Origin of the sequence: Pseudorhodobacter sp. W20_MBD10_FR17 (genome assembly GCF_052119765.1) — a bacterium.
In the GTDB taxonomy this organism is placed as follows: Bacteria; Pseudomonadota; Alphaproteobacteria; order Rhodobacterales; family Rhodobacteraceae; genus Pseudorhodobacter.
Genome location: NZ_JBGQOQ010000003.1, coordinates 56,586 through 171,668, shown reverse-complemented (window position 1 = coordinate 171,668; position 115,083 = coordinate 56,586). Strand labels below are relative to the sequence as shown.

Below are 115,083 nucleotides of genomic sequence, written 5' to 3'. Positions count from 1 at the left end.
CATGGTTTTGGCGTTGGCGCGGTCCAGCGTGGTGGGGACGTTATGGTCCGGCACAGCGATGGTTTTTTCCGGCGCGCGCACTTTGCGACCTGTCATCCGCAGGCCTTCAAACGCCTGCGGGCTGGTGACTTCATGCACCAAGTGACGGTCAATATACAGCAGGCAGGTGCCGTCTTCGGCTTGGTCGACGACATGGTCGTCCCAGATTTTGTCGTAAAGGGTACGAGCGTTCATGGCTCAATCTCTCATCTAGCTAGGGAAATATATGTTCGGGCCGCGCGGTAATACCGGCGGTAGACATCAGGCCGCGATTAAAGCCGGGCAAGCACAGACCGGCTTTGGCCGTAAAACCGCCAAGGCAAGCGCGCGCGTTCATCAATGTCAAAAAATCTGATCATAGCGCGGGTTCTACGCCTTTCTGTGTGCTGGGGCAATAAGATTGGCATTCCCGAAGCAGATAGTTAAGATTGATGAAATTCGCATTTCCCAAAAGGGGACACGCACAGCCTATGGACCCAATTAACACGATCAACCCCGAAATCATCAACGCAACACAGGGGCTGCTGTCGCAAGCCGAAGCCTTTGTGCGGTCCTTGCTGATGGGATGGCGACTGTATCAGGTGGCGGGGATCTTGGCGCTTTTGCTGCTGGCTTGGCTGATGCGCGGGATTGTATCCAAGTGGTTCATGGGCTGGGTGCGCAACCAAGAAGGCCTGCAAAAGTGGCAGTTGCGCTGGCTGGTGACGATTGACCGCAACCTGACACTGATGCTGTTCACCACAATCAACTGGGCAACCTTTTGGGTGATGCGGCAAATAACATGGCCTTCCCGCAGCCAATTGTTTGAGGTGTCGGGCACAATCGGGCTGCTTTTACTGTTTGTCAGCTTTGCGTCGAAACTGATCGGAAACCGCTTTTTGTCGCGCGTGGTGGCTTGGGGCGCAGGGTTTTGGGTTGTCGCCGTTATTCTTGGGTTCGATACAGGGGTTTTGTCCTTTCTGGACAGCCTTGCCATTACTTTTGGCGATTTCAGGCTGTCTGCCCTGTCAGTGATCAAGGCGCTGATTGTGACGGGTGTACTGGTGTCTGGTGCGCGTTTGATAACCAAAGGCGCGGTTAGCAAAATTCGTAAAAACCCTGATATCAGCCCATCAATGCAGGTACTGGCGATCAAAGCGATCCAGATGTTCCTGATCGGCGGCGCGATTTTTATCGGGCTAAAGGCGGTTGGGTTTGACCTGACTGGCCTTGCCGTTCTGTCGGGTGCTGTTGGCGTAGGCCTTGGTTTCGGTTTGCAAAAAGTCGTGTCCAACCTTGTGTCGGGCATCATCATTCTGCTGGATAAATCTATCAAGCCGGGGGATGTGATTTCACTGGGCGAGACTTTTGGTTGGATCGAATCCTTGGGTGCGCGGTATGTTTCGGTCGTGACTAGGGACGGCAAGGAATACCTGATTCCGAACGAAGACCTTATCACCGGCCAAGTGGTGAACTGGTCGCATTCGGACCAATTTGTGCGGCTCGATCTGTTTTTTGGCACCTCTTACGATGACGATCCGCATCTGGTGCGCAAGCTGGCGATTGAGGCGGCAGGCCGCGTGAACCGCGTGCTAAAAGACCGCCCGTCAGTGTGCCATATCGTAGGGTTTGGCGACAGCTCGGTCGATTATATCCTGCGCTTTTGGATCAAGGACCCAACCGAAGGGCTGACCAACATTCGCGGCAACGTCTACTTGGCGCTTTGGGATATTTTCAAAGAGAATGGCGTTTCCATTCCCTTCCCACAGCGCGAGGTAAAACTGTTGAGCGGCGGTCAGGGCGCAAAGCAGGCAGCGATTTTGGCAGGTCAGGACTAAGGTTTTACAAATCGGGGCCTTAGAAGCCTGCGAATTTACCTTGGTCAATCTCGCGCTCGCGGCACTCTAGGTCATAGAGGCTGACAGCTTGGTTCAGGTAGGCGCGTTCCAAGTCATTGCGGTTTGGGCGGCGCGGGAATAGGCGTTTTAGAAATGTCATAGTGTACTCCGGTGCTCCCCTCCCGTGCTTTGCATATGCCGCGTTGCAGCATGGTGGAGTAGTGCCAAAATCGGCAAGCGGCTTTGCGCGGGGCGCATAGGGTGGCGCGAATCGGTTGCGCGCGGCATGCCGGTTTCGGCAGGTAGGGCTGCGTTTTGCGGCTGCAAGGCCAAGCAATCGGCGAAACCCGAGCCAATGCCTGCGGTGATGGCTTGCGCCCAGCGGCTGGCTGTGATTGAGGTTTGCGCCGCAAGGTGATAGCTTGCGCAGAACACTCGGCGCCGGGGGTGTTGTGAAACCGTTAAGGCTGGCGCGTGATATACTGGAGGACAATGTCCTGTCTCATTCTGATCCACAGACCGGCCTGCCGGTTGGGCCGAGGGCACCGCGCATGACGGGCCAAACCGCCGCTGATACACTTACGCCCGAAATTCTTTTGGCTAGCGTCATCGCGTCGCTTGAAGATGACAAAGCCGAAGAGATCGTAGAAATCGATCTGCGTGGCCGCTCTGATATGGCGGATTACATGCTGATCTGTTCCGGTCGCTCATCGCGTCAGGTTGCGTCCATTTCTGAAAAGCTTGCCGATAAGTTGAAGCAAGATTTCGGCATCGTCTGCAAAATCGAAGGCAAAGAAACCGGCGATTGGGTACTGATCGATACGGGCGATGTTATCGTCCACGTCTTCCGCCCCGAAGTGCGCGAGTTTTATGACCTCGAAAAAATGTGGCAGCCTGGCGGGCACATGGGCATAGGCGTGCGCGAGGAAGACTGATGCGTGTGCATCTTTGCGCTGCGGGGCGGCTGCGTGGCGGCCCCGAGCGCGACCTGATCGACGATTATGTGACGCGTTTCAACCGGACGGGCCGGGCCTTGGGCCTTGGCCCTTTTGCCCTGTCCGAGGTTGAAGACCGCAAAGGCGGCGGGATGGAGGCCGAGGCGGTGTTGCTGTCGCGGGCCGTGCCAAATGGTGCGCTGACCGTGGTGATGGACGAACGCGGCCGCACCCTTACCAGCCCCGAATTTGCCGACCAATTGGGCAAATGGCGCGATGCAGGGCGGCAGGATGTGGCGTTTTGCATTGGCGGCGCCGATGGTCTGGCCCCGTCTTTTCGCAATTCAGCTGATTTTGCTTTGTCTTTCGGTGCAATGGTTTGGCCACATATGTTGGTGCGGGTGATGTTGGCGGAACAGCTTTACCGCGCGGCATCCATTCTGGCGGGCAGCCCGTATCACCGCGAATAAGCCTTGGCTGTTGCCGAACCCCCTGCTTGGGCGTAAAACGCTGTTAAGCTAACAAAGAGGGCGCGCCATGACTGTTCCAAAACCCGTTATTTTGTGCATTTTGGATGGTTGGGGGCTGAACCCTGATACCAGCGCCAACGCGCCCGTGCTGGCGAACACCCCCAATTTTGACCGGCTGATGGCGACCTGCCCGCATGCCACCCTTATTACCCACGGCCCCGATGTCGGCTTGCCGCGCGGGCAGATGGGGAATTCCGAAGTTGGTCACACCAATATCGGCGCGGGCCGTGTGGTTGCGATGGATCTGGGCGCGATTGATCTGGCTATTGAGGATGGCAGTTTTGGCCAAAACCCCCAGCTGTTGGATTTTATCGCGCGGCTAAAGGCCAGCGGTGGCACCGCGCAACTGATGGGCGTTATTTCGGATGGTGGCGTTCATGGCCATGTGTCGCATGTGATCGCGGCGGCCAATACGGTTGCGGCGGCGGGTGTGCCGGTGGTTATTCATGCGATCACCGATGGGCGCGACGTTGCCCCCAGCTCGGCCGCCGAGCACATGGCGCGGCTGCTGGCTGGGCTGGCAGATGGTGTGCGGGTCGGGACGGTGATTGGCCGCTATTGGGCGATGGACCGCGACAATCGCTGGGAACGTGTTGGCCGCGCCTTTGATGCGATGGTCGCCGCCAAGGGTGAGGCTGCGGTTGATGCGCAAGCCGCGATTGCCGCCGCCTATGCCCGCGGTGAAACCGATGAGTTTATCGCGCCTACGGTGATTGGCGGCTATGCAGGGGCCAAAGCGGGCGACGGGTTTTACTGCCTGAATTTCCGCGCCGACCGTGCGCGCGAGATTTTGGCCTCGCTGGGCGATCCGTCCTTTGATGGCTTTGATGCAAGTGCGCGCCCGAAATGGGAGGCGATGCTGGGCATGGTCGATTATTCCACCAAGCATAATGAGTACATGATCACTGCCTATCCAAAGCCGGTTTTGAACAACACTTTGGGCGAATGGGTTTCTAAACAAGGCCGCACCCAGTTTCGCTTGGCCGAAACCGAAAAATACCCGCATGTGACGTTTTTCCTGAATGGTGGGGCCGAGGCGGTGAACCCCGGCGAAGATCGCGCCATGCCGAAATCGCCCAAAGTGGCGACCTATGATCTGCAACCAGAGATGTCGGAACCCGAGGTGGCCGAAAAGCTGGTCGGCGCGATTGAGCATGGCTATGACCTGATTGTCGTGAACTTTGCCAACCCCGATATGGTGGGCCACACCGGCGATTTGCAGGCCGCGATCAAGGCGTGTGAAGCGGTGGATAGCGGCCTTGGTTTGGCATTGGCAGCCCTTGAAAAGGCGGGTGGTGCGATGATTGTCACCGCCGATCACGGCAACTGCGAGACCATGGTAGACCCGGTGACAGGCGGCCCGCACACGGCGCATACGACCAACCTTGTGCCGGTTATCCTGTTTGGCGGGCCTGCAGGGGCAAGCTTGCGCGATGGGCGGTTGTCCGATTTGGCACCAACGGTTTTGCAGCTTATGGGCCTGCCACAACCGGACGAAATGACTGGGAAAACCCTGATCGCATGATCCGCGCTGTCGCCCTTGTTCTCGCGTTTTGTGCCGGCACGGCACAGGTTATCGCGTTTGGTGCCGGTGCGGCACAGGGGCAAACCGTTGCCGAACAGGCGACACAGGCGTCGGACGCGCTTGCGGCGGCGGTGACGGCGATGCAAGAGGCAAGCACAGCCCGCGATCAGGTGTCGGCACTGACCCAGACCATTCAGGCCTATGAACAAGGTCTTGGCGCGCTGCGTGACAGCCTGCGCCAAGCCAAAGTGCGCGAGGCTGCGCTGTTGTTGCAATTTGATACCGAACGTAACCGCGTTGGCCAGCTTTTGGGCGTTTTGGGCCAGCTCGAGGCAACGCCGGGGCCATTGATGCTGTTACACCCCTCGGGGCCGCTGGGCACTGTGCGGTCGGGCATGATTATTTCCGAGGTGACGCCCGCGCTGCAAGCCGAGGTGACGCGCCTGCAATCCGAGCTGACCGAGCTGCGCGATTTGCGCAGTTTGCAAGTGGCGGCGGGCAGCATTTTGGAAAACGGGCTTGGCGTGGCCCAAACCGCCCGTACCACGCTTAGCCAAGCTATTTCAGACCGCACCGCCCTGCCGCGCCGCTTTACCGAAGATCCGGATGCCCTGCGCGGCCTGCTTGAAAGCGCCGACACGCTGGGCGCCTTTGCCAATGGGTTAGAGCTGGACCTAAGCGGCACAGACGCCATGCGCAGCTTTGCCTCGGCCGAGGGGAAGCTGAACCTGCCGACCCTTGGCAGCCTGCTGCTCCGCGCGAATGAGGCGGATGCATCGGGCACCCGCCGCCCCGGTATTACGCTTTCCGCCCGCCCGCGTGCTTTGGTCACAGCGCCTTGGGCTGGCACCATCCGCTATCGTGGCCCGCTGCTCGACTACGGAAATGTGATTATCCTTGAGCCGGGCGGAGGCTATCTTATGGTTCTTGCGGGGCTGCAAACCGTTTATGGTGAGGTCGGAGAAGTTGTCGGAATAGGCGCGCCACTGGGGCTTATGGGCGGCGGCGATCAAGAGAATAGTAAAGAGTTTCTGGCAAGTGTCACGGATGTGACTGGTATTCGCGAGACAGAAACGCTTTATATCGAAATTAGAAAAGGCACCGCGCCGGTTGATCCGGCACCGTGGTTCGCCGCAACAAAGGATTGAGACAGGCAATGAAGAAATTCGCTATGGCTGCTTTGGGCGGCACTGTTGCAGGCATTTTGCTGACAACACAGATCGCAGGGCCCTTGCTGGCGCAAGAGACCAAAAAAACCTCGACCGTTTACGAACAGCTTGATTTGTTTGGTGATATTTTTGAACGTATCCGCGGCGAATATGTCGAAGACGTCGATACTAACAAGCTGATCGAGGCGGCGATCAACGGGATGCTGACCTCGCTTGATCCGCATTCCAGCTATATGCCGCCCAAAGATTTCGACGACATGCGCGTACAGACGCGGGGCGAATTTGGCGGGCTTGGGATAGAGGTCACGCAAGAAGACGGCTTTGTTAAGGTCGTCTCGCCGATGGATGATACCCCTGCGGCGGCGGCGGGCATTCAGACCGGCGATTTCATTACCCATGTGAACGGCGAGTCAATTTCGGGGCTGACGTTGGATGCGGCGGTTGACCTGATGCGCGGGCCGGTCGGGTCTGAAATCATCATCACAGTCGTGCGCGCCGGTACGCCCGAGCCGTTCGATGTGTCAATTATTCGTGATACGATCAAGGTAACTGCGGTGCGCGCGCGCACTGTTGGCAGTACAATTGTGCTGCGGATGACCACCTTTAACGACCAAACCTATCCGGGCCTTGAAGATGGTCTGAAAAAATCGGCCGAAGAGCTGGGCGGTTGGGATAAAGTGTCGGGTGTCGTTCTGGATCTGCGCAACAACCCCGGCGGTTTGCTGAACCAAGCGATCAAAGTGTCGGATGCCTTCCTTGAAAAGGGCGAGATCGTTTCAACCCGTGGCCGTAACACCACCGATGGCGAACGTTTCAACGCGACACCTGGCGATTTGACGGGCGGCAAGCCGTTGGTTGTATTGATCAATGGTGGCTCTGCCTCGGCCTCGGAAATCGTTTCCGGTGCGTTGCAAGATCACCGCCGCGCGATTGTTGTGGGCACGAAAAGCTTTGGCAAAGGGTCGGTGCAGACCATCATCCCACTGCGCGGCGAAGGGGCGATGCGCCTGACCACGGCACGGTATTACACACCTTCTGGCCGTTCAATTCAGGCGCTGGGTGTGGCCCCCGACATCATCGTGAACCAACCACCACGCCAACCCGTGGTGGAAGAGCAAGAGCCAGCATCAGCCGTGAAAGCCCGCACAGAGGCATCCTTGCGCGGGGCGCTTGATAACGACTCGATGACCGAGGATGAGCGTAAGCAGTTGGAAGAAGACCGCGCTCGTGCCGAAGAAGCTGCAAAGCTGCGTGAAGATGATTATCAGTTGGCCTATGCGATTGATATTCTCAAAGGTCTGTCGGCGATTGCCGTAAAGCCTTGATCTAAAACATATTAGGCAAAGGGGGCGCGTCATGTGCCCCCTTTTCGCATAAAAGGCCTATCCGATGACCCAGTCCAAAACCTTGCCTTATCGTCCTTGTGTGGGCGTTATGCTTATCAACGCACATGGCCAAATCTTTGCAGGCCAGCGTAAGGATTCGCCCGTGGCCGCGTGGCAAATGCCACAAGGCGGGATTGATGACGGCGAAAAGCCCCGCGTGGCCGCACTGCGCGAGCTGTGGGAAGAAACCGGTGTTGTGGCAGACTTGGTTGAGAAAATTGCCAAGACCGACGATTGGGTCACCTATGATCTGCCGCCAGATTTGCTGGGCAAGGTTTGGGGCGGCAAGTACAAAGGCCAGCGTCAAAAATGGTTTCTGTACCGCTATTTAGGCACCGATGATCAGATCAACATCGCGACCGATCACCCCGAATTTTCCGAATGGCGCTGGATCGGCGCGGATGACATGATCGCCTCAATCGTGCCGTTTAAACGCGCGGTTTATGAGACAGTTGTGGCGGCATTTCGCGCGCACTTGGCCTAGGCTACCATATCGGCGGTAACGCGGTGCAAGGGCGCGCCATCAGCGGCCATGGCATCGGCATTGTCCAATGTCGTATGCGCAATGGCCTCCAAGGCCTCGGCGGTGAAAAAGGCTTGGTGGCCCGTGATCAACACGTTCGGAAAGGTCAGCAAGCGGGCAAACACATCATCTTGCAAAACCTGCCCTGACAGGTTTTCAAAGAACAGATCGCCTTCTTCCTCATACACGTCCAGCGCGAGGCCGCCCAACTGCCCCGTTTTCAAGGCGTCAATCACGGCGCGCGTGTCGATGAGCGCACCTCGGCTGGTATTCACCAACATCGCACCGCGTTGCATTTTGGCCAAGGCGGGCGCGTCGATCATATGCTTGCTTTGCGGGGTTAGCGGGCAGTGCAACGACACCACTCGCGACTGCGCAAGCACCTCAGGCAACGGCGCATATTGCGCGCCTGCTGCGATTGCCTCATCGCTAGGATAGGGGTCATAGGCCAGAACTTTGCAGCCTAACCCTTTGAAAATATGAATGACGCAAATCCCGATGCGGCCGGTGCCTATCACCCCAACGGTTTTGCCGTGCAGATCAACCCCCATCAAACCATCAAGCGTAAAGTTCCCCTCTCGCACGCGGTTATGGGCGCGGTGCAACTGCCGGTTCAGGCCCAGCATCAGGGCAATCGTATGTTCGGCCACCGCATAGGGCGAATAGGCAGGGACGCGGCCTATGGCCAGCCCCAGTTGCTCGGCTGCGGCCACATCGACGTTGTTAAACCCCGCACAGCGCATCAAGATCAACCGCACCCCTTGATCGGCCAGTGCCGTCAAGGCAGGCGCATCTAGCGTGTCATTCACAAAGGCACAAACGGCATCGGACCCTTTGGCCAAAACCGCTGTGTGCGCCGAAAGATGCGGCTCCAGGAACGCCAGATCATGCGGAAAGGCACGCTCGGCGTTGGCTTGGCCAAGGGACGCAATGTCATAAGGTTTGGCACTGAAAACGGAAATGCGCATATGGTGGCCTTGGGTTTGGGGGTTATCCTTGTGGCGACATCGCCTTACGTTGTTTGGCGCGTTCCAGCCCCAGTTTGCGTTCACGCCAGATGATCAACACGCCAGCCGTGACCACAATAGAGGCCCCGATCAGCATGGTCATGGTAGGCACCTCATCAAATACCCAATAGCCGATCGCCAAGGCAAACAACATCGAGGCATAGTCGAACGGGGCGACCACGCTCGCATCCGCTTCACGGTAGCTGGAGGTCAGAAAAATCTGCCCCACACCGCCCAACAGCCCGCAGAGCACCAGCAAAGCAGCCTCACGCGGCGCGGGAATTACCCAGCCAAAGGGGATAGTGGCCAGCGATAGCACTGTCGCGGTTAAGGAAAAGTAAAACACGATGGCCGATGTTGTTTCTTTCAGCACCAGTTTGCGCACGAACACCTGTGCAAGGGCTGCAAAAACCGCCCCGCCCAGTACCAGCATTGCACCCAAACTTGCCCCGTCATTGCCCGGGCCCGGCACGACCGTCAGGCGCGGGCTAAGGACAATCGACACCCCGATCAGGCCCAAAACCACGGCAGAAATTCGAAACAGCCGCACGTCTTCGCCCAGAAACATCGCCGCGAAAATAACCGTCAGCAGCGGGGCGGCATAGCCAATCGCTGTCACCTCGGGCAATGGCAAATAGGCGAGGCCGGCAAAGCCGAGGCCCATCGCCATCGTCCCCACCACGCCGCGCCAGATATGCCCCATCGGCGCGCTGGCCTTTAGCCCGGTTTGCAAGTCCCCACGCATCGCCAGCCACGCGATGATGACGGGCATCGCAAAAAAGGACCGAAAGAAGACGGCCTCACCGGGGGGGACATGGTCGGCGGTGGCTTTGATGAGGGATGCCATCAGGATGAACATCACTACCGAGCAGATTTTGTAGAAAATACCGCGCATGGGGCGCATGAGATCGGCCTTTGGTTTGGGGTAATTTACATGGACCACTCTTTCGCCGGTGATGCAAGGGGCGCGGCAAGGTTGGGGGGGCTGGACGCCGCCCGCCGCATGGGGTTTGCTATGGCAAAACAAAGGATACCAAAATGACCAACGCCCCTCTTTCCGCCTGCATCGCCCAAGGCCAAGGCGCCGAGCCTGCCGATATAGTTTTGCGGGGGGGGCGGGTGTTTGATTTGATCACTGGCGATCTGGTTGAAACCGATGTGGCGATTTGCGGCGATACGATTGTCGGTGTGTTTGGCGACTATGAGGCCAGGCAGGTAATTGATGTTACAGGAAAAATCCTTGTGCCGGGGTTTATTGATACGCATCTTCATATTGAAAGCAGCCTTGTCACCCCGTTTGAATTTGACCGCTGCGTGACGCCTTTGGGTGTGACCACCGCGATTTGCGATCCGCATGAGATTGCAAATGTCTGCGGCTTGACGGGGATTAACTATTTCCTTGAGGCGTCCTCAATGACGCTTATGGATATTCGGGTGCAGCTGTCGTCTTGCGTGCCCTCGACCCATATGGAAACCAGCGGCGCGATTTTAGAGGCCGCTGATATTCTGCCGCTAAAGGACCATCCGCGCAGCCTTGGGCTGGCCGAGTTTATGAACTTTCCGGGCGTGTTGATGCAAGATCCGGGTGTGATGGCCAAGCTAGAGGGGTTTAAAGGGCGACATATTGACGGCCATTGCCCCTTGCTGCGCGGCAATGCGCTGAACGGCTATATAGCGGCTGGCATCCGCACCGAGCATGAGGCGACGAGTGCCGATGAAGCGCTAGAAAAGCTGCGTAAAGGTATGCGGGTGCTGATCCGCGAGGGGTCGGTCTCCAAGGATTTGCATGCGCTTGCGCCCCTGATTACCGAGCGCCACAGCCCCTATATCGCGTTTTGCACCGATGATCGGAATCCGCTGGATATCGGCGAGCATGGGCATTTGGATTATATGATTCGTACGGCGATTGCGCTGGGTGCGCCGCCTTTGGCCGTGTACCGCGCCGCCAGCCTGTCGGCGGCCGAGGCGTTCGGGCTAAAGGATCGCGGGCTGATTGCGCCCGGAAAACGCGCGGATATTGTGGTGATTGACAGCCTAGAGGCCTGCCATGCGTCGACGGTGTTTGCAGGTGGCGTTCGGGTGACCGATGCCGCCTTTGCCGCGCGCAAAACCATTCCGCCCGTGGCGCGCAACTCGGTCAAAGCACCGGTGATTGTGGCCAGTGATTTCCGCACTGGCGGCAACCGTACAGAGACGCCAGTGATCGGAATCATTCCGGGCAAGATTATCACAGAGCATCTGACCTATGACATCGCGCCACGCGATGGCGATAAAGCCCCTGATATTGCCCGCGATTTGGTGAAAATCGCCGTGATCGAACGCCATGGCAAGAACGGCAACCGCGCGACTGGGTTTGTGAAAGGTTTTGGTTTGCAGCGCGGGGCGATTGCGTCGACTGTCTGCCATGACCACCACAATATCGCGGTGGTTGGTGCTGATTACGCCGATATGGCGCTGGCGGTCAGTCGCTTGGGCCAGATTGAAGGCGGGTTTGTCGTGGTCGAAGGCGGCCGCGTTTTGGCCGAACTTGCGCTGCCCGTGGCGGGGTTGATGAGCCTTGAGCCGTTTGAGGTGGTGCGCACGGGGTTGGAAGACCTGCGGGCCGCAGCGCGGGGGCTAGGTGTGACGCTGGAAGAGCCGTTCTTGCAACTGGCGTTCCTGTGCCTGCCGGTGATTCCGCATCTGAAAATCACGGATCACGGGATGGTCGATGTCGATAAGTTTGAGGTGATGCCGTGACGGCCTATGACCCCAAATATGACCAGCTGATCGATGCGCAAACTTGGGCATTTATCCGCGAAACCGAAAGCTGGTATCCGCCCGATGCCGTTGGCCTGACGATTGCACAGCAACGCACGGTTTACGATAAAATGTGTGCAGCATTTTATGCGGGGCGTCCGGCGGGGGTAGAGGTGCAGGATAACGCATTGCAGCAGGCGGGCCGCGCGATTTCCCTGCGCCAGTACCGCAGCACGCCTGATGCCGCTGCCCAAGTGCTGTATTTTCACGGTGGGGGTTTTGTCGTGGGCGGGCTGGATAGCCACGATGATGTCTGTGCCGAGATTTGCGTAGGCACGGGGTTTGACGTGACCGCAGTAGACTATCGCCTGTCGCCCGAGTGTCCCTTTCCCCAAGATATTGAGGATGCTTTGGCCGTAGCCACTGCGCAGATGGGGGCACGAACGACCAAGCCTTTGGTGCTTGTGGGCGATAGTGCTGGCGCAAACCTGTGTGCGGCGGTGGCCGCACTGACGGGGGGTGCGGCGAACGGGGCGATTGGGCAAGTGCTGATTTACCCCGGCTTTGGGGGACCAAATAACACGGGCAGTATGGTCGCCCATGCCCATGCGCCGATGTTGACCGCCGAAGATGTAGCGTTTTATGCGAGGATTCGGTCGGATGGCACAGCCGAGAGGGTAACGGACCCGCGCTTTTCACCGCTACAGGCGCAAGATTTCACAGGCCTGCCGCCAACCGTGGCGATCAGCGCCGAATGCGACCCGCTGGCCGATGATGCAGCCTTATATGCAGATGCTGTTCTGGCCGCTGGCGGGCGGGCGCTGCATCTGCGTGAGGCGGGGCTGGTGCATGGCTATTTGCGTGCGCGGCATCGGGTGGATCGGGCAAGCGCCAGCTTTGCACGGATTATCAAAGCGGTTTCTGCTTTGGGGCAAGGACAGTGGTCCGCCGATCTTTGATGTTTGGGGCGTTTCTATCAGATTAAAATCAAAAGGCCGGGCAATCAGCCCGGCTTTTTTGAGATTTGGTGGAGCCACACGGGATCGAACCGTGGACCTCTTGAATGCCATCCAAGCGCTCTCCCAACTGAGCTATGACCCCATTTCTTTCAACACATTTGCGCGTTGTTTGCGCTATTTAGGCGAGCAAGGCAGGCGCTGCAAGAGGAAAAATCGTCCAATTGAAAAAACTGCGAGGTGGTTCGCAGTTTTTTAGCGCCTGCTGCCCGCCCATTAGCGAACGGATGTTTTAGTTGTCGTCATCCGGGCTGCTGACATCGGCCAGATCGTCCAGCGATACGGTGTCATCGCTGTCATCTTCCAGCAGATCATCGTCATCATCGTCCGTATCATCCGAATCAACGACCGAAAGCAGATCATCGTCTGCATCCAGATCATCGACCAACACTTCATCATCATCATCTTTGACTTTGGCCGCAGTTGGGCGGCTGGCGGTGGATGTGGTGACTTTGCGACGTGCGCTATCAATATCAACGATTTCGCCCGTATAGGGGCTGACAATCGGGCTTTTGCCTAGGTCGTAAAAGCGCTTGCCTGTGGTAGGGCATAGACGCTTTGTGCCCCATTCTTCTTTGGGCATGATATTCCCCTTGTTCTATGAGCTTAGATCGGTGCCCGTGATGGGCCCAGCAATTCCAGCAAAAGGGTCGCTTGCCACAGCTATCGGCTGCTGTCAAAGGCTTTTGCACGCAAAAGGCGGGTGGCGGGCTTGGCTCTGGCGGTTTGGGGCGTGTTTGCCGGGCTGTGTTGCTGCAAATAAGCTTGCGGCAGGCGCGACGGGCGGGCATCTTGCAGGCCACACAGGGCTGGCGACAAAGGATCAAGGACATATGCCGATACTTCCCGGAACGCCGCCAGTTGAGGTTACGCTGCGCCGCACGGCGCGGGCGCGGCGGATGTCTTTGCGTGTGTCGCGCTTGGACGGGCGGGTGACGCTGTCGATGCCCCCCCGCGCGCGTGAGGATGAGGCGATGGCCTTTATCCGCGCGCAGGAAGACTGGATTCGCAAAGCGCTTGTCAATGTTGTGCCCAGCGATTCGGTGGGGTTTGGTGCAGAGATACCGGTTGAGGGGCGCGTGCTGCGTCTGGTGCCGGGCAAGGGCCGCAGCCTGATGATCGCGGGGGATGAGCTGCACGTGCCGGGTGATGCGGCGCGGGCGGGGGTGCGGGTAGCGGCCTATCTAAAGCACCGCGCGCGGGATCGTTTGGCGCAGGCATCGGATATGTATGCCCAGCGGATCGGGCGGCGCTATCGCACGCTGACGCTGCGCGATACGCGGTCGCGCTGGGGCTCTTGTACTGCCGATGCGGGGTTGATGTATTCGTGGCGGCTGATCATGGCGCCGCCTTTGGTGCTGGACTATGTGGCTGCGCATGAGGTGGCTCATTTGGCCGAAATGAACCATTCTTCACGGTTTTGGGCTGTTGTCGCCGATTTGATGCCCGATTACGCGCGCCACCGCCATTGGTTGAAAACCGAAGGCCACGCGCTGCACAGCTATCGGTTTAGCGCATGAACGGGGCAGTCCAATGCTGACAACAGGCTCGACATCGCTTTCGCGACCCTTGGATCCGAATGCCACGGCGCATGAACGGCTGTACCGCAGCTTGCGTATGCAGGTGATGCACGGCGAATTGCCGCCGGGGCAGGCGTTAACCCTGCGCGGATTGGCGCGGAGTTTCGGGGTGTCGATGACCCCCGCGCGTGAAGCTGTGCGGCGGTTGGTGGCCGAGGGGGCATTGTCGCTGTCCTCATCGGGCCGCGTGGCGACGCCCGAGCTGACCCCCGAACGAATAGAGGAACTGGCCGCCATCCGCGCGCTGCTTGAGCCCGAGTTGGCTGCGCGTGCGTTGCCACGGGCCCATTTCGCGCTGATTGACCGGCTTGCCGCGATCAATGCCGCCAATAGCGAAGCGGTGATGAAGCACGATGCCGTGGCCTATATCCGCACCAACCTAGAGTTTCATCGCACACTGTATTTGCGCGCCCAAGCGCCAGCGATGCTGGCGCTGACGGAAACCGTTTGGTTGCAGCTTGGGCCAACAATGCGCGCGCTGTATGGTCGCTTGCGCCGGAATGAGGCGCCGCCCTATCACAGGCTGATTATTGCCGCGTTGAAAGCAGGCGATGAGCCGGGGTTGCGGCTTGCGATTCGCACGGATGTAACCCAAGGGCTGCGGCATCTGGCCAGTTAACCCGAATTTTCGTCGACAATTACCGCTGATGCATGCAGGCCATGCTGTATTCAGGGGTATATTAAAAGGAAAACTGAAATGACTGTTCATATCGGGGCAAAGCCGGGCGAGATTGCAGAAACCGTGTTGATGCCGGGCGACCCGTACCGCGCACGCTGGGCTGCCGAGACATTCCTGACCGATGCCAAGCTGGTGAATGAGGTGCGGGGGATGCTGGGCTACACTGGCACTTGGCAGGGCCACCGTGTGACAATCCAAGGTTCGGGGATGGGGATGCCGTCCTTGTCGATCTATGCCAATGAGCTGATCCGCGATTATGGCGCGCAGACGCTTATCCGCATCGGCTCGGCAGGCGCGATGCAGCCGCATATCAAGGTGCGGGATTTGGTATTGGCGATGTCGGCCTGTACGATGTCTACGCCGTCACGCGGGATTTTCCGTGATCTGAACTTTGCCCCGACCGCCGATTTTGGCTTGTTGCAAGCGGCATGGAAGGCCGCCGAGGGCCGCGATGTGGCCACACATGCGGGGCAGATCTATTCGTCGGATGTGTTTTATGATGAGCGCCCCGACCTAACCGAGCAAATGCAACGCCACGGGGTGCTGTGCGTAGAAATGGAGGCTGCCGAGCTGTATACGCTTGCGGCCCGCTATGGCCGTAGGGCATTGGCGATCCTGACCATTTCTGACCATTTGGTGACACATGAGGCGCTGCCATCCGACCAGCGCGAACGCAGCTTTGGCGACATGGTAGAAATCGCGCTGAAAGCGGCGTTTGCCTGAGCCATCGCCAAAACCATAGGCCGGTTCTCGGTGGCGTTTTGCAGGCCCAATCCTGTATTGTTTCATGGGCCTGCTTTACCCCATAGGGTTAGACGCTAACCCCAAACATCCAGCCAACGCCGGCTGTGATGGCCATAGCGGCAGCCCCCCAGAACAAAACCCGCACGGTCGCCGGTAGTTTTGGCGCGCCGCCCGCATGTGCGCCAAGCGCGCCAAGCCCAGCAAGACAGATCATGGTTGTCACAACGACGGTTGGAATAATGTTGCCACTGGGGGCCAGTGCGGCGGCGATAACGGGCAGGGCGGCGGCCGCTGTAAAGGTCATGCCCGAGGCAAGGGCGGCCTGCATCGGGTTGGCGGCATGAATCTCGGACAGGCCAAGTTCGTCGCGAACATGGGCGGCCAGCGCATCTTTTTCTGTCAACTCGCGTGCGACCAGTGCCGCCGTTTGCGCAGACAGCCCGCGTGATTCGTAGATGGAGGCAAGCTCTTCCTCCTCGGCTGCGGGCGTATCAATCAGCGCCTGTTTTTCCCGCGCGATATCGGCGCGCTCGGTATCGGATTGCGAGCTGACCGAAACATATTCACCCGCCGCCATCGACATCGCCCCAGCCGCAAGGCCAGCTGCGCCTGCGACCAAAACCGCCGTTGGGCTGGGGTCTGCCGCTGCAACGCCCACGATCAAAGACGATACCGAAACAATGCCATCATTGGCCCCCAGCACAGCCGCCCGCAACCAGCCGGTTCGGTTAACAAAGTGCAGTTCTTCATGGGCAGATTGATAGGGCTCGGACATAGAAAATTCCTTTAAATAGGTGTGGTCGCGGTTCTTCTGCCGGTACTAGGTTTGCCGGTGCCAAGTTGAATAGACGCGCGAAAGCCGCGCATTTGCCCCGGTATTGGCGAGGCCAGCGTATAGGTGGTATTGGTGCGCTCGGCCACTGTGCGCACAATGGCAAGGCCAAGGCCGCTGCCATAAGTCGCACCATCTCCGCGCGTAAAACGCCCTGAAAGGGCTGCCAGCATGGCCTTATCCACCGCGGCGCAATCATTTTCCACATGCAGCCAGCCCTCGGCCGTTAGTGCTATGCGGATCGGGCTATCAGCACCATGGCGTAACGCATTTTCGATCAGGTTGCGCAGAACAATGGCCGCAGCGTCAGGGTCAATTTCAGACAGCACGGGCGTACCCGGGGCCGCGTAAACGATCCGGCCAGCATCAGGGCCGTGGGAAAAATCATCAACCAACAGCCGCAATACCACGCGCAGATCATGGGGCATTGCGGCAGACAGCTGTGCCCCTTCGGCGCGGGCCAGTTGCATGAGCCGTTCCGACAGGCGCGTCAGCCGTTTCAAGGTGCCTTCGATCGCATCGGCGCGACGGGCGGTTTCGGGTTCTTGCGTTTGCAAGCGCAGGCGTTGGACCTGCACGACCGCGCCCGCCAAAGGGGTGCGCAATTCATGCGCAGCGTTCGAGGCAAAGCTGCGCTCGGCATCGAACGCCGTCTGAAGCCGTTGGAACAATTGGTTCACCGCCCCTGCGATAGGTTGCAATTCGGCGGGCAAGGTGTCTAAGGGCAGGGGAGACAGATCATTGGCGTCGCGCTGTGCCAATTGGCGACGCAACTGCCCCAAAGGGCGCAGGCCGAACCCAAGCCCATAGCCGATGCCCAGAATGCTGAGCGGGATGACCGCCAACAATGGCAACGCCAGCCCCATCGCCAATTCTCGTGACACGCTTTGGCGATGGGCCAGCGGCTCGGCGATGGTCAGGATAATCGTGCCGCGTACCGCAGCCTCTTGGTAATAGCGATAGCTGTCGGTTTCGTGAAAGCCCGTTTCCGTGAAATTTGGAAATTGCGCTGGATCGGCGCGGTGCGATGCCAGCAAAACCCGCCCCATATTGTCGCGGACCAGATATGTGAAGTATTCCTCATGCGCGTCAAGGGCGGTGATCTGCTGGGTAATGCCTTCTTCCTCGCGGCCCAGCACATCAATTACGGCCAGCTGCAAGATGCGTTGGCCGGTTTCTTGCAAAGCGGAATCGAACACTTCGCCCATTTCAGTGGTCAACATCCGCGAGGTGATGCCCGCAGCAGCCAACCACAGCACCGTCACAACCAGTGACAAAGCGACAACCGCCCGTACCCGTATGGATGCGGCAGGTTTCATCCTTGCCCCAAGCGATAGCCAAGCCCGCGCTCGGTGGTAATCACCTGTGCGCCCAGCTTTTTGCGCAACCGGCTGATATGCACCTCAATCGTGTTGCTCTCGACATCGCGATCAAAGGAATAGAGCCGCTCTTCCAATTGCGATTTGGATAAGAGCTGCGCGGGTTTTTGCACGAACGCCTCAAACAGCACCCATTCGCGCGCGGTCAGGGCGATGGTTTTGCCGTTTCGCATAACGCTGCGGGCGGCGATATCTATGGTTAGATCTTGCAGCGTGACGACAGGGTTCGGATTGCCGGAATACCGCCGCGCCACGGCCCCGATCCGCGCCGAAAGCTCGGCCAGATCAAAGGGTTTTACCAAGTAATCATCGGCACCGGCGTTCAGCCCTTCAATCCGGTCCGAAATTTGGTCAAACGCGGTCAGGATCATCACAGGGACTTTGCTGCCCGCCTTGCGCAGCGTTTTCAAAAACGGAATTCCGCGCCCATCGGGCAGCATCAGGTCCAACAACAGCAAATCGAACGCCGCACTTGCAACCGCATCTTCTGCGGCATCAATCCGCATCACCCAATCCACCGAATGGCCATCGCTTTTCAACTGCTCGGCTACGGCAGCCCCGATCACAGTATCATCTTCGATCAGTAGAATGCGCATGTGGTTCCTTACCCCGCAGTCGAAAGCATCACGGTCGTTCTGCGCTTTAGCGCCCCAAGCTGACGGCTAGCTGAACATCTTTTTTATAATACTTCAGCATAGTGTCAGGTTCGCCGTGCATAAGGCAAGTCATGGAAGTTTACGTCGGAGGTTTTCAAGTGAAGCGTTCAACCCTGAAACCAATTTTGGCGACGGCAACGCTTGCCGCATGTCTGCTCGCCTCTGAAGTGGCGCAGGCCGATACGCGCTGTGCCGTGCCGATGACCGATTGGCAGCCGCGCGATGCGGTGGCCCGTATGGCCGAACAAAACGGCTGGAAGGTGCGGCGGATCAAGATTGATGACGGCTGCTATGAGATTATCGGAAGCGATGCCAAAGGCCGCAAGCTTGAGGTGAAGGTGCATCCCGGAACCTTGGCCGTGGTCGAGCATGAGCATGACGCCGACGATGATCGCGCCGGAGACGAGAGCGACTGACGAGAACGACTAAAGCCTCGCAATTCACCTTATGCCCGCCCGCGATCATAATCGTGGAGAGCGGCCCCATGTTTAGAGGAGACCAAATATGAACATTCCTGCAATGACCGCTCTTGCGGCCATAACTTTTGGCGCCACAGCATATGCAACGCCCACGCCGCGCCTTGCCTTTTACGCGCAGCAACAAACCACAGAGACGGCACCAAACGCAACGGAAACGGGCGGTAGGGACGTAGAACGAAAGGTACAGCAAGTGGGCTGGCTGCGGTTGATCAGCGGCGATGACGACGGCGATCATCGCGATGACGATGACGATGACGATGACGATGATGAAAACGGCTGCGGCAATGCCAATCGCCCCTGCGATGCGGCACCAACCAAAGGCCCGATAACACCGCCCAAAAACGGGCTGTTCACCACGGGGCAGGCCCCACGGGTCAAAACCAATTGATACTCACGATATTGTTTCAAAGGGACTAAAATGCAGATGAGATCTTTACTTGCCGCGCTTGCCATATCAACCGCGATAACGATGCCCGCTGTGGCACAGGCCAAAATTGTCAACGTGACAACACAGCTTACGCAATATGGTGGCCGTGGTGCCTATTTGGCGATTTATGTGACTGACGCGTCGGGCGCCTATGCTGGCAGCATGTGGATGGCGGGGGGCAAGACGAAATATTACAAGCACTTGACCGACTGGGCGCGCCTGACCGGCAATGATCCCGCCGAGGTACAGGGAATCACCGGCGCAAGCGTTGGCGCCGGGCAAAGTTTGGAATTGGCGATGGATCTGCAAGATAGCTTGTTTGATGCAGGCTACACGCTGCATATCGACGCTGCGGTAGAGGATATGCGCGAAAGCCCGAATGAAATTTCAGTGCCACTGACAACGGCAGGTGCTGGTAAACCCGTCAAAGGGCGGCGCTACATCGCCAATTTTCAGTACGATTTCTAACCGCAGGGTAAACCCATGATCCGCACGCTTCATCGCTGGCCCGGCGTCTTGGCCGCTGTCTTTTTGATCGTCCTAACCCTCAGCGGCGCGACTCTTTCCGTGTTTCCGGCGTTAGAACGTGTGGCAGCGCCTGCCGCTGTACCAGAGCAATCGATCGCCGCGCTTGCGGGTTTGGTCACGGCGCAACATGCGGGGGTTGAACAAATCCGCCGCGCGCCTTCGGGCAAAATCACGGTGTGGTGGTTTGATGGCGATACCCCCGGCTCTGCCGTTGTTGACCCAGCGACAGGCCAAGACATCGGCAGCGCCGACCCTAATGCGATAGAGCAATGGGTGACCGAGTTTCACAGGTCCTTGTTTCTGGATGATACAGGCCGGATTGTGATGGCCGTTTCGGCCTTTTCCATGCTGGTACTGGCGTTGACGGGTGGCTTGCTGGTGATGCGGCGTGTCGGTGGCTGGCGGCGCTGGTTTTCGCGCCAACGCAGCCCTTTTGGCGCGGCGTTTCTGCATACCGAGCTGGCCCGCGTGGCTGTGCCGTTCCTGTTGCTATCGGCCTTTACAGCGCTGTGGATGACGGCCTCAACCTTTGATTTTTTGCCGGTGGATGAGGCAAGCCCCGTTTTTCCCGCGCAGGTTAGCGGCGATACGGGCTTTGCGATTGCGACCATTCCAACCTTTCAAACCACCCCGATTTCTGAGCTGCGCGACCTTAGATTTCCCACAGCAAATGATGCGACAGATGTTTATACGCTGACCACGGCACAGGGGGCCGGCTATATTGACCAAGGCAACGGCAGCGTTTTGGCTTGGGCCACGCCTGGCCCTTGGACCCAAGTTTGGGATTGGGTTTATCTGCTCCACACAGGCCAAGGGGCAGCCCTTTGGGGGTTGATTTTGGGCCTTGCTGTGATGAGCGTTCCGGTTTTGGCTGTGACCGGCGTGATCATCTGGGTCAAAAGCCGCCGCGCCCGTCCGCGGTTGCGCGGCATGGCAACGGCGGCAAAGGCGCAAACCGTGCTGCTGGTTGGCAGTGAGGGCGGCAGCACGTGGGGTTTCGCCGCAACGCTTGCCCGTGCGCTGCAGGCGGCAGGGCAAACCGTTCATCTTGCGCCGCTATCGGGCTTTGCGCCGCAGCGCTATTCCGCCGCCCGCCAAATCATTGTGATGACAGCGACTTGGGGCGATGGTGCGGCCCCATCTTCGGCAAATGGGGCCTTGGCGCGGCTGGCCGAGGCACAACCTAGCGTGCCTCTGGCCGTTCTTGGGTTTGGTGACAGCAGCTTTCCCGCCTTTTGTGGCTTTGCAAAAGAGTTCGAAGCAAAGGCCCGTGAAATAGGTTGGACCGTCTTGCTGCCGATGGATCAGATTGACCGCCAATCCCCGCAAGAATTTGCCCGTTGGGGCCGCGATCTTGGGGCGGCACTTGGGGTTTCGCTGGAGCTTGAATATTACCCGATTGCGCCCAATGCTGCGCCGCTGACCTTGGTATCGCGTCGCGATTACGGTGAATCATTGCAGGCCCCAGCCGCCATTCTGCGTTTTGCGTTGCCTAAATCGAGCCTATGGCAACGGCTGACAGGGCGTGGCTTTGGGCGGTTCGCAGCGGGCGATTTGCTGGGGATTGTGCCTGAAGGTGCCACTTTGCCGCGCTATTATTCGCTGGCTTCGGGTCTCAGAGACGGCTTTTTCGAAATTGCAGTGCGCAAGCATCAAGGCGGGCTCTGTTCTGGGCAGCTAATGGGGTTGCAGCCGGGCCAATCGGTGCAGGCCTTTTTACGCCGAAACCCCGATTTTCACGCCGATGCTGGCCGCGCCCCGCTTATCCTGATCGGTGCGGGCACGGGTGTTGGCCCTTTGGCGGGGTTTATCCGGTCGCAAGGTGGCCACCGCCCGATCCACCTGTGGTTCGGCATTCGGCACCCCGATACGGATTACCTCTATGGCCAAGAGCTGGAAGATTGGCGCTTGGCGGGGCAATTGACGGGGCTGCACACAGCCTTTTCGCGCAGCGGCACACGGCAGTATGTCCAAGACGCTTTGCGCCAAGATGCCGAAACCCTGCGCAGCCTTATCCGTTCAGGGGCAAAAGTCATGGTCTGCGGCGGGCGTGATATGGCCACCGGAGTGCGCGCGGCGCTGGCCGATATTCTTGCGCCCAGCGGCCAATCCGCAGTGACGTTAAAGGCCGAGGGGCGCTATGCAGAAGATGTCTATTAACCCAGATCAGTTGCGGTTGCAGGGGCCAACCATGGGCACCATCTGGTCGGTCGTGATCGACGGATTGGACGCGCAACAGGCGGATCTTTTGCGCCCCACGTTGCAAGCGGCCCTGCAACAGGCGGTGCAAGAGGTTGATGACCAAATGTCCACGTGGCGCATGACCAGCGATTTGATGCGCCTGAACGCGGCACCGGTTGGCCAGTGGCTTGATCTGCCAGCCCGGTTGATGCACGTCCTAGCGGCAGGTCTGACGATCAGCCACGCGACCGATGGTGCGTTTGACATGAATGTCGGTGATGCGGTGCGCGCTTGGGGTTTTGGCCCCCTGCCGATTGATCTGGGCCATATTCTTGCGGCAAGTCAAACGCCCCGCATCCGCGCGACAGAGGCTTTGCAGCTTGATGAAATCCAAGGTCGCGCCAGAAAAACAGCGCCTCTTGCACTGGACCTGTCGGGCATTGCCAAGGGTTACGGCGTTGATCGGTTGGCCGAGGTTTTGGCATGCTTTGGCATCAGCCACGCCCTGTGCGCGATTGATGGTGAGCTAAGGGCGCTTGGCACCCAAGCGGATGGCACCCCTTGGGCGGTGGCGGTTGAAACCCCCGATGGCGCTGTGCGCACACCCCATTCCTATGTGGCGCTTGCCGATGGTGCTGTGGCCACCTCGGGCGATTATCGTCATTTTGTGGCGGTCAAAGGCCAACGGCTTAGCCATACAATGGACCCAGAACGCCGCGCCCCTGTTGTTGGCGCCGCCGCGTCGGTCAGCGTGCTGGCGCAAACCTGTATGAAGGCCGATGCAATGGCAACCGCGCTAATGGGTATGGGCCTTTCGGCTGGGCTGGCCCATGCGCGCAAAAACGGCATCAGCGCGTTGTTTTTGACGCGAGAGGCGGGCGCGATACAGGCGCATGGCGTCGGGGTTTTTGCTGCCTAGGCCGCGGATGTGCGGGCCAACGCAGCAATGAAAAAGAGGCTTTGATGCGGTCCATCACCACGGTGGTTTTAAAGCCTTTGGCGGCGACAACAAACACGAAATCAGTCTTATCCGTCACAGAATATGCGCTCATCACCTCTGACCCAATGCGAAGTTTTATGACGGAAAGGGCGAGCAACCGCTTCTTTTCGATAAATTTTCGACGGAAGTATGCGTTGGGCGCGTATTACGATAGACAGTAGAATAAACCGAGGGTCGTACAATGCCAAAAAACGCCGCAATACTTCGCCGCCGCGCTATGCGCTACGGGTTGGTTTCACTTACCTTACTCAGCCCGGGCCTTGCATGGGCCCATGAGGACGTTGATCACTGCGCGGCCGTAAAGGCCTCGGTCGCGGATGCGGGGTTTGCGGATAAGGTGACCGTGACCTGCGAAGGCGGCGTGGCGCTGATTAAATCGGATACCTACCCCGATCATCCGCTGATGACGGGTATCGTTGGCACGAATGAGCAAGTTCCCGTACCCGCCAAGGATTATGCCGCGCCGATCCCGCTTGTGACCAATTTGGGCACCACGCCGCAAACCCGTGATGCGGCCCTTGGCGTGGCTGTGAATGGTGTGCCGATCTATGACTACACCGGCGGCGGTGAAATGACGGTAGAAGACCTTTACCACAGCCAAACCCAGCACGATACGCTTCAAACCGAGCAGCTTGATGCCTGCGGCGGGCATGCGGGGCGCGGTAACGATTACCACTATCACGTCAAGCCGGTCTGCATGATCGAACAGATGAAAAACGCGGGCGATGCTGCGATCATCGGCTGGGCCTATGACGGCTTTCCGATCTATGGCGACAACAACCCCGACGGCACCCATATTGCGCTGGATGTTCTGGATGTCTGCAACGGTCAGCCTGACGACACATTTGGCTATCGCTATCATACCTCGGTTGAGGCCCCTTATATCATTCAATGCCTGATGGGTGACGTTCCTGATATGCGCGACCTACCGCGCGTCGCACCGATGAATGCCGCAGGGTTGTTTGGTGGCGGTCAGGAATCCGGTGTGCCACCCCAAGGCGGCGTGCAGAACCTCGTGTTCACGCAAAGCCCTGATGGCAAGCGCAGCATGGATTACACCTATCAGGGTGAGGCCTATTACATGCGCTATACGCCTGCCGACACAGCGGACTGTTATAACTTTGAAACACGCACCGTGACCGATGGTGGCAAAGTCAAAACAGGCGAGTATTGCCGGTGAAAACGTCCCTTCCCAAATTATTCGCTTTGGGGCTGATCGGGTTCACATTGGCGGGCCCGGTTCTGATCGGCCCAGCCTTGGCGCAGGAGCCGCTAACCCTGACCAGCCCCGCGTTCGAGACGGGCGGCGCTTTGCCTGATGATCTGAAATGCCAGCGCGACAACGGTGATGGTTTGTCGCCGCCGCTGGCATGGACCGGCGTGCCAGCAGGCACCCAAAGCCTTGCGCTGATTATGTATCACTATCCCAAGGGCACCGCCGAAGGGGTGAACCCACCCAGCCAGTACTGGCTGTTGTGGGATATCCCCGCGGACACGGCGTCTTTGCCGCGCGGCAACCCCGCCTCTATCGGCAACGAGGGGTCCGATAAGGATGCAAGGGCCACAGGCTTTACCCCGCCATGTTCGCCAAAGCCGCTGTTCTCCTTCGCCAAGGGGCCACAGCATGAATACTTTATCGAACTCTTCGCCTTGAACGCCCCTCTGGTACTGCCTGCACATGACGATCTGTCGGTTGATTGGGCCGCCATGACAGCCGCGATAAAAGACAAGGTGATCACCTCCTCGCGGATCTCTTTCTGGAACTGATCCCGCCAAGTCGCCCGATACAGACCTGCCGTACCCAAGATTAACAGACAAAGGAAACCCTATGCGCGCCCTATTGACCGCCGCCCTTATCCTGACTGCAACAACCGCACTGGCCGAGCCAAAATCGGTCACCGCAGACATCTGGGTCGACAACTGGTTCGAGATGTATGTGAATGGTGAAAAGGTGATCGAGGATTCCGTGCCAATCACGACCGAGCGTTCCTTTAACGCCGAAACCACCACCTTTTCGTCTGATCTGCCGATGACAATTGCGATCATGGCCAAAGACTTTAAGGAAAATGACAGCGGCCTAGAATACATCGGTACAAACCGGCAGCAGATGGGCGACGGCGGCATGATCGCGCAGTTCCATGATGCGGCGACTGGCGCGCTGGTTGCGGCAACTGACAGCAGCATGCGCTGTCTGGTCGTGCAGCACGCCCCCGTAGACCGCGCCTGCGCCAAAGAAAGCAATCCCGTTGCGGGGGAAGGCGCCTGTGCCTTTGTTGAGACAGAGATCCCAGCCAACTGGACCGCGCCCGATTTCGACGACAGCGATTGGCCCGCTGCGGTTGAGCACACGGCAGGTGAGGTCGGCCCGAAAGACGGCTATGACAAGATTACTTGGGACGATGCGGCAAAGCTGGTCTGGAGCGATGATCTGGTGCTGGACAATACATTGCTATGCCGGTTGGTCGTCACCGAGTGATCGCGCACCACGTCAAGAACAGCGCGTTATGGGGGGGGCGCTAAAAACGCGCATATCCAGAACATGCGCCAACCGCGTTGCTTGACGCCAACAATCGCTGTTCAATGATCTGTGATGATAAATTTGGTGCTTTGACACCGCGCCTTTTGCCTTTGTCCGAGGATTTGTGAGCAATATTGATCACGTTCTTGGATCAAGGCGAGGTCGAAATGCGCACCGCAAGGTGGCGTGCGGGATCGTTCGGGCGTTAGCCTGAGTAACGCGACGCTGCGTCACTGCCGTTTGTCTGGGGCGCCGCGAGCGGTTGCAATCCGTCCGTTCCCGCTAAGCAGTTCTAAGCGTGAAGTTCAAAAATGGCCGAGTCGTTCCAGACTGATCCAAGATAATGTGGGGGGCAAGTAGGGGCAAAGTGCCTAGGCTTTAATTAAATCTAAATTAATCAGTGGCCTATCGATTATTTGTGGCGGAGGCGGTGTCTTTAGAATGGTTAAGTTAAGTATTTGGTTTTTAAGTATTAAATTACAATATATTCAATTAATACCACACAAAATACCACGCGATGTATGATTCATGAGCTATTGGGGCTTCACAACGGCATTGTTGCGCAATTCGAGCTTAAGGCATAACAGCCCCTTTCCCCTTTAGTCTCAGGTTACGCGAACAATCTTGGCGGTGCCGAGTGCCGAGAAGCGGTTCATCAGGGCGACACTGATCTGGATTTCGGCGGTCTGGGTCTCTTGCCTCGATGCATTCCCCGAAGGCCTTGAGGCAGCGCATCTTGGTCTGGACTCGACTTCGGGCATGGTATCCGGCCCAAACCAAATGTCGTTGCTGGGCGGTCTTTGGGGTGCGGTAAATAGATGACAGCGCGGCATCCAGCAACTCCGCCTGGCCATGCACATCCCCCATGGCAGGCTGAAGTAAGACAGTTCTGCATCGGTTTGTGTCATTGTGTGGTATCCTCTGAACCCAGCGAGTATCGAAAGATTAGTTCCCATTGGTTTCCTAAGCAGCGGCCGATTGGTTGACCTCGTCGATGATGAGAAGGATTTCGGCTGTCTGTACAGGCTCAAAGACGCCTCCTATTCCCATTTCATCGAGGTCCGTGAAGGGACTTTCGTAAAATGAGCTTGGGTCGACCAAACCGTTCTCGCACAGGCTATTGATGGCAAGATCGAGGAACGTGTTCTGGTTGGCAGTAAGTTGGTTCGCCGCAACGAAAACACTGAAACGCTCTTTTGCTGCCATTCTGTCGAAGCCAGTAATAGAGCGCAGGAACTTTCCTAGGCCAATGTCTGTTTTGACAGCGTTGAGAATGGAGGCATCAGCAACGCCCTCAGAAGTCATCATCCTTTCGAGCTCGGCCAAATCAGAGGCGGTAAGGGCCTCGCCACGGTGCAGTTTTAACAGTGCGATGTGGTTTTTATGTTCGGCAACAAACTTACGTGCTTTGAGTTTGAAACGCGACTTGTCCACCCCCGCACCGATTTCTGGAAGGTCAATGATGCTGGTTGGCCCAATGCTATCCTCAAAATCAGTGATAACAATCTTGCGCTCTCTGGGTTCGATCAACTCGACCAAGCCACGCAGGCGATGCCTGACTTCTTCGAGGGCTTCTGGGGTAATGTCCTGCCAGTAATCACTGGATTGCATATCAAGGATCAGGGGCATTTGTTGCGCAACGGATGGGATATTGGACAGTGGTTCTAGTGCAGATGCGAACTTGATGAGCCGCTGTTGAACTTGGGCGAACCCGGCGTCCGATTTAAGAAGGAGAAGCTGGCCATTCACGACCAGAAGGTCGAATTGTTTTGCCGCCAATACTCCATCATCGAAAGCGCTTGGAAGCCCCGCGATCTCTTCGGTCAGTTTCATCCTCGTTTCGAGATCAAGAGTTGCCCAGCTTTCGGGGGTTTGGAAACGTTTGACGGCTCGGCGGCGATGCCGCACTATGAAGTTCTCAAGGTTCATGCCCGCAACTTCATCGCGCAAGCGATCTTTCAAAGAACTAAGGAACACGTCGTGTTTTGCTCCGTGGTCTTGCAATGCTCCGATCAGTTCAACCCGAGTTGTAAACAGCCGTTCGCCAATCGGCCGCGCGGTCGGACCGTTAGTTACGGTTGGGTTCGCGTTGAAAAACTCAAGATTCTGGCAGAAGTCGAAGATCAAGAATTCGACCTTGTCGTCACCGGGACCGAAAAGGTTTTCGCACGTTCTGGTGCCTCGACCGACCATCTGCCAGAATTTTGTCTTGGATCGCACGATCTTGAAGAAAACTAGGTTCACAACTTCCGGCACGTCAATGCCAGTGTCCAGCATATCCACTGAAACGGCGATATGGGGTGCCTTATCCACCTCAGAGAAATGGTCGATCAGAGATTGGGCATACGGCACGCTGTAGTCGATCAACCGGGCAAATTCACCTTTTAGATGCGGATAGTTGACGTCGAAGCGTTCGGTGATGAACTGCGCATGGCGACTATTCTTGGCAAAGATGATCGTCTTGCCCAGCCGGTCCCCACCCGCGACCTTGATCCCATTGATCATCAGATGCTCTAGCACCTTGTCCACGGTGTCCTTGTTGAACAGCCATTTGTTCAGGTCGTTTGCTTCAACGCGATCCGGGATTGTGCCGTCCTCGGCCCATTCTAGCGCGTCCCATTCCGCCTTTTCTTCCTCTGCAAGGCCATCGTAGTCGATCCCATCGCGCTGAAATTTCAAAGGCACCGATATTGACCTGGGGGGAACCAGAAAACCATCTGCAACCGCATCCTCAAGATCGTAAGAGTCGGTTGGAATGCCGCGTTCCAACTCGAACAATGAGTAGGTATCGCGGTCAACCTCAGCGCGTGGAGTCGCTGTGAGGCCAACCAATGTGCTGTCAAAATAGTCGAAAATAGCGCGATACTTGCGATAGATAGACCTATGGGCCTCGTCGATCACGATCAGATCAAAGTGGCCGGGGCTAAACAGCTTCTGACCGCCCTTCACTTCGTCGATCAGGCCCATCATCGTAGGATAGGTTGAAAGAAGGACGCGCGCGCCAGTATGATCGTTTTTCGCTGGGTCATGTCGTTGCAAGAGGTTCGCACTTACAGCCGAAGGCAAGTGGGCTTTGAATGCGTTGTGCGCCTGTTTCACTAGGGCTACCCGGTCGGCCAAGAAAAGCACTCGGCGCACCCAGTTCGCCCGCAAAAGCTGGTCTATCAGGGCGATCACGGTCCGAGTTTTGCCACTACCTGTCGCCATGACAAGCAGTGCTTTGCGTTGCCGGTCCCGCCCGAAAGCCTCCCCGACTCTGCGGATGGCGCGCTGTTGGTAGAAACGCCCGGCAATCTCAGCATCTACTGACACTGTATCCAGGGGCTTTCGCGTAGCGCGGCGCTGGTGCAGAAGCACTAATTCGTCTTTCTTGAGAAAGCCCGATACGCGGCGCGGCGGATACATTTGGTCATCCCAAAGCCAATGTTCGTATCCGTTCGTCGTGAAGATGACAGGTCGCCGCCCATACATCCGTTCGATACAGTCGGCGTAAAGCTTCGCCTGTTGTTGGCCGATCCGGCTGTCTATGCGGGTCCGCTTTGCCTCTACGACGGCGAGAGGCTTGCCATCATTCCCCCATAGCACATAGTCAACAAAGCCCTCGCCTTTGTCGTTCGGCATCCCCTGCACCGGAAATTCCCGGTCGCGCGATTGGTCAAGCGGCCAACCGGCCTCGGCCAAAAGTAGGTCGATGAAGGCATCGCGCGTGGCTGTTTCGTCATAGTCGTGCGGGTCAGCTACTGCTTGATTGGCATTGCGCGCAGCGACAACTTCGGCACGCGCTTGCGCCAACTCTTCTTCCAGTGCCCGACGACCGTCTTCGGAAGCTTGCCGGGCCTCTTCTGCAACCCGCAGTGCCTTAGCGGTGGCATCATGCTCGTCACGCAGTTTTTGGATGTGCCCGACTGTGCTGGCACTGATCGTCAGTGTCTTCTCCAACTTGTTGATGTCAAATTGTAGCGCTGGGTTTGGTTTAGGGCCGGTCGCATAGGTCCGGGCTATCCAATAGCAAACATGAAACAGTTCACGCACCGTCGCGGCTGCATCCTGTGGGCTTATTGGCTTACCCGCATCATGAGCGGCGCGGTTGCCTTGATCCTTGATAAAGCGCGCCTTGGTAACGATGGCTGGACCAGTCAATTGTGCAAGGCTCGGCTCAGCGATGAACGCGGCGAGACTGTCCTGATAAGGCGATCGCAAGGCAGGGTCACGGCGGTAAACCCATTTCAACGCTGTTTCCAACGTCAGGCGTGCCCAAAAACATGCCCCCCTCGGGTCTGAAAGAGCCGAACTCTCTGCCTTTCGAGCGTGCTCTAGAAGAACAGAGAAATCGGGCGCAAGGAAGGCGAACTGGGTCATGGGCCTTCCGCTGCCCCCAATTGCTTTTCTAAGGCCTGTCTGGCCAGACCAACAACATAGGGGATGTCTTCCGGGTTGCTCAGTTTGACTTCACTGTTGCCGTTACCCCATCGACCAAGATCAGTGACATCAACGGTCATTTTTCGAGGGTCAGTCAGTTCGCTAGGATCGATGTTGAGAGAGATTCTCAATGCCTTTGCTTGCGGCACGACATCGACAAAATTTGTCTCAGCCTTGTAGGCTACATAAAGCTTGAGAAACTGCTCGATGACGCAAGGGTCAAGTGCTTTCACTTCCCTACGAAAGGCGTCGAAAAGTTCTCGAATTGAACCGCCCCCAAGATGTGGATGATCGTCGATACCATAGGCGGTCGCATCCAAAGTTGGCGTCTGATAATTATGCAAGATTTCGGGTGACAAGCTTGGGCTATTCCAGACCTTTGCTGCCTGTTCAGCCATCCTTTCCGCACGGGATTTGATTTCCGACTCATTCCATTGGTCCAGTTGTGCAAGGCCTTTATTCAAACGGAGTGGGCTGTCTTTGAAACCGCCCTCCATGTCCCGTTTCTCAGCAAAGCCCCTGTCGCTGTATTCAGAATTGTAGCCGGTCAGCGTCAGGTTGCCGAGTGTGTGCAGCCATCGTGCCTGAACACCGGCCCAGTCATCGCCTAAAGCACTGCGCCAAGCCTGCGGAAGCTTTTCATTCTGCGGCAGGATGTGCTCGATTGTATAGTCGTCCACCGCGACGCGCTCTTTCCGCCCGAAGTTCTCGAATTTGCGCAACCAATAGGTCCGACTGCGGAAGTTGTAGAGGTCACGGTCCTGCATCCTAGCGATGAACTCCTTGTCACTTGGAAAGCGACGGTAAGATTTCATGGTCAGGAAATGGGCTTTCACACTTTCCAGATAGCGGTCCTTTTTCAGCGCACGCCCGAGTGTCGCGAAGGTTTTGTTCAGCGAGTTGGTTGGCACAGCGCAGATGGCGCGCCGGAAAACATAGGATTCCACCAGCCGGACGATCTCCAGAAACTCTACTTCGGTCAGGTGGTCGTCGGCGTAGTCGCGGTAGACTTCCAGCAGGAACGGATAGGCGACGTCGACCTTCAGTTCGCGCAAGTCCTTAAATCCAAACGAAAGTTGCGCATCCTTCTCCTGCCCAAGCAGAAGTGCGCCGTAGTGTTTGGAGAAATCCAGCACTTCGCTAACCAAGTCTTCGACTTTGCGGCCGTGTCCAATCTGTTCATGCGAATACGCCTTGTAGGCGTCATAGACGTCGCCCTGCCTAGGGATCGAGCCTGTGACCACTGTCAGATAGTGCCTCATGAAGCCGTCGAAATGTAAGGCATAGGCCGTCTGCCCAAAGCCTTCTTCCATCCGGCGCCAATACTGTTCGTAAAGGCGGGTCTGTAGTTCTGGTTCAAGGCCCATCAGCACGAAATTGCGGATCAGGTCCGCCTGAGACAACTCTTTCCCGGTAGAGTTCATGCTCTCGAAGATCAGCTGGGGATTGTCATGGTCTCGGCTTAGCGCGACATCCACGATCATCAACTTGGCCAGACCTGCGCAAATCTCGGGCACGGCCTTGTCGTCTTCTTCTAGCCAGCGCTGGAACATTCCGAAGTTCTCACTGACACGTTTTGATTGCAGCTCGGGCAGATCGTTCTGTGCAACGATGGCATTCAGGGTCGTGCGATCAGTCTTCGACAGTAGCAGCTTGAACTGGCGATCCCCGGTTTCGTCTGGGTCCAAGAGGTAGCGATTGCGGATTTTCTTCAAGGAAAACCCGTCAAGCGGCTCATCATCCCCCACCTTGCGGGCCAGTGCAGCCAGCAAAAGCGTCACCGAGGTCAACCGTTGCTGGCCGTCGATCACGAGTTGGGCCGCACGTTTGGAGTTGTTCGACAGGCTTTCCTCGACATAGACGACCGAGCCAAGAAAATGCACCGGAATGTGGCCACTTCGCCCTGCACGGCGCACGTCCTCCCACAGCTGGCGACATTCCCGCTCGGTCCAGGAATAAGTGCGCTGATAGATCGGGATCACGAACTGCGGTGATTTGTTGATAAAGGCGAGGAGGTTGGCGTCTGTGGCTTTCATTGGGTCTTTTACTCACTAATCTGAATAAGCGCGGCTGGGGTCTAGAAGGTTCGTGAAATAGGGCGTGAACCCGGCCAGCATGATCGTTACCGAAACCATGTCGCGCATGTCGATTTCGCGCAACTGGTTGGCGGGCGTGCCGCCGTGGCGAATGCCAGGGTAGTCCGACGCGAAGCTGTATATGCTTTTTGCCGCATCTTTCACCGCTTGATGGGGCCACACAATAGTCTGATTGCACATTGCGCCAAAGGTGTTGGCTGGGTTCGCGGCCCCCACAACATCGGGATGCTGTTTCAGCAGCGCCTCCAGCAGATTGAACTGGGCGGCTATGCTTTGCTTAACGCGGCGAGGGGATTGGTCGCCTTTCAGGTCGCGGATGCTATCTTCAAAATCGCGCATCAGCCCGGCCAGCACGGCGTCTTGGGTGGTAATCTTGCGCAGGTCGCCCATCAGGCGGGAAAAGACGCCTTGAAGGGTGGGGTGCAGGGTAAAGGGGCGGCGCAGGTCGTAGCGCAGGCTGTATTTGTTCAGGAAATCACCGACCAATACGAAATAGCGGTTAGTCAGATCGCCACTGCCGAAATCCTCGATCACGCTGTGGGCGCGTTCCAGAAAGCTGGTAACGGCCAGCTCGCCTTGAAGGGCGGTGGCCTTGGTGCGGCGAAAGGCGGCACGGGCTTTGGCGGGGTCGTTGACAAGCACGGCAAGCGTGGTGGCGGGGTCAAACGGGGCGATCAGGGCCGCGTTCAATTCGCGCAGCAGTTCACCATATAGGTCATCCGGGGCGTCGGGGTGTTTGGCCAGCTTGCCCCAAACCTCACGCGCCAGTTCCGACCAGACCCCGATCAATTCCCCGCGCATGTCACAATTCCCCCCGGAAGGCACGATGTTGAAGGGAGGTGAATAGGCCTGAAAGTCCTAGGTTTGCCTGTTTGAGCTTCTCCTCCTGAGACCTGAGCGTTGAGATCCGATTAGAATAAAGCTGTTGTAGCTCTAGCGGTGGTGCGGGAAATTGAAGTTCTTTCACTGCCCTCATATGGCGGGAATACCCCAGATCAGGGATCGGAAGTTTGCGCAGCAAGGCTGAAAAGAACAAAGGCTCGAATCGTTTGGATGGTTTCAGCACCTTCGCTCCGTCGGCACCAATGGCAAACGCGAAATCAACATACTTGACCGCTCGGGTGTGATCCCCAAAAACTATTACCGGTGTTTCTGATTGGCAGGCGTTCTCTTCGGTTGTATAGCCAGCAACCTCCTTCTGACCTTGATCAATGACACGAACATCGCCGCTTTCAAGATAATCGCCCTTCTGAACTTTTGGCGATTTCGAGGTTTCATCCTTGCACGCACCGTCGAAATCGACCGTTTGCCACCGATTTGGTTCAATCTTTGGATCGCCAAACATCTCATGAAAAATCGCCTGGCCAAGGGTGTTCAGCTTGTCCAGTGCGCGGTTGCGCAAGCGACGGAGCGCGTCCGCCTGATCCAATATCCCCGCAATCCGCCGCTGTTCGTCGATAGGGGGAAGGGGGATTGCTGCCTTCCGCAAGTATTTGAAATGCCGACTATATCCTGCTTCTGGTATCTGGACGGTCTGAAGGAAGTAGAACAGGTATTTCGGATCAGCATCAACTTTTGGCCGAAGAATTTTGGTTCCGTCTGCGCCAAGGCAAAATGGAAAATCTATAAATTTCAAAGATTTGGTGTGGTCCCCGAATACGATTGCCGGTAAGTCCGCCTTGCAAATTCGCTCGGCATCATTTGTATACCCGCCGATTAATTCTTGCCCTTGGTCCACGATTGGAAATTCGCCCTCTGGCAGATAATCGCTTTGGAGAGTCTTTTGGTTTCCACCGGTTTGATCGTCAATCACGTCGTCAAACGCGTGCAATACCTGCCAACTCATCTCAGCATTTCCTCCAGCCGGTCCAGCCCTTCGACGATCTCTGCCTCGATTGCGCGCAACTCAGCAATGATCGCTTGCGGTGAATGATGGGCGACTTCGGTATGCACCGCTTGTTTGTAGCGGTTCAACGACAGGTCCCAACTGCCCGTCGCCTCAATATCCGCAAAGGGCACCAGAAAGCTTTGCGCGGTGCGAGGGCAGTCGGCCTCGGCTGCCAGATTAGCCCAGCGGGACAGAATGTCTGGCAGGTTGTTTTTGGCGTGTTCCTCATCGGTCAGTGCTTGCGCCGGGGTAGGGCCGAATTTTTCAGGCGGCACCATCTCGGCCCGCTTGTCATCCAGCGTCAGCCCGTCTTGCCACATGTCATAGAACCAGACGTTATCCGTGCCGCCAACGCCGGTCTTGGTAAAGATCAAAATCGCGGTGGACACGCCCGCATAGGGCCGGAACACGCCAGAGGGCAGCTTGATAATTGCCTCCAGCTTGTGATCCTCGACCAGCATCCGGCGAATTTCCTTGTGCGCGGTCGATGAGTTGGCCAGCACCCCGTCGGGCACAACCACCGCCGCCCGCCCGCCGGTGCGCATCAGACGCAGGAAAAGGGCGACAAACAGAAGCTCGGTCTTTTTCGTTTTGACCATCTTTTGCAGGTCTTTGGCCGTTGCGTCGTAGTCAAGCGACCCGGCAAAGGGCGGGTTGGCAAGGATCAGCGAATAGGTGCCCGCATCGGCCCCATGTTCCTGCGCAAGGCTGTCACGATATGCGACATTGGCATTTTCAACGCCGTGCAGGACCATGTTCATCGCACCGATCCGCAGCATGGTGGCGTCAAAGTCAAAGGCGTGGAACATGTGGTTATGGAAATGCGCCCTCGCCTCGGGGTTGCGCAGCATTTCGGGGTATTTGTCGCGCAGGTATTCGCCCGCAGCGACCAGAAAGCCGCAGGTGCCCGCGGCCGGATCGCAGATCACATCCTTGGGTGTGGGGGCCATCATGTGAACCATAAGGTTGATGATGTGGCGAGGCGTCCGGAACTGGCCGTTCTGCCCCGCGCTGGCGATCTGGGCCAGCATGTATTCATAGACGTCGCCCTTTGTGTCGCGGTCGTCCATCTGGATGCCGTCCAGCATCCGCATTACCTTGTCGAGCAAGGCGGCGTTGGAAAACCCCAGCCGTGCGTCCTTCATGTGAGTGGCAAAAGAGCTGCCTTCCTCGGCCATGTTGCGCAGGAAAGGGAAGACGTGCAGGTCCACCAGCTTCATCTTTTCGCGGGATTCAAAGTTGATCAGCCGCTGCCAGCGCAAATCGTCATAGGGCCGGTCGATATAGGTATCATCCTGCGGATCGTCGTTCACCTTGTAGCGAAAGGTGCCCTCAGGAAAGATGAGCCGTTCCATTGGACGTTTCAGGGTCGTGGCCTTGGCCTCCTCGCGGGTGTGGATTTCGTCTAGGCGCTTGATGAACAAGAGGTAGGTGATTTGTTCGATCACTGATAGCGGATTGGACACGCCGCCCGACCAAAAAGCATTCCAGATTTGATCGACCTGGGATTTGATTGCGCCTGTAATCATTGTTGTTCTTTCATAGTGGTGGTTGGTCTATTCGGCCAGCCGTCTCCAGGAAATACTGCGCATTCCGATCCTGGCGCAATTGGAGATGAAGGGTCACGGCAGCAAGATAATCGCAAAGATGGGGAGCGGGTCGGGTCGGGCTGTCATTGTGAAGCCTGCCAAAAAAAGACATCCAAGAATTGCAAAAGCAGGTGGCGAGCGCTAGGTGGAGCCCAATTATTCATCGGTTACTACATTGTTTTGGAAGCGTTTCAATCGTGTCTTACGAAATCTGTCCTTTCGGTTTCAGTTTATGCAGTATCATGACGCTATCTCCAGATATTTGTCAAAGTCCAAACTTCGAAGCGTCGGCGTGATTCCAATTTGATGTGACGCCTCGACGGTCTTTTCTTAGGCCATGTTGACAATTGGCGGAGCCATAGGCGGATAGATGTGGTGTCGATGAAGCCAAGGAAGTTCCCGGCGGTCTTGTCATAGCGGGTGGCGACGCGGCGGGCGTTCTGCAGCTTGTCGAGAGGCGGCGTTTCAGCTCGGGGAGGGCGGCTGCGAGCAGCCGACCGAGTAGGGCGCGGTCCTTACCAAAGGGCAGGAGGGGCCAAGAACATCAAGCCGGGACGAACGAGGGAGAAATAGCATCCGCAGTCTCTATGACCCACGTGGTGAAAATTGACGGCAACTCTCAATGAGCAAGACGCCAGCCTTTTCGTCTTATCCGGTCACGATAAGTTGGGCCGCTATGGTGACCGGTAGGCGGCGAGCGACGCAATGCTCACAACGGGTTCGGCGAGGCCGGACATCATTTCTAACGCGCAGCAACCTCGCGCGATGGAAAACATGATCTATGACGGATTCCAGGGCAACCGGTATCGGGCAACCTTGCGCCACTAGCCACGCAAATTCATGCGAAAGGTTTTCTCGATGCGGTTCATATCAGAATGCTCGACACCCGCCTGCTCAGCGAACTCTTGCCACTTCGCGACCGCGTCCACGATGTCCTCGATTGCCTGGTTCGCCTTGTTGGATTTCAGCCCCACGTTCGAAGCAAATACCATGAGGTCGCCATGGGTAAAATCGTTTCGCTTTCCCGCCAAGCTCATCTGGTGATCACGGGTCCATGAGCCAGAAGGATTGTAGGAATAGGCCATGTCATAGGCGGGAGACAGTCGCCAGGCTCCGGAGCGGTCCATGAGGAAGGAGATATTCTTGACGTGGTCATCCTGGTTGCGGGCGACAACGTTGAAGACCGCACGCTTGTATTGCTGTTCTACGACATCCAACCCGAGCCCAAGATCCCTGATTGTCAAGACGGCCTGCTCGTAGGAATAAGATGCCGGGTCGTTGAAATCGAAGTGCTGCATCGCGCCTAGCGATTGCATGTGGCGCTTTCGCCCGCGTTCGTCCCGGTCGAACCGACGTGTCATGAAGTGACTCCGGCCGCCCTCGCGGTGAAGTCTGCATTCCGACATGTCGATGCCCGCTTCGGTCGCCATCAGGTAATACGCGTACTCGATCTTTCCGAAGCCTTGCGGGTCGGCGAGCTCTTTGTCGCGGTTGTTGGACACTCCGTCGAACTTCAAGAGCCAATGCTCGTACCCCTCGTCGACTTTGACTTGCCCTGACCTGAACTCCCCGGTGTCTCGGTTCCAGGCGAGTACAGCCTTGGCACGCGCGCCACCCGCCGAGGTCCCGACGCTCAAGATATCTTCCAGCGCGTCGGCGTCGTCTTCACCCCCAAGCCTACCTGCAAGGTTCTCGCGCTCGCTTAATACCCTGTTGGCCAAATCCACCAGCTGGGCCACTTCGAGTTTTTTGGACCGGGTCGCCTTGCGGACCGTCGGCTCAAACTCCAGTGCCCCGATCCCGCGGTTACCGATGTAACAAAGCCGATCCACGGGGCTGAACCGGTCCACGCTTCGCCCCGTTTCCGCAAGCCACGCATCAATCAGCCGGTTGCCGAACTTGTCCGGCAACGCGTCGGCCAGCATGCCGGGTAACCCTTTGAACGTTTCTTTTGGAAGGGCGGGAAACTCGTAGGGTGCTTCCCGAGCTGGCATTTTCAGGGGCGCGACCTCAATACCCGCGCCCACAAAGGCCGGATCGTATTGAAAGATGCCGAGTGCGCGTGCCTCATCCCAACTCACAGCACCGATGCGCCGACCCCACAGTACTATGCTCGCATCAGTCATCTACGTCATCACCCCAGGTCCATGTTGATTTTCTGGAGCGTTCCGATACAGGACTCGCTCTCCTGCGCTCCTTCCCCTTCTGCGAGACGCGTTCAATTGGCCTGATGTCTCCCTCTGGTAACGCAGAGAGTATTGCCTCTTCTAGATCGAGCGCGGTGGTGACGCGAAGAAAGGTGTCTAGGGTCGAAGGGTCCCCTGCTTCAAGGCGGCGCAGGGTGCGTACTCCGATGCCCGCCTTCTCGGCTAGGTCAGCTTGGGTCACGTTACGCGCGAGGCGCAAGCGCGCGAGACGTTGCCCGATTTCTTGTTCGATTTGTGTAGATGTCGCCATTTTAATCTAAAGGCCGCAAGATGCCGATTACTCCAGATAATTTGCTAGTGTCGGTCATATATGGCCTTTTGCGGCGATTCTTGTCAATAGGCCTTGAGTGGCCCCTTGGAGCGACCCTAATTCATTAGGGGGCCACGTATGGCCTTTTGGCGCAAAGTTCGGATATCACTGTAGCGAGTTATTGGGGTAACGGACCCAAGAGAACTCGAAGATTCTCGTGGACCCGCCAGCATAGGCCGCGAATCACGTTCAGCACGCCTTGTGAAACCCTTTTGTCAACACGGTCTAGTGATCACTGCTCGCAGAACCCCTCCAGCAATCCACCCAGCAATCCATCCATAATTTTAAGTTTTTTCTCGTCGGAAAGGCTCATGACCAAGGTCACATTTCCTTTGGCGATGCTTGCCAAGGTCTCCGCCCGCTGGGCGTCAGTGAACTTCGCGTAATGTGTCTCGGTGACGCGTTCGCTTTCGTGCCCCATGTTCTCCGACCAAGCCCGTCGCTGCGCATGGGTCAGGTGCTTTTCGTCGCGCAAAGAGCCGATAGTGTGTTTTGCGCTGTGTGGCGAGTAGCTTTGAAGCGCATTTCGGCACGCAATGGCGAAGGCTTCCGAGACTGCGTGTTTGGTAAGCATGACAGGAATTTTTTTTCGCTCCGGTGCCGCCGAGAGGCCATGAGCAAACAGGTTTTCGATGCTTGGAAACAGCGCGTCGTCATCGTGATAGCCGATTTCGCGCAAGGTTTCGCACCACCGCGCAACTTCCTCAGCAAAGCGGGGCGGTATTGGAAACCATGAGATATTGGCGTTTTTGCCGTTCTTGGAACGCAGCGTCGTGCCATCCTGAATGATCCGTTGCTTAGCCACATCCACATGTTTCAGGCGCAATGAGATAACGGTATCCGCGCGAAGTGCGCCAAGAAAGGCGATGGCAAAGATCGCCCGCGCCCGCCGATCAGAAAGAGACGTTGAGGGCATCGCCAACAACAAGGTTTCTGCCTCGTCGATTGTCGGAAAAGCCCGCAACGCGCGTGCCGGGGCTGCGGCAAATGCCGCCTTTGGCAACTGGAAATAGGCCGTTAGGTCTTTGGGCAGCCGTGAAAAGCCGTCCTGCTTTAGGCACCATTCGAAGAATGAGACGAGATGCGAGGCGCGGTGTTTCACCGTCGATGTGGAAAGACTGTCATCTTCCTCCTTGCGCACCCGCCGCTTTAGATCATCGCGCACCCGTGCGGCGTCCTCGACCGTGTAGTGTTCAAACCGCTTGCCCCCACAGATTTCCTCGCAATAGCGGATCGCCGAGAGATGGCCATCGACCGTTTTTTCGTCAAAGCGCCCCGCATAGGTCAACCATTTGTAAAGCGTCCGGTCATTGTCGAGGTAGAGCCTCGGCATGGGAACACCCGCTTCAATCCCAATACCACCTAGGATTTGATCTTTTTCTTCGCCTGGTTCGCCTTGTTGGATTTCAGCCCCACGTTCGAAGCAAATACCATGAGGTCGCCATGGGTAAAATCGTTTCGCTTTCCCGCCAAGCTCATCTGGTGATCACGGGTCCATGAGCCAGAAGGATTGTAGGAATAGGCCATGTCATAGGCGGGAGACAGTCGCCAGGCTCCGGAGCGGTCCATGAGGAAGGAGATATTCTTGACGTGGTCATCCTGGTTGCGGGCGACAACGTTGAAGACCGCACGCTTGTATTGCTGTTCTACGACATCCAACCCGAGCCCAAGATCCCTGATTGTCAAGACGGCCTGCTCGTAGGAATAAGATGCCGGGTCGTTGAAATCGAAGTGCTGCATCGCGCCTAGCGATTGCATGTGGCGCTTTCGCCCGCGTTCGTCCCGGTCGAACCGACGTGTCATGAAGTGACTCCGGCCGCCCTCGCGGTGAAGTCTGCATTCCGACATGTCGATGCCCGCTTCGGTCGCCATCAGGTAATACGCGTACTCGATCTTTCCGAAGCCTTGCGGGTCGGCGAGCTCTTTGTCGCGGTTGTTGGACACTCCGTCGAACTTCAAGAGCCAATGCTCGTACCCCTCGTCGACTTTGACTTGCCCTGACCTGAACTCCCCGGTGTCTCGGTTCCAGGCGAGTACAGCCTTGGCACGCGCGCCACCCGCCGAGGTCCCGACGCTCAAGATATCTTCCAGCGCGTCGGCGTCGTCTTCACCCCCAAGCCTACCTGCAAGGTTCTCGCGCTCGCTTAATACCCTGTTGGCCAAATCCACCAGCTGGGCCACTTCGAGTTTTTTGGACCGGGTCGCCTTGCGGACCGTCGGCTCAAACTCCAGTGCCCCGATCCCGCGGTTACCGATGTAACAAAGCCGATCCACGGGGCTGAACCGGTCCACGCTTCGCCCCGTTTCCGCAAGCCACGCATCAATCAGCCGGTTGCCGAACTTGTCCGGCAACGCGTCGGCCAGCATGCCGGGTAACCCTTTGAACGTTTCTTTTGGAAGGGCGGGAAACTCGTAGGGTGCTTCCCGAGCTGGCATTTTCAGGGGCGCGACCTCAATACCCGCGCCCACAAAGGCCGGATCGTATTGAAAGATGCCGAGTGCGCGTGCCTCATCCCAACTCACAGCACCGATGCGCCGACCCCACAGTACTATGCTCGCATCAGTCATCTACGTCATCACCCCAGGTCCATGTTGATTTTCTGGAGCGTTCCGATACAGGACTCGCTCTCCTGCGCTCCTTCCCCTTCTGCGAGACGCGTTCAATTGGCCTGATGTCTCCCTCTGGTAACGCAGAGAGTATTGCCTCTTCTAGATCGAGCGCGGTGGTGACGCGAAGAAAGGTGTCTAGGGTCGAAGGGTCCCCTGCTTCAAGGCGGCGCAGGGTGCGTACTCCGATGCCCGCCTTCTCGGCTAGGTCAGCTTGGGTCACGTTACGCGCGAGGCGCAAGCGCGCGAGACGTTGCCCGATTTCTTGTTCGATTTGTGTAGATGTCGCCATTTTAATCTAAAGGCCGCAAGATGCCGATTACTCCAGATAATTTGCTAGTGTCGGTCATATATGGCCTTTTGCGGCGATTCTTGTCAATAGGCCTTGAGTGGCCCCTTGGAGCGACCCTAATTCATTAGGGGGCCACGTATGGCCTTTTGGCGCAAAGTTCGGATATCACTGTAGCGAGTTATTGGGGTAACGGACCCAAGAGAACTCGAAGATTCTCGTGGACCCGCCAGCATAGGCCGCGAATCACGTTCAGCACGCCTTGTGAAACCCTTTTGTCAACACGGTCTAGTGATCACTGCTCGCAGAACCCCTCCAGCAATCCACCCAGCAATCCATCCATAATTTTAAGTTTTTTCTCGTCGGAAAGGCTCATGACCAAGGTCACATTTCCTTTGGCGATGCTTGCCAAGGTCTCCGCCCGCTGGGCGTCAGTGAACTTCGCGTAATGTGTCTCGGTGACGCGTTCGCTTTCGTGCCCCATGTTCTCCGACCAAGCCCGTCGCTGCGCATGGGTCAGGTGCTTTTCGTCGCGCAAAGAGCCGATAGTGTGTTTTGCGCTGTGTGGCGAGTAGCTTTGAAGCGCATTTCGGCACGCAATGGCGAAGGCTTCCGAGACTGCGTGTTTGGTAAGCATGACAGGAATTTTTTTTCGCTCCGGTGCCGCCGAGAGGCCATGAGCAAACAGGTTTTCGATGCTTGGAAACAGCGCGTCGTCATCGTGATAGCCGATTTCGCGCAAGGTTTCGCACCACCGCGCAACTTCCTCAGCAAAGCGGGGCGGTATTGGAAACCATGAGATATTGGCGTTTTTGCCGTTCTTGGAACGCAGCGTCGTGCCATCCTGAATGATCCGTTGCTTAGCCACATCCACATGTTTCAGGCGCAATGAGATAACGGTATCCGCGCGAAGTGCGCCAAGAAAGGCGATGGCAAAGATCGCCCGCGCCCGCCGATCAGAAAGAGACGTTGAGGGCATCGCCAACAACAAGGTTTCTGCCTCGTCGATTGTCGGAAAAGCCCGCAACGCGCGTGCCGGGGCTGCGGCAAATGCCGCCTTTGGCAACTGGAAATAGGCCGTTAGGTCTTTGGGCAGCCGTGAAAAGCCGTCCTGCTTTAGGCACCATTCGAAGAATGAGACGAGATGCGAGGCGCGGTGTTTCACCGTCGATGTGGAAAGACTGTCATCTTCCTCCTTGCGCACCCGCCGCTTTAGATCATCGCGCACCCGTGCGGCGTCCTCGACCGTGTAGTGTTCAAACCGCTTGCCCCCACAGATTTCCTCGCAATAGCGGATCGCCGAGAGATGGCCATCGACCGTTTTTTCGTCAAAGCGCCCCGCATAGGTCAACCATTTGTAAAGCGTCCGGTCATTGTCGAGGTAGAGCCTCGGCATGGGAACACCCGCTTCAATCCCAATACCACCTAGGATTTGATCTTTTTCTTCATCAGGCGCTCCCAATACAAAAATTGACCTGCCAACGCCGAAAAGCACGATATCTGATTCCGTTAATTGTTTTAGGGCCCAAGTCGCCGTTCCACGCAGGTTTGCTTGGATTTTAAGGATTTCAAATACTTCTTCCAAGTAGCGCCCAAAATCAGTTGAGGGATGCCCGCCAAGGCTTGACGTACCGAACGTAGGCCGCTTGCGCGTCTGACGCGCGTAAAACCTTGCAAAACGCAATGCTATGGTTCTCGCATGGTGGTTTGGCGCACGATTTTTCAAGTTCCAAAACTGCTTTTCCTGGTCCTGCAACTCCTCAAGCCGTTGCTGGTAAGCAAAAGCCATATCCGCAAATATACTCAACGAATTTTGAAAGAAGCCTGTCTCGCGAAAATTTTGGACAACCAGATCGTTTGCGGTTGCGCCGCGAAGTTTCTTTTTACGAAGCCTATGGCGAACCGAACCGTCCACCGCAACCTGCACCCTTTGGAGCATGGCGGCTTTCGGATAGCCTGCATCATCTGGCGTTTCACCAAGCAAAGTCAAAACACCATTCAAGTGATCAACCATTCCGCTGACTGTCTGAAGCTCCTCAAGGAACTCCTTTTTGCTTTCATGCAGGTTGACTTGCTTAATGTCGAATGGTGCGCTTTCTCCCCCGACAAAGTTTGGCTCAGATGCGCCAGAAATCTTGTCCGCAAGATGGTTAAGGCGGTCAATTTTTTCATCTTGCGTCATTAAGGTGCCTCTTGCTAACCCTTCTTGTATTCAGCTGCTCAGATCGTTGCGAACGTATCAACGTTAGTCAAACCATAACCCGTCAAAAGCACGACCTTATTGCATTACATTTGCCCCACACCCTCGCCGCCAAACGTGACCTTTACCACTTTCGCATCAGTCCCACACACAAACCCTGACCACCGCGCCATCAGCAACCGCCGCTTGTCCAGCAAGTCTGAGCGCGCATAGGCGCGCTCTACATCATTGCCCACCTTATGCGCCAAGCTCATTTCCGCAACTTCGCGCGGCGCGTTTGCCGCCTCAGAGGCCCAATCACGGAAGGTAGACCTGAACCCATGTACCGTGACGCCTTCGACCTGCATCCGGCGCAATAGCATCAGCATGGCCATGTTAGACAAAGGCTTGTGCCGCTTTTGGCCTTCAAATACATATTGCGATTGCATCGCACGCAAGGGTTCGATGATCGCCATCATTTCATCAGTCAACGGCACCCTATGCACCACGCCACCCTTCATCCGATCCGCTGGGCAGGTCCACAACCTTGCGTCAAAATCAACCTCGCCCCATTGCATTCCCAAAACCTCGCCCGTGCGTGATCCTGTTAGGCAGGTGAACATCAGCGCTTTTGCGGCCATCGCATCACGGGTTTTCAGGTCAGCATAGAAGGCTGGCACATCGGCCCATGCCATCGCGCTATGGTGCTTTGGCTTGGCTTTGACCTTGGGCAAGACTTGGGCATCATGGATCGCGGTTACGGGGTTTTCACCCGACCGAAAGCCTTTCGACTTAGCCACGTCCAGCACGATCTTGATCCGTTGCGACAAACGCCGCGCGGTTTCATGCTTATCGGTCCAGATTGGCGACAGGCACATCAGCACCTCAGGCTGGCCAATGCTATCAATTGGCATCCGCCCGATTTTGGGAAAGGCATAGTCGCGCAAGGTGTTGATCCATTGTGCGCCATGCTTGCCGTTTTTCCACGTTGGCATCCGGTCGATATGAACTTGCCCAGCGACTTCCTCAAATGTGGGTATCTCGCGGCGGGCATTGAAACGAGGGTTCAAACCCGCCTTCGCCATGCGGCGGTATTCCAGCGCTCTTTCCCGTGCTTGGTTCAGCGTGACAACATCGGCACCACCCAAGCCGAAGTCAGTCCGCAACGGAGCCCCTTTGAGGTTTCGCTGTCCTTTGACCACCACCCGCACGATCCAGCGCCGCGCGCCCGATGGATCAACCACCAGATATAAACCGCCGCCATCGCCATGCCGCCCAGCGCCCAGATTCTCCACCAGCTTCTTTGTCAGCTTACCAGTCAGGGCCATAGTTCATACCACAATTCATACCACTCAAGAAAAGCATACGGGGCAAATCGAAAGAAATCCAGTACAATCAAAAAGTGCAGGAAAGGCCAATGAAATAAAGCAAAAAGGCCGCCTAAGGCGACCTGCTCAAACTGACAGAAAAGGTAAGGTGGCGGAGGCGGTGGGATTCGAACCCACGGTACGGTCTCCCGTACGCTCAGTTAGCAACCGAGTGCTTTCGGCCTCTCAGCCACGCCTCCAACGCAGACCATTTAACAACGCAGGCGGGCGTGGGCAAGGGTGAAAACACGGGTTGTCGGGGAAAACTCGGGCAAGAACATTATTTAGCGTGGCAGTGTGCCTGTCAGCGTATAGCGCAGGATATTTGCGACTTGCCCGGCGGTTTCGACCACAGCAAGGGCGGCGGCGTCGATCTCTTTTAGCGCGTGCTGATGTTCGGGCTGGTGCATGACGATCAGCGACTTGCCCAAGGCAGCAGCTTGGCCCGCATCAAAGGCGGCGTTCCATTGTTTATACTTCTCGCCAAACCGTACCACGACAATATCGGCCTGCGATATCGCAAGGCGTGTCCGGATTGCGTTAAGCTTTGCCCCTTTGTGATCGTGCCAAAAGTTGGCGCTTTCTGCCCCCATGATGGCCACGCCACAATCATCCGAGGCGTCATGGTCGGTGACCGGCGCAGTAAAGGTGATGTCAAGATCGGTGCAGCCTGCCATCACTTCGGCACGCCACGCGCTATGAATTTCACCGGCGAGATATACTGTTAGGGTCATCTTTTCCTCCTGCTTGGGGATAGCCTAACGGGTTGGGGGTGGCGCAGCAACCGCAGGGTGGGTGATTTTTGCCCCGTCTTGCCGACCTGCACGGGAACCAGCAGCATGGCGCCATCATGGGGCATGCAGCCGCGTATGGCTGGGCTTTGGGGGTCACAACCCTCATTGTGGTATTTGTACAGATGCGAGCATGTCGTATCAGGCTAGGTTGTTGACGGAATTAGCTCATCATGTTGACTGTATTTGCTCATACAGTCCACTTTGCAGCGCCGCTGGCTAGGTCATAGGGGCTTTTTAAAGTTCTGAAATCGTGGCATTAGGTTTGCACAGATTGCGCAGGCTTTGGGGGATCAAATGACCAATCGTAGAACAGTTTTGGCAGCGCTCGGTGGCGCGTTTGCGGCGGTGATGGCCACGGGCGCCATGGCCCAAGAGGTGACGCTACGCCTCCATCAATTCTTGCCCGCGCAGGCCAATGTGCCCAAGCTGATTTTGGATGTCTGGGCGGATGCTGTCGAAAAAGACAGCGGTGGCCGGATCAAGATTGACCGCTTTCCCTCGATGCAACTGGGCGGCACCCCGCCCGAGCTGATCGACCAGGCGATTGACGGCGTGGCTGATGTGATCTGGACGGTGGTCGGCTATACGCCGGGGCGTTTCCCATCGACCGAAGTGCTGGAACTGCCCTTTATGGTCACGGATGCGCGCGCCGCCTCTTATGCCTATTGGAAGCTGTTTGACGCGCATATGAAGGACACCGAGTTCAAGGACGTGCATGTTTTGGGCACTTGGGTTCATGGGCCGGGGGTGTTTCACACCGCTGATCCGGTCGAAACCCCCGCCGATTTGCAAGGCATGAAAATTCGCGGCGCCTCGCGCATGGTGAACCTGCTGCTAGAGCGTTTGGGCGCCGAGCCTGTGGGCATGCCGGTGCCGAGCATCCCCGAGGCGCTGTCCAAAGGCGTGATCGATGGCGCGACCATTCCGTGGGAAGTGACAGAGTCGCTGAAAGTGCCGGAGTTGGTGCACAATCACACCGAGTTTGAAGGCGCAGCACTCTATAACATCACCTTTGTTTTAGCGATGAACAAAGGGGTTTATGATAGCTTGTCCGATGACCTGAAGGCCGTGATCGACCGCAATTCAGGCTTGGATTTTTCGGTGCACGCAGGCGGCGTTCAGTCTGATGCCGATGCACCGGCGCGGCAAATTGCGCTGGATCTTGGCAACAAGATTGTGACCATATCCAAGGCCGATTCCGAGGCAAATTGGCTGCCGCTGGTCGCCCCGATCTATGCCGATTGGGTGGCCGAAATGCAGACAAAGGGTATCGACGGCCAAGCCTTGATTGATGAGGCGCGGGCGCTGATGGCCGAGTACACGGCCACCAATTAACCGGATATGCACAGGTTTTTTCTAATGTCTTCAAAGGCTTTCGCCTATTTAGGCGGGCTAATGCTGGTGGGCCTGATAGTTATGACCTGTGCCTCGATCGTAGGGCGCAAGGCGAATGAGCTGCTGCACGCAATGCAGGCTGCGGGCATTATGGCCGCGCCTGCACAGTGGCTGTTGGATGCGGGCGTGGGCGTGGTTAAAGGCGACTATGAGCTGATCGAGGCCGGCATTGCCTTTGCCATTTTCGCCTTTATGCCGCTGTGCCAAATGACGGGCGGCCATGCCTCGGTGGATGTGTTTACCAATCGGCTGCCCGCGCGTGCGGCCCGCATTTTGCAGGCCGTGACCGAGGTGGTTTTTGCCGCCGTTCTGGTGTTGATCGCCGCGCAATTGGCAGCGGGCACGCTCAGTAAACTGGGCACGGGGCAGACCACGTTTTTGCTGCAATTTCCGCTGTGGTGGGCCTATGCACTGTCGCTGACAGGGGCGGTGGCGGCGGCTGTGGTGGGCGTTTACATGGCTTGCCTGCGGGTGGCCGAGGCGGTGCAGAACCGCGATATCCTTGGGGCAGAGACATGACCGATTTGGCAATTGGCCTGTGGTCCTTTCCGGCCTTGCTGGCGCTTATTTTTCTGCGCGTGCCGATTGGGCTGGCGATGTTTCTGGCGGGTTTTGTCGGCCTGTCATTGGTCGGTGGCGGGCCAAGTATGGCGCTTGCACGGCTGAAATCCGAAAGCTTTACCAGTTTTTCCAGCTATTCCCTGTCCATCGTGCCGATGTTCTTGTTGATGGGCCAATTCGCAACCCTTGGCGGCATGTCGCAGGCCTTGTTCAAAGCGGCAGAAAGCTGGCTGGGGCATCGGCGCGGTGGGGTGGCGATGGCGGCGATAGGGGCCTGCGCGGGGTTCGGCGCGATCTGCGGGTCGTCACTGGCCACTGCGGCGACGATGGGGCGGGTCGCTTTGCCAGAACTGCGCGCGCATGGTTACGCGGGCGGGCTTTCTACGGCGGTTTTGGCAGCGGGTGGCACGCTGGGCATTCTGATTCCGCCATCCATTGTGCTGGTGATCTATGCGATTTTGACCGAACAAAACATCGCCAAACTGTTTCTTGCGGCCTTTGTTCCGGGCTTGCTGGCGGCGCTGGGCTATGTGCTGGTGATTTCCATTTATGTGCGAATTTATCCGGCGGCGGCGGGTTTGCGGCCTCGCGTGGGCTTTGCCGCGCGGATGGCGGCGTTAATGAATGTTTGGCCGGTGTTGCTGGTGTTTACCGCTGTGGTTGGCGGCATTTATGGCGGCATTTTTACCCCGACCGAAGGTGCCGCCGTGGGTGCCTTTGGCACAGGGCTGATCGCATGGCTGGAGGGCGGGTTGACCCGTGCCACACTGACCGAGAGCTTTTATACCACAGCAAAATCCACTGCGATGATCTTTTTCATCGTGCTGGGGGCGGCATTTTACAACGGCTTTCTGGCCCTGACCCAAGTGCCGCAAGAGGCAGCACTTTGGGTGGGACATCAAGGTTTTAACCCGTGGCTGGTGCTGATTCTGATCTTGGTGTTTTACTTGCTGCTTGGCTGTGTGATGGACAGCCTTTCGATGATCTTGTTGACCATTCCGATTTTCTGGCCTGTGGTACAAGGTCTTGATTTCGCGTTTGTTTCTATGGCCGACCTACATGCCGCCCGCGCATTCGAGGCGCTGGCCAACGGCATCACTTTGGCCCCGGATATGGCGCAAAGCGTGCAGGCTGTCTTGGCCCATGGGGCCGAGCTGTCGCGTGATCAAATCGCGGCGTTGGGGCTGCGCGGGGTAAATGCGGGGGCTTTGGCGCGGATCAATACCGAGCAGGTGGCAATCTGGTTCGGGATTTTGGTGCTGATCGTGGTAGAAGTCGGGCTGATTACGCCGCCGGTTGGGATGAACCTGTTTATTATCAACACGATGGACCGCGATACCCCCGTAGCCGAAACCTATAAAGCCGTGCTGTTTTTTGTGATGTCCGACCTGTTGCGCGTGGCGCTTTTGGTGGCGTTTCCGGCAATAACCCTGTTTTTGATCGGCTGGTAGTGCAGAACTGGCCTTAAATTTGCAACGAAACTGGCCCTACGCGGGGGCTTGGCAAAGCGCGACACTTGGGGTGAGATGATATCATCATTCCCTGCTGGGCGGCTGTGGCCTGCCCGCGTTTCGCAAAAGGTGTTACTATGGAAACCATGACCCGTGGCAACGATATGTCGGGCGTAATTGAGGCCGACCGCGCCCATATGTGGCACCACTTGGTGCAGCATAAACCGTTTGAAACCAATGATCCGCGCATCATCGTCGAAGGCAAAGGCCTGCGGGTTTGGGATGCCAAGGGCAAAGAATATATCGACGCCGTGTCGGGTGGCGTGTGGACGGTGAACGTGGGATTTGGCCGCGAAAGCATTGCCAAGGCGATGTATGACCAAGTGCTGAAGATGAACTTTTACGGCGGCGCAACGGGCACCGTGCCAAGCGCAGTTTTTGCCGAAAAGTTGATCGCCAAGATGCCGGGGATGAGCCGGGTTTATTATGCATCCTCTGGGTCCGAGGCGAATGAGAAGGCGTTCAAAATGATCCGCCAAATCTCGGCCCGCCATCACGGTGGCAAGAAATACAAAATCTTGTACCGCAATCGTGATTACCATGGGTCAACCTTGGCGACGATGTCGGCGGGTGGGCAATCCGAACGCAACGCCCAGTACGGCCCCTTTGCGCCGGGTTTTGTTGAGGTGCCGCATTGCCTTGAATACCGCAAGCAGTGGGATGTGGAAAACTATGGCGAGCGGGCCGCGAATGCGATTGAAGAGGTCATTCTGCGTGAAGGCCCCGATACCGTGGGTGGCCTGTGCCTAGAGCCGATGACAGCGGGTGGCGGCGTGATCGTGCCACCGGCGGGCTATTGGGAGCGGGTGCAAGAGATCTGCAAAAAGTACAATATTTTGCTGCATATCGATGAGGTCGTTTGCGGCATGGGCCGCACGGGAACATGGTTTGGCTATCAGAACTATGGCATCAAGCCGGACTTCGTAACCTTGGCGAAAGGTGTGGCCTCGGGCTATGCGGCGATTTCGTGCATGGTGACCACCGAGGCGGTTTTTGACCAGTTCAAGGATGACCCCAGTGATCACCTTAGCTATTTCCGCGATATTTCGACCTTTGGAGGCTGCACGGCAGGGCCTGCGGCTGCGCTGGAAAACCTGCGGATTCTGGAAGATGAAGACCTGCTAGGCAACACGCTGCGCATGGAAAAACGCCTTTTGGGCAACTTGCACAACCTGATGGACAAACACCGCGTGATTGGCGATGTGCGCGGCAAAGGGCTGTTTTGTGGTGCCGAATTGGTGGCCGATCGTGACACCAAAGAGCCAGCCGAGGAAAAGCGGATCGCGGCAGTGGTTGCCGATTGTGCGGCGCAGGGCGTTATCATTGGCATGACGGCGCGCAGCTTGCCGGGCATGAACAACACGTTGTGCATGGCACCAGCTTTGGTGGCGACGGCGGATGATATCGATGCGATCACGGACGCGATTGATAAGGCGTTGACGCGCGAATTTTCCTAAGATCGCTGGGTTTTGATTCAGAGACTGAGTGCTCGGCCCAATTTCACGTTGGGCCGAGCTTTTTGTATATTGGGGTATGGTGCTGCGATTTGGCAGATGGTTTGGCGCCATTTCTGGTAGCCGAGGGTGCTAGGTATTTGGGCCAAGATGAAATCGGCAGGCTTGACTTTGGTGCAGGGGCTGGGCGCTATAAGTCCAGATTTATTCTGAAGTGAGGCCAGTATGGCGATCCCCCCCGAAGCGTTTTTTTTGCATGGCAATCTGCAAGGCACGTTGCAGCAACGCATTCGCCAATTGGTGGCCGAGGGCATTGTGGCGGGGCGGTTTCGGGTGGGTGACAAGATGCCGTCGAGCCGTGGCTTGGCCGCGCATTTGGGCCTAAGCCGGATTACGGTGACGCTTGCCTATACGGATCTGGTTGCGTCAGATTACCTTACATCGCAGGGCCGGTCTGGGTATTATGTTTCTGAAAACGCGCCGGTGCAGCCTGCGTTTGAAAAGGGGTCGCGCCCGCCGATTGAGGGGGTGGATTACGGCACGCTGACGGGCCATCGGTTTTCCAAGGCCGAGCATCTAAAGCGGCCCGAAGATTGGGCCAAGTTTCGCTATCCGTTTATTTACGGCCAAGCCGATGCCAGCCTGTTTGACCATCAAAACTGGCGGCAATGTGCGCTTCGTGCATTGGGCAAGCGTGATTTTGACGCGCTGACTTCGGATTACTATGACCGCGATGACCCGTTGTTGATCGAATATATCCTGCGCAACATTTTGCCGCGTCGGGGTATCGAGGCAACCGGCGCCGAAGTGTTGCTGACCATGGGCGCGCAGAATGCGCTTTGGCTTGCAGGGCAGGTTTTGACGCGGCCGGGGGTGCGTGTAGTGCTTGAAAACCCGTGTTACCCCAGCATGCGGGGGATTTTGGCACAAACCGGTGCCGATATTGACTGGGTTGATGTTGATGCCGACGGCTTGCCGCCCGAGGCGCTGCCGCAAGGCGTTAACGTGGTGTTTACCACGGCCAGCCATCATTGCCCGACCAATGCGACGATGCCGATGGCACGGCGTAAGGCGCTGTTAGAGGCGGCAAGTGCGCAGGATTTCGTGATTGTCGAGGATGACTACGAATTTGAGATGTCGTTCTTGAAGGCGGTTTCACCGGCCTTAAAGTCGATGGACCCAGAGGGGCGGGTGATCTATGTCGGCTCGTTTTCCAAGTCGATTTTTCCGGGGTTGCGGTTGGGGTATATCGTGGCACCACAAGGCTTTATCCGCGAGGCGCGGGCCTTACGGGCGCTGACCTTGCGCCACCCGCCCGGCCATATTCAGCGTACGGCGGCATATTTTCTTTCGCTCGGCCATTATGACGCCTTGGTGAACCGGATGAAACAAGCCTTTAAGCGGCGACGCCAAGCGATGACTGAGGCGATTGAGGCTGCGGGTTTGCAGGTTGCAGGGCAGGGGGGCGTTGGTGGCTCTAGCTTTTGGATGCGTGCGCCCGAGGGCGTGGACACAGAGGTTTTGGCACAGGAATTGCACGCGCAGGGCGTGTTGATTGAACCGGGGCGGGTGTTTTTTGACCCCACCCGCGCGCCGCGCAATTACTACCGTTTGGCCTATTCGACCATTCCTGTCGGGCGGATTGCAGAAGGCGTTGGGCTGATCGCCGCAGCCATTGCCCGATCTGGACCTAAGTAGGTCCCAAGACTGGCCCTATTCCGGCTATGGCCCGCCAGCGTAATCTGCCGCCAACGCGGCCCCCGTGCCGCCCCTATACCGGAGCGTTTGCCATGAAGATGACCACCGAAGAAGCCTTTGTCAAAGTCTTGCAAATGCACGGAATTGAAGATGCCTTTGGCATTATCGGTTCGGCGATGATGCCGATCTCGGATTTGTTCCCACAAGCAGGGATTAACTTTTGGGATTGTGCGCATGAATACACCGCCGGCATGATGGCGGATGGTTACGCCCGCGCGACGGGCAAGATGAGCATGATGGTGGCCCAAAACGGGCCGGGCATCACCAACTTTGTGACGCCGGTGAAAACCGCCTATTGGAACCACACGCCGTTGCTGCTGGTCACGCCGCAGGCTGCGAATAAAACCATCGGGATGGGGGGGTTTCAGGAAGTCGAGCAGATGTCCCTATTCAAGGACATGGTTGCCTATCAAGAAGAAGTGCGCGACCCGACCCGTATCGCCGAGGTGCTGAACCGTGTGATCCTTAAGGCCAAGCGGGCCTCGGCCCCGGCCCAGATCAACATTCCGCGTGATTTCTGGACCCAAGTGATCGATATTGACCTGCCGCGCGTCGTTGAATTTGAACGCCCTGCAGGTGGCGAGGATGCCATCGCCAGCGCAGCAGAGCTGCTGTCAAACGCTAAGTTTCCGGTGATTTTGAATGGTGCGGGTGTGGTTTTGGCAGGGGCAATCCCCGCGTCAATGGCGCTGGCGGAGCGGCTGGATGCGCCGGTCTGCTGCGGCTATCAGCACAATGACGCCTTTCCGGGCAGCCACCCGTTGTTCGCGGGGCCGCTGGGCTATAACGGGTCCAAAGCGGGGATGGAGTTGATCTCGCGCGCCGATGTTGTTTTGGCGTTGGGAACGCGGTTGAACCCGTTTTCAACCTTGCCGGGCTATGGCATCGACTATTGGCCCAAAGGGGCGGCGATCATTCAGGTAGACCTGAACCCTGATCGGATTGGCCTGACCAAACCGGTGACCGTCGGGATTGTTGGCGATGCGAAAAAGGTGGCCACAGCTATTTTGGATAAGCTCTCTGCATCAGCAGGGGATGCGGATCGCGCTGATCGTAAGGCGCTGATTGCCCAAACGAAATCGGCGTGGATGCAGCAATTGTCCTCGATGGACCACGAAGAAGATGACGCGGGTACGACGTGGAACGAGCGCGCGCGGGCGGCGAAACCGGATTGGCTTTCCCCGCGCATGGCATGGCGGGCTATTCAGTCGGCGCTGCCTAAAGATGCCATTATTTCCAGTGACATCGGCAACAACTGCGCGATCGGCAATGCCTACCCAACCTTTGAGGAGGGCCGCAAATACCTGGCACCCGGCCTGTTTGGCCCTTGTGGCTATGGCTTTCCCGCGATCATGGGTGCGAAAATCGGACGGCCCGATCTGCCTGTTGTTGGCTTTGCCGGTGACGGCGCGTTCGGCATTTCGATGAATGATATGACCGCGATTGGCCGTGATGAGTGGCCCGCGATGACAATGGTTATTTTCCGCAATTACCAATGGGGTGCCGAAAAGCGCAACACGACCCTGTGGTATTCCGATAACTTTGTCGGCACCGAACTTGACCAAAAGGTGTCTTATGCGGGCATTGCGCAGGCGTGCGGTTTGCAAGGTGTGGTCGTGCGCACGATGGACGAATTGACCGCCGCTTTGCACAAAGCGATGGCAGATCAAAAGGCCGGAAAAACCACCTTTATCGAGGCGATGATCAACCAAGAACTGGGCGAACCCTTCCGCCGTGACGCGATGAAAGCCCCTGTTGCGGTGGCCGGAATTTCCAAGGATGACATGCGCCGTCAGCCGCTTGCTGGCGCCGATCAGGGGTGAGCCTGCCGTTTGACCTAACCTATCTGACCGCCGCCTTTATGGCGGTGGTCTTGTTTGGGGCTGCCTTTGTGCGCGGCTATTCCGGCTTTGGCTTTTCGGCTTTGGTGGTCACGGGCGGCAGCCTTGTGACCAACCCCCTTAACCTTGTGCCGGTCGTGATTTTTTGCGAATTTCTGATGACGTTTCAGCAATGGCGCGGGGTGGGGGCTGATGTCGATTGGCCCCGTGTGCGCTGGCTGTGGCTGGGGGCGTTGGTCGGGGTCCCCATCGGGCTGTGGCTGATAACCCAAGTTCCGGTAGATGCCGCGCGGGCTGTGGTTGCGATTTATGTGCTGGCGATGTGTGGCGTTTTGCTGCGCGGCTGGAAATTGCAGCGCGTGCAAGGGGCTGTGGGGCATACTAGCGTGGGCGCTTTTGCCGGTTTGGCCAATGCTTTGGGCATGGCTGGCCTGCCCGTGGCGACCTATTTCACCGCCCAAACCATGCGGGCGCGGGCCTTTCGCGCAACCCTGATCGCCTATTTCGCAGGGTTGGATGTGTTCACCTTTCCCTTGCTGTGGTGGCATGAGTTGGTCACCATGGATACGGCCATTACGGTTGTCGCGGGTGCGCCGTTTATGGTGCTGGGAATCTGGCTGGGCGGGCGGCAGTTTTTAAGCGCCGAGCCGCAGGAGTTTCGACGCTTTGCCATTGCCTTACTGATGGTTTTGGCCATCTTGGGGCTGGTAAAGGCTGTGATCTAAGGGGGCAAAATGCGCAAGATTCTGGTGGTAAACGCGGGGTCGTCCTCGGTCAAATTTGCAGTGTTTGCGGATGGGGTTGAGCAGGCGGCGGGGGCGGTTTCCGAAATCGGCGGCGCGGCACAGCTTAAATTTGCAGGCCAAAAACGGCCTGTTGCTGCCCCTGATCATCGCGCCGCTGTTGCCGCCTGCCTTGGGGCATTGGCGCAGGCCGGGCATGATCTGACCAGCCTTACGGCAGCGGCGCACCGTGTGGTGCATGGCGGCACTGCGTTTGTGGCACCTTGCCAAATTGACGATGCTGTTTTGGCAGGCATCGAGGCCTGCGTGCCGCTGGCCCCGTTGCACAACCCCGGCAATTTGGCAGCCATCCGCGCACTGGCCGCACTGGCCCCCGATCTGCCGCAATTTGTCAGCTTTGATACCGCCTTTCACGCGGGCCAACCGCAGGTTGCCACCCGCTATGCCGTGCCGGATGCGGTCACTGCTTTGGGCATTCGCCGCTATGGCTTTCACGGCATTTCCTATGCCAGCCTGACCCGGACGATTGCCGCCAAGGGTCGCTTGCCCCGCCGTTTGTTGGCCCTGCATTTGGGCAATGGCGCGTCACTCTGTGCCATTTTAGACGGTAAGTCGGTGGCCACCACGATGGGCTATTCGCCCTTGGAAGGTTTGACCATGGGCACCCGTTCAGGCAGCATTGACGGCAACGCCGTGCTACGCTTGGCCGAGCTGTATGGCATTGAGGACGCAAGCCGGATTTTGAACAAGCAAAGCGGTTTGCTCGGCCTTGGTGGCGCGTCCGATATGCACGAGCTGGGCCAAATGGATACCGAGCAGGCCCGCTTTGCCCGCGCGCATTTTGCCTATTGGGCCGTGCGCCACGCGGGCAGCATGATTGCCGCGATGGGGGGCATTGATGCACTGGCTTTCACCGGCGGGATCGGTGAAAATGACGCAGACATGCGGGGGGATATTATGGCGGGTTTGGGCTTTACTGGGCTAATTGCGGATGCGGCGGCCAATGCTACGGGCGCCGAAATAATACATGATTCCAAGTCTTTGTTGGGTGCATGGGTCATCCCCGCCGCCGAGGAGGCATGGATTGCCGCCGAAGCCTTGGCCGTCATGGATAAAGGTGCCTGATATGGCACAGCCGCAAATTGATACATCGCCAAAAGTCTCGGATGAGGTGCGCCAGACCACCTGTTACATGTGCGCCTGTCGCTGCGGCATTAACGTGCATCTTAAATCGGGCAAGGTTTCCTATATCGAAGGCAACCGCGCCCATCCGGTGAACAAAGGCGTGCTATGCGCCAAGGGGGCCAGCGGCATCCGGCAGGTCAACGCACCGTCGCGGCTGCGTGCGCCGCTGCGGCGGGTCGGCCCGCGCGGGTCGGGCGCGTTTGAAGAGATTTCTTGGGACGAGGCACTGGGGATTGCCACCGAATGGCTGGGGCCATTGCGCGAGTCTGCACCCGAGAAACTGGCGTTTTTCACAGGCCGCGATCAAAGCCAAAGCTTGACCAGCTTTTGGGCGCAAAACTATGGCACCCCGAATTATGCAGCCCATGGCGGCTTTTGTTCCGTGAATATGGCGGCGGGCGGCATCTATACCGTTGGCGGCGCGTTTTGGGAATTTGGCCAACCGGATTGGGAGCGCACCAAGCTGTTCATCCTGTTTGGGGTGGCCGAAGACCACGACAGCAACCCGATCAAGATGGGCCTTGGCCGGCTAAAGGAACGCGGGGCCAAGGTGATTGGCGTGAACCCTATCCGCAGCGGTTACAATGCCATCGCCGATGATTGGTTTGGCGTGACGCCGGGGGCCGATGGTCTGCTGATCTTGGCGCTGATCCATTGCTTGCTTGCAGCGGGCAAGGTGGATCTTGATTACCTCGCGCGGTTTACTAACGCGCCGCTTTTGGTGCGGTCCGATGAAGGCGCGGAAAAAGGCCTGTTTCTGCGCGATGCTGAAGGTAAGGCGCTGGTTATGTCAGGCGGCGCGTTGGTGCCGTTTGATCAAGTGGGTGTGAAACCCGATCTGGGGGCCACCTATGAGGGCCACCGCACCGTGTTCCAGCACATGGCCGAGCGGTATTTGTCACCCGACTATGCGCCCGAGGCTGTGGCCGCGCGCGTCGGGATTGAGGCTTTGCGTATCCGCGAATTGGCAGCCGAACTGGCCCGTGTTGCCTTTGACGAGGCGATTGAGATTGCGCAGCCGTGGACGGATTTCCGCGGTGACAAGCATGACAAAATGATCGGGCGGCCTGTGTCTTTCCACGCCATGCGTGGGATTTCGGCGCATTCCAACGGCTTTCAAACTGCGCGTGCCTTGCATCTGTTACAGGTGGTTTTGGGTACGGTGGAAACCCCCGGCGGCTATCGCTTTAAACCGCCATACCCCAAACCCGCCGAAGCGCACCCCGCGCCGCATTGCAAGGTGACACCGGGCAAACCGCTCGACGGCCCGCATCTGGGTTACCCGCGTGGCCCCGAGCATCTGTGCCTTGACGCGCAGGGCAATCCGGCCCGCATCGACAAGGCGTTTTCGTGGGAAAACCCGCTGTCGGCGCATGGCGTGATGCATATGGTCATCGCCAATGCCCATGCAGGCGACCCGTATAAGATTGATACGTTGTTTTTATACATGGCAAACATGGCGTGGAATTCATCGATGAATACCGCCCATGTGATGGAGATGCTGACCGATAAGGGCGAGGATGGCGAATACGTCATTCCGCGCATCATCTATTCCGATGCCTACGCGTCTGAAATGGTGGCCTATGCCGATCTGATCTTGCCCGACACGACCTATCTGGAACGTCACGATTGCATTAGCTTGCTGGACCGTCCAATTTCGGAACCCGATGCGGCAGGGGATTCCATTCGTTGGCCAGTGGTCGAACCGGACCGTGATGTGCGTGGCTTTCAATCGGTGCTGATCGACCTCGGGGCGCGGCTGGGCTTGCCGGGGTTTGTAACGGCCGAAGGTGCGCCTTTGTACAAAGATTATGCTGATTACATCACCCATCACCAGCGCCGCCCCGGTGTTGGGCCGCTGATGGGCTTTCGTGGCAATGGCGATGATGAGGGGCGGGGTGCGCCGAACCCTGACCAGCTGCAACGCTATATCGACAATGGTGCGTTTTATCAGGCGCATGTCCCCGAAGGTGCCGATTTTTATAAGCCATGGAATAAGGCCTATCAGGATTGGGCGGTGAAAATTGGCCTCTATGATGCGCCGCAGCCGTATCTGTTTTCGATCTATTCCGAACCGATGCGCAAATTCCAACTGGCCGCCGAAGGGCATGGCGAGCGTCAGCCGCCCGAGGCTGCCCGCGAACGGTTGAAAATTGCGATGGACCCGCTGCCGATCTGGTACGCGCCCTTTGGCGATGATGCGGTAGATTACCCCGTGCATGCGCTGACGCAAAGGCCGATGGCGATGTACCATTCGTGGGGGTCGCAAAACGCGTGGTTGCGGCAAATCCACGGCTATAACCCGCTGTATGTGCCAACGAAAATTTGGAACGCGAACGGGTTTAAGGAAGGCGATTGGGCGCGCGTTACCTCGCCTAATGGGGAAATCGTGGTGCCGGTCGCGCATATGGCCGCGCTAAATGAACACACGGTTTGGACGTGGAACGCAATTGGCAAACGCAAGGGCACGTGGGGGCTGGACGCCGATGCGCCCGAGGCGATCAAGGGGTTCTTGCTCAACCATCTGATTTCGGAACTGCTGCCAGAAAAAGGCGATGGCATGCGGTGGAGCAATTCGGACCCTGTAACAGGGCAAGCCGCGTGGTTTGACTTGCGCGTGCGGGTGGAAAAGGCGGATGCGCCAACCGAGGCGCAGCCGCAATTTCCAACGTTGGATTTGAAAGGGGTGCAGGTATGACATGCCTTCCGGGACATACCGAGAAAAAGCTGGGGTTAGCGATTGACCTTGATACGTGTGTCGGCTGCCATGCCTGTGTGACGGCCTGTAAAGGCTGGAACGATCAGGGCTATGGCGCGCCCTTGACCGACCAGGACGCCTATGGCGCCGACCCGTCGGGCGTGTTTTTGAACCGCGTGCATTCCTATCAGGTACAGCCTGAAACGGGTGCCGCGCAGGTTATCAACTTTCCGCGCTCTTGCCTGCATTGTGAGGATGCGCCCTGTGTGACCGTGTGTCCAACGGGGGCCAGCTATAAACGGGTCGAAGACGGCATCGTTCTGGTGAATGAGAGCGATTGCATCGGTTGCGGGTTGTGCGCTTGGGCCTGCCCCTACGGCGCGCGCGAAATGGATGCCGAGGCCGGTGTGATGAAAAAATGCACCCTGTGCGTTGACCGCATTTACAACGAAAACCTGCCCGAAGAAGACCGCGAGCCTGCCTGCGTGCGCACCTGCCCAACCGGCGCGCGGCATTTTGGCGATTTTGCCGACCCTGACAGCAAGGTCAGCCAGCTTGCGGCCAAGCGCGGCGGGTTTGATCTGATGCCCGATATGGGCACTAAGCCGACCAACAAATACCTTGCCCCGCGTCCCAAAGACCGGCGGTCTGAGGCGTCATTACTGGCACCACTTTTGGATATTGAGGCTACGGGCTTTGCCGGTTGGCTTGACCGTATTTTGGGGAAGATCTGATGCATCCGGCACCGTCTGTTATCATATTCTCGGTTCTGTCGGGGCTTGGGTTTGGGTTTATGGCGTTTATGGCGCTGGGGTTTTTGCCACTTACTGGCGCTTGGGCGTTTTGGGCTTGGGCTGTAGGCTATGCTTTGGCGGTGGGCGGGTTGATCGCGTCGACCACGCATTTGGGCAACCCGCAGCGCGCGCTAAAGGCGTTTTCGCAATGGCGCAGCAGCTGGCTTTCGCGCGAAGGTTGGGCTGCTGTGTTGGCACTGCTGGCGCTGGCTCCGATTGCGCTGGGCGATTGGTTGGGGTTTGGCGTGCCATTCGTGTGGCGTGGTTTGGCGGCGGCTTTGGCGCTGTTGACCGTGTTTTGCACGGCGATGATTTACACGCAAATTAAGGCGGTTCCACGCTGGCACCATTGGCTGACGCCGGTGATGTTCATGGGGTTTACGCTGGCGGGCGGCGCGTTGTTGGCAATGCAAGCAGAGCTGGCCTTTGTGCTGCTGTTGGCGCTCGCGGTGGTGATGGTGCTGCTGTTTTACATCGGCGACCGGCAGTTTGCGCGGGCAGGCCAAACCATGGGCACGGCCACAGGGCTGGGCGTGCGGGGCGAGGTTTCGGTGTTTGAACAACCCCATACCGGCGGGAATTACCTGCTGCGCGAGTTGATTTTTGTGATTGGCCGCAAACATGCACAAAAGCTGCGGGTGATTGCGGTGCTCTGTGCCGCCGTGCTGCCAGCGCTGATGGCGGCTGTGGGGGGCGTGGGCGTGATGTTGGCGGCGGTGCTGGTGCATTTGGTCGGCGCATTCGCCGCGCGCTGGTTGTTCTTTGCCGAGGCCGAGCATGTGGTGGGGCTATATTACGGCAAACGCTAGGGCGTTTTGCGTTAGATCAAGGCGGAGGCGGCAATCATCTTCTAATCTTTACATGTAATATGTGTAAGGAAGCCAAGATGACCCGCTTGATGATGATTCTATTTTCGATGATTTCGACCACATTGATGGGTGTGGGGATGATCGTGGCGCTTGTGATGGGCTATGACACGCTGAACCCGTTGCTGGTGGCGATTGCAATCGGGTTCGTGGCCTCGATCCCTGCAACTTGGTTCGTCGCCAAACAAATCACTGGGTGAAGCGCCTGAAATGCGCCGACGGGGCGTATATTTGTCAAACCAAGATTTAAGAGATTGCGATGCACCCTTATTCCAAAACCCAGATTATTCTGCATTGGGTCGTAGCCCTGTTGATTGTATCGCAGTTCGTGCTGCATGACGGTATCGCTGCGGCGTGGCGGGCGTTTCGGCGCGGCCAAGAGGTGACGTTTGACCCGCTGGTGGCGGTGCATGTCTTTGGTGGCATTGCAATTTTGGTGCTGGTGGTCTGGCGGTTGATCATCCGCGCGCGGCAAGGGGCGGTGGCGCCTGTCGCTGGGACCAGCCCGATGATGGCGCGCGTCGCGCATTGGGGGCACCTCGCGCTATATGCTGCGATGGTTCTGGCCGGTGTTTCGGGTTTGACCGCGTGGTTCGGTGAGGTGCTGATCGCGGGTGAGGTGCATGAGTGGCTGAAACCGGTCATATTGGTTCTGGTTGGTGGCCATGTTGCCGCAGCACTGTACCATCAGTTTTACCTGAAAGACGGGCTGATGCAGCGGATGTCTTTGCGTAAACGCTGATATGTGGATCGCGACGTTTCGTCGAGAAATCGTAGGTGGTGACGGCTTAACGTGCCAAAAATATCCGCATAGTGTCTTCAAACTCGCGCGGTTTTTCGGCATGGAGCCAGTGGCCCGCGCCCGGTAATTTGGCAAAGCGGGCGACAGGGAATAGTGCACGAATGGCGGCGCGGTATTCGGGTTTCACATAGGTACTTTCGGCCCCTGACAAAAACAGTGTGGGGTTTTCAAAAACACCAACTGTACCGGGCCAGCCCACGATTTTCGGCATTTCAGCCTCAAGCACATCAAGGTTCAGGCGCCATTGCGGTGGCGTGGCTTTCAAGTCTAGGGATTGCAGAAAAAAGGCCCGCAACGCGGGGTCATCTATCAGTTTGGCGAGCCGTTCGTCCGCTTCGGATCGCGCGGTCAGGTCGGTTAGATCAAGGGTTTTCATGGCATGGATATGGCGGCTTTGGTCATGCGAATAGGCAACGGGCGCAATGTCTGCAACGATCAGCCGCCCCACTATATCACCATGGGTCAGCGCCAGATGCATTGCCGCTTTGCCCCCCATAGAATGGCCCATCACATCCATCTGCCCCCCATTTGCGGCAATCACCTCGGCCAGATCTTCGGCCATATCTGGGTAGGAGTGGCTGGAAAATCGCGGGCTCTCGCCGTGATTGCGCATATCAACCGCCAGCACATCGCGATCTGTTGACATGCGCCGTGCGATCACGCCCCAGTTTCGGGCAGAGCCGAATAATCCATGCACAATCAGCAAGGGCGGAAGGGCTGTCGGGGTTTGGGCGGCGTACGAAACGGTGTTCAGCATGGTTTAGCCTTAGCGCAAGAGCGTTTGCAGTTCCAGAGTGGTTGTGAACTGGTCGCAGCATGGGTAAGCTGCCGGAAATCAAAAGGAAGTGTCGCATGGGCGCAGTTTCAATTCAACAGATGGCAGAGCGCGTTTCCGTTTTGTTAACCGAGCGGCTGCATATCAAGGGCCGCGATCTTGACGATAAACTGCGCCGTGGAGGCCGGCTTTTGCCACGCAAGGTGCGCCTTGCCGCCCAAGAGATCGCAACGGCGAAACAGCAATCCTTTAACCCCAAGCTGTTGTTGCAGATCAACCAAGAGACCTTGGCCGAAAACTATGACATTTGCATCAAGCATTTGAATGCGGTGAACAAAGGCCACAGGCTGCGCGGTGTGCTGTTGGGGCTTTCGACCTCGATCCTGTTCAGTCTTTTGGCCGTTGCGGCGTTGGCGCTGGGTTTTTTGGTCTGGCGCGGATTTCTGTAGCGGTCAGACGTTTGGGCGATAGTGCCGCGCGGCTGACCACCGTTACTGTGACAAAGGCTACATACAGCAATAAATACCAAGATCCGAGTTTGGCAAGGCTAACGGTTTTGCTGGGGATTTGACCGGAATACAGCCATGTTCCCGTGGCCGTCCCGACATTCTCGGCCAGCCAAAGCGCAAAACTGGACAGCAGCGCCGCCAGTGGCATAGGCATCCAGCGCGGATGCTCGGTGTTTATAAACCATACGCGGGTGCGGGCGTATAGGATCAGCGTCGCCGCGAAAAGGCCCAGCCGGATATCGGGCAAAAAGTGGTGGGCAAAGAAGTTGACGTAAATCGCCACAGCCAGCAGCATCGTCATCCAAAGCGGCGGATAGGGCGCGAAACGCATCGAAAAGATGCGGATCACGCGGGCGATATAGCTGCCCACGCTTGCATACATAAAGCCGGAAAACAGCGGCACGCCCATAAGCTTGAACAGTCCCGGCTCGGGGTAGCCCCACGACCCCGCGTGGACCTTGAACCATTCCATCGCGGTGCCGGTGAGGTGGAACAGCAAGATCACCCGCGCCTCTTCCCATGTCTCCAGCTTTAGCCGCAAGAACAGGGCTTGGGTGGCGATGGCAAATAGGAATAGGAAATCGTAGCGTTGAAAGGCCCAGTCGGGGTTCCAGGCCAGTTTTGTCGTGATGATAATGGCCAGCAGCAGGCCGCCAAACAAACAGGCCCAAGCCTGTTTGAACACAAACATTACCAGTTCGCCGAACGGGTCCGGAAGCCGTGCGCGGACGGCATCGCCTAAACGGCGTTCGATGCTTAGGTTTTGTTTGTGAAGGTGATGTTGGGGCACCTGGCCTCTCAATTTTGAACCAAACAGGCAATTACGATTTTTCGTCGAAAATTCGGTGACCCCGATGTCGGTTTGGAAGATGCGGCGCGAAGTTGCCCTCGCGCCGCTACGTAACTTACAGGCCCGGATAGATCGGGAACTGTTTGCACAGCGCCTCGACCTTGGCTTTTACGGCCTCTTCGACTGCCGCGTTTCCGTCTTCGCCATTGGCGGCGAGGCCATCAACCACTTCGACAATCCAGTCGCCGATTTGGCGGAACTCTGCCTCGCCAAAGCCACGCGTCGTTCCTGCGGGGGTGCCGAGGCGGATGCCGCTCGTGATGGTTGGTTTTTCGGTATCAAACGGGATGCCGTTTTTGTTGCAGGTGATATGCGCACGGCCAAGGGCCTTTTCGGTGGCGTTGCCTTTAACACCCTTGGGCCGCAGATCGACCAGCATCAGGTGCGTGTCGGTGCCGCCTGTAACAGTGCCAAGGCCACCCTTCATCAACTGATCAGCCAGCGCTTGGGCGTTTTTGATCACTTGCGCTTGGTAGATTTTAAACTCGGGGCGCAATGCCTCACCAAAGGCCACAGCTTTGGCAGCGATCACATGCATCAAGGGGCCGCCTTGGATGCCTGGGAAAATGGCCGAGTTGACCTTTTTCGAAATGGCTTCGTCATTGGTCAGGATCATGCCGCCGCGCGGGCCGCGCAGGGTTTTATGCGTGGTCGTGGTGGCAACGTGCGCGTGCGGGAAAGGCGAAGGGTACAGACCCGCCGCAACGAGGCCCGCGAAATGCGCCATATCGACGAGGAAATAGGCACCCACCTTATCGGCAATTGCGCGGAAACGGGCGAGATCGAGGATGCGTGGGATGGCCGAGCCGCCAGCGATGATCATTGCAGGTTTATGTTCCAGCGCCAATGCCTCGATCTGCTCGTAATCGGGCAGCAGCGTGTCTTGCTTTACGCCGTATTGTACCGCGTTGAACCATTTGCCCGACTGGTTTGGTGCGGCGCCGTGGGTCAGGTGGCCGCCTGCATCCAAGGACATGCCCAGGATGGTATCGCCTGGTTTGATCAGCGCCTGAAACACACCTTGGTTGGCCTGAGAGCCCGAGTTCGGCTGCACGTTCACAAAATCACAACCAAACAGTTCCTTGGCCCGGTCAATCGCCAGATTTTCGGCGATATCGACATATTGGCAACCGCCGTAATAGCGACGGCCCGGATAGCCCTCGGCGTATTTGTTGGTCATGACCGAGCCTTGCGCCTCCATCACGGCGCGCGACACGATGTTTTCGGACGCGATCAGCTCGATCTCATCACGTTGACGGCCGAGTTCCAGCGTCATTGCGCCAAAGACTTCGGCATCCCGCGAGGCGAGGCTTTCGGTAAAGAAACCAGCGTCGCGATGGGTGGTTTTTGGGGCGTTCATGGGCGTCTCCTTGGTCAGATCAGGGGGCGGGTGTTTGGGGTTATTTAGTCTAGGTTGAGCGATTGAGAAAGGTAAGAATCCGCCGCGATGCCATGTTTGGGCGACATTGCTGTTTCGGATGGGAAACTTTTCGCGCGATTGGTGTGCAAAGCGGGCCCGAGGGGTTGAGTTTGGCATAGGCGACGGCCAAGACTGTGCGCAATGGCGGGGAGAACGCAGTGACACAACGGATCGCATTTTTGGCAAGCGGGGCAGATGCGGCGCAAAACGCGCTGGCCACGCTGACCGCACGCTATGGCAACCATGCGCCCGAGGATGCCAGCCATATTGTGGCGCTGGGTGGCGACGGGTTCATGCTGCAAACCCTGCATCAAACCCAAAGTTTGAATATCCCCGTTTATGGCATGAACTGCGGCACCATCGGGTTTTTGATGAATGCCTATAGTGAGGAAGATTTGCCCCGGCGGCTGCGAGATGCGGGCGAAGAGGTGCTGAACCCGCTGGCGATGAAGGCCGAAACTGCGGCGGGGCCGATGGCGATGGGCTTGGCAATTAACGAGGTGAGCCTGCTGCGGGCGGGGCCACAGGCGGCCAAGCTGCGGATAACCGTAGATGGGCGCGTGCGGATGGACGAGTTGGTGTGTGACGGCGCGTTGGTGGCAACGCCTGCCGGATCAACCGCCTATAACTATTCGGCGCATGGGCCGATTGTGCCGATCGGGGCCGAAGTGCTGGCGCTGACGGCGATTGCCGCGTTTCGGCCAAGGCGCTGGCGCGGGGCGTTGCTGCCCAAGGGCGCGGTGGTGCGGTTTGATGTCTTGGAACCCGAAAAACGGCCGGTGCGGGCAGATGCGGACAGCATGTCGGTGCCGGATGTGCTGTGGGTCGAGATCAAGAGCGAACCCGGTATTCGCCATAGGATTTTGTTTGATGAGGGGCACGGGCTGGAAGAGCGCCTATTGCGAGAGCAGTTTGCATGAGACCTGAGGCCGTGAAAGCCGATGGCCGAGGGGGCGTTGCCCCCACCTCGATTGGTAGCCCAATCAAGGCCCCCCAGGATATTTTTGAACAGATGATATGAGCGGGGCTTTAGGCCTTGGGCGGCCTTTTCGAGGCCTTGGCCCAGTTTTCCAGTTTGCGGTAAATCGTTGACGGCGAGACGTCGAGCACCCTTGCGGCGCGTGGCACCGAGCCTGCGTGCAATTCAATGGTCGCTTCGATGATTTCGCGCTCGACCTCGGCCAAGGGGCGACCGAGCAGGCCACCAAGCGTGGGCGTGTTGCGCCAAAGGACTGGCGCGGCCTGATGTGTCTGTTCGGTTGGGGGTAGGGTTGCCAAATCATCGGGAAGCATGTGGCGCTGGACTTTGTCGCCATCATAAAGCACGACGACATTGCGCATGACGTTCAGCACTTGGCGGACATTTCCGGGCCAGGGTAGATCTTGGAACAGGCGGCGTACGTCATCGGACAAGGCGGTGAAATGGCGACCTTCTTCATGAGCAAAGCGGTTAAGCGCAGCTTCGGCAATTTCGATCACATCATTGTCGCGTTCGCGCAGGGGCGGCATGTGGATCGGAATGACGTAGAGCCGATAATAGAGGTCTTCGCGGAACTGGCCAAGGCGGACGGCTTCGGCGGGATCGCGGTTGGTGGCGCAGACGATGCGCACGTTCACCTTATGCGGGCGGGTGGCGCCAACGGGCTGCACGCTAGAGGTTTGCAAGAACCGCAGCAGTTTGGTTTGCAGCGCAGGCAGCATTTCGCAGACTTCATCCAGAAACAAAGTGCCGCCGTCGGCCGCAGCCGCCGCGCCGATTTTATCAGAAATCGCGCCGGTGAACGAGCCTTTCATATGGCCGAACACCTCGGATTCCAGCAGCTCGGCTGGGATGGCACCGCAGTTTAGGGCGATGAACGGCCCTGCGCTGCGGGGGGATTGCCGGTGTACGGCAAGGGCGCAAAGCTCTTTGCCGGTGCCGCTTTCGCCCGTGATGAACACTGTTGCCATGCTTTGCGCGACCGAGCCGATTTTCTCTTGTACGCGGGTCATGGCATGGGACGAGCCGATGAACACGCCTTCGGGCACATCGGGCGCTTTGCGTGCGGTGTTGCGCGGGCGGGGGTTGGGGTCTTCGGGGTCGCTTAAGGCGTTGTCGATTGACGATAGAAAGCGGACTTCGTCAAAGGGTTTGACCAGAAATTCATGTGCCCCGGCCCGCATCGCCTCGACCGCCTTATTGATCGAGCCGTTGGCCGTGATAACGATCACATGGGTTTCGGGACCTTGGGCCAGAATGTCTTGCATCAGGTCTAGCCCGTCGCGATCGGGCAAGGTGAGATCCAGCAAAACGATCTGCGGCGCCTCTTGAAGGAACAGCGCAAAGCCTTCGGCGGCGGTGGTTGCGGTGATGACCTTGTGGCCGGCATTTATCAGGGTGGCACGATACACCATTTGCAAAGACAACGTATCTTCGATCAGCAAAATCGCAGGCGGTTCTACGGTTTTTGATTTACGGTGAGCGATGGTCATGGTTGGTTTTGTCGTTCCTGTGCAATCCGCGCGATAAATTTTAGCAGGTCGGCCAGCCCATCCATTACGGGTTTTTGCTGTAAGTCCAAGGCTACACTGTCTTGGGTACTCGCCGCAAGGTTGAAGGCGCGCGCATGGTTTTCGAGCGGTGCCATGCCTGCGGTGCCAGCCAAGGCGATCAGCACATGTGAGGCCTTGGCCAAGGAGGGCCAATCTTGGGCGGGAAGCGCCGCAAGCAATTTGGACTGAATTGACATAAGGTCGTCAATGTAGCGCAATGCCAGCTCATGCGCGACGCTGGGGCCTGCCATGTCGAGCAGGCGGGAAAAGGCCGCGGGGTCGCTGCTCGTCTGGTCTTGGGGTGCGGGCGGCAGTGGGCCGCAGATGGCCTTCAGCAAATCGGCGGCTGAGGCGATGGGTTTAACCAAAAGCCGGTCCGCCCCCGCGGCGAGCGCTTTGTCAAAGAACTCGGGCAGGTTATGGGCCGTAAGGATGATGATCTGTGTGGGGGCGGCTTGCGGGTTTGGGTGATCGCGCAAGGCGCGGCAAATCTCTAGCCCGCTGCGGTGTGGCATCTCATAATCAATGAAGGCAATGTCAAACCCGCCTGCCATCAGGGCCGCTTCTGCGCTTGGCCCATCATGTGCAACGGTGGTATTTGCCCCAAAACCGCGCAAATATTGCTGTAAGATCATCAGTTGTGGCATGCTGTCGTCGGCGATCAGCACTTTTTTGCCCTTCAGGCAGCTGGTATCAACCGCAGGTCGGTCATCCGGGGCGGGTATGGCTATGGGCAAAACCAGCTCGGCCAATGCGCCGCCGTTGGGCTGGTTCAGCAGGTTTAGCGTGGCGTTCATGCGTTGGGCCAAGCTGCGGGCAATGCGTATACCCAGCCCGTGGCCCTGCCTATCTTGCCATGCGGGCATTGCGGGGGTGTGGATTTGGCCGGGTTTATTGCGAACGGCATCGGGAAAGCCGGGGCCGCTATCTGTAACCATAAAACGCAATTGGTCGGGGGCGGGGTGTGTCACGTCAAGGCTGACAGGCCGCCCGCCGGAATGCGCCAGCGCATTGCTAAGCAGGTTCGACAGGACGCGTTCAACGGCGGTGCGGTTGCACAGTACCGCAGCAGGTAAATCGCGGGTCGTAATCTTGATGCTGTTCGTTTGCAGCCCAGCCGAAAAGGACCAGCGGCGTTGCAGGTCGTGCAGCATTTCGGCAATATCGGTTGTGGCCAAGGTCAGCTCGGGCGCGGCTTGGGTAAGCAGGGTCGTGAGTCCCTCATCCAAAAACCGTGACAGGCTTTCGGCTGTGGCCTTGACGCCATCAAGCTGCATCTGGTTTTGCTGGGTAAAGTTGCTTGCGTCGAGCAGCGCAAGGCCAGCAGAAACATCGGCAAGGGCCGAGCGGATATCATGGCCCAAAAGCGCCAGCTCTTCGGACATCGCGCCATCAGTTTGTGGGGTGGGCTGATTCATGGGTGACAATGATCTAAATAGCCAGATTAAGATGGGCGATTGGAAAGGATAGAAGTGCCATAAAAATAAACCTGTACCCAAATTATGGGCACAGGTTACGCGTGTGTGGGGCAAAGTCTAGCGGGTAAACATCGTTAATGCTCCCCCCTATCTGCAACTTTGCGTTACCCCGCAGTCTGCCTAGGGTTGATTACGCCTGCGCCAAGCCAAGGGACTGAAGGGCTACACGAATTTCATCCAAGACAGCAGGGTCCTCGATCGTGGCAGGGGCTTTGATGGCCTGACTGTCGGCGATCTTGACCATGGTCGAGCGCAAGATTTTGCCAGAACGGGTTTTCGGCAGGCGTGCGACCACCACGGCGCGTTTAAAATCAGCCACGGGACCAATTTTATCGCGCATCAGTTTGACGCATTCCTTAACCACTTCGGCCTCGTTCCGGTCACAGCCGGAATTGAGGCACAAAAACCCAAGCGGTGATTGGCCCTTTAGGGTATCTGCCACGCCAATCACGGCGCATTCTGCCACATCGGGGTGGCCTGCCAGTACCTCTTCCATCGCACCCGTGGACAGGCGGTGGCCTGCGACGTTGATCACGTCATCGGTGCGGGCCATGATGTAAAGATAGCCGTCTTCATCAATATAGCCCGCGTCGCCAGTTTCATAATAGCCGGGGAAATGGGTGAGATAGGCCTTTTTGAACCGCTCTTCGGCATTCCACAGCGTGGGCAGAGTGCCGGGGGGCAGCGGCAGCTTGACCGCAATTGCGCCAAGGGTGCCTGCTGCGACGGGGTGACCGCCTTCGTCCAACACTTGCACGTCATAGCCGGGCATCGGCACCGAAGGAGAGCCAACTTTGATCGGCAGTTCTTCGATTCCCAGTGGGCAGGCGGCAATCGCCCAGCCGGTCTCGGTTTGCCACCAATGGTCGATCACGGGGATGTTCAGCGCGGCCTTGGCCCAGTTGATAGTGTCTGGGTCAGCGCGTTCGCCTGCGAGGAACAGGGCTTGAAGGTGTTTCAGGTTATACTCGGACACAAGTTTGCCTTGGGGGTCATCACGTTTGATGGCGCGCAGGGCGGTGGGGGCGGTGAAAAAGCTTTTGACCTTATGCTCAGCAATCACGCGCCAGAAGGTGCCTGCATCGGGGGTGCCAACGGGTTTGCCCTCAAACACCACGGTCGTACAGCCTGCGATCAACGGGCCGTAGCAGATGTAAGAGTGGCCGACGACCCAGCCAACATCCGATGCCGCCCAGAATACATCGCCGGTTTCCACGTTATAGACGTTTTTCATCGTCCAGTTCAGGGCGACCAAGTGGCCGCCGGTGGCCCGCACAACACCTTTGGGCGCGCCAGTGGTGCCCGAGGTATAGAGGATATAGGCGGGGTGATTGCCCTCAACCGGTACGCAATCGGCAGGGGTGACGCCGTATTGAAAGCCATGCCAGTTGAAATCGCGGCCCTCGATCAGTTTTGCAACCTCTTGCTCGCGCTGAAAAATGACGCAGAAGTCTGGTTTATGCGTGGCCATGTCGATGGCGCCGTCAAGCAATGGTTTGTAGTGAATCACGCGGGACGGCTCGATCCCGCAAGAGGCCGCGATGATCGCCTTGGGTTTGCAATCGTCGATTCGCACAGCCAGCTCATTCGCGGCAAAGCCACCAAAGACCACCGAGTGCACAGCGCCCAGGCGGGCACAGGCAAGCATCGCCTCGAGCGCCTCGGGGACCATTGGCATATAGATCAGAACGCGGTCGCCCTTTTCAACACCTTTGGCACGCAGGGCACCGGCGAGGGTGGCGACGCGGTTGCGCAGCTCCTCATAGGTGATGGAATGTTTTGTGCGGGTGACGGGGCTGTCGTGGATAATGGCAAGCTGCGCGCCGCGACCTGCCTCGACATGGCGGTCAACCGCGTTCCAACAGGCGTTGACCATGCCGTCGGAAAACCAGTCATAAAGCGGGGCGCGGCTGTCATCCAAAGCGCGACTTGGGTTTTTGTCCCAATCGATTTGCTTTGCGGCCTCCATCCAAAATGCTTCTGGGTCGGCTTTCCAGCCTGCGTAAACCTCTGCGTATGCCATTGTATACCTCCTCCGGTTAGTCTTAATTACGCTGCGTCATATCATATAGCAAGAATGTTGCGTGGGCTTTTCTGCGCCCATTGGTCACGTTTAGCGCAAACGGTGGGGCGCAGGAAAAGGGGGCGCTCGCGCCCCCTCGGGGCTGTGCCCCTCACCCCCTGAGGATATTTGGGCCGAACAGAAAGCGGATTTGGGGGAGGGCGCTTAAAGTTGCAGATGGATGTGGTCATCGTGGCGTGCGGCGCTGCAGTCTTGGAAGCGGATTTTGGGCTCATTTATACCGAGGCGTGTGGGGATGTGGCTCGACAAGGATTTTGCCAGCGCGCGGGTCACTGGCTAGCCATTAGCAGGGCGGCGCGGGTGCGCGGTTGGTCAAGCTGCCAGTGGGGGAGCGCCGCGTTGAAGGTGGCCATATCCCCGTGCAGATCGGCCCAGCGGTTGGGGCCGGGCGGCCATAGATGGGGGCGGCGAGGTGCGCTGCCGCCCAAAGGGCGGTCTAGGCCAGCATGAAGGCGGGCCATAGAATTCTGCGGTTTTCGCGAAAAGCGAGGGCGGCAAGCCATGCCCCTCGGCCGAGTTGGGTGGGCAAGGTCAGGGCCAGCACCGCCAGCCCGTGACCGATTGTTTTAGCCGTAATGCGCCACGGGCGTGCCTGCCAGTGCCGACATGTTCAGCAGGCCGCGTGCAGTGATGGAAGGCGTGACGATATGGGCTTTGTTGCCCATGCCGATCAGAATCGGGCCAACTTCTAGCCCGCCGCCGCGCATTTTCAGGATGTTGCGCACGCCGCCTGCGGCATCGGTATTGGCATAGACCAGCACGTTTGCAGCCCCTTCATAGCGCCCGCCGGGGAAGATGCGGTCGCGCAAGGATTGGTCAAGGGCGGCATCGGTGTGCATCTCGCCTTCGTACAGAAAATCGCGGGGGGCGGCGTCGAGAATGGCCAGTGCGCCGCGCATCCGCCGCCCTGTATCGCTGTCAAGGTTGCCGAATTGCGAGCCTGCGCAAAGGGCGATCTTGGGCATCATGCCAAAGCGTTTGACGTGCCGTGCTGCACCGATGATCGTCTCGGCAAGCTGCTCGGGCGTCGGCTCGGAGTGGACATGGGTATCAGCGATAAACAGCGGCCCGTCTTCCAAAATCATCAGCGACAGCGCGCCGATGGGGTGACGGCCCTCGGTGGCCAGAATTTGCTGCACATAGTTCAGGTGCCACAGATATTGACCAAAGGTGCCGCAGATCATGCTGTCGGCCTCATCGCGGTGCACCATCACGGCAGCAATCGCGGTGCTGTTGGTCCGCATCACGGCGCGGGCGATATCGGGCGACACGCCACGGCGCGCCATCAGCGTGTGATACGTTTCCCAATAATCGCGGTAGCGCGGATCATTTTCGGGGTTCACAAGGTCAAAGTCGCGGCCCGGGCGGATGGGCAGGCCCGCGCGTTCGCAACGGCTTTCCACCACCTCGGGGCGGCCGATCAGGATCGGCTTGTCGGTGGTTTCCTCAATCATCGCATTGGCAGCGCGCAGCACGCGCTCATCCTCGCCCTCGGCAAAGACGATGCGGCGGGTGACGGTGGCGGCAGCCTGAAACACCGGCCGCATAATCAGGGCCGAGCGGAAGACCGAGCCGTCAAGCTTTTGCTTATAGGCATCGAAATCGTCGATCTGTTTGGTCGCCACACCGGTTTCAATCGCGGCCTTGGCCACAGCAGAGGCCACAACACCGATCAGGCGCGGGTCAAACGGTTTGGGGATCAGATATTCTGCGCCAAAGGTCAGCTGCTCACCCTTATAGGCGGCGGCGGCCTCGGCGCTGGTGGTGGCGCGGGCCAATGCGGCAATGCCTTCGATGCAGGCCAGCTCCATCTCATCATTGATCGTGGTGGCACCGACATCCAGCGCCCCGCGGAAGATGAAAGGGAAGCACAGCACGTTGTTCACTTGGTTCGGAAAGTCCGACCGACCCGTTGCCATAATCACATCGGGGGCCACGGCGCGGGCCTCATCTGGTGTAATTTCAGGTGTGGGGTTGGCAAGGGCGAACACAATCGGGCGCTTGGACATGCGGGCCACCATTTCCGCCTTTAGCACGCCGGGACCAGACAGCCCGAGGAACAGATCGGCGCCGTCGATCACCTCCCCCAAGGTCCGTTTATCGGATTTTTGGGCAAATTCTGCCTTTTGCGGCGTCATTTCCTCGGTCCGGCCTTCATAGACCAGCCCTTTGATATCGCACAGCCAGACGTTTTCACGTTTCACGCCCAGCTTCAGCAGCATGTTCAGGCAGGCAATGCCCGCAGCGCCGCCGCCGGTCGAGACGATCTTGATATCTTCGAATTTCTTGCCCGCCACAAACAGCGCATTGGTGGCCGCAGCGCCCACAACAATTGCAGTACCGTGCTGGTCATCGTGAAACACCGGAATGCCCATGCGCTCGCGGCAAATCTGTTCAACAATAAAACAATCGGGGGCTTTGATATCCTCAAGGTTGATCGCACCAAAGGTGGGCTCCAGCGCGCAAACGATATCGGCCAGCTTGTAGGGATCGGGTTCGTTCACCTCGATGTCAAAGCAATCGATATTGGCGAATTTCTTGAACAGAACGGCCTTGCCTTCCATCACCGGTTTCGACGCCAGTGCACCAATATTGCCAAGCCCCAGAACGGCGGTGCCGTTGGACACAACAGCCACCAGATTGCCCTTGGACGTATAGCGCACAGCGGTCGAGGGGTCGGCCTTAATCTCAAGGCAGGCTTCGGCCACGCCGGGGCTATAGGCCAGAGACAAATCGCGACCATTGGCAAGCGGCTTGGTGGCCCTGACTTCCAGCTTTCCGGGTTTTGGATGCTCGTGGTAATAAAGCGCTGCTTGCCGTGTGGTGTCGTGCCGAGTCTCGTCCATTTTATGCCTCCCAATGGGTGGTTTGACACTAAACAATTCTGCGCCTGCCGCAAGCCTGCGGCGGTAAAAGGGATATTCTGAATAAACTTGATAATGGAGCCATGGTGTTGTGGCCGTGGTTTTGTGATTAAATTTGCGGCGCGTGGTTTGCATGCTGCCCTCAAAGCTCAAAACCCAAAACCCAAGGATGATGCCTATCCGGCATCCGCACCCTGATCTGTACTGGCAAGGCCAGCGCTTTACGCACAAAATCGGCGTGAAATGGCCCTGCATGGCGAGAGCAAAGACCCCTACCGTCTGTCCGTAGGCGATGCTTTCGTCATCCCGCCCCGCTTTCAGGCCCAATAGCAGACACCTCAGCCAGCCTTGAACGGGTCAAAGTGACATTGACCGAACCCTTCAGCACAACGATCCTCTACCCCTATCATCTGTTCACAAATATCCCCGGGGAAGGGGTCTGGGGAGGGGGCAGGCAGCCCTCTCCCCAGCGGTTGCCATCACGTCATCGCTTGCAAGTTGCGCGCACCAGTTCCACACTTGGCCAAAACCAACTTCGGAGCCTGAATATGTCCCTCCTCAAAGCCGCCACTACCGTGCGCGAAAATGCCTATGCGCCCTATTCCAAATTCAAGGTCGGCGCGGCCCTGCGCAGTACGGCCGGCAATGTCTATCTTGGCGTGAATGTCGAAAACGTCGCCTATCCCGAAGGCACCTGCGCCGAAGCTGGGGCGATTGCGGCCATGTGCGCGGGTGGTGATTATCAAATTGCCGAGCTGCTGGTCATCTCTGACAGCCCCACCCCTGTTACCCCCTGCGGCGGTTGCCGCCAGAAAATCGCTGAATTTGCGGGGGGCGAGGTTGCGATCACGATGGTCAATCTGCAAGGCGTGACCAGCGTTGTCACCGTCGCCGACTTGTTGCCGGGGTCGTTCAATGCGGGCCATATGGCCAAAGTCGATGCAGACTGATCCTGCACCATCCGCGTTTGACGCCCGTGATATTATCGCGGGTCTTCGCGCGGGGCTGCCCCCCAAGCTGGGGGCGCTGGAATGGTTCGCGCAGGGTCTTGCTTCGGGGCAGGTGTCTGATGCGCAGGCAGGCGCGTTTGCCATGGTGATTTGCCTGAACGGCTTGGGCGATGCAGGGCGCGTGGCATTGACCCGCGCCATGCAAACCAGCGGGATGCAGTTGGAATGGGATCTTCCGGGGCCGGTACTCGATAAGCATTCAACGGGGGGGATCGGTGATTGTGTGTCGCTGTTGCTGGCTCCTGCACTGGCGGCCTGCGGGGCCTATGTGCCGATGATTTCAGGGCGTGGCTTGGGCCATACGGGTGGCACGCTGGATAAGCTGGAATCCATCCCCGGCCTGCGCACCGATGCCACGCCTGACCAGTTGCGCGATCAGCTTGCCCAAACCCGCTGCGCGATCATCGCGGCATCAAAGCAAATAGCCCCTGCCGATCGGCGTCTTTATGCCATCCGCGATGTGACGGGTACGGTGGATAGCATTGACCTTATCACCGCCTCGATCCTATCGAAAAAGCTGGCGGCGGGGCTTGAGGGGCTGGTGCTGGATGTCAAATGCGGCTCTGGCGCGTTTATGAAGACGGAAGGCGAGGCGCGGGCTTTGGCGCAGGCTTTGGTCTCCACCGCCCAAGCTGCGGGATGTATGACGACCGCGCTGATCACCGATATGTCGCAGCCGCTGGCCAATGCGGCGGGCAACGCGCTAGAGGTGATTGCCGTGATGGAAACCCTGACAGGCACATCCGTAGACCCCGCGCTGTGGGATCTGACGGCGGCGCTGGGCGGTGAGGCGCTGGCGCTGGGCGGGCTGGCCGCCGATGCCAATGACGGTGCTGCGCGTATAGAGCAAGCTTTGGAAAGCGGTGCCGCAGCCGAATATTTTGGCCGGATGATCGCCGCCCAAGGTGGCCCTGCCGACTTTGTCGACCGGTGGCCCGACCGCTTGCCTGCAGCACCTGTGATGATTGATTTTCTCAGCCCGTTGAATGGGTTCGTCACCGCGATTGATGCCCAGGCGCTGGGTAATATCGTCGTGCATCTGGGCGGTGGCCGCTTGCGCGAAGGGGATCGCATTAACCCTTCGGTTGGCCTGTCCGACCTTGCGGGGCTGAATGATGCGGTCGAGCCGGGCCAACCGCTTGCGCGGGTTCACGCCGCAACCGTGGCGCAGGCCGAAGCGGCGTTGAAACAGCTTGCCGCCGCTTATACGATTGGCGAGAGCGCCTGCGATGAACCGCCCCTAATTTTTGGAAAGATCACATGACACTGAACCGCGCCTTTTTGATCGTGATGGATTCCGTTGGGTGCGGTGGCGCCCCTGATGCTGCCGATTTTGGTGATGAGGGCGCGAACACCCTTGGCCATATCGCCGCCGAATGTGCCGCTGGCCGCGCCGATGTGGGCCGTGAAGGGCCGCTTTTGTTGCCGGTTTTGGGGCGGTTGGGTATTGCCAACGCGATGGAATTGTCAGTGCCCGGATCGTCCGAGGCGCTGGGCACGGCGCAATCACTGGCGCGCAGTACTGCCTCGGGGCTTTGGGGCGCCGCAACCGAGGTGTCGCGCGGCAAAGATACCCCTTCGGGCCATTGGGAATTGGCAGGCGTGCCGGTGCCGTGGGATTGGGCTTATTTCCCCGATACCACGCCCGCGTTCCCCGATGATGTCGTGGCTGAGGTGTGCCGCCTTGCGGGAACCGAGGGCATCCTTGGCAACTGTCATGCCTCGGGCGTGCCGATCATCAATGCGCATTGCGAGGAACATCTGCGCACGGGCTGGCCGATTTGCTATACATCCGCCGATTCCGTGTTTCAGATTGCCGCGCATGAAGAGGCGTTCGGGCTGGACCGCCTGCTGAAACTCTGCGCCGATCTGGCGCCGTTTTTGCATGCGCGCAAAATTGGCCGCGTGATTGCGCGCCCCTTTACCGGCAGTTGTGACAATTTCAAACGCACCCCAAACCGCCATGATTTCGCGATAGCCCCACCCAGCCCGACCTTGCTGAACTGGGTGCAGGATGCGGGCCGCGCCACCCATGCGGTGGGCAAGATCGGCGACATATTTTCGCAAAGTGGGGTTGGCACGTTGCATAAAGGCAAATCCGATGCTGACCTTTTCGAACATCTTTTGGCGTTACAAGAGAGTGCCGAGCCAGGTTCCTTGACCTTTGCGAACTTTGTCGAGTTTGACAGCCTCTATGGTCATCCGCGCGATGTGGCAGGCTATGCCCGTGCGCTCGAATGGTTTGATGCGCGTGTCGGTGGCTTTATGGCCCGCATGCGCCCCGGGGATCTGGCGATTTTCACGGCCGATCATGGCAACGACCCAACATGGCGCGGCACGGAACACACGCGTGAACGGGTGCCGGTGCTCTGCGCCGGTGTGCCGCGTGGCGAGATCGGGCTGTGTGCCTTTGTCGATGTTGCGGCATCGGTTGCGGCGCATCTGGGCATTGAGAATAAAGGGCCAGGAAAGAGCTTTCTATGAGTTTTGTATCATCCACCAACCCTGCCAAAATCGAACTTCACCTGCACCTAGAGGGCGGCGCGCCGCCTGCGTTCATTCGCGGATTAGCTAAGGAAAAACATATAGATGTCGGCGGTATCTTCGATGAACACGGCAATTACAAATATGCAGATTTCTGGGATTTTCTGCACGTCTATGAGGCGGCGACCCAACCTTTGCAAAGCCCACAAGATTTTCACCGCTTAACCCTCGCCGTGCTAGAAGAAAGCGCTAGGAATGGGGTGGTCTATACCGAGGCGTTCCTGTCGCCCGATTTCTGCGGTGGTCGTGATGTGGGCGCGTGGCGTGAGTACCTGCATGCCATCGTTGAGGCGGCCGAGATTGCCGAGAAAACCATGGGGATAACCCTGCGCGGTATCATCACCCCGATCCGGCATTTCGGCCCCGATAAGGCGCGTGAAACCGCTATTTGCGCAGCAGAAACGGCGGGCGATTGGATTGTCGGCTTTGGCATTGGTGGCGATGAAAAGTCTGGCCATTTGTCCGATTTCAAATGGGCGTTTGATTGCGCCCGTGAGGCGGGGCTGCGCATCACTGCCCATGCGGGCGAGTGGGGCGGGCCGGAGAGCGTGCGCTCGGCGATTGATGACTTGAATGCCGAACGCATCGGCCACGGCGTGCGCGCGATCGAAGATTTGGCGCTTGTGGATGAGCTTGCCGAAAAGGGCGTGGTGCTAGAGGTTTGTCCTGGGTCCAATGTGGCCCTTGGCCTTTATCCCAGTATTCGCAAGCACCCGATAAATGAGCTGTATAAACGCGGCGTAAAGGTGACCGTTTCCACCGACGACCCGCCGTTTTTCCATAGTACCATGCAAAAAGAATACCAAGATCTGCATGAGGCCTTTGACTGGGATGATGCGTTTTTTGACCAATTGGCAAAAGCATCGCTTGACGCGGCCTTTTGTGACGCCGATACCAAAGCCCGTCTGCACAAGAAACTGGAGCAAGCCAATGACTGATCATTTGACAATCGTGAACCACCCGTTGGTGCAGCACAAACTCAGCCTGATGCGCGATAAGGAAACCTCGACCGCCAGCTTTCGCCGGTTGCTGCGCGAGATCAGCTTGCTGCTGGCCTATGAGATTACGCGCAATCTGGACATGACGACCAAGCGCATCGAAACACCGGTTCAGGCGATGGATGCGCCGATTTTGGAAGGCAAAAAGCTTGCGCTTATTTCCATCCTGCGGGCGGGCAACGGGCTGCTGGATGGCATCTTGGAATTGGTACCAGCGGCGCGGGTGGGTTTTGTTGGCCTGTACCGCGACCCTGAAACGCTGAAGCCCGTGCAATATTATTGCAAAGTACCGGACGCGCTGGAAAGCCGGATGACGATTGTTGTTGACCCGATGCTGGCCACGGGCAACTCATCCGTTGCGGCGATTGATTTGCTAAAGGCGCAAGGGGCCGTAAATATTCGGTTTTTGTGCCTGCTTGCAGCCCCAGAAGGCGTTGCCCGCATGAAAGAGGCACATCCTGATGTGCCAATTGTTACCGCAGCATTGGACAGCCATTTGAATGATCACGGCTATATCGTTCCGGGTCTAGGTGATGCGGGTGATCGCATGTTTGGTACAAAATAAAGGCCTTTAGCTCTTTACTCCGAATCAATCCTGACTCATTATCCCCATACGCTACATGGGGGTAGTAATGTTGTTTAAAGTTTTAGCAGTCGCCAGTTGGGCGGCGCTATCTGTGGTGTCATCTGCACAGGCCCAGTCATTGGCGGGGCCCGCCGAAAACCCACCAGCCAGCTTTAAGGGCTCGCAATATGTCGATAGCCGCGGCTGTGTGTTTTTGCGCGCGGGCATCGGTGGGCGGGTCAATTGGGTCCCCCGAATTTCGCGTGATCGCAAGGCGTTGTGTGGTCAATCGCCAGCGGCCGCAGCGCGTGAGGTTGCAGCTGTTCAGGCCCCAATACCTGCACCTGCGCCCGTTGTTGCCCGCGTGGCCGCGCAACCCTTGACCCCCAAGCGCACATCCGGTAATGTTGGCAAGCCAATGGAAACCATCGCCAGCAAGCAGTATTCTGTAAAGCCAGTGGTACCTGTTACGCCCGCCGCCGCGCCAAAAGTGCAGCAACGCGCCGCATCGGCCGTTCAGCGGCACAGCCGTTGCCCTGCTGCATCGCCCTATGGGGCGCCAGTCACCTTAGCTGATGGTCGCCGGACATTGCTGTGTTCCTCTAATCCGAGCTTTGATGTTCGCGCAGCCGCAAGTCGCGTGCAAGCAGGGCGCGATGCCCCGCAGCCGCAAGAGCAGCCCAGTTATCAGCCCAGCACCAAACAGGCTGCGGTGGGCTCTGGTTCGGGGTATACACCTAAGAAATCTTATCTTCCCGAAGAAAACTATTCCGGCAACGGCTACAAATGCCCAGCCTCGGCACCCGTTGCTCGCCGGTTTGCGGCTGTGGGCGGGGGCTCTATCGTGCGCTGTACTGCGCTGAACGCGGCCGGTTACACATCTTCCGCGGTATCCATGACTGATGCCGAGATGACAGTGCCAGACGGCTATCGCAAAGCCTGGCAAGACGATCGCCTGAATCCCAATCGCGGCATCGGCACGGCGGCCGGTCAGGCCCAGCAAGACCAGATCTGGACGCGGGACGTTCCTGCCGAGGCGGTTACCACAACCATCCGTCGCAAGGTCTATGCGACCTCGTCCAGCAATGCTGCACGCCCAGATCAGAACGACAAAACCAAACGGGCAACTGGCAGCTATTTTGTGCAAGTCGGCACCTTTGGCGACGCGACCAATGCCGCGCAGACGGTGTCGCGGCTACAAGGGCTTGGCTGGCCTGTCGCGCAATCACGCATCACCAGCAAGGGCCGCCAGCTGCAAATCGTAATGGCTGGTCCGTTTGGCGATACGGGCGCGGCCAAGGCCGCCCTGTCCACAGCTCGCCGTTCGGGCTTTGGCGATGCTTTTATCAGATAACTACAGGTCTGTGCGCCCTATCTGGGGGCGTGGCAAGAAGTCGGGCAGAATAAACCTTACCCCCTTTGGTGCTATCCAAAGGGGGTTTTTCTTTGCCCTGCGGGCGGGGTTTGTGACAGATGTCACGTAAGTTTCACAAAAAGTGTATATACAAACGATAGTCGTTGGTGATACGTTGCGGGTTCATTCGGTAGGGTGGTGCTATGCTTAACAAGGAAAAACACAAAACAAAGCCGCGCAAAGATAGTCAGCTGATCATTCGTATCAGCGGGGCTGAACGGGACCAATTTGTATCGCTCTGCGAGACGATGGATACCAGTGCGGCGCGTGAAGTGCGGCGGTTCATCCGTGGTTTTCTTATGCAGCATGACGCGCCGAGCGAGCCAGCAAACCAACCCAAAAAGGAGCCGTATCATGGCGAAGAAAGCTGATCTTAAAGTCCTGAAAAAAGAAGTGAAAACCCGCAAGGCGAAAGTTGCCAAGCAAGAAGGCAAGCTGAAAGCGGCGAAAAAAGCTCTGAAAAAAGCAGCCTGAATGGCGCTTTGCCAAAGGCTGGCCTGCGGGTTGGCCTTTGGCCCGAAAATGGTCGGGAACGGGGGCGCAGGTGTTGGTGCCCACCGTGTAGCGCGCGGCCTGCGCTAAATCTATCGATTGGGGCGCAACTATCCTCTTCCCCAGCCTTATGAGACAGGCTATATGGCCAACATGACCGATTTAGATCTCATCCGCAATTTCTCCATCGTGGCGCATATTGACCACGGCAAATCCACCCTTGCGGATCGTTTGATCCAGCTAACAGGGACGGTGGCCGAACGCGATATGAAGGCCCAAATGCTCGACTCAATGGATATTGAGCGCGAGCGTGGCATCACGATCAAGGCCAACTCGGTGCGCATCGAATATCCGGCGAAGGATGGCAAACGCTATATCCTGAACCTGATCGACACCCCTGGCCACGTCGATTTTGCCTATGAGGTCAGCCGCTCGATGCGTGCGGTCGAAGGCTCGCTGCTGGTGGTTGACGCCTCCCAAGGGGTTGAGGCGCAAACGCTGGCCAACGTGTACCACGCGCTGGACGCGGGGCATGAAATTGTGCCTGTGCTGAATAAAATTGACTTGCCCGCAGCTGACCCTGCCCGCGTTAAGCAGCAGATTGAGGATGTGATCGGGCTTGATGCCTCGGACGCCGTTGAAATCTCGGCCAAATCCGGCCTCGGTATTCCGGAAGTGTTAGAGGCGATTGTAACCCGTTTGCCAGCGCCCAAAGGCGACCGCAACGCGCCGCTTAAGGCGATGCTGGTAGACAGCTGGTACGACAGCTACCTTGGCGTGGTCGTTATGATTCGCGTTATCGATGGTGTGATCCGCAAGGGCGATCGCATCAAGATGATGCAAACCAATGCGGTTTACGGCGTGGATAAGCTGGCAGTTCTAAAGCCGCAGATGGTCGATATCGCCGAGCTGGGGCCGGGCGAGATTGGCATCTGGACTGGGTCGATTAAGCAGGTGCGTGATACTCGCGTGGGCGATACGATTACGTCCGAGAAAAAGGGCTGCGACAAACCGCTGCCGGGCTTTAAACCGGCGCAACCGGTTGTTTTCTGTGGCCTGTTCCCTGTGGATGCCAATGATTTCGACGCCCTGCGCGATGCGATCGAAAAGCTGCAACTGAATGACGCGTCGTTCTCCTCTGAAATGGAAACCTCGGCCGCGCTTGGCTTTGGCTTCCGTTGTGGTTTCCTTGGTCTTTTGCACCTTGAGGTTATCCGCGACCGGTTGGAGCGCGAGTATGACCTTGATCTGATTACCACAGCGCCGTCTGTGGTCTTTCACCTCCATATGAAAGACGGCGAAGTGCGCGATCTGCACAACCCCGCCGACATGCCCGACCTGACGTTGGTTGACCACATTGATGAGCCGCGAATCAAAGCGACCATCCTCGTTCCGGATGAGTATCTGGGCGATGTGTTAAAACTTTGCCAAGATCGCCGCGGAATTCAGATGGACCTGTCCTATGCCGGCCCGCGCGCGATGGTGGTGTACGATCTGCCATTGGCCGAGGTGGTGTTCGATTTCTACGACCGCCTGAAGTCGGTTTCCAAGGGCTATGCCAGCTTTGACTATGTGATTTCCGAATACCGCGAAGATCACCTCGTCAAAATGTCGATCCTTGTGAACGACGAACCCGTGGATGCGTTGTCGATGATGGTTCACCGTGACCGCGCCGACATGCGGGGCCGCGCGATGGTGGAAAAGCTGAAAGACCTGATCCCGCGTCACATGTTTAAAATCCCGATCCAAGCGGCGATTGGCGGGCGTGTGATTGCCCGCGAAACCCTGTCGGCGATGCGCAAAGACGTGACGGCGAAATGCTATGGCGGCGATGCGAGTCGGAAGAAGAAGCTGCTGGAAAAGCAGAAAGCCGGTAAAAAACGGATGCGCCAGTTCGGCAAAGTAGAGATCCCGCAAGAGGCCTTTATTAGCGCCTTGAAAATGGACAGCTAAGGCTGTCTATTTTCACGGCGGGCAGGCGAAAGCGATTGGCGCAAGCCAAACGCGTGCCTGTGCGGATGGGGATAGGATAAAGCATAAAGTGTCAAGTACAGTCGGATGAACCATTGGCATATCTCGAGTTTGATCCTCAACAAGCACTGTTCCATTATACGAACGCGGCTGGTTTCGAAGGCATCTTGCGGTCAAAATCACTTTGGTTATCTGATCTAACGACCACGAATGATCCTCGAGAAATTGTGCTTGGAAAGTCAATTGTCTTAGAAGCTATGGCCAAGGTTCGTCACGAGCGCTTTCCGGGTTCTCACGGGTTCCCAATTTCGATCATTGCGGGCAACATTGTTAGTTACTTGTCGGGCCACCGCATTTTTTCTTGTTCGACGACCTATAAAGGTGACGCGCTTCCTATGTGGCGAGAATACGCAGAAGGCGGTGCTGGATTATCAATTGGCTTTAGGCCAAGAGCGATTAAAGACATGCCGTTAAGAATTTCTAAAGTTCACTATATTGGTTCAGAGTCTTCCGAGGCATATGCCCAACTTTTATACGAGATTTTGGAACCCCATCTAAAGTCCACCGAATTTCCGAATCGCTTAACCATCAATGTTCTTTGCGGTGAAATTGCCGCAAAAATGGCTTCGGCGAAACACGCGAGTTGGGAGTACGAAGATGAAATCCGATTAAGCCATGCTGCGCCGCCAGACAACACTCGTACTGAAGTTAACGGAACGGTGATACCGTCATTTGAATATCCTGATGGGAAACAATTCTTCTCCACTGTTCTAAAGCGAACTGGTGCTGGGGGAATTCAAATAGCCTATATTCCCCTACACTTTGGAAAATACCAATCTGGTCAGCATAACTGGGCGAGGTCGGTTAAGCATGTGATACTTGGGCCGAAGTGCGCTTTTGGAATCGAAGAGGTTGAACAGAAGCTTAAGGGTGCTGGCTTCTGTGACTTTGTTCTTTCCCGATCAGAGTGCGTCCTCAGGTAGCTTGCTAAGTCCTTGATTTAGCAGCTCCCGAACCCACCCGCTCGGTTCGAGTGCGGTGCCCCGCATATATCGACGCCAAACAATCCCATCTAAAAAAGGGCGAGGAATTCCCCGCCCGAGCCGCAGCATAGGTCGGGATTAACCCTGACCTCCTAAATCACAAATCGTTCTGCACTTGGCGCGAGCTGTCGGTGATCACTGCACCAGTCGTTTGCACGTCACGGCCAACGCCTTTGATGGTTTCACAACCGGTCAGCAGAATCAGGGCGAGGGCGGGCAGCATGAACATTGGGTTACGCATCGGGTGTTCCTTTTGATTTCTTTTCTGACTCTTACCACAGATCATAACGCCCATACTATGCGTTTCGTTCCCGCGATATGCGTGCATAGTAGTCTCAAAATCCTCTCGATTAGTTTAACGTAAAAGTGGCATCCGCTTCTGCGGTATTAACGTGACGTTAACCACGAGATGCGAAATTGGGCGGATGAGAGCTTTGATTTTCGCCTTTTTACTTGCCGCATGTGGCGCCCAGCCGACGCCCGCTATGTGGGGGGGCGTGCGCACGGATATGACTCGCGACGGTCGCCACTACACTGTTTTTCAAAAGGGCCGTCAGGTCGAAATCATTCGTCTTGGTTATGCCAAACGGGGTGAGCATCAGGCCATTCGCGTCACTATGATTGATTTAATCCAAGAGGTTACGGGATGCCGTCTGGTAGAGACGACCCTGCAAGGCGATAGCGGCGAGATGCGCGGTCGCGTTACATGTCCGCGCCAATAGGCCCCATGCATTCCCTTATGGGATGTGCTATGCTGCGCTGCAGAAAAGGGGGAATCACATGGCCCATATTATCACAATTGCCCAGCAAAAGGGGGGCGCGGGGAAAACCACGCTTGCCGTCAATCTAGCGATTGCATTTGCGCGGCAAGATAAGCGGGTCGCGATTTTGGATACTGACCCCCAAGGCTCGCTCGGGCGTTGGTTTATGGCCCGCCGTGATTTGCTAGAGGAACCGGGCCTAGATTTTGGCACGGCCTCGGCTTGGGGCGTAAGTTATGAGTGCGAAAAGCTGTGTAAAACCAATGATATCGTGATTATCGACACCCCGCCAAAAGTGGATAGCGACCTAAAGCCAGCCTTGCGCGCGGCGGATTTGATCCTTGTTCCTGTGGGTTCTTCACATGTTGATCTGTGGGCAACAGATGGCGTGGTGGATTTGGCGGTCAGGGTTGGGAAGCGCTGTGTTATTGTGCTGAACAGGGTAAAAGCGGGGACACGTTTGGCCGATGAAGTCGCGTCTGCTGCGGCTGAAATCTCGGCTGATGTGGCCGTAACGAGTCTTGGGCAACGTGTTGTTTATGCAGAAACTTTGGGCTTAGGGCGCGCTGCGCAAGAGGCAGGAAAGTCCGCGGCATCTGCCGAGGTCGAAGCCCTTGCCGCCGAAGTGCTTTCACTGCTGGCTGCAAAAGAATAAGGCCGCCAAACGGCGGCCAATTCTTCGTAGTCTAACGTTTTTAGCAGCTCGGTTTCAGCGGCGGCGATCGCGGCGTGCTGACATCGGCTGGAACGCTACACCCACATGCGCTTCGCAATAAGGTTTGCCCGCCGTAGATGGCAGGCCGCAGAACCAAAAGTCTTCGGTTGCCGGGTCGCCGATTGGCCATTTGCATGTCCGCTCGGTCAACTCCATCAAGCTGATTTTCTTGGCGTGTTTTTCAACTTCACGCACCGAAGCAAGCGCTTCAGGGCTGATTTCATTAGCCGATGGCTGTGGTGGTAAGGGCTGGCCAGCAGGCACAATCGATTTGCGTAAAGGCAGCGGGGTGACGTTGTTCACGACCTGCGCCACCGTTGGGTTGATCGGCGTTGTCGACGGGCGCGGTGCAGGTGCTACTGGCTTTGGCTCGGCGGCGCGCGGTGTCTCAACCGGTTTGGCGACCGGTTCGACCTTGGGCGCGACGGGGGCCTCTTCTTCTTTGGTCGGCGTGCCCGTGGCGCGGTTGGACAGGCCAAGGCGATGCACTTTGCCGATCACCGCGTTACGGGTAACGCCGCCAAGTTCCTTGGCGATCTGGCTGGCGCTTTGGCCCTCAGCCCACATTTTCTTAAGCGTTTCAACACGCTCATCTGTCCAAGACATGCCGATCTCCGGTGTTATAGGCGGCCCACGGTTGCCCGTAGGGGGCGCTGTATCGCCCGTTTAGCTTTGACTGATGTATTTACTACCGCAAGCCCTTAGATACAAGGGTCTGAAAGCAGCCCTGCAAAATCCGGCTTTACAAGCGCTGCGGTTCGGCCTACCAAAATAGCATGATCGCACAGGTTCGCCATATCCAGCTGCCCCGACGCCGACGCTAACACACGCGTTTTCGGCCGATCATACTTGCCTTTTGGGCACCCCTCACTCTCATATATCCGTTGACTTGGTCGCTTGCCTTTGGCACGCCTAAGCCTTGTATAAAAGGACCGTAAAATGATCCCTTCTGTCTTGCCGACCTATAATCGTGCCCCGCTGGCGTTTGCAAAGGGCGAAGGCTCTTGGCTGACCACGGTTTCTGGCGAACGCTATCTTGATCTGGGCGCTGGCATTGCGGTGAACGCTTTGGGCCACGCGAACCCTGAATTGGTCGCGGCGCTGACCGAGCAGGCGGGCCAGTTGTGGCATGTGTCAAACCTTTACCAAATTCCGCAGCAACAGGCGCTGGCCGATATGCTGGTCGATCAAACCTTTGCCGACACAGTGTTTTTCACGAACTCGGGCACCGAGGCGGCCGAACTGGCCATAAAAATGGCGCGCAAATACTGGTATGAAAAAGGCCAACCTGACCGGATTGAAATCCTGACCTTTGACGGCGCGTTTCATGGCCGGTCCACAGGGGCAATCGCGGCTGCGGGCTCTGAAAAGATGACCAAAGGCTTTGGCCCCCTGATGCCGGGTTTCAAAAGCCTGCCTTTTGGTGATCACGCGGCCTTGCGCGCAGCTCTGACCGACAAGACAGCAGCCGTGATGGTTGAGCCGATTCAAGGCGAAGGCGGCATTCGCGTGCTGCCCGATGCCTGCCTGAAAGGCCTGCGTGATCTGTGCGATGAAACCGGCGCGCTGATGATCTTGGATGAGGTCCAGTGCGGCGTTGGCCGGTCGGGCAAGCTGTTTGCGCATGAATGGGCAGGCGTTACGCCTGACATCATGATGGTCGCTAAAGGTATCGGCGGCGGCTTTCCTTTGGGGGCCGTGCTGGCCACTGAAAACGCTGCCTCGGGCATGGTTGCGGGCACCCACGGCTCTACATACGGCGGCAACCCCTTGGGTTGTGCTGTTGGTGCCAAGGTTATGCAAATCGTTTCAGACCCTGCATTTCTGGCCGAGGTGAACCGAAAATCCGCACTGTTCCGTCAAGGTCTCGAAGGCCTCGTCGCCAACCACCCCGAAGTGTTCGAGGGTGTGCGCGGTACAGGTCTTATCCTTGGCCTTAAATGCAAAGCTGCCAATACCGATGTGGTCAAAGCCAGCTACGCGGAGCATCTGCTAACCGTGCCCGCCGCCGACAACGTCATCCGCCTGCTACCGGCTCTCAACATCCCCGATGCAGATATAGCCGCGGCTATCGCTCGCCTCGACAAAGCCGCCACCGCCGTTGAAAGCACAAACAGCTAATCCCTTTCTTTTCGGTCCAAATATCCCGGGGGGTCTGGGGGGCTGGCCCCCCGGCGCTTTCCCAGAAAGCAAAACGATGAAGCATTTCCTAGACATCCACACCACTGACGCCACCGAATTGCGTGGCATGATTGACCTTGCACATGCCATGAAAGCCGCGCGCAACGGCCGCCCCAAAGGGACCCCTGATGATGATCAGCCGTTGGCTGGCCAAATGGTCGCGCTGATCTTTGAAAAACCCTCGACACGGACGCGCGTATCGTTTGATGTGGGCGTGCGCCAATTGGGCGGGCAAACCATGGTGCTCTCGGGTAAAGAAATGCAACTTGGCCATGGTGAAACCATCGCCGATACCGCACGGGTTTTGTCGCGTTATGTCGATCTGATCATGATCCGCACCTTTGAAGAGGCCACCCTGCAAGAGATGGCCGAGCACGCCACCGTGCCCGTGATCAATGGCCTGACCAACCGCACCCACCCGTGCCAGATTATGGCCGACGTTATGACGTATGAGGAAAAGCGCGGCCCGATCGCAGGGAAAAAGGTGGTCTGGTGTGGTGATGGCAACAATGTCGCCGCCAGCTTTTTGCATGCCGCAGGGCAGTTTGGCTTTGATTTCACCTTCACGGGCCCCGAAACGCTGGATCCGGAGCCTGTTTGGCTCGATTTTGCCCGCTCCAAAGGTGTGAATGTGGTGGTCGAGCGTGATCCGGCCAAGGCCGTTGCAGGCGCGGATTTGGTCGTCACCGACACTTGGGTGTCTATGCATGACCCTGAATCGGCCAAAGAACGCCGCCACAACCAGCTGCGTGGCTATCAGGTGAATGAACGCCTGATGGCAATGGCCAAGCCGGATGCGTTGTTCATGCATTGCCTACCTGCGCATCGCAACGATGAGGCAACAAGCGCCGTGATGGACGGCCCGCATTCCGTGATTTTCGACGAGGCCGAAAACCGACTGCACGCGCAAAAGGCCGTCATGCGCTGGTGCCTTGGAGTCTAGCCATGGCCACCGCGCTATTGGTGATCGATTGCCAGATGGAGTTTACCCGCCGGACTGCGGCGGGCATTCCGCGCTCTAACCCCGATGCCGAGGTCAATATCGCCAGTCTGATCGCGGCCTTTCGCGGCAAGGGGCTTGCAGTTTTTCATATCCGCCACGACGATCCAAACCCCAAATCGAGCTTTCGTCTGGGCACTCCGGGCGGCGAGGTGATGCCATGTGCGCAGGACTTGCCGGACGAGCCCGTTTTTGTAAAGCACGGCTCTTCGGCCTTTGCCGGAACTGGACTTGCGGCGCATTTGCACGCCACCGATGTCGCGCATTTGGTGATTATTGGCGCGGCGGTAAATTACTGTGTCGCCAGCACCGTGCGCATGGCTTCAGACTTGGGGTTTTCGGTGTCTTTGGTGCAGGATGCTGTGTTCGGTTTTGGCCTTAAAGGGCCGGATGGCGCGCGGCACGGGCCGGAAACGGTTCTTTCGGTCACGCTTGGCACTTTGGCCGAGTTTGCGACTATTGTTTCCACAACAGCCGTCGCAGACACATTGGCGACACGCTAGGGGCACCTCATGGCCGCAAACTGTTGCAAGAACGGATATTTGTTCCAAAACTCGGCCAATCAATCCCAATTGTGGCGAGATTGTGGCCGCAATTGTTTCCAATTCCATTCAAATGCCATAATTCCCGATCACTCTGGCCGTAAGGCCCAGCAAAAAGGGCCAGAGCAGTTTAAAAAAATATGAGGCCAAAATGGCGACGATCAACACCGGTTGGGGTGGTGGGCAAGATCTGGGCGCAGCCAGTGAGCGCTGGACGACGCAGAGTCTGAACGGCAATCAGGCCAGTTTCATTGCCGGTACGATGATTGCCACACCAAAAGGCGCGCGCGCGGTGGAAACCCTGCGGTCAGGCGATTTGGTGGAAACGGTTGATAACGGCCCGCAGCGCGTGTCGTGGGTTGGCGGCAGGTCGGTGATTGCGCAGGCTTCGGCCTTGCCGGTGTGCATTTCGGCGGGTGTATTGAGCAATGATCGCGATCTTTGGCTCTCGGGCGATCATTTGGTCTTGCTGTCGGGCGTTGATTGCCAGCGACTGTTTCGAGAGGCAGAGGTCTTGGTCGCTGCCGCGCATTTGCTGCGGCTTCCCGGTGTGTTTCGGGCTGTTGGCGTGGGCAGGGTCAGCTATCATCAGTTGTTACTGGCGCAGCACCAGCTTGTTATCGCCGATGGGATTCCGGCCGAGACGCTACACCTTGAACGCCAGATGTCTATCGTTTTCCCGTGTCGCGCGGCCAAGGTCGCGGCGAACCCTGCGCATGACCGTGTTCAGGCTATGCCTGCGGCGCGGCGGGTGTTGCAGGCGGATGAAGCACTGGCTTTGATCGGTCGACGTGTGGTGCGGCAGCGGATTATGCGGCCTGCTGATCGGTGCGAACTTGGCGCCCGAGCTGCCTAAGGGGCTGTTTTCGCTTTAGGTGCCACGCGGTTTGGCGCGCAGCGTCGGGTCTGCCTCGCGCGGGTCCTCGGGCCACGGGTGGCGGGGGTAGCGGCCGCGCATGTCTTTGCGTACATCCGCATAAGAATTGGTCCAAAACCCCGGCAAATCCATCGTCACCTGCACGGGTTTGCTGGCGGGTGACAGCAGGGTGATCCGCAGCGGTAACGCCTTTGGCCCCACGCAGGGGTGGGTGGTCACGCCAAACATTTCTTGCAAACGCAGCTCAATTCCCGGTGCTTCGCCGTCATAATCAATTGGAATGCGGCGGCCCAAGGGCGTTTCAAAATGCGATGGCGTCAACCGGTCCAGCAGTTGCATCGCGTCCCAGCCGATATGGGCGCGCAGGGCCTCGGTCAGGTCAAGGTTGCGCAGTTGGCCTTCGGTGCGGCAGTTGGCCAGGTAAGGCAGTAGCCAATCGGCGCTTGCTAGCAGGGCGGTATCGGATAGATCGGGAAGATCAGAACCATCAGCGCGACACAGGTTGACACGGGCGCGCAGGCGTTGGGCGGCGGGCGTCCACGGCAGGCCAAGCACGCGCAAGCCGTCAAAGGCGGCCACGGCCATTGCCTCGGGCGGGGCATCGGGCCAAGCGCGATCCTCCAGCACCAGCGCGCCAAAGCGTTCTTGTTTGCGGGCAGTGATTTTGCCTTCGCGGCGCGACCATTCGCAGACATCGACCCAAGTAATTTGATCGGCGAACAGGCTGCGCAGGTCGGCGTCATGCAGGGGCGCGGCTTGGCGGATTTTGGCCTCTCGCGCGTCGCCGTCAAGATCGGTGGCGACGATCAGGCGGTGGGCGGCAAGGGGCGTGCCCGCGTCCATCACAGCGCCTTTGCCACCTGACAGGATGTAGCGCGGCACATCGCCTTTACGCCGCAAGCCGATGCGGTCGGGGTAGGCGAGGGCGGCGAGTTGGCCGGGGGTAAGGTCGCTGGGGGTGTTGGATTGCGCCAGCCGTTTAACCTCGGACTTTATACGCTCAATCACGCCGCGATCTGGGGAGTAGGGGTGCGTTTCTTCAAACCGGCGCGGGTTGGCGATGGCGGCAAGACGCAGGGCCAGATCTGGCGGGGCGCCGCGCAGCGGGTCGCGCTCGGCCAAAAGGGCGGCAAGCGTGGCGGCATCGGGGCCGGCACCGGCGGTTTGCAACATATGGCCAAGGCGCGGGTGCAACGGCAATGCGGCCAGTGCGCGGCCATGGTCGGTGATGCGCCCGTTTTGCAACGCACCAAGCGATGTGAGCAGCACATGGGCCTCGGCCATCACGCCCGGATTGGGGGGCGTCAGGAACGCCAGCCCTTCGGCGCTGCCCCAAAGTGCGAGTTCCAGCGCCAGCGGGGTGAGGTCTGCGGCCTCTATTTCGGCGGGCGGAAAGGGGGCCATGCCGCCTTCTTCGCCTTTGGTCCACAAACGGTAACAGGTGCCGGGGGCGACACGGCCTGCGCGGCCACGGCGTTGTTCGGCCTCGGCCTTTGTGACCCGTTCAGTGACAAGGCGTGACATGCCGGAATTGGCGTCAAACCTTGCACGGCGCGACCGGCCTGCATCAACCACCACACGGATATCGGGCAGCGTCAGCGAGGTTTCGGCAATGGCGGTGGCCAGCACGATCTTGCGACCTGTCGCTTGGGGTGCAAGGGCAGCGCGTTGGTCGGCAAAAGACATATTCCCGAACAGCGGGCGGATGATGCACCCATCGGGCAGGCGGCCCTTTAGCGCGGATTCAACCCGGCGAATTTCGCCTTCGCCGGGCAGGAAGGCAAGCAGGCCACCGTCGGGGCATTCCTCTAAGGCTTGCAAAATCAGCGCGGCCGCCTCGGTTTCCAGCCGCGCGCGGGCGGGCATGGGGCGGGGCAGCCAGCAGGTTTCAACGGGAAAGGCGCGGCCCTCAGACGTGATGAGTGGCGCGTCACCCATCAGGGCGGCGACAGGGGCAGCATCAAGCGTGGCCGACATGACCAGCAAAATAAGGTCATCACGCAACGCGCTGCGCAGTTCCAGCGTCAGCGCAAGGCCAAGATCAGCATTCAGGCTGCGTTCGTGGAATTCGTCAAAGATCACCGCGCCGATGCCGTCAAGGCCGGGGTCGGATTGGATCATCCGCGTCAGGATGCCTTCGGTCACCACCTCAATCCGCGTGGCGCGGCTGACCTTGGAGTCGCCCCGCACTCGGTAGCCAACGGTTTGCCCCACAGGTTCGCCCAGCGTTTCGGCCATCCTTTCGGCCGAGGACCGCGCAGCAAGGCGGCGGGGCTCTAGCATCAAAATGCGGCCATTGCATAGCTCCGCTTCTAGCATCGCCAAAGGCACGCGGGTGGTTTTGCCTGCGCCGGGGGGGGCTTGCAGCACAGCCATGCCGCGCGCGCGCAGTGCCGCGATCAGACGGGGCAGCGCCTCGTCAATGGGAAGGGGTTGGACAGCTGTATTCACCGCGCCCTTATCGGCGTTTCATAGCGGCTTTACCATAGAGAGACTCCATCGCCACCTCGGTCACCCGCATGCGGCCATTGGCTGCGGGCTGGTAGGTTAGGCTAAAGGGAAAGGTCGTACGCTCGGCCATATCATCGGGTTTAAAGCCCGCGATGCGGCGGTACTGGCCCGAACAGATCACCGATTTGCCTTTGGCCTGCGGCTTTGACGTGGCAATCGAACTGACATAGCGACCATCATACATTTTCAGGCTGATCCTGCATTCCTGCCCTGCATCGACATCGCGCAAGATGGCGTAAAGCGCGGTCAAGGTGTCAACCGTGCCGCCCTGAGTGGCGGGGCTCACCTCTTTTTCGCGGGCCTCACGGGCGGGGGTGTATTGCACGGCGCTTGGCACGCCGCGGGTATAGGTCATCTTGCTGGTCGATTGCTTTTTGCCATTGTCGGATTTTTCGACATAGCTGAAAGGCGTGTAGCGGCTGCCGGAAACCGCGCCTTTGGCGGTGGCGGTATAGCTGATTTTACGAAACATCGCGGCAAGGCCTGCGCTTTTCAGCACGCCTGATACGGCATAATTACCGTTTTCCTCAACCCCCGAAAAGGCAAGGGTGGCGGCGCTGATACCACGGATCACAACGTCAAAGGTGGCCTTGTCTTCGACCTGCTGGGCAATTGCAGTAACGGGGAGGGCAGCGAAAATGGATAGGGCCAGTGTGGCAATGCGAAGCGATTTTGTCATGCTTTCCTCAGTTCTTTTATATGTTTTGGCCGTTTCGGGCATATTTTTCGTCGTACCCTCTGGAATATAGCGCTGGCGCGAGGCAAAAAACCCTTAACCACGGGAAGAAAGATGACAAAGCCGTCACCTTGTACCAAAACCCCCGTAAATCAAGCGAAACCTTGCCGGAGCCGCCAATGGATATTTCAGATATTGCAGAAAAGATCACGGCGGGTGACCGGCGGGCTTTGGCGCGGGCGATCACATTGGTCGAATCAACGCGGGCCGAGCATCGTGTGCAGGCGTTGGAACTGGCCGACCGATTGCGCGGTGGCGGGCGGCAAGCGCTGCGCATCGGGCTGTCGGGGACGCCCGGTGTGGGCAAATCGACGTTTATTGAAAGCTTTGGCCTGATGCTGGTGGCGCAGGGGTTGCGGGTGGCGGTGTTGGCGGTGGATCCGTCTTCGGCGCGGTCGGGGGGATCGATCCTTGGCGATAAAACGCGGATGGAGCGGTTAAGCCGTGAGCCGATGGCCTTTATCCGTCCGTCCCCCAGCCAAACCCACTTGGGCGGTGTCGCGCGTCGCACGCGTGAGGCGGTGGGGCTGTGTGAGGCGGCGGGGTTTGACGTGGTGCTAATTGAGACCGTAGGGGTTGGCCAATCGGAAACGGTGGTCGCCGAGCTAAGCGATTTGTTCATTCTGCTGCTGGCCCCTGCGGGCGGGGATGAGCTGCAAGGCGTGAAGCGCGGGATCATGGAGATGGCCGATATTATCTTGGTCAACAAAGCCGATGGCGATTTGAAAGCGGCGGCGATGCGGACCTGTGCCGATTATGCCGGTGCCTTGCGCTTGCTGCGCCGCAGGCCACAAGACCCTGATGGCTTTCCCAAGGCGATGACGGTTTCGGCGCTGGAACTGGCGGGGCTTGAGGTGGCATGGGCGGAAATGAAGACCCTGCGCGATTGGCGACAAAGCCATGGGCATTGGGACACACGCCGCGCCACCCAATCCCGCCATTGGTTTGAAGATGAGGTGCGCCAAGGCCTGTTGCGGGCGTTGACCGAACAGCCCAAAATCCGTGCTGCGATGGGTGCGATGGGCGCGGCTGTGGCACGCGGCGAGATGACGCCCGACAGTGCCGCCGCACAAATGCTGCGTGACCTTGCAGCGCATAAGTGAGCTTTGGCGCGCGGTGTGTTGCTCCTAATTGTTGCGTCTGGGCCAAGGGGCACCGAACGCTGGTCTTAGCCTGAATTAACCGAACCTTACTAATCCTGTTCCCTGTCACGGTAGGCCGCCAACGGCTTGTCTTGCGAAATGCGCACAAAACGTGAGGGTTTGGATCAATGAATAAGGTGATTACTGACGGGCTGGTGCTAACGCCCCCCCCGTTTTCAGCAGGGCTTAACCTGTGGTCGCGTGAGGATGGAACGGTCGGTTCGGGCAGTTATGGCAGCCAGCCCAATGCAGCCTATGTGCCCGCTGATGCCGATTTCGGCGGCTGTTTAGAACTGCTAAAAATATCATCCACACAAAAACTGCGGTCTTATGGGGAAACCCCGATTATTCCGGGGATGTATTTGCGGGTGACGGCGCGGGTTAAGGCGATCTCGGGCAGTTTGCCGTCGGTACGCATTGCGGGCTGGGCGGGTTCGTCGACCAATACCAACGTACCCGGCGTCACGCAGGTTGGGCCATCGGTGGCCCTCACGTCCTATGGTAAGGTTGTGACCGTGTCGGCGATCATCGCCACGTCGAACCGTACGGGCGTTGATATGGCCTGGGGCACGACGCCTGTGTACGGGCATTTCGGCCTTGATCTGACGGGGTCAAACGGCGGTGTTGTGCGGATTGATGATATCGAGATCGAAGATATCACCTCGGCCTTTTTGCGCGATTTGATGGATTGGGTGGATGTGCGCGACTTTGGCGCAATGGGCGATGGCACGACCGATGACGCCTCGGCCTTTGATGCCGCCGATACCTATGCGCGTGAAAATGAGGTGGCGGTGCTTGTGTCCAAAGGCACCTATTTTCTGAACACCAACGTCACCTTGACCAGCAAAGTGCGGTTTGAGGGCACTGTCACGATGCCCGATCAATACCGCCTTGCCTGCACGCGCGACTATAACCTTGATACCTACACCTCGGCCTTTGGCGATGAGGAAGACGGCTTTCGGCGCGGGCTGCAGGTGTTGTTTTACTATTCGGACCATTCGGTATTTGATCTGGGCGGGCGGCGCGTTATCCTGAAATCTCCGGTCGATGTGGCGGCTGTGTCGGGCCTGACGACATTGGTGCAACGCCGTGTTTTGGCAAACGGGATGATTGAGGCAGGCATCTCTACCGCGTGGGATGATGAGACGGCGACCTCGGTTGCCACCTATACCCCAAGCTCCAACGCATTTCGCCTGACGGCGGTTGCGAATGTGGCCAATATTATCGTGGGCTCACGCGTGACGGGTACAGGTGTTGGCCGCGAAATCTATGTGATGTCAAAAGATGTTGGCGCAGGCACGGTTACCCTAAGCCGACCTTTGTGGGGGGCATCGGGCACGCGCACCTATACGTTCACGCGCTACAAATATCTGTTGGATTTCAGCGGTTTTGCAAAACTGGGCCGGTTTGAGATCAAGGATATGGAGTTTCAGTGCAACGGACGTTCCAGCGCGATTATGCTGCCGCCGGCGGGGATCGGGAACATCATTTCCGACAGCACGTTCAATAAACCCAAAGATCGCGGGATCACCTCGATTGGTGAAGGCTGCCAAGGCCTGCATGTTGATCAATGCCAGTTTTTATCAAACGAGCAGCCAGCCCGTGTGCAAGATCGCACGACCATCGCGATGAATATCAACGCCAACGACCCCAAAATCCGCAACAATCGCATCGTCCGCTTTGCGCATTTCGCGATTTTGGGTGGGTCAGGGACTATACTTTCCGGCAATCACTTTTTCCAAGGAGATGATGAAACGGCAGGGGTGCGGCGGGCCGGTGTTGTCTTTACCTCGACCAACGTCAAAACGCTGGTTACCGGCAATTACATTGATAACTGCTATATCGAATGGGGCAATGAGCATGATTCCGAGCCGGAGTTTAACTCGGAATATTCCTTTGGGGGCCTGACGATCACGGGCAATATCTTTACCAGCAGCGATACCGCAGCATCGGCCAGTTTTGTTGTGATAAAGCCATACGGGCCCGGCCATTTCATCAACGGCTTTTCGATGAGCGATAACGCGTTTCGCACCGTCAATACCAATATTGACAGGGTAGATACGGTCGATACCACTTTTGCGACGCTGGATTTTGCACGCTTTCGCAATATTAACGTCGGGGCGAATGCGTTTAACGGCGTGAACCAAATCACGCAAAGCCCAGTGACGATTCAACATGATCAAAACACCGAGTCCAATACTTGGGTTGTCGATACGGGCGGTTATCTGCCCTTTGGCGCACGGGCGCGCAATCTGTCTGCGTTGACGACGGAAAACGCCATTCGAAATGCAGCGAATGCTACGGACTATTCGTTGCCATATGCAGAAACGGAAAAAGGCACCAACAGTCGCATGGTCAATTTGCGTTGGCCGCAGGCCGTGCGCGGGCGGGTGCAAGCGACTATCCGTTGCGACAACCCGAACTAAACTGGATTGGCGGTTACGGGATAAGGCGGGCTGGAAACGGCCCGCCTTTGGCATGGGTCACGCCGGTTTTGCGGCCAGATCTTGGGCTGTAATGGTGCGGGCCTTGCCAAAACCACCATTCAGCAAGCCACCAAGCGGCACCAGCCGGACAAAGGCAAAATCGGCGAAATCAATATAGAGCTTGGCTTTGGGGTGGGTTGCCAGCCACAGATCGCGCAAAACGCTGCGCTCGGCAGGGTCAGCAAAGCGGGCCGAGGCTCGCAGCCTCAGGCGCGGATGGGTCAGCGGGTCGCCCTTTGGCCCCGGCTCGCCCAGCATCAACGCACAGACGGGTTGCGCCTTCAGGGCGACAAAATGCGGGGCAAGCGCCGAAATCAGCGTCATTGGTGTGCCCGCCGCATCTTGCCCCAATGCGATACGGCTGATCCCTGCAAAGCCATCCTCGGCGGTATAGGCAAGCGCAGCAAAGGGCAGTGCCAGAAAACCCTGTTCTGTGGCGCGTTCAAGCGCATCTGCTGGCGGCGCTGGATTTTGTTTCACTCGGGGCCTCGCTGGTGGCAGCACCCAATTGATATAGGGGGGGCTTGCCCAAAACAAGCCAGCTTGAACCGCTGAAGATGGCCGTTGCGGCGATGCTGGATGCACCACCCCAAGGCGAATCACCCGAATCATTGGTCTGATAAGGCGTCCTGAGGGGCGCGCAGTAAAAACCTGTTGTTAATCGCGTAACGCAGGGTAAGCTGTACAGGACAAGCCTATACAGCAGCATGTTGCGCAAATTGTCACAGTTTTGTGAATGGCTATCAGCTTGAAAAACAATGCCAAAAAATTGCCTCAATTTTCTAAATTTACAAATACGACTCCCTATTCGTAAATTAATTTACAAGAAAATCATTGTTTCAAAAAGAGTTACGTAAAAATTGACTGTTGTGCTAAAGTGCATCCAAGGGAGAGTGTAGCCGCCGCGCTTTGTGGGTGGCGCCCAGGGGCAAACGCTTGCCCGTTATGAGGAGGAACAGTCATGTCGCAACCCGTTCAGGCCGGTACGGTCTATCCAGCTTCAGATGAGTTTATCGCAAATGCGCATGTAGATGCTGCCGCCTATGAGGCGATGTATGCCGCATCTATGGCCGATCCGGTCGCCTTTTGGGCCGAGCAAGGCAAGCGGATTGATTGGATTAAGCCGTTTACCAAAGTCAAAGATACCAATTTTAAGCTGGGCGAAGTCTCGATCAAATGGTTCGAGGATGGCAATCTGAACGTGTCCGCAAACTGCGTTGACCGTCACATGACCACCCGCGCCAACCAAACCGCGATTATCTGGGAGCCCGATCACCCCGATACGCCTGCCCAGCACATCACCTATGCGCAATTGCTGGAAAACACGTGCCGCATGGCGAACGTGCTAAAGGCCCACGGCGTGAAAAAGGGTGACCGCGTTGTCATCTATCTGCCGATGATCCCCGAGGCGGCCTATGCCATGCTGGCCTGTGCCCGTATCGGCGCAATCCACTCTATCGTGTTCGCGGGCTTCTCGCCGGATGCGCTGGCCAACCGGATCAACGGGTCCGAGGCAAAATGCGTGATCACCGCCGATTTCGCGCCCCGTGGTGGCCGCAAAACAGCGCTAAAGGCCAACACAGATGCGGCACTGCTGCACTGCGATGACCGCGTGAAGTGCCTTGTTGTGAAGCACACTGGCGATCAAACCACGTGGGTTGATGGTCGCGATATCGATGTTAAGGCTGAAATGGCCGAGGCGGCACCTTATTGCTCCTATGTGGAAATGAACGCCGAAGATCCGCTGTTCATCCTTTATACATCAGGTTCTACCGGCAAGCCAAAGGGCGTTGTGCATACGTCGGGCGGCTATCTGGTTTATGCGGCGATGACGCATCAGATGACCTTTGATTACCATGACGGCGATGTGTTCTGGTGTACCGCCGATGTCGGCTGGGTGACTGGCCACAGCTATATTATCTATGGCCCGCTGGCGAATGGCGCGACCACGGTCATGTTCGAAGGCGTGCCAACCTATCCAGACGCAGGCCGCTTCTGGGAAGTGTGCGCCAAGCATAAGGTGAACCAATTCTACACCGCGCCAACCGCCATTCGTGCGCTGATGGGCCAAGGCACCGAATGGGTTGAAAAGCATGACCTTTCCAGCCTGAAGCTGCTAGGCTCGGTCGGAGAGCCGATAAACCCCGAGGCGTGGAACTGGTACAATACCAATGTCGGCAAAGGCAAATGCCCGATCGTTGATACCTTCTGGCAAACCGAAACCGGTGGCCATTTGGTGACGCCACTTCCGGGTGCTATTCCGCAAAAACCGGGTTCGGCCACCAAGCCGTTCTTTGGTGTAGCGCCCATCGTGTTGGACCCTGCGAATGCTGCCGTTCAAGCCGAAACCGTGGCCGAAGGTGTGCTTTGCATCGCCGACAGTTGGCCGGGCCAGATGCGCACGCTTTGGGGCGATCATGCGCGGTTTGAAGAGGCCTATTTCAGCCAATACCCCGGTTACTATTTTACCGGTGACGGCTGCCGCCGCGATGCCGATGGGTACTACTGGATCACTGGTCGCGTTGATGACGTGATTAACGTTTCGGGCCACCGTATGGGCACAGCCGAGGTTGAATCGGCATTGGTCGCCCACGCGCTGGTCGCCGAGGCCGCCGTGGTTGGTTATCCGCACGAAATTAAGGGCCAAGGCATTTATGCCTATGTGACCTTGATGAACGATGTTGAGCCTACGGATGAGTTGCGCAAAGAGCTGGTCAAATGGGTTCGTACTGAAATTGGCCCGATTGCCAGCCCGGACCTTATCCAATGGGCACCGGGCCTGCCGAAAACCCGCTCGGGCAAGATCATGCGCCGCATTCTGCGCAAAATCGCCGAAAACGATTTTGCAGCCCTTGGCGACACCTCGACGCTGGCCGATCCATCGGTGGTGGATGAGCTGATCGATAACCGTATGAACCGGAGCTGAGGCATGACTGACGCAACTTCAAACCCAGTTGTCCTTATATTGCTTGGCCCCCCCGGGGCCGGCAAAGGCACCCAAGCGCGGATGCTAGAGGAACGCTTTGGCCTTGTGCAGCTGTCGACGGGCGATTTGCTGCGCGCGGCGGTGGCTGCGGGCACCGAGGCTGGCAAACAGGCCAAGGCTGTTATGGCCGCGGGCGGCCTTGTGTCGGATGATATCGTGCTGGCGATCCTAAAGGACCGCATGGCCGATCCTGATACCCGTAAGGGCGTGATATTAGACGGCTTTCCCCGCACTGCGGGGCAAGCCGAGGCATTGGACGGCTTGCTGAAAAGCACTGGCCAACGCGTGAATTCGGTGATCTCGATGGAAGTCGAAGACGCACCGATGATTGCCCGCGTTGCAGGGCGCTATACCTGCGCGGGTTGCGGCGAAGGCTATCACGATACGTTCAAACAACCTGCAAAAGCAGGTGTTTGCGACAAATGCGGTGGCACGGATTTCAAACGCCGTGCTGACGATAATGCCGAAACGGCGGGGGCGCGGCTTGCTGCGTATCACGCCCAGACGGCACCGCTTATCACCTATTACAGCGATCTTGGTGTTCTGGAAACGGTTGATGCGATGGCCGATATCGCATCCGTCGCAGCCGCCATGCAGGCCGCTGTCGCCAAGGTGATGGCGTAAAGGGAAGGGCTGCCTCTCTGTTCTGGAGAGGTGGTTGAGGGAACAAAAAAGGGAGTTACGCAAATGGCGGACAAATCATCGTCCAACGCCTATTGGGCCGCGAATATCCGGATCATCAGCATTAGCTTGGTCATCTGGTTCATGTGCTCATTCGGCTTTGGCATTCTTCTGCGCCCAATGCTTTCGGGTATCGCTGTCGGGGGCACTGACCTTGGCTTTTGGTTTGCACAGCAAGGATCCATTCTGGTCTTTCTCGTGCTGATTTTCTTCTACGCTTGGAAGATGGGTAAAATCGACGCCGAATTCGGCGTGGAAGAATAAGGGAAATCAGGAAACATGGATCAGTTTACCCTCAACCTTATCTTTGTCGGCGCGTCTTTCGCGTTGTACTTTGGTATCGCGATCTGGGCCCGTGCGGGCTCGACCGCTGAATTTTATGCCGCTGGTGGCGCGGTTCACCCCGTTCTGAACGGTATGGCAACTGGCGCCGACTGGATGTCGGCGGCGTCGTTCATCTCGATGGCGGGTCTTATCTCGTTCGGCGGGTATGACACATCGGCCTATCTGATGGGCTGGACCGGTGGCTACGTGCTGCTGGCGATGTTGCTTGCCCCTTACCTGCGTAAGTTCGGCAAATTCACAGTGCCAGAATTTATCGGCGACCGCTTCTACAGCCCTTCGGCGCGTATGGTTGCCGTTGTCTGCCTGATCATCGCATCGGTAACCTATGTTATCGGCCAGATGACCGGTGTTGGCGTTGCCTTCTCGCGCTTCCTTAACGTGTCGAACGCTACAGGCCTGTATATCGGCGCGGGCGTTGTGTTCTTTTACGCCGTTCTTGGCGGTATGAAGGGCATCACCTACACACAGGTTGCGCAGTATGTTGTGTTGATCTTGGCCTATACTATTCCGGCTGTGTTCATCTCGCTGCAACTGACTGGCCAGTTCTTGCCACCAATCGGCCTGTTCTCGGATCATACCGCTTCGGGCTTGCCATTGTTGCAAAAGCTGAACGACATCATTCAGGAACTTGGCTTTGCCAGCTATACCCAACAGCACGACACAACCTTGAACATGTTCTTGTTCACGATGTCGCTGATGATCGGTACTGCGGGTCTGCCACACGTTATCGTGCGTTTCTTTACTGTGCCAAAAGTGGCTGACGCCCGTTCGTCGGCTGGCTGGGCGCTGGTGTTTATTGCACTGCTTTACACGGTTGCCCCAGCTGTTGGTGCAATGGGCCGTCTGAACCTGACCACAACCATGTGGCCAAACGGTACGGCAGGCGAAGCGGTTTCCCTAGAAGACATCGCCAACAAGCCTCAGTTGCAGTGGATGCAGAACTGGGAAAAAACCGGTCTGTTGAAGTTCGAAGACAAAAATGGCGACGGCAAAATCCAGTATTATAACGACAAGTCCAAAGACGAAGCGTTCAATGCTGCGGCTGCTGCAAAAGGCTGGACAGGTAACGAGCTGACCGTGAACAACGACATCATGGTTCTTGCCAACCCTGAAATCGCCAACTTGCCAGGCTGGGTTATTGCCCTCGTGGCGGCTGGTGGTCTTGCGGCTGCTTTGTCTACCGCTGCGGGCCTGCTGCTTGCGATCTCGTCTGCGATCTCGCACGATTTGATCAAAGGCCAGTTGAACCCACAGATCTCGGAAAAGAACGAGTTGATGGCTGCGCGTATCTCGATGAGCGTTGCTATCGCGGTCGCCACTTACCTTGGTCTTAACCCTCCGGGCTTTGCCGCCCAAACCGTGGCACTTGCCTTTGGTCTGGCTGCTTCGTCGATCTTCCCAGCTTTGATGATGGGCATCTTCTCTAAGCGCATCAACAACAAGGGCGCTGTGGCAGGTATGTTGTCCGGCCTGTTGGTTACCATTGTGTATATCTTCTTGCACAAAGGCTGGTTCTTCATTCCAGATACCAACAGCTTTACTGATGCCAACCCGCTGCTGTTGTCGATCAAATCGACATCCTTCGGTGCGGTCGGTGCACTGATCAACTTTGCTGTGGCTTACTTCGTGTCGAACGCGACAAAAGCGCCACCAGCACATATCCAAGAGTTGGTAGAAAGCATCCGCATCCCTAAAGGTGCAGGCGCCGCAACCGGTCACTAAAACAACCTTGCCCTCCGGTGTTGCACCGGGGGGCATTTTCACCATACAGGACGACCGAAAATGACTATGCCCAACCCGGCCATCATCAGCTTTCTGGAAACCGTCCACCCTTATGACACGCTGTCAAAGGATGATCTGGCGCAGGTTGCAGGCGTGTTTGAACGCCGCGAATACGCTGCCGGAGATGAGATTTACAAAACAGGCCTGCCCTTGAACGGCATCTATTTGGTCAAGCGCGGCTCGGTCGAGGTGTTAGAGCCCTCTGGCGGGCTAGTGTCGCTGCTTGGCCCGCGCAATTCCTTTGGGGAACGTGGCCTGTTGCGGGACGGGTTGGCCGTCACGACCGCCCGCGCAACCGAAGATACGGTGGCACTGATGCTGCCGACCCTTGATTTCAAGCGCCTGATCGCAGGCTCTCCCGCCTTTGCCCGCTTTTTCAGCCGTGGCCGCACGGCTGAGGCACGGGGCGCCGATCTGACCACCCAAAAGGTTGCCGATCTGATGGCGCGCAAGCCCGTCACCATTGGCCCGAATGAGACGATCCGCGCAGCTGCCGCCAAAATGCGCGATGCCCATGTGTCCAGCCTTGGTGTGGTTGATGGTGACGCGTTTCATGGCATCGTCACGACCCGCGATATGACCAATAAAGTGCTGGCCATTGGTTTGGACGCGAACAGCCCCGTGTCGGGCATTATGACCCGCGATCCCGTGACCCTGACACCCGAAGATTTGGGCTCGGATATCCTGCATATCATGCTGGAACGCCGCATCGGCCATTTGCCGGTGGTCGAGGGCGCGCGGCTGGTTGGCATGGTCACGCAAACCGATCTGACCCGCTTTGCCGCCGTTTCCTCGGCCAGCCTTGTGCGCGATGCCGCCAGTGCCGAAACTGTGGCCGAAATGGCCGCCGTTACGGCCCGGATTCCGGCGTTGTTGGTGCAACTGGTCGGCAGCCATAACACGCATGAGGTGGTAACGCGCCTGATTACCGACATCGCCGATACCGTCACCCGCCGCTTGCTGGCCTTGGCCGAGGCGACGCTTGGCCCAGCCCCCGTGCCCTACCTTTGGCTGGCCTGCGGGTCGCAAGGCCGCCAAGAACAAACCGGCGTGTCCGACCAAGACAATTGCCTGATGCTGGATGACAGTGTGACCGATGCCGACATGCCTTATTTCGCAGCCCTTGCTAAATTTGTCAGCGATGGGCTGGACGTGGCCGGTTATTTCTACTGCCCGGGCGATATGATGGCGACCAACCCGGTCTGGTGCCAACCCGTGCGGGTGTGGCGCGAGTATTTCCGCAAATGGGTTAATACCCCCGATCCAACGGCGCAAATGCTGGCCAGCGTGATGTTCGACTTGCGCCCTATCGGGGGGGCTGTCAGCCTGTTTCGGGATTTGCAGGATGAAACGCTGCAAATGGCGGCGAAAAACTCGATCTTTGTTGCGCATATGATTTCGAACAGCCTCACGCACTCGCCGCCGCTTGGCCTGCTGCGCGGCTTTGCCACCATCCGGTCGGGCGAACACAAAAACCATATCGACCTAAAGCACAGCGGTGTCGTGCCTGTCACCGACCTTGGCCGCGTCTATGCGCTGATAGGAAAGTTGCCAGTGGTCAACACCCGCGCCCGCCTTCTGGCCGCCGAGGATGCCGGTGTGATCTCAATTTCCGGCGCGCGTGATCTGATCGAGGCTTATGATATGATCGCCGAAATCCGCCTTGAAAACCAAGCGCGGCTTATCCGGTCTGGCCGCAAGCCTGATAACTTTATGGCGCCTTCTGACCTGTCCGATTTTGAACGTTCGCACCTGCGCGATGCGTTTGTGGTGGTGCGGACCATGCAATCTGCGATCGGGTCTGCCCGCGGTGCCAGATCGTGACCCGATCGTGAAAAGGGCCTCCTTATGAAAGATGATACACTATGCTGATGGATTTGATCGGAACACTTGGTGCAGGGGCAGGGCTGTTCGGCTTTATCATCATCGCGCGGCATCTGTCTGGCGGGCGCTTGCCAAAATGGACAGTTCCGGCGGCGATTGGCGGCGGTATGCTGCTGTTTTCGATCTGGAATGAATACACGTGGTACAACCGCACCACAGACGCTTTGCCTGCCGATGTTATTATATTGTCGTCGCCCACCGACAAAGTGCTCTACCGTCCGTGGACGTACCTGTTCCCCGTTTCGACGCGCTTTGCCGCCCTTGACCGCACGGGTATGGTCAAAAGCATGGAAAACAGCGCGGTTCGGCGTGCCGAGGTGATGTTGGTGCAGCGTTGGGTTGCCACGCAGCGGGTGCCGATTGCGTTTGATTGCGCCAATGGCCGCCGCGCCGATTTGCTTGATGGCACAACCATTGCCCCCGATGGCACGCTGACCGGCGGCACATGGGACGATGTTGGAACGCAGGACGAACTGCAACGCGCCGCATGTCAGGAAAGGTGAAAACCATGCCGACCGATCAAGGGACAACGTCTAAACCAGCGTCTATACTTCGGGGGCCTAAAATTTTGGTGGTCGAGGATGAGGATAACATCGCGCTCGCGCTCGACTATCTGCTGACCCGTGAAGGCTATACCCATGACCGGGTTGCCAATGGCGGCGAGGCGCTGGCCCGCATCCGCAAGATGCGCCCCGATTTGGTGTTGTTGGATGTGATGCTGCCCGAAATGTCGGGGTATGAGATTTGTCAGGCTATGCGGCTTGATCCCGATTTGGCCGAGGTCAAAATCTTGATGATGACAGCCCGTGGTTCGGCGATTGAGCGCAAAAAAGGCCTTGCGCTGGGGGCAGACGGGTTCATCTCAAAACCATTCGAGCTGGCCGAGTTGCGGGCCGAAGTGCGCCGCTTGATTGAGAGCTGAGGCACGCGACAAGCGGAAAGGGAGTATGATGCAGAATACCCGCGTGACCCTAATTCCCAAGGCGGTACAAAGATGAGCTTTTCCCTTGAAAGCCTTAGCCTGCGGGTGCGTGTGTTCCTGTTCTTTGCGGCCCTTGGTCTTGGCGCGGTTGTTCTGCTGTGCCTTGGGTTGATGGTTGGATATCAACACCTTGGCGCCCCCGAAAGCCTGAATGCGTTTGTGCAAGGTGGCGTGATCGGCAGCTTTGGCGTGTTGGGTCTGACGGCGGGCATTTGGTACTTGTTTGATGTGAATGTGTCCAAGCCGATTGACCTGCTGGCCGGTGCCTTGCGGGCGCGGGCCCATGCCGATATCGGCGCCGCGATGGACCCATCCGTCGCGCGGTATCTCGGCGACTTGGCCCCCGCCGCCCAAGCCACCGCGCACAGCCTGTCGGAAACCCGCAATGCGTTGGCCGAGGCTGTGGCGCGCGAAACCACGCGCCTCTCGACCGAGAAAAACAAGCTGGCGGCGCTGTTGTCGGATGTGCCGGTGGGGGTGCTTTTGTGTTCGGGCGATCATCAGCTGGTGTTTTACAATGGCATGGCGGTTGATCTTATTGGCAAGGCGACCAAAGGCGTGGCGCCGGGGTTGGACCGCAAGCTGTTTGACTATCTGCGCGAAGGCCCGATCCGCCACGCCCATGCCCGCCTGTGCGAGGCCGAAGACCCCGATGCCGCATCGGACCTGCTCTGCGCGACCCGCGATGGTGTCCAGATTTTGGCCGCACGGATGCGATTGCTGCCAAATGAGGGGGCTGCCCCCGGCTATGTGCTGACCCTGCGGGATGTCACTGCCGATCTGGCAGCCCATACCAAGCGTGAGGCGCTGCTGGCCGAAGTGCTTGACCGTGTGCGCAGGCCTGCCGCAAACCTGCGTGCGCTGCTGGCTGTGCTGCCCGAAGGCAGCCAAACCCCGCCCGCGATGGACGCCGCCCTGCGGCAAGAGGCTGACGGGTTAAGCCGCGCCATCGCGGACCTTGCCAAGCGCAAAGATGAGGGCCAGGCCGATTTGCTGCCGCGCTCTCCCTTGCGCATCGCGGATCTGACCGATGGTTTGCGCGCAAGGTTTGAGGCAGGCGGTCTGATGCTGACCGCGGAGGATGTGCCGTTGTTGTTGCGCTGTGACGGGTTTGAAATGGTGTCGCTTTTGGCCTCTATTGGGCTGCGCACCGCCGCTTTGCTTGATGTCAAAAGCTTTGAGCTGACGGTTGAGGAAGACAGCACAGACGCGCTTTTGCGGTTGTGCTGGACCGGTGCGCCCTTGCGCGTTATTGACCTAGAACAATGGTTAGAGGCCGGGCTGGATGACGATGTTCCGGGCGTGACAGGGCACAGCGTTTTGATCAGTCACGCAACCGATATTTGGCCCGAAGAACTGGTGAACGGTCGTCACTCTATCTGCATGCCCGTCCGCATCGCGCGGCGTACCGGCCCAAGGCCAAAACCCATCGCCCGCGCTGTGGTGTATGATTTTGATCTGTTGGGCAAAGAGCGCAATGCCAAGGTTGCAGAACAGGCCTTGGCCGACCTGACCTATGTTGTGTTTGATACTGAAACGACAGGGCTTTTGCCCGGCCAAGGTGATGAGATTGTGCAAATTGCCGCCGTGCGCATCGTCAATGGCAAACGGGTAGAGGCCGAGGTGTTTGACAGTTTGGTCAATCCGGGCCGAACTATTCCAGCAGCCTCAACGGTGGTGCATGGGATTACCGAGGCGATGGTCGCAGACGCACCCGATATCGCAACAGTCGGCCGCGCGTTCCATAAATTCGCCGAAGGGGCGGTGCTGATTGCTCATAACGCCCCTTTTGACATGGAATTTCTACGCCGCCACGAACCCGCCATCGGTGCGCGTTTTGATAACCCGATCTTGGATACCGTCCTGCTGTCGGCCGTGATTTTTGGCCAACATGAAGAACACAGCCTTGACGCACTAACCCACCGCCTGTCGATCACCATCCCCGAAGAGGCGCGCCATACCGCGATCGGGGATAGCGTTGCCACGGCAGATGCCTTTCTAAAGCTGTTGCCGATGCTACAAGGGCGCGGATTAACCAGTTTTGGCGCTGTTTTGGCCGAACTGCGCCGTCATGGCCGCTTGCTTAAGGATTTGAATTAGGTTCGGTCGGAAGGCGAGGCAGGGGGCATTCTGCCCCCTCTTGGCCGTAAGGCCAATTCACCCCCTGAGGATATTTTCACCGAAAAGAAAGCGGTTTAGAAAGTTTTAACCACATATGGCTAATACTGGCATTGCGGTACAGGCTGGGAAGCCGATGACCGCCCGGAGAGAAAGCTCCCCGTCGCTGGAGAAATCCCCGATGGGGTGCTGGACCTTTCGCTTTCTTTTCGGCAAAAATATCCTCTGGGGGAATTCGCCTTCAGGCGAAGGGGGGCAGACAGCCCCCGCTACCGTTTCTGCTGGCCACCCTATCAGGCAAACGGGTCCCTCGGATAGATGACTCCGTTTAAATATAGTCCCTGTGGTGGGCAAACAGGCCCGCAAGCGGCGCGGTCTTTGGCGGCCAAAACTTCGGCCACTTTTTCGGGTGCCCACGCGCCTGCGCCCACACGTTCCAAGGTTCCGACGAACGATCTGACCTGATTGTGCAAAAACGACCGTGCGCGTAGATTGAAGCGGTATTCGCGGCCTTCGGGGTAGTCCAGCTCGGTGATGACGATTTCGTCCATGGTTTTGACGGGCGAGGCTGATTGGCACATGCTTGACCGAAAGGTGGTGAAATCATGCAGGCCGATTAAATGCGCAGCCCCTTGGCGCATGGCGTGCAGATCCAGCGCGTGGCCGACCTGCCACACCAGCCCATGGTCATGGGTCACAGGCGGGCGGCGGGTAACCAGTCGGAACAGGTAGCGTCGTTCTTGGGCCGAGAACCGCGCGTGGAAATCATCCGGCACCAAGGCGCAAGCCACGACCGAGACGGGCAGGGGCCGCAGGTGTGCGTTCAGCGCGCCGGTCAGGCGGAACGGGTCCCAGTCTTTGACCAAATCGCAATGCGCCACTTGGCCCAGCCCGTGTACGCCTGCATCGGTGCGGCCTGCGGCGGCAATCGTGTGCGGCCCCGCCTCTAACCGTGCAAGGGCGGCTTCAATAGCGCCTTGCACCGTGAGTTGCCCCTCGGATTGGCGTTGCCAGCCGTTGAACGGCCCGCCCTCGTATTCGATTTTTAAAGCATATCTCGGCATAGGCTTTCGGTTACCGCGCGGGATTTGCTCTGGCAAGAGGCTGATGCAGGTTTGTGCGGCTTTCCCCTTTGATCCATCGGGCAGAGCGCCTATCTTAATATGATAAAGCAAGAAAAAGGGCGATATGTGCTGGGTGGGATTACAGATGGCCTGAGCCGTGGGGTGGATGCCGCGATGTCGGGGGTTTCCGAGGCGTTGTTTGAGCCAGTCATCCGGCTGGGCGTGACGGGCCTGTCGCGGGCGGGCAAAACCGTGTTTATCACCAGCCTTGTGGCCAATCTTTTGGACCGTGGGCGGATGCCGCAATTCAGTGCAGCCCCCCGCATTGACACCGCCTTTTTGCAGCCGCAGCCAGATGATACTTTGCCACGGTTCGACTATGAAACCCATCTTGCCGCGCTGACCGGTGCTGCGCCGCACTGGCCTGCCTCGACCCGCGCAATATCCGAGTTGCGGCTGTCGTTGCGGGTGCGGCCTTCGGGGTTTTTCGGCGGGCTGATTGGCGGGCTGACGGGGCCGCGCACCATTCACCTAGATATTATCGACTACCCCGGTGAGTGGCTGTTGGATCTGTCACTGATGGGCAAAACCTATGCTGATTGGTCCGAGGCGACGTTGTCACGCATTGCCCAACGCACGCAGGCCGCCGATTTTATGGCGCAGGCGCGGGCCGAGGATGCGAGCCTGAAGCTGGACGAACCCCGCGCCCAAGCCCTTGCTGCCAGCTTTACCACCTATCTACAAACGGCCCGCGCGGCGGGGTGGTCAGATTGCACGCCGGGGCGGTTCTTACTGCCGGGGGATTTGGCGGGCAGTCCGGTGTTAACCTTTGCACCTCTGCCGAAACCCGGCAGTACGCCGCGCGGCAGTCTGTGGCGTGAAATGGACCGGCGGTTTGAGGCCTATAAATCCCGCGTTGTGCGCCCGTTTTTCCGCGATCATTTTGCCCGCATTGATCGGCAGGTGGTGTTGATGGATGTGCTGGGGGCCATACACTCGGGGCCGATGGCGCTTGAGGATATGCGCCGCACGTTGGCCGAGATTTTGGGCGCATTCCGACCGGGGCAGAACGGCTTTCTCAGTTCGATTTTGCTGGGGAAACGGGTGGATAAAATCCTGTTTGCGGCCACCAAGGCCGACCACTTGCACCATACGCAGCATCCGCGCCTGACCGCGATTACCGAGGCGCTGCTGCGTGAGGCGCGTGACCGCGCGGCCTTTAGCGGGGCGGAAACCAGTGCGATGTCGCTGGCCGCACTGCGCGCCACGGTAGAGGAAACGCGCAATCACGGCGGGCAAAGCCTTGATCTGGTGCGCGGGACTTTGCTGGAGACCGGAAAGCAAGCGGCGATGTTTGCAGGCGTGTTGCCCGAAGACCCGAACCACCTGCTTGGCCCTGCGCGCAAGGGCGAGGCGGCGTGGTTGGATAATGATTATTCGGTTATGTCCTTTGCGCCCGCGCGGCTGACATTGCGCCCGGGTGACGGGCCGCCGCATATCCGGTTGGACCGCGCTGCCGATTTTTTACTGACGGACCGTTTGGGCTAACCCCGCGTGTTTGAAAAGGAGCCGATATGGCCAAGCCTGTGCTGATAAATCTTGATGAGGCGTCCAGCCAAACCCCGTCGGATGCGCCGCCGGTGCCCGATTTGGGCCTGCCAACGGGCCGCGCGATGGAGGGGGCGGCAGCCGTTGCGGTGGCGCAGCCGTCGGGTTTGGTGCGCTTTGCGGTTTGGGTGCTGGGCAGCCTGATTAGCTTTATGATCTCAGTTGCGCTGTATGATTTTGTAACGGGGTTGCTGGCGCGAAATTCGGCTCTTGGCTGGGTGGCGTTTGGGTTGATCGGCCTTGCGATAGCGGTGCTGTTGGTTCTGGCCCTGCGTGAGGCGCTGGGGTTTTACCGCTTGGGGCGGCTGGACCATCTGCGCGCCGAGGTCGAGGCCGCGCGGCAGGCGGACCTGCTGAAGCCTGCTGCCAAGGTGGTTGACCACATGCTGTCGCTGTACAAAAACCGCCCAGATCTGCGCTGGGGGGCCGCAAGATTGGCCGAACGGCGGGCCGATGTGTTGGACGGTGACGGGCTGTTGAACCTGACCGAGGTAGAGCTGTTGGGGCCGATTGACCTTGCGGCGCGGGCCGAGATTGAGGCGGCAGCGCGGCGTGTGGCAACGGTGACAGCAATTGTGCCGCTGGCGCTGGCCGATGTGGTGGTGGCGCTGTTTTCTAACCTGTCGATGATCCGCAAAATCGCGGCGCTCTATGGCGGGCGCTCGGGGACTTTGGGCAGCCTAAAGCTGTTGCGGCGGGTGTTTTCGCATTTGCTGGCGACGGGGGCCTTGGCGCTGGGCGATGATCTGATCGGGTCTGTCGCAGGGGGCGGGATATTGGGCAAGCTGTCGCGGCGGTTTGGTGAAGGTGTGGTGAATGGCGCGTTGACCGCCCGTGTGGGCGTGGCCGCGATGGAACTGTGCCGCCCGATGCCCTTTGCCGCTTTGCCGCGCCCTAAGGTGACAAATCTGATGAGCCGCGCACTGACGGGCGTGTTTGACGGGTTCACCAGTTCTGATACGAAGGGTGAGTGACCCTGTCAGTTTTTAGGTATTTTTGCCAAGATGAAATGAACGGGTTGTGAACACTTTGCCGACCGCAGCGGGGCAACGCGTATCGGGTCAGGGCAGGGCACCGCAGATTGCTGTTTTCGGTTTGCCAACCTTTTGCTTGCGCCTGCATTGCATGGCTAGACCACACGCCAAACCCCGCGTATAACGCGGCTATGCGACAGATATACGCGAAAACCATACGAATTAGCCGCCCGGCGCTCTGAATTTCTTCAGGTGCCGGGATCAATAGCGCAGCGATTACGCGCGCGGCCTTGTTTTCGACTGTCCCCCTCATTTTTGATCCGTAAGGAAATCCGCCCATGTGCGCCGATACCCCCAACACTACGCCCGACTATAAAGACACAGTGTTTTTGCCCCAAACCGATTTTCCGATGCGCGCAGGCCTGCCCGCACGCGAGCCAGAGTGGCTGGCGCGTTGGGAAAATATCGGCATCTATGACCGTTTGCGTGAAAAGGCCGCGTCTCAGGTTGGGGGGCGCAAGCCATTCACGCTGCACGATGGCCCCCCCTATGCCAACGGCAACCTGCATATCGGCCACGCGCTGAACAAAACCATCAAGGATATAATCGTGCGCAGCCATCAAATGATGGGCTTTGACGCGCGCTATGTGCCGGGTTGGGATTGCCACGGCTTGCCGATTGAGTGGAAGATCGAAGAACAGTACCGCAAGAAGGGTCTTGATAAAGACACAGTGGATATTGTCGATTTCCGCCAAGAGTGCCGCAGTTTTGCAACCGGCTGGGTGGATATCCAGCGTGAGGAATTCAAGCGTTTGGGCGTGACTGGCAACTGGGCAGACCCTTATTTGACGATGGATTACCACGCCGAAACCGTGATCGCGCGTGATTTTATGGCGTTTTTGATGAACGGTTCGCTGTATCAGGGGTCTAAGCCTGTGATGTGGTCGCCAGTGGAGAAGACCGCGCTGGCCGAGGCCGAGGTGGAGTATCACGACCATACATCGCATACCATTTGGGTGCGGTTCCCGGTGGTGGCAGAGGGTGCTTCCGGCGGAGGTACTTTTGTCAAGATGAATGCGAAAGTGGTGATCTGGACCACGACGCCTTGGACCATCCCACAAAACCGTGCGGTGTGTTTTGGGCCGGGGATTGCATATGGCCTTTATGAGGTGACGGGCGCGCCAGAAAATTCGCAAGCGGTTGTGGGTGAGAAGATCATCCTTGCCGATGCGTTGGCCGCGCAAGTGTTTGCGGCGGCGAAGCTGGAAGACGGCATGACCGCGCGTTTGCGCGATGTGACAGCCGATGAACTGGCGGGGCTGACGCTGGCCCACCCCTTCCGTGGGGTTGAGGGCGCCGAGGGCGAGTGGGACTTTGACGTGCCGATGCTGCCGGGCGACCATGTGACCGATGAGGCGGGGACTGGCTTTGTACATACCGCGCCCAGCCACGGGGATGATGACTATCAGGTTGGTCTGAAATTCGGCCTGCCGATGACCTATAACGTCGAGCCCGATGGCAGCTATCGCAAGGACCTGCCGATCTTTGGCGGGCAGTCGATCATCAATGCCGATGGCAAAGATGGCCCTGCGAATGTTGAGGTGATCAAGCAGCTTGCCTATGCCGGTGGGTTGCTGGCCAAGGGTAAGATCAAGCACAGCTATCCGCATTCGTGGCGGTCCAAAGCGCCGGTGATCTATCGCAACACGCCGCAGTGGTTTGTCGCGATTGATGCCAAGCTGAACGATGGCATGGGCGCGCAGGGCGACACGATCCGCACGCGCGCGCTGTCGTCGATTGACCAGCTGGTGAAATGGTGGCCGCAATCGGGGCGCAACCGCATTCACTCGATGGTCGAAAGCCGGCCCGATTGGGTGCTGTCACGCCAACGCGCTTGGGGTGTGCCGCTGACCTGCTTTGTGAAAAAGGGCGTGCGGCCAACTGACGCCGATTTCCTGCTGCGCGACGCGGCGGTGAACCAGCGCATCTTGGCCGAGTTTGAAACGCATGGCGCCGATATCTGGTACTCGGCCGGTTTCAAAGAGAAAATGCTGGACGGGCTGCATGACGCCGATGCCTATGAGCAAATCTTTGACGTGCTGGATGTGTGGTTTGACTCAGGCTCTACCCACTCGTTCGTGCTGCAAGACCGCGCGGATGGCACGGCCGATGGCATCGCCGATGTCTATATGGAAGGCACCGACCAGCACCGTGGTTGGTTCCAGTCGTCGCTGTTGCAGGCCTGTGGCACCAAGGGCCGCGCGCCCTATCGCAACGTGGTGACGCATGGGTTTACGCTGGATGAAAAGGGCATGAAGATGTCTAAATCCATCGGCAATATCATTGCGCCGCAAGCGATCATTGATGAATACGGCGCCGATATTTTGCGGCTGTGGGTGGCGCAAACCGACTATACGGTTGACCAGCGCATCGGTAAGGAAATCCTGAAAGGCGTGGCTGACAGCTATCGTCGCCTGCGCAATACCATGCGGTTTATGCTGGGCAACCTGTCTGGCTTTGACGATGCCGAACGGGTGGATGTGGCGGATATGCCCGAGCTGGAGCAGTGGGTGCTGCACCGCTTGGCCGAGTTGGATATTGAGGTCCGCAAGGGCTATGCCAAGTTTGATTTCCAAGGCGTGTTCCAAAAGCTGTTCACCTTTGCGACGACCGATCTTTCGGCGGTGTTCTTTGATGTGCGCAAAGATGCGTTGTATTGCGATCCGGTCGATAGCCTGCGCCGCCGTGCTGCGCGCACTGTTTTGGACCTGTTGTTCCAGCGTTTGACCACTTGGCTTGCGCCGATTTTGGTGTTCACGATGGAGGATGTCTGGCTGTCGCGCTTCCCCGAGGATGGTAGCTCGGTGCATTTGCAAGACATGCCAGAGACGCCAAGCGATTGGTTGAACCCTGCTTTGGCAGCGAAATGGGTGGGCATTCGCGCCGCCCGCCGTGCCACTGTGGCGGCGTTGGAGGTGCAGCGCAGCGCGAAGGTGATCGGTGCCAGCCTAGAGGCGGCCCCCGTGGTGCATGTTGAAGATGCAGACCTGTTGGCGGCGCTGAAATCGGTGAATTTTGCCGAGCTGACCATCACGTCATCGCTGCAACTGACCGGCGATGCCGCCCCGTCCGAGGCGTTCCGCCTGCCCGAAGTGCCGGGGATTGCGGTGGTGTTTGAAATGGCACCGGGTGAGAAATGCGTGCGCTGCTGGCAGATCTTGCCCGATGTTGGCACGCATAAACACGCCTGCACCTGCGCGCGGTGTAACGCGGCACTGGGCTAATATGTTGAGGGCGGGGTCATCCCGCCCTTGCTTTGCGTGCTGCCCATTTGAAAGCCCCTGATGAAACAAGCCGTTTTCCATTCGCCCTTTGGCCCGTTCGCGGTGGTTGAGGAAAACGGTGTCATCACGCGGCTGGATTGGGCCTCACGCCGGTCTGACCCGACGGCGCTGCTGCGCGATGCTTGCAAGCAATTGGATGAATATTTCGCGGGTGAGCGCACGGCGTTTGACCTGCCGCTTGATTTTGGCACAGGGTTTCAGGGCGAAATGCGGCGCGCGATGTTTGCCATTCCGTTTGGCGAAACCCGCACCTATGGCGAGCTGTCAAAGGTGCTTGGTCGCCCTGCCCAAGCGATCGGGCAAGCTTGCGGTGCCAATCCTATTCCGATTTTCATCCCCTGCCATCGGGTTTTGGCGGCCAGCGGCTTGGGCGGGTTTTCGGCGCCCGGCGGGGTGGAAACCAAGATAGCCTTGCTAAAGCTGGAAGGCGCGGGCGGGTTTTTGCTTTAGGCCGCTGTACCGCGTTCGGGGATGATTTGCTGGGCTATGCCCGCGAAACACAGGTAAAGCGAGGTGATTATCAGCCCCCAATGCGCAAAGCTGTGAGGGTGGAAATCAACCCAAGTGGCCCAGCCTGCAAACACCGTCCACGCAAGCGCCATTGGCAGAGAAACCCAATTCCAGCGCACTGTGCGGGTGGGGTGGATGAATTTCAGGTTGGTGAACATCGCCACTGTCAGTGTGACAACAAAGGCCAGAATGGTCCAATATCCCGGCTGCAAAGCAAACATCACCAGCACAAACATATTCCAGCAGGCGGGAAAGCCTGAAAAGG

The 115,083-nt window shown here is 57.9% G+C and carries 100 protein-coding genes, 2 tRNA genes and 2 pseudogenes (2 of these 104 running past the window's edge); 64 read left to right on the top strand and 40 right to left on the bottom strand.

Features of this window, described 5'->3' with window-relative positions:
* Positions 1 to 234, bottom strand: partial view of a 3-isopropylmalate dehydratase large subunit gene (gene leuC, locus ACEN2J_RS03420; protein ID WP_442103294.1) — the start only. 1,185 nt of this gene lie to the left of the window's left edge; only the first 234 of its 1,419 coding nucleotides appear in the window; the start codon lies at positions 232 to 234; the stop codon falls past the left edge of the window.
* Positions 235 to 509: 275 nt separating this feature from the next.
* Between leuC and ACEN2J_RS03415 the strand changes: the two genes are divergently transcribed.
* Positions 510 to 1,856 (top strand): mechanosensitive ion channel family protein, encoded by a 1,347-nt coding sequence (locus ACEN2J_RS03415; RefSeq protein ID WP_442103293.1) that lies wholly within the window; start codon positions 510 to 512, stop codon positions 1,854 to 1,856.
* Positions 1,857 to 1,875: 19 nt separating this feature from the next.
* On the opposite strand, the gene ACEN2J_RS03410 is transcribed toward ACEN2J_RS03415, so the two are convergent.
* The gene (locus ACEN2J_RS03410; protein ID WP_442103291.1) at positions 1,876 to 2,016 is read right to left on the bottom strand and encodes a DUF3563 family protein; all 141 of its coding nucleotides are present in this window, start codon (positions 2,014 to 2,016) and stop codon (positions 1,876 to 1,878) included.
* Positions 2,013 to 2,291 (bottom strand): hypothetical protein, encoded by a 279-nt coding sequence (locus ACEN2J_RS03405; RefSeq protein ID WP_442103289.1) that lies wholly within the window; start codon positions 2,289 to 2,291, stop codon positions 2,013 to 2,015. The genes ACEN2J_RS03410 and ACEN2J_RS03405 overlap by 4 nt, the downstream gene beginning before the upstream one ends.
* 116 nt (positions 2,292 to 2,407) lie before the next feature.
* Between ACEN2J_RS03405 and rsfS the strand changes: the two genes are divergently transcribed.
* From rsfS to ACEN2J_RS03375, 6 genes are all read left to right on the top strand, one after another.
* A complete protein-coding gene (rsfS, locus tag ACEN2J_RS03400) occupies positions 2,408 to 2,791 on the top strand; it encodes a ribosome silencing factor (protein ID WP_442103287.1) in 384 nt (127 codons plus the stop codon).
* Positions 2,791 to 3,261 (top strand): 23S rRNA (pseudouridine(1915)-N(3))-methyltransferase RlmH, encoded by a 471-nt coding sequence (gene rlmH / locus ACEN2J_RS03395; RefSeq protein ID WP_442103285.1) that lies wholly within the window; start codon positions 2,791 to 2,793, stop codon positions 3,259 to 3,261. The genes rsfS and rlmH overlap by 1 nt, the downstream gene beginning before the upstream one ends.
* Positions 3,262 to 3,328: 67 nt before the next feature.
* On the top strand, positions 3,329 to 4,846 hold the full coding sequence (gene gpmI / locus ACEN2J_RS03390; protein WP_442103284.1) for a 2,3-bisphosphoglycerate-independent phosphoglycerate mutase: 1,518 nt from the start codon (positions 3,329 to 3,331) through the stop codon (positions 4,844 to 4,846).
* On the top strand, positions 4,843 to 5,994 hold the full coding sequence (locus tag ACEN2J_RS03385) for a murein hydrolase activator EnvC family protein (protein WP_442103282.1): 1,152 nt from the start codon (positions 4,843 to 4,845) through the stop codon (positions 5,992 to 5,994). The genes gpmI and ACEN2J_RS03385 overlap by 4 nt, the downstream gene beginning before the upstream one ends.
* Positions 5,995 to 6,002: 8 nt before the next feature.
* A complete protein-coding gene (locus ACEN2J_RS03380) occupies positions 6,003 to 7,340 on the top strand; it encodes a S41 family peptidase (protein WP_442103281.1) in 1,338 nt (445 codons plus the stop codon).
* A 64-nt stretch (positions 7,341 to 7,404) separates the two neighbouring features.
* Complete coding sequence (locus ACEN2J_RS03375) at positions 7,405 to 7,884, top strand: RNA pyrophosphohydrolase (RefSeq protein ID WP_442103279.1); 480 nt, start codon at positions 7,405 to 7,407, stop codon at positions 7,882 to 7,884.
* Here the strand turns inward: ACEN2J_RS03375 and ACEN2J_RS03370 are convergent.
* Together ACEN2J_RS03370 and ACEN2J_RS03365 are read right to left on the bottom strand one after the other, a co-directional pair.
* Positions 7,881 to 8,891 carry a 2-hydroxyacid dehydrogenase gene (locus ACEN2J_RS03370; protein ID WP_442103277.1) on the bottom strand — a complete coding sequence of 337 codons (1,011 nt, stop codon included), beginning with the start codon at positions 8,889 to 8,891 and terminating at the stop codon, positions 7,881 to 7,883. The two genes, ACEN2J_RS03375 and ACEN2J_RS03370, sit on opposite strands and share 4 nt — an antisense overlap.
* A gap of 22 nt (positions 8,892 to 8,913) precedes the next feature.
* Positions 8,914 to 9,834: a DMT family transporter gene (locus ACEN2J_RS03365; RefSeq protein ID WP_442103275.1), complete on the bottom strand. Its 921-nt coding sequence runs from the start codon at positions 9,832 to 9,834 to the stop codon at positions 8,914 to 8,916.
* 134 nt (positions 9,835 to 9,968) lie between these two features.
* Between ACEN2J_RS03365 and ade the strand changes: the two genes are divergently transcribed.
* The gene (ade, locus tag ACEN2J_RS03360) at positions 9,969 to 11,669 is read left to right on the top strand and encodes an adenine deaminase (protein ID WP_442103274.1); all 1,701 of its coding nucleotides are present in this window, start codon (positions 9,969 to 9,971) and stop codon (positions 11,667 to 11,669) included.
* On the top strand, positions 11,666 to 12,628 hold the full coding sequence (locus tag ACEN2J_RS03355) for an alpha/beta hydrolase fold domain-containing protein (protein ID WP_442103272.1): 963 nt from the start codon (positions 11,666 to 11,668) through the stop codon (positions 12,626 to 12,628). Before ade ends, ACEN2J_RS03355 begins: the two co-directional genes overlap by 4 nt.
* A gap of 66 nt (positions 12,629 to 12,694) precedes the next feature.
* Here ACEN2J_RS03355 and ACEN2J_RS03350 read toward each other — a convergent pair.
* Together ACEN2J_RS03350 and ACEN2J_RS03345 are read right to left on the bottom strand one after the other, a co-directional pair.
* Positions 12,695 to 12,770, bottom strand: a tRNA-Ala gene (locus ACEN2J_RS03350).
* A gap of 147 nt (positions 12,771 to 12,917) precedes the next feature.
* Entirely contained in the window at positions 12,918 to 13,268 is a 351-nt protein-coding gene (locus tag ACEN2J_RS03345; protein ID WP_442103270.1) for a TIGR02300 family protein, read from the bottom strand.
* A 250-nt stretch (positions 13,269 to 13,518) separates the two neighbouring features.
* Between ACEN2J_RS03345 and ACEN2J_RS03340 the strand changes: the two genes are divergently transcribed.
* From ACEN2J_RS03340 to deoD, 3 genes are all read left to right on the top strand, one after another.
* Positions 13,519 to 14,205 (top strand): M48 family metallopeptidase, encoded by a 687-nt coding sequence (locus ACEN2J_RS03340; protein WP_442103269.1) that lies wholly within the window; start codon positions 13,519 to 13,521, stop codon positions 14,203 to 14,205.
* 13 nt (positions 14,206 to 14,218) lie between these two features.
* Positions 14,219 to 14,884, top strand: a complete 666-nt coding sequence (locus ACEN2J_RS03335; RefSeq protein WP_442103267.1) for a GntR family transcriptional regulator — start codon at positions 14,219 to 14,221, stop codon at positions 14,882 to 14,884.
* A 78-nt stretch (positions 14,885 to 14,962) separates the two neighbouring features.
* Positions 14,963 to 15,667: a purine-nucleoside phosphorylase gene (gene deoD, locus ACEN2J_RS03330; RefSeq protein ID WP_442103266.1), complete on the top strand. Its 705-nt coding sequence runs from the start codon at positions 14,963 to 14,965 to the stop codon at positions 15,665 to 15,667.
* Between the two features lie 88 nt (positions 15,668 to 15,755).
* Here the strand turns inward: deoD and ACEN2J_RS03325 are convergent, their stop codons facing one another.
* From ACEN2J_RS03325 to ACEN2J_RS03315, 3 genes are read right to left on the bottom strand one after another with little or no spacing between them, the layout of a single operon-like run.
* Entirely contained in the window at positions 15,756 to 16,463 is a 708-nt protein-coding gene (locus ACEN2J_RS03325) for a VIT1/CCC1 transporter family protein (RefSeq protein ID WP_442103264.1), read from the bottom strand.
* An 11-nt stretch (positions 16,464 to 16,474) separates the two neighbouring features.
* On the bottom strand, positions 16,475 to 17,839 hold the full coding sequence (locus tag ACEN2J_RS03320; protein WP_442103262.1) for an ATP-binding protein: 1,365 nt from the start codon (positions 17,837 to 17,839) through the stop codon (positions 16,475 to 16,477).
* On the bottom strand, positions 17,836 to 18,495 hold the full coding sequence (locus ACEN2J_RS03315; protein WP_442103261.1) for a response regulator transcription factor: 660 nt from the start codon (positions 18,493 to 18,495) through the stop codon (positions 17,836 to 17,838). Before ACEN2J_RS03315 ends, ACEN2J_RS03320 begins: the two co-directional genes overlap by 4 nt.
* A gap of 173 nt (positions 18,496 to 18,668) precedes the next feature.
* Between ACEN2J_RS03315 and ACEN2J_RS03310 the strand changes: the two genes are divergently transcribed.
* The 8 genes from ACEN2J_RS03310 (at position 18,669) to ACEN2J_RS03275 (ending at position 25,646) form a co-directional block, all read left to right on the top strand.
* Entirely contained in the window at positions 18,669 to 18,971 is a 303-nt protein-coding gene (locus ACEN2J_RS03310; protein WP_442103340.1) for a PepSY domain-containing protein, read from the top strand.
* Between the two features lie 88 nt (positions 18,972 to 19,059).
* Entirely contained in the window at positions 19,060 to 19,422 is a 363-nt protein-coding gene (locus tag ACEN2J_RS03305) for a hypothetical protein (RefSeq protein WP_442103260.1), read from the top strand.
* A 36-nt stretch (positions 19,423 to 19,458) separates the two neighbouring features.
* On the top strand, positions 19,459 to 19,929 hold the full coding sequence (locus ACEN2J_RS03300; RefSeq protein ID WP_442103338.1) for a DUF2271 domain-containing protein: 471 nt from the start codon (positions 19,459 to 19,461) through the stop codon (positions 19,927 to 19,929).
* A 15-nt stretch (positions 19,930 to 19,944) separates the two neighbouring features.
* Positions 19,945 to 22,149 carry a PepSY domain-containing protein gene (locus ACEN2J_RS03295; RefSeq protein WP_442103258.1) on the top strand — a complete coding sequence of 735 codons (2,205 nt, stop codon included), beginning with the start codon at positions 19,945 to 19,947 and terminating at the stop codon, positions 22,147 to 22,149.
* Entirely contained in the window at positions 22,130 to 23,089 is a 960-nt protein-coding gene (locus tag ACEN2J_RS03290) for an FAD:protein FMN transferase (RefSeq protein ID WP_442103257.1), read from the top strand. The genes ACEN2J_RS03295 and ACEN2J_RS03290 overlap by 20 nt, the downstream gene beginning before the upstream one ends.
* 262 nt (positions 23,090 to 23,351) lie before the next feature.
* Positions 23,352 to 24,350, top strand: coding sequence for a YHYH protein (locus ACEN2J_RS03285; protein ID WP_442103255.1), 999 nt, complete (start codon positions 23,352 to 23,354; stop codon positions 24,348 to 24,350).
* Entirely contained in the window at positions 24,347 to 24,937 is a 591-nt protein-coding gene (locus tag ACEN2J_RS03280) for a YbhB/YbcL family Raf kinase inhibitor-like protein (RefSeq protein ID WP_442103253.1), read from the top strand. Before ACEN2J_RS03285 ends, ACEN2J_RS03280 begins: the two co-directional genes overlap by 4 nt.
* 61 nt (positions 24,938 to 24,998) lie before the next feature.
* A complete protein-coding gene (locus ACEN2J_RS03275) occupies positions 24,999 to 25,646 on the top strand; it encodes a PEBP family protein (protein ID WP_442103251.1) in 648 nt (215 codons plus the stop codon).
* A 647-nt stretch (positions 25,647 to 26,293) separates the two neighbouring features.
* On the opposite strand, the pseudogene ACEN2J_RS03270 reads toward ACEN2J_RS03275, so the two are convergent.
* The 16 genes and pseudogenes from ACEN2J_RS03270 to ACEN2J_RS03195 form a co-directional block, all read right to left on the bottom strand.
* A pseudogene (locus ACEN2J_RS03270) lies at positions 26,294 to 26,462 on the bottom strand (IS5/IS1182 family transposase); the annotation flags it as partial.
* Positions 26,463 to 26,651: 189 nt separating this feature from the next.
* Positions 26,652 to 30,047: a DEAD/DEAH box helicase family protein gene (locus tag ACEN2J_RS03265; RefSeq protein WP_442103249.1), complete on the bottom strand. Its 3,396-nt coding sequence runs from the start codon at positions 30,045 to 30,047 to the stop codon at positions 26,652 to 26,654.
* Positions 30,044 to 32,143, bottom strand: a complete 2,100-nt coding sequence (locus tag ACEN2J_RS03260; RefSeq protein ID WP_442103248.1) for a GmrSD restriction endonuclease domain-containing protein — start codon at positions 32,141 to 32,143, stop codon at positions 30,044 to 30,046. Before ACEN2J_RS03260 ends, ACEN2J_RS03265 begins: the two co-directional genes overlap by 4 nt.
* Before the next feature lie 15 nt (positions 32,144 to 32,158).
* Positions 32,159 to 33,004, bottom strand: coding sequence for a hypothetical protein (locus ACEN2J_RS03255; protein ID WP_442103246.1), 846 nt, complete (start codon positions 33,002 to 33,004; stop codon positions 32,159 to 32,161).
* 1 nt (position 33,005) lies between these two features.
* Positions 33,006 to 34,049 (bottom strand): restriction endonuclease subunit S, encoded by a 1,044-nt coding sequence (locus ACEN2J_RS03250; protein ID WP_442103244.1) that lies wholly within the window; start codon positions 34,047 to 34,049, stop codon positions 33,006 to 33,008.
* Positions 34,046 to 35,620, bottom strand: a complete 1,575-nt coding sequence (locus ACEN2J_RS03245; RefSeq protein WP_442103242.1) for a type I restriction-modification system subunit M — start codon at positions 35,618 to 35,620, stop codon at positions 34,046 to 34,048. The genes ACEN2J_RS03250 and ACEN2J_RS03245 overlap by 4 nt, the downstream gene beginning before the upstream one ends.
* A gap of 398 nt (positions 35,621 to 36,018) precedes the next feature.
* A pseudogene (locus tag ACEN2J_RS03240) lies at positions 36,019 to 36,132 on the bottom strand (IS5/IS1182 family transposase); the annotation flags it as partial.
* Positions 36,133 to 36,504: 372 nt separating this feature from the next.
* Positions 36,505 to 37,806 carry a type II toxin-antitoxin system HipA family toxin gene (locus ACEN2J_RS03235; RefSeq protein WP_442103240.1) on the bottom strand — a complete coding sequence of 434 codons (1,302 nt, stop codon included), beginning with the start codon at positions 37,804 to 37,806 and terminating at the stop codon, positions 36,505 to 36,507.
* Positions 37,799 to 38,137: a helix-turn-helix domain-containing protein gene (locus ACEN2J_RS03230; RefSeq protein WP_442103235.1), complete on the bottom strand. Its 339-nt coding sequence runs from the start codon at positions 38,135 to 38,137 to the stop codon at positions 37,799 to 37,801. The genes ACEN2J_RS03235 and ACEN2J_RS03230 overlap by 8 nt, the downstream gene beginning before the upstream one ends.
* 292 nt (positions 38,138 to 38,429) lie before the next feature.
* Positions 38,430 to 39,530 carry a tyrosine-type recombinase/integrase gene (locus ACEN2J_RS03225; RefSeq protein ID WP_442103239.1) on the bottom strand — a complete coding sequence of 367 codons (1,101 nt, stop codon included), beginning with the start codon at positions 39,528 to 39,530 and terminating at the stop codon, positions 38,430 to 38,432.
* 29 nt (positions 39,531 to 39,559) lie between these two features.
* Complete coding sequence (locus tag ACEN2J_RS03220; protein WP_442103237.1) at positions 39,560 to 40,765, bottom strand: type II toxin-antitoxin system HipA family toxin; 1,206 nt, start codon at positions 40,763 to 40,765, stop codon at positions 39,560 to 39,562.
* Positions 40,758 to 41,096 carry a helix-turn-helix domain-containing protein gene (locus tag ACEN2J_RS03215; protein WP_442103235.1) on the bottom strand — a complete coding sequence of 113 codons (339 nt, stop codon included), beginning with the start codon at positions 41,094 to 41,096 and terminating at the stop codon, positions 40,758 to 40,760. Before ACEN2J_RS03215 ends, ACEN2J_RS03220 begins: the two co-directional genes overlap by 8 nt.
* 292 nt (positions 41,097 to 41,388) lie before the next feature.
* Positions 41,389 to 43,275, bottom strand: a complete 1,887-nt coding sequence (locus ACEN2J_RS03210; RefSeq protein WP_442103234.1) for a tyrosine-type recombinase/integrase — start codon at positions 43,273 to 43,275, stop codon at positions 41,389 to 41,391.
* 104 nt (positions 43,276 to 43,379) lie between these two features.
* A complete protein-coding gene (locus ACEN2J_RS03205) occupies positions 43,380 to 44,600 on the bottom strand; it encodes a tyrosine-type recombinase/integrase (protein WP_442103233.1) in 1,221 nt (406 codons plus the stop codon).
* A 149-nt stretch (positions 44,601 to 44,749) separates the two neighbouring features.
* Positions 44,750 to 44,839: transfer RNA gene (locus ACEN2J_RS03200), tRNA-Ser, on the bottom strand.
* Between the two features lie 84 nt (positions 44,840 to 44,923).
* Complete coding sequence (locus tag ACEN2J_RS03195; protein ID WP_442103231.1) at positions 44,924 to 45,373, bottom strand: YtoQ family protein; 450 nt, start codon at positions 45,371 to 45,373, stop codon at positions 44,924 to 44,926.
* A gap of 354 nt (positions 45,374 to 45,727) precedes the next feature.
* Here ACEN2J_RS03195 and ACEN2J_RS03190 point away from each other — a divergent pair, with 354 nt between their 5' ends.
* The 13 genes from ACEN2J_RS03190 to ACEN2J_RS03130 all read left to right on the top strand — a co-directional run bounded on the left by ACEN2J_RS03190 (position 45,728) and on the right by ACEN2J_RS03130 (position 60,981).
* A complete protein-coding gene (locus ACEN2J_RS03190) occupies positions 45,728 to 46,768 on the top strand; it encodes a TRAP transporter substrate-binding protein (protein WP_442103229.1) in 1,041 nt (346 codons plus the stop codon).
* 24 nt (positions 46,769 to 46,792) lie between these two features.
* Entirely contained in the window at positions 46,793 to 47,347 is a 555-nt protein-coding gene (locus ACEN2J_RS03185) for a TRAP transporter small permease (protein WP_442103227.1), read from the top strand.
* Positions 47,344 to 48,840 (top strand): TRAP transporter large permease, encoded by a 1,497-nt coding sequence (locus ACEN2J_RS03180; RefSeq protein WP_442103225.1) that lies wholly within the window; start codon positions 47,344 to 47,346, stop codon positions 48,838 to 48,840. The genes ACEN2J_RS03185 and ACEN2J_RS03180 overlap by 4 nt, the downstream gene beginning before the upstream one ends.
* 137 nt (positions 48,841 to 48,977) lie before the next feature.
* Positions 48,978 to 50,357, top strand: coding sequence for an aminotransferase family protein (locus tag ACEN2J_RS03175; RefSeq protein WP_442103223.1), 1,380 nt, complete (start codon positions 48,978 to 48,980; stop codon positions 50,355 to 50,357).
* Between the two features lie 222 nt (positions 50,358 to 50,579).
* Positions 50,580 to 52,052 (top strand): MocR-like pyridoxine biosynthesis transcription factor PdxR, encoded by a 1,473-nt coding sequence (pdxR, locus tag ACEN2J_RS03170; RefSeq protein WP_442103222.1) that lies wholly within the window; start codon positions 50,580 to 50,582, stop codon positions 52,050 to 52,052.
* A gap of 92 nt (positions 52,053 to 52,144) precedes the next feature.
* A complete protein-coding gene (gene xsc, locus ACEN2J_RS03165; RefSeq protein WP_442103221.1) occupies positions 52,145 to 53,935 on the top strand; it encodes a sulfoacetaldehyde acetyltransferase in 1,791 nt (596 codons plus the stop codon).
* Entirely contained in the window at positions 53,932 to 54,678 is a 747-nt protein-coding gene (locus tag ACEN2J_RS03160) for a TSUP family transporter (protein ID WP_442103220.1), read from the top strand. The genes xsc and ACEN2J_RS03160 overlap by 4 nt, the downstream gene beginning before the upstream one ends.
* 9 nt (positions 54,679 to 54,687) lie before the next feature.
* A complete protein-coding gene (locus ACEN2J_RS03155) occupies positions 54,688 to 55,821 on the top strand; it encodes an acetate/propionate family kinase (protein WP_442103218.1) in 1,134 nt (377 codons plus the stop codon).
* A gap of 1 nt (position 55,822) precedes the next feature.
* A complete protein-coding gene (locus ACEN2J_RS03150) occupies positions 55,823 to 58,579 on the top strand; it encodes a molybdopterin oxidoreductase family protein (protein WP_442103216.1) in 2,757 nt (918 codons plus the stop codon).
* The gene (locus tag ACEN2J_RS03145) at positions 58,576 to 59,313 is read left to right on the top strand and encodes a 4Fe-4S dicluster domain-containing protein (protein ID WP_442103215.1); all 738 of its coding nucleotides are present in this window, start codon (positions 58,576 to 58,578) and stop codon (positions 59,311 to 59,313) included. Before ACEN2J_RS03150 ends, ACEN2J_RS03145 begins: the two co-directional genes overlap by 4 nt.
* Positions 59,313 to 60,182 (top strand): dimethyl sulfoxide reductase anchor subunit family protein, encoded by an 870-nt coding sequence (locus ACEN2J_RS03140; RefSeq protein ID WP_442103214.1) that lies wholly within the window; start codon positions 59,313 to 59,315, stop codon positions 60,180 to 60,182. The genes ACEN2J_RS03145 and ACEN2J_RS03140 overlap by 1 nt, the downstream gene beginning before the upstream one ends.
* 77 nt (positions 60,183 to 60,259) lie before the next feature.
* Entirely contained in the window at positions 60,260 to 60,439 is a 180-nt protein-coding gene (locus tag ACEN2J_RS03135) for a CTP synthetase (RefSeq protein ID WP_442103213.1), read from the top strand.
* A gap of 59 nt (positions 60,440 to 60,498) precedes the next feature.
* Positions 60,499 to 60,981: a cytochrome b gene (locus tag ACEN2J_RS03130; RefSeq protein WP_442103211.1), complete on the top strand. Its 483-nt coding sequence runs from the start codon at positions 60,499 to 60,501 to the stop codon at positions 60,979 to 60,981.
* A gap of 46 nt (positions 60,982 to 61,027) precedes the next feature.
* Here the strand turns inward: ACEN2J_RS03130 and ACEN2J_RS03125 are convergent, their stop codons facing one another.
* Positions 61,028 to 61,798, bottom strand: coding sequence for an alpha/beta fold hydrolase (locus ACEN2J_RS03125; RefSeq protein ID WP_442103209.1), 771 nt, complete (start codon positions 61,796 to 61,798; stop codon positions 61,028 to 61,030).
* A gap of 95 nt (positions 61,799 to 61,893) precedes the next feature.
* Between ACEN2J_RS03125 and ACEN2J_RS03120 the strand changes: the two genes are divergently transcribed.
* The gene (locus tag ACEN2J_RS03120) at positions 61,894 to 62,265 is read left to right on the top strand and encodes a hypothetical protein (protein WP_442103208.1); all 372 of its coding nucleotides are present in this window, start codon (positions 61,894 to 61,896) and stop codon (positions 62,263 to 62,265) included.
* On the opposite strand, the gene ACEN2J_RS03115 is transcribed toward ACEN2J_RS03120, so the two are convergent.
* Complete coding sequence (locus ACEN2J_RS03115; protein WP_442103206.1) at positions 62,204 to 63,115, bottom strand: DUF817 domain-containing protein; 912 nt, start codon at positions 63,113 to 63,115, stop codon at positions 62,204 to 62,206. The genes ACEN2J_RS03120 and ACEN2J_RS03115 overlap by 62 nt on opposite strands.
* A gap of 115 nt (positions 63,116 to 63,230) precedes the next feature.
* The gene (gene glyA / locus ACEN2J_RS03110; protein WP_442103204.1) at positions 63,231 to 64,535 is read right to left on the bottom strand and encodes a serine hydroxymethyltransferase; all 1,305 of its coding nucleotides are present in this window, start codon (positions 64,533 to 64,535) and stop codon (positions 63,231 to 63,233) included.
* Between the two features lie 218 nt (positions 64,536 to 64,753).
* On the opposite strand from glyA, the gene ACEN2J_RS03105 reads away from it, so the two are divergent.
* Positions 64,754 to 65,515, top strand: coding sequence for an NAD kinase (locus ACEN2J_RS03105; RefSeq protein WP_442103203.1), 762 nt, complete (start codon positions 64,754 to 64,756; stop codon positions 65,513 to 65,515).
* Positions 65,516 to 65,624: 109 nt separating this feature from the next.
* Here ACEN2J_RS03105 and ACEN2J_RS03100 read toward each other — a convergent pair whose 3' ends face one another.
* The 4 genes from ACEN2J_RS03100 to ACEN2J_RS03085 all read right to left on the bottom strand — a co-directional run bounded on the left by ACEN2J_RS03100 (position 65,625) and on the right by ACEN2J_RS03085 (position 73,534).
* Positions 65,625 to 67,067: a sigma-54-dependent transcriptional regulator gene (locus ACEN2J_RS03100; RefSeq protein ID WP_442103202.1), complete on the bottom strand. Its 1,443-nt coding sequence runs from the start codon at positions 67,065 to 67,067 to the stop codon at positions 65,625 to 65,627.
* The gene (locus ACEN2J_RS03095) at positions 67,064 to 68,545 is read right to left on the bottom strand and encodes an ATP-binding response regulator (protein WP_442103200.1); all 1,482 of its coding nucleotides are present in this window, start codon (positions 68,543 to 68,545) and stop codon (positions 67,064 to 67,066) included. Before ACEN2J_RS03095 ends, ACEN2J_RS03100 begins: the two co-directional genes overlap by 4 nt.
* Before the next feature lie 190 nt (positions 68,546 to 68,735).
* Positions 68,736 to 70,628 carry a propionate-CoA ligase PrpE gene (gene prpE / locus ACEN2J_RS03090; RefSeq protein WP_442103198.1) on the bottom strand — a complete coding sequence of 631 codons (1,893 nt, stop codon included), beginning with the start codon at positions 70,626 to 70,628 and terminating at the stop codon, positions 68,736 to 68,738.
* A gap of 626 nt (positions 70,629 to 71,254) precedes the next feature.
* Positions 71,255 to 73,534 (bottom strand): NADP-dependent malic enzyme, encoded by a 2,280-nt coding sequence (locus ACEN2J_RS03085; protein WP_442103197.1) that lies wholly within the window; start codon positions 73,532 to 73,534, stop codon positions 71,255 to 71,257.
* Positions 73,535 to 74,043: 509 nt separating this feature from the next.
* Here ACEN2J_RS03085 and cdd point away from each other — a divergent pair.
* The 9 genes from cdd (at position 74,044) to ACEN2J_RS03040 (ending at position 83,529) form a co-directional block, all read left to right on the top strand.
* Positions 74,044 to 74,502, top strand: coding sequence for a cytidine deaminase (gene cdd, locus ACEN2J_RS03080; protein ID WP_442103196.1), 459 nt, complete (start codon positions 74,044 to 74,046; stop codon positions 74,500 to 74,502).
* Positions 74,492 to 75,826, top strand: coding sequence for a thymidine phosphorylase (locus ACEN2J_RS03075; protein WP_442103194.1), 1,335 nt, complete (start codon positions 74,492 to 74,494; stop codon positions 75,824 to 75,826). The genes cdd and ACEN2J_RS03075 overlap by 11 nt, the downstream gene beginning before the upstream one ends.
* Before the next feature lie 2 nt (positions 75,827 to 75,828).
* Positions 75,829 to 77,046, top strand: coding sequence for a phosphopentomutase (locus ACEN2J_RS03070; protein ID WP_442103336.1), 1,218 nt, complete (start codon positions 75,829 to 75,831; stop codon positions 77,044 to 77,046).
* Complete coding sequence (locus ACEN2J_RS03065; RefSeq protein ID WP_442103192.1) at positions 77,043 to 78,044, top strand: adenosine deaminase; 1,002 nt, start codon at positions 77,043 to 77,045, stop codon at positions 78,042 to 78,044. The genes ACEN2J_RS03070 and ACEN2J_RS03065 overlap by 4 nt, the downstream gene beginning before the upstream one ends.
* A complete protein-coding gene (upp, locus tag ACEN2J_RS03060) occupies positions 78,037 to 78,669 on the top strand; it encodes a uracil phosphoribosyltransferase (protein WP_442103190.1) in 633 nt (210 codons plus the stop codon). Before ACEN2J_RS03065 ends, upp begins: the two co-directional genes overlap by 8 nt.
* Positions 78,670 to 78,736: 67 nt before the next feature.
* Positions 78,737 to 80,023, top strand: coding sequence for an SPOR domain-containing protein (locus ACEN2J_RS03055; protein ID WP_442103189.1), 1,287 nt, complete (start codon positions 78,737 to 78,739; stop codon positions 80,021 to 80,023).
* 203 nt (positions 80,024 to 80,226) lie between these two features.
* On the top strand, positions 80,227 to 80,454 hold the full coding sequence (locus ACEN2J_RS03050) for a hypothetical protein (RefSeq protein ID WP_442103187.1): 228 nt from the start codon (positions 80,227 to 80,229) through the stop codon (positions 80,452 to 80,454).
* Positions 80,455 to 80,728: 274 nt separating this feature from the next.
* On the top strand, positions 80,729 to 82,528 hold the full coding sequence (gene lepA / locus ACEN2J_RS03045; RefSeq protein WP_442103186.1) for a translation elongation factor 4: 1,800 nt from the start codon (positions 80,729 to 80,731) through the stop codon (positions 82,526 to 82,528).
* 113 nt (positions 82,529 to 82,641) lie between these two features.
* On the top strand, positions 82,642 to 83,529 hold the full coding sequence (locus ACEN2J_RS03040) for a DUF2971 domain-containing protein (protein ID WP_442103185.1): 888 nt from the start codon (positions 82,642 to 82,644) through the stop codon (positions 83,527 to 83,529).
* Positions 83,530 to 83,686: 157 nt separating this feature from the next.
* Here ACEN2J_RS03040 and ACEN2J_RS03035 read toward each other — a convergent pair whose 3' ends face one another.
* Positions 83,687 to 83,830 carry an entericidin A/B family lipoprotein gene (locus ACEN2J_RS03035; protein ID WP_442103184.1) on the bottom strand — a complete coding sequence of 48 codons (144 nt, stop codon included), beginning with the start codon at positions 83,828 to 83,830 and terminating at the stop codon, positions 83,687 to 83,689.
* 268 nt (positions 83,831 to 84,098) lie between these two features.
* Between ACEN2J_RS03035 and ACEN2J_RS03030 the strand changes: the two genes are divergently transcribed.
* Both ACEN2J_RS03030 and parA read left to right on the top strand, forming a co-directional pair.
* Positions 84,099 to 84,311: a hypothetical protein gene (locus tag ACEN2J_RS03030; RefSeq protein WP_442103182.1), complete on the top strand. Its 213-nt coding sequence runs from the start codon at positions 84,099 to 84,101 to the stop codon at positions 84,309 to 84,311.
* A gap of 58 nt (positions 84,312 to 84,369) precedes the next feature.
* Entirely contained in the window at positions 84,370 to 85,005 is a 636-nt protein-coding gene (parA, locus tag ACEN2J_RS03025) for a ParA family partition ATPase (RefSeq protein ID WP_442103181.1), read from the top strand.
* A gap of 54 nt (positions 85,006 to 85,059) precedes the next feature.
* Here parA and ACEN2J_RS03020 read toward each other — a convergent pair whose 3' ends face one another.
* Positions 85,060 to 85,671: a GcrA family cell cycle regulator gene (locus tag ACEN2J_RS03020; RefSeq protein WP_442103179.1), complete on the bottom strand. Its 612-nt coding sequence runs from the start codon at positions 85,669 to 85,671 to the stop codon at positions 85,060 to 85,062.
* A 333-nt stretch (positions 85,672 to 86,004) separates the two neighbouring features.
* Between ACEN2J_RS03020 and ACEN2J_RS03015 the strand changes: the two genes are divergently transcribed.
* The 4 genes from ACEN2J_RS03015 (at position 86,005) to ACEN2J_RS03000 (ending at position 89,644) form a co-directional block, all read left to right on the top strand.
* A complete protein-coding gene (locus tag ACEN2J_RS03015; protein ID WP_442103178.1) occupies positions 86,005 to 87,186 on the top strand; it encodes an aspartate aminotransferase family protein in 1,182 nt (393 codons plus the stop codon).
* A 76-nt stretch (positions 87,187 to 87,262) separates the two neighbouring features.
* Positions 87,263 to 88,189 (top strand): ornithine carbamoyltransferase, encoded by a 927-nt coding sequence (gene argF, locus ACEN2J_RS03010; RefSeq protein WP_442103177.1) that lies wholly within the window; start codon positions 87,263 to 87,265, stop codon positions 88,187 to 88,189.
* Positions 88,190 to 88,191: 2 nt separating this feature from the next.
* Entirely contained in the window at positions 88,192 to 88,749 is a 558-nt protein-coding gene (locus tag ACEN2J_RS03005) for a cysteine hydrolase family protein (protein WP_442103175.1), read from the top strand.
* A 190-nt stretch (positions 88,750 to 88,939) separates the two neighbouring features.
* On the top strand, positions 88,940 to 89,644 hold the full coding sequence (locus tag ACEN2J_RS03000) for a Hint domain-containing protein (protein WP_442103173.1): 705 nt from the start codon (positions 88,940 to 88,942) through the stop codon (positions 89,642 to 89,644).
* Between the two features lie 15 nt (positions 89,645 to 89,659).
* Here ACEN2J_RS03000 and hrpB read toward each other — a convergent pair whose 3' ends face one another.
* Together hrpB and ACEN2J_RS02990 are read right to left on the bottom strand one after the other, a co-directional pair.
* Entirely contained in the window at positions 89,660 to 92,116 is a 2,457-nt protein-coding gene (gene hrpB / locus ACEN2J_RS02995; RefSeq protein ID WP_442103171.1) for an ATP-dependent helicase HrpB, read from the bottom strand.
* Positions 92,117 to 92,123: 7 nt separating this feature from the next.
* Positions 92,124 to 92,855 (bottom strand): DUF3108 domain-containing protein, encoded by a 732-nt coding sequence (locus ACEN2J_RS02990; RefSeq protein WP_442103169.1) that lies wholly within the window; start codon positions 92,853 to 92,855, stop codon positions 92,124 to 92,126.
* A gap of 176 nt (positions 92,856 to 93,031) precedes the next feature.
* On the opposite strand from ACEN2J_RS02990, the gene meaB reads away from it, so the two are divergent.
* Together meaB and ACEN2J_RS02980 are read left to right on the top strand one after the other, a co-directional pair.
* Entirely contained in the window at positions 93,032 to 94,015 is a 984-nt protein-coding gene (meaB, locus tag ACEN2J_RS02985; protein ID WP_442103167.1) for a methylmalonyl Co-A mutase-associated GTPase MeaB, read from the top strand.
* Between the two features lie 167 nt (positions 94,016 to 94,182).
* Positions 94,183 to 96,480, top strand: a complete 2,298-nt coding sequence (locus ACEN2J_RS02980; RefSeq protein WP_442103165.1) for a glycosyl hydrolase family 28-related protein — start codon at positions 94,183 to 94,185, stop codon at positions 96,478 to 96,480.
* Between the two features lie 57 nt (positions 96,481 to 96,537).
* On the opposite strand, the gene ACEN2J_RS02975 is transcribed toward ACEN2J_RS02980, so the two are convergent.
* Positions 96,538 to 97,020 (bottom strand): pyridoxamine 5-phosphate oxidase, encoded by a 483-nt coding sequence (locus tag ACEN2J_RS02975; protein WP_442103164.1) that lies wholly within the window; start codon positions 97,018 to 97,020, stop codon positions 96,538 to 96,540.
* 481 nt (positions 97,021 to 97,501) lie between these two features.
* Between ACEN2J_RS02975 and acs the strand changes: the two genes are divergently transcribed.
* From acs to ACEN2J_RS02935, 8 genes are all read left to right on the top strand, one after another.
* On the top strand, positions 97,502 to 99,466 hold the full coding sequence (gene acs / locus ACEN2J_RS02970; protein WP_442103162.1) for an acetate--CoA ligase: 1,965 nt from the start codon (positions 97,502 to 97,504) through the stop codon (positions 99,464 to 99,466).
* A gap of 3 nt (positions 99,467 to 99,469) precedes the next feature.
* Positions 99,470 to 100,150 (top strand): adenylate kinase, encoded by a 681-nt coding sequence (locus ACEN2J_RS02965; protein WP_442103161.1) that lies wholly within the window; start codon positions 99,470 to 99,472, stop codon positions 100,148 to 100,150.
* 63 nt (positions 100,151 to 100,213) lie between these two features.
* Positions 100,214 to 100,471, top strand: a complete 258-nt coding sequence (locus ACEN2J_RS02960) for a DUF4212 domain-containing protein (RefSeq protein ID WP_442103159.1) — start codon at positions 100,214 to 100,216, stop codon at positions 100,469 to 100,471.
* Between the two features lie 15 nt (positions 100,472 to 100,486).
* Positions 100,487 to 102,274 (top strand): sodium:solute symporter family protein, encoded by a 1,788-nt coding sequence (locus ACEN2J_RS02955; protein ID WP_442103157.1) that lies wholly within the window; start codon positions 100,487 to 100,489, stop codon positions 102,272 to 102,274.
* A gap of 60 nt (positions 102,275 to 102,334) precedes the next feature.
* Entirely contained in the window at positions 102,335 to 104,158 is a 1,824-nt protein-coding gene (locus ACEN2J_RS02950; protein ID WP_442103155.1) for a DUF294 nucleotidyltransferase-like domain-containing protein, read from the top strand.
* Between the two features lie 41 nt (positions 104,159 to 104,199).
* The gene (locus ACEN2J_RS02945; protein WP_442103153.1) at positions 104,200 to 104,721 is read left to right on the top strand and encodes a hypothetical protein; all 522 of its coding nucleotides are present in this window, start codon (positions 104,200 to 104,202) and stop codon (positions 104,719 to 104,721) included.
* A gap of 5 nt (positions 104,722 to 104,726) precedes the next feature.
* Entirely contained in the window at positions 104,727 to 105,140 is a 414-nt protein-coding gene (locus tag ACEN2J_RS02940) for a response regulator transcription factor (RefSeq protein ID WP_442103152.1), read from the top strand.
* A 72-nt stretch (positions 105,141 to 105,212) separates the two neighbouring features.
* Positions 105,213 to 107,300: an exonuclease domain-containing protein gene (locus tag ACEN2J_RS02935; protein ID WP_442103150.1), complete on the top strand. Its 2,088-nt coding sequence runs from the start codon at positions 105,213 to 105,215 to the stop codon at positions 107,298 to 107,300.
* Between the two features lie 311 nt (positions 107,301 to 107,611).
* Here ACEN2J_RS02935 and truA read toward each other — a convergent pair whose 3' ends face one another.
* Complete coding sequence (gene truA / locus ACEN2J_RS02930; protein ID WP_442103148.1) at positions 107,612 to 108,382, bottom strand: tRNA pseudouridine(38-40) synthase TruA; 771 nt, start codon at positions 108,380 to 108,382, stop codon at positions 107,612 to 107,614.
* A gap of 99 nt (positions 108,383 to 108,481) precedes the next feature.
* Between truA and ACEN2J_RS02925 the strand changes: the two genes are divergently transcribed.
* From ACEN2J_RS02925 to ACEN2J_RS02910, 4 genes are all read left to right on the top strand, one after another.
* A complete protein-coding gene (locus ACEN2J_RS02925; RefSeq protein WP_442103147.1) occupies positions 108,482 to 109,930 on the top strand; it encodes a YcjX family protein in 1,449 nt (482 codons plus the stop codon).
* A gap of 26 nt (positions 109,931 to 109,956) precedes the next feature.
* Positions 109,957 to 110,964 (top strand): YcjF family protein, encoded by a 1,008-nt coding sequence (locus ACEN2J_RS02920; protein WP_442103146.1) that lies wholly within the window; start codon positions 109,957 to 109,959, stop codon positions 110,962 to 110,964.
* Positions 110,965 to 111,302: 338 nt separating this feature from the next.
* A complete protein-coding gene (gene ileS / locus ACEN2J_RS02915) occupies positions 111,303 to 114,248 on the top strand; it encodes an isoleucine--tRNA ligase (RefSeq protein WP_442103145.1) in 2,946 nt (981 codons plus the stop codon).
* 60 nt (positions 114,249 to 114,308) lie between these two features.
* Positions 114,309 to 114,758: a methylated-DNA--[protein]-cysteine S-methyltransferase gene (locus ACEN2J_RS02910; protein WP_442103144.1), complete on the top strand. Its 450-nt coding sequence runs from the start codon at positions 114,309 to 114,311 to the stop codon at positions 114,756 to 114,758.
* Here ACEN2J_RS02910 and ACEN2J_RS02905 read toward each other — a convergent pair.
* Positions 114,755 to 115,083, bottom strand: partial view of a CDP-alcohol phosphatidyltransferase family protein gene (locus ACEN2J_RS02905; RefSeq protein WP_442103142.1) — the end only. 373 nt of this gene lie beyond the right edge of the window; only the last 329 of its 702 coding nucleotides appear in the window; its start codon lies off the right edge, out of view; its stop codon occupies positions 114,755 to 114,757. The genes ACEN2J_RS02910 and ACEN2J_RS02905 overlap by 4 nt on opposite strands.

Bases quoted from the DNA above. Each gene is read 5' to 3' on its own strand.
- ACEN2J_RS03415 (WP_442103293.1), top strand. From the start codon at position 510: ATGGACCCAATTAACACGATCAACCCCGAAATCATCAACGCAACACAG.
- ACEN2J_RS03410 (WP_442103291.1), bottom strand. From the start codon at position 2,016: ATGACATTTCTAAAACGCCTATTCCCGCGCCGCCCAAACCGCAATGAC.
- rsfS (WP_442103287.1), top strand. From the start codon at position 2,408: ATGACGGGCCAAACCGCCGCTGATACACTTACGCCCGAAATTCTTTTG.
- rlmH (WP_442103285.1), top strand. From the start codon at position 2,791: ATGCGTGTGCATCTTTGCGCTGCGGGGCGGCTGCGTGGCGGCCCCGAG.
- gpmI (WP_442103284.1), top strand. From the start codon at position 3,329: ATGACTGTTCCAAAACCCGTTATTTTGTGCATTTTGGATGGTTGGGGG.
- ACEN2J_RS03385 (WP_442103282.1), top strand. From the start codon at position 4,843: ATGATCCGCGCTGTCGCCCTTGTTCTCGCGTTTTGTGCCGGCACGGCA.
- ACEN2J_RS03380 (WP_442103281.1), top strand. From the start codon at position 6,003: ATGAAGAAATTCGCTATGGCTGCTTTGGGCGGCACTGTTGCAGGCATT.
- ACEN2J_RS03375 (WP_442103279.1), top strand. From the start codon at position 7,405: ATGACCCAGTCCAAAACCTTGCCTTATCGTCCTTGTGTGGGCGTTATG.
- ACEN2J_RS03370 (WP_442103277.1), bottom strand. From the start codon at position 8,891: ATGCGCATTTCCGTTTTCAGTGCCAAACCTTATGACATTGCGTCCCTT.
- ACEN2J_RS03365 (WP_442103275.1), bottom strand. From the start codon at position 9,834: ATGCGCCCCATGCGCGGTATTTTCTACAAAATCTGCTCGGTAGTGATG.
- ade (WP_442103274.1), top strand. From the start codon at position 9,969: ATGACCAACGCCCCTCTTTCCGCCTGCATCGCCCAAGGCCAAGGCGCC.
- ACEN2J_RS03345 (WP_442103270.1), bottom strand. From the start codon at position 13,268: ATGCCCAAAGAAGAATGGGGCACAAAGCGTCTATGCCCTACCACAGGC.
- ACEN2J_RS03340 (WP_442103269.1), top strand. From the start codon at position 13,519: ATGCCGATACTTCCCGGAACGCCGCCAGTTGAGGTTACGCTGCGCCGC.
- ACEN2J_RS03335 (WP_442103267.1), top strand. From the start codon at position 14,219: ATGCTGACAACAGGCTCGACATCGCTTTCGCGACCCTTGGATCCGAAT.
- deoD (WP_442103266.1), top strand. From the start codon at position 14,963: ATGACTGTTCATATCGGGGCAAAGCCGGGCGAGATTGCAGAAACCGTG.
- ACEN2J_RS03325 (WP_442103264.1), bottom strand. From the start codon at position 16,463: ATGTCCGAGCCCTATCAATCTGCCCATGAAGAACTGCACTTTGTTAAC.
- ACEN2J_RS03320 (WP_442103262.1), bottom strand. From the start codon at position 17,839: ATGAAACCTGCCGCATCCATACGGGTACGGGCGGTTGTCGCTTTGTCA.
- ACEN2J_RS03315 (WP_442103261.1), bottom strand. From the start codon at position 18,495: ATGCGCATTCTACTGATCGAAGATGATACTGTGATCGGGGCTGCCGTA.
- ACEN2J_RS03305 (WP_442103260.1), top strand. From the start codon at position 19,060: ATGAACATTCCTGCAATGACCGCTCTTGCGGCCATAACTTTTGGCGCC.
- ACEN2J_RS03300 (WP_442103338.1), top strand. From the start codon at position 19,459: ATGAGATCTTTACTTGCCGCGCTTGCCATATCAACCGCGATAACGATG.
- ACEN2J_RS03295 (WP_442103258.1), top strand. From the start codon at position 19,945: ATGATCCGCACGCTTCATCGCTGGCCCGGCGTCTTGGCCGCTGTCTTT.
- ACEN2J_RS03290 (WP_442103257.1), top strand. From the start codon at position 22,130: ATGCAGAAGATGTCTATTAACCCAGATCAGTTGCGGTTGCAGGGGCCA.
- ACEN2J_RS03285 (WP_442103255.1), top strand. From the start codon at position 23,352: ATGCCAAAAAACGCCGCAATACTTCGCCGCCGCGCTATGCGCTACGGG.
- ACEN2J_RS03275 (WP_442103251.1), top strand. From the start codon at position 24,999: ATGCGCGCCCTATTGACCGCCGCCCTTATCCTGACTGCAACAACCGCA.
- ACEN2J_RS03265 (WP_442103249.1), bottom strand. From the start codon at position 30,047: ATGACCCAGTTCGCCTTCCTTGCGCCCGATTTCTCTGTTCTTCTAGAG.
- ACEN2J_RS03260 (WP_442103248.1), bottom strand. From the start codon at position 32,143: ATGAAAGCCACAGACGCCAACCTCCTCGCCTTTATCAACAAATCACCG.
- ACEN2J_RS03255 (WP_442103246.1), bottom strand. From the start codon at position 33,004: ATGCGCGGGGAATTGATCGGGGTCTGGTCGGAACTGGCGCGTGAGGTT.
- ACEN2J_RS03250 (WP_442103244.1), bottom strand. From the start codon at position 34,049: ATGAGTTGGCAGGTATTGCACGCGTTTGACGACGTGATTGACGATCAA.
- ACEN2J_RS03245 (WP_442103242.1), bottom strand. From the start codon at position 35,620: ATGATTACAGGCGCAATCAAATCCCAGGTCGATCAAATCTGGAATGCT.
- ACEN2J_RS03235 (WP_442103240.1), bottom strand. From the start codon at position 37,806: ATGACTGATGCGAGCATAGTACTGTGGGGTCGGCGCATCGGTGCTGTG.
- ACEN2J_RS03230 (WP_442103235.1), bottom strand. From the start codon at position 38,137: ATGGCGACATCTACACAAATCGAACAAGAAATCGGGCAACGTCTCGCG.
- ACEN2J_RS03225 (WP_442103239.1), bottom strand. From the start codon at position 39,530: ATGCCGAGGCTCTACCTCGACAATGACCGGACGCTTTACAAATGGTTG.
- ACEN2J_RS03220 (WP_442103237.1), bottom strand. From the start codon at position 40,765: ATGACTGATGCGAGCATAGTACTGTGGGGTCGGCGCATCGGTGCTGTG.
- ACEN2J_RS03215 (WP_442103235.1), bottom strand. From the start codon at position 41,096: ATGGCGACATCTACACAAATCGAACAAGAAATCGGGCAACGTCTCGCG.
- ACEN2J_RS03210 (WP_442103234.1), bottom strand. From the start codon at position 43,275: ATGACGCAAGATGAAAAAATTGACCGCCTTAACCATCTTGCGGACAAG.
- ACEN2J_RS03205 (WP_442103233.1), bottom strand. From the start codon at position 44,600: ATGGCCCTGACTGGTAAGCTGACAAAGAAGCTGGTGGAGAATCTGGGC.
- ACEN2J_RS03195 (WP_442103231.1), bottom strand. From the start codon at position 45,373: ATGACCCTAACAGTATATCTCGCCGGTGAAATTCATAGCGCGTGGCGT.
- ACEN2J_RS03190 (WP_442103229.1), top strand. From the start codon at position 45,728: ATGACCAATCGTAGAACAGTTTTGGCAGCGCTCGGTGGCGCGTTTGCG.
- ACEN2J_RS03185 (WP_442103227.1), top strand. From the start codon at position 46,793: ATGTCTTCAAAGGCTTTCGCCTATTTAGGCGGGCTAATGCTGGTGGGC.
- ACEN2J_RS03180 (WP_442103225.1), top strand. From the start codon at position 47,344: ATGACCGATTTGGCAATTGGCCTGTGGTCCTTTCCGGCCTTGCTGGCG.
- ACEN2J_RS03175 (WP_442103223.1), top strand. From the start codon at position 48,978: ATGGAAACCATGACCCGTGGCAACGATATGTCGGGCGTAATTGAGGCC.
- pdxR (WP_442103222.1), top strand. From the start codon at position 50,580: ATGGCGATCCCCCCCGAAGCGTTTTTTTTGCATGGCAATCTGCAAGGC.
- xsc (WP_442103221.1), top strand. From the start codon at position 52,145: ATGAAGATGACCACCGAAGAAGCCTTTGTCAAAGTCTTGCAAATGCAC.
- ACEN2J_RS03155 (WP_442103218.1), top strand. From the start codon at position 54,688: ATGCGCAAGATTCTGGTGGTAAACGCGGGGTCGTCCTCGGTCAAATTT.
- ACEN2J_RS03150 (WP_442103216.1), top strand. From the start codon at position 55,823: ATGGCACAGCCGCAAATTGATACATCGCCAAAAGTCTCGGATGAGGTG.
- ACEN2J_RS03145 (WP_442103215.1), top strand. From the start codon at position 58,576: ATGACATGCCTTCCGGGACATACCGAGAAAAAGCTGGGGTTAGCGATT.
- ACEN2J_RS03140 (WP_442103214.1), top strand. From the start codon at position 59,313: ATGCATCCGGCACCGTCTGTTATCATATTCTCGGTTCTGTCGGGGCTT.
- ACEN2J_RS03135 (WP_442103213.1), top strand. From the start codon at position 60,260: ATGACCCGCTTGATGATGATTCTATTTTCGATGATTTCGACCACATTG.
- ACEN2J_RS03130 (WP_442103211.1), top strand. From the start codon at position 60,499: ATGCACCCTTATTCCAAAACCCAGATTATTCTGCATTGGGTCGTAGCC.
- ACEN2J_RS03125 (WP_442103209.1), bottom strand. From the start codon at position 61,798: ATGCTGAACACCGTTTCGTACGCCGCCCAAACCCCGACAGCCCTTCCG.
- ACEN2J_RS03120 (WP_442103208.1), top strand. From the start codon at position 61,894: ATGGGCGCAGTTTCAATTCAACAGATGGCAGAGCGCGTTTCCGTTTTG.
- glyA (WP_442103204.1), bottom strand. From the start codon at position 64,535: ATGAACGCCCCAAAAACCACCCATCGCGACGCTGGTTTCTTTACCGAA.
- ACEN2J_RS03100 (WP_442103202.1), bottom strand. From the start codon at position 67,067: ATGACCATCGCTCACCGTAAATCAAAAACCGTAGAACCGCCTGCGATT.
- ACEN2J_RS03095 (WP_442103200.1), bottom strand. From the start codon at position 68,545: ATGAATCAGCCCACCCCACAAACTGATGGCGCGATGTCCGAAGAGCTG.
- prpE (WP_442103198.1), bottom strand. From the start codon at position 70,628: ATGGCATACGCAGAGGTTTACGCAGGCTGGAAAGCCGACCCAGAAGCA.
- ACEN2J_RS03085 (WP_442103197.1), bottom strand. From the start codon at position 73,534: ATGGACGAGACTCGGCACGACACCACACGGCAAGCAGCGCTTTATTAC.
- ACEN2J_RS03075 (WP_442103194.1), top strand. From the start codon at position 74,492: ATGCAGACTGATCCTGCACCATCCGCGTTTGACGCCCGTGATATTATC.
- ACEN2J_RS03065 (WP_442103192.1), top strand. From the start codon at position 77,043: ATGAGTTTTGTATCATCCACCAACCCTGCCAAAATCGAACTTCACCTG.
- upp (WP_442103190.1), top strand. From the start codon at position 78,037: ATGACTGATCATTTGACAATCGTGAACCACCCGTTGGTGCAGCACAAA.
- ACEN2J_RS03055 (WP_442103189.1), top strand. From the start codon at position 78,737: ATGTTGTTTAAAGTTTTAGCAGTCGCCAGTTGGGCGGCGCTATCTGTG.
- ACEN2J_RS03050 (WP_442103187.1), top strand. From the start codon at position 80,227: ATGCTTAACAAGGAAAAACACAAAACAAAGCCGCGCAAAGATAGTCAG.
- lepA (WP_442103186.1), top strand. From the start codon at position 80,729: ATGACCGATTTAGATCTCATCCGCAATTTCTCCATCGTGGCGCATATT.
- ACEN2J_RS03035 (WP_442103184.1), bottom strand. From the start codon at position 83,830: ATGCGTAACCCAATGTTCATGCTGCCCGCCCTCGCCCTGATTCTGCTG.
- ACEN2J_RS03030 (WP_442103182.1), top strand. From the start codon at position 84,099: ATGACTCGCGACGGTCGCCACTACACTGTTTTTCAAAAGGGCCGTCAG.
- parA (WP_442103181.1), top strand. From the start codon at position 84,370: ATGGCCCATATTATCACAATTGCCCAGCAAAAGGGGGGCGCGGGGAAA.
- ACEN2J_RS03020 (WP_442103179.1), bottom strand. From the start codon at position 85,671: ATGTCTTGGACAGATGAGCGTGTTGAAACGCTTAAGAAAATGTGGGCT.
- ACEN2J_RS03015 (WP_442103178.1), top strand. From the start codon at position 86,005: ATGATCCCTTCTGTCTTGCCGACCTATAATCGTGCCCCGCTGGCGTTT.
- argF (WP_442103177.1), top strand. From the start codon at position 87,263: ATGAAGCATTTCCTAGACATCCACACCACTGACGCCACCGAATTGCGT.
- ACEN2J_RS03005 (WP_442103175.1), top strand. From the start codon at position 88,192: ATGGCCACCGCGCTATTGGTGATCGATTGCCAGATGGAGTTTACCCGC.
- ACEN2J_RS03000 (WP_442103173.1), top strand. From the start codon at position 88,940: ATGGCGACGATCAACACCGGTTGGGGTGGTGGGCAAGATCTGGGCGCA.
- ACEN2J_RS02990 (WP_442103169.1), bottom strand. From the start codon at position 92,855: ATGACAAAATCGCTTCGCATTGCCACACTGGCCCTATCCATTTTCGCT.
- meaB (WP_442103167.1), top strand. From the start codon at position 93,032: ATGGATATTTCAGATATTGCAGAAAAGATCACGGCGGGTGACCGGCGG.
- ACEN2J_RS02980 (WP_442103165.1), top strand. From the start codon at position 94,183: ATGAATAAGGTGATTACTGACGGGCTGGTGCTAACGCCCCCCCCGTTT.
- acs (WP_442103162.1), top strand. From the start codon at position 97,502: ATGTCGCAACCCGTTCAGGCCGGTACGGTCTATCCAGCTTCAGATGAG.
- ACEN2J_RS02965 (WP_442103161.1), top strand. From the start codon at position 99,470: ATGACTGACGCAACTTCAAACCCAGTTGTCCTTATATTGCTTGGCCCC.
- ACEN2J_RS02960 (WP_442103159.1), top strand. From the start codon at position 100,214: ATGGCGGACAAATCATCGTCCAACGCCTATTGGGCCGCGAATATCCGG.
- ACEN2J_RS02955 (WP_442103157.1), top strand. From the start codon at position 100,487: ATGGATCAGTTTACCCTCAACCTTATCTTTGTCGGCGCGTCTTTCGCG.
- ACEN2J_RS02950 (WP_442103155.1), top strand. From the start codon at position 102,335: ATGACTATGCCCAACCCGGCCATCATCAGCTTTCTGGAAACCGTCCAC.
- ACEN2J_RS02945 (WP_442103153.1), top strand. From the start codon at position 104,200: ATGCTGATGGATTTGATCGGAACACTTGGTGCAGGGGCAGGGCTGTTC.
- ACEN2J_RS02940 (WP_442103152.1), top strand. From the start codon at position 104,727: ATGCCGACCGATCAAGGGACAACGTCTAAACCAGCGTCTATACTTCGG.
- ACEN2J_RS02935 (WP_442103150.1), top strand. From the start codon at position 105,213: ATGAGCTTTTCCCTTGAAAGCCTTAGCCTGCGGGTGCGTGTGTTCCTG.
- truA (WP_442103148.1), bottom strand. From the start codon at position 108,382: ATGCCGAGATATGCTTTAAAAATCGAATACGAGGGCGGGCCGTTCAAC.
- ACEN2J_RS02925 (WP_442103147.1), top strand. From the start codon at position 108,482: ATGATAAAGCAAGAAAAAGGGCGATATGTGCTGGGTGGGATTACAGAT.
- ACEN2J_RS02920 (WP_442103146.1), top strand. From the start codon at position 109,957: ATGGCCAAGCCTGTGCTGATAAATCTTGATGAGGCGTCCAGCCAAACC.
- ileS (WP_442103145.1), top strand. From the start codon at position 111,303: ATGTGCGCCGATACCCCCAACACTACGCCCGACTATAAAGACACAGTG.
- ACEN2J_RS02910 (WP_442103144.1), top strand. From the start codon at position 114,309: ATGAAACAAGCCGTTTTCCATTCGCCCTTTGGCCCGTTCGCGGTGGTT.